Origin of the sequence: Butyrivibrio hungatei (genome assembly GCF_001858005.1) — a bacterium.
In the GTDB taxonomy this organism is placed as follows: Bacteria; Bacillota; Clostridia; order Lachnospirales; family Lachnospiraceae; genus Butyrivibrio; species Butyrivibrio hungatei.
Window position 1 is genome coordinate 1,322,056 of sequence record NZ_CP017831.1, and the last position, 115,343, is coordinate 1,437,398.

At 39.6% G+C, this 115,343-nt stretch carries 93 protein-coding genes, 1 tRNA gene, 3 rRNA genes and 1 pseudogene (2 of these 98 only partly in view); 79 read left to right on the forward strand and 19 right to left on the reverse strand.

What is annotated here, in order from left to right:
- The 21 genes from bhn_RS06305 to bhn_RS06405 form a co-directional block, all read left to right on the forward strand.
- On the forward strand, positions 1-1,101 hold the 3' portion of the coding sequence (locus bhn_RS06305; protein WP_071175897.1) for a sodium ion-translocating decarboxylase subunit beta. Its footprint begins 42 nt before the window's first position; only the last 1,101 of its 1,143 coding nucleotides appear in the window; the start codon falls outside the window, past its left edge; the stop codon is at positions 1,099-1,101.
- Positions 1,102-1,128: 27 nt separating this feature from the next.
- Entirely contained in the window at positions 1,129-2,541 is a 1,413-nt protein-coding gene (locus bhn_RS06310; RefSeq protein ID WP_071175898.1) for an oxaloacetate decarboxylase subunit alpha, read from the forward strand.
- A gap of 173 nt (positions 2,542-2,714) precedes the next feature.
- Entirely contained in the window at positions 2,715-4,850 is a 2,136-nt protein-coding gene (gene glgX / locus bhn_RS06315) for a glycogen debranching protein GlgX (protein WP_071177450.1), read from the forward strand.
- The gene (locus bhn_RS06320) at positions 4,837-5,442 is read left to right on the forward strand and encodes a hypothetical protein (RefSeq protein WP_071175899.1); all 606 of its coding nucleotides are present in this window, start codon (positions 4,837-4,839) and stop codon (positions 5,440-5,442) included. The genes glgX and bhn_RS06320 overlap by 14 nt, the downstream gene beginning before the upstream one ends.
- A gap of 17 nt (positions 5,443-5,459) precedes the next feature.
- Positions 5,460-6,137, forward strand: a complete 678-nt coding sequence (locus bhn_RS06325) for a response regulator transcription factor (RefSeq protein WP_071175900.1) — start codon at positions 5,460-5,462, stop codon at positions 6,135-6,137.
- Positions 6,124-7,650: a sensor histidine kinase gene (locus bhn_RS06330; protein ID WP_330393253.1), complete on the forward strand. Its 1,527-nt coding sequence runs from the start codon at positions 6,124-6,126 to the stop codon at positions 7,648-7,650. Before bhn_RS06325 ends, bhn_RS06330 begins: the two co-directional genes overlap by 14 nt.
- A gap of 11 nt (positions 7,651-7,661) precedes the next feature.
- Positions 7,662-8,543: a hypothetical protein gene (locus bhn_RS06335; protein WP_071175901.1), complete on the forward strand. Its 882-nt coding sequence runs from the start codon at positions 7,662-7,664 to the stop codon at positions 8,541-8,543.
- 340 nt (positions 8,544-8,883) lie between these two features.
- Positions 8,884-10,429: ribosomal RNA gene (locus bhn_RS06340) — 16S ribosomal RNA — on the forward strand.
- Positions 10,430-10,498: 69 nt separating this feature from the next.
- Positions 10,499-10,616, forward strand: a 5S ribosomal RNA gene (gene rrf, locus bhn_RS06345).
- A gap of 4 nt (positions 10,617-10,620) precedes the next feature.
- A tRNA-Ile gene (locus tag bhn_RS06350) sits at positions 10,621-10,694 on the forward strand.
- A gap of 222 nt (positions 10,695-10,916) precedes the next feature.
- Positions 10,917-13,778, forward strand: a 23S ribosomal RNA gene (locus bhn_RS06355).
- Together the 16S, 23S and 5S rRNA genes with 1 tRNA gene alongside form the textbook arrangement of a ribosomal RNA operon.
- A 263-nt stretch (positions 13,779-14,041) precedes the next feature.
- Entirely contained in the window at positions 14,042-14,947 is a 906-nt protein-coding gene (locus bhn_RS06360) for a chemotaxis protein (RefSeq protein ID WP_071175902.1), read from the forward strand.
- 106 nt (positions 14,948-15,053) lie between these two features.
- Complete coding sequence (locus bhn_RS06365) at positions 15,054-15,869, forward strand: hypothetical protein (protein ID WP_071175903.1); 816 nt, start codon at positions 15,054-15,056, stop codon at positions 15,867-15,869.
- On the forward strand, positions 15,866-18,187 hold the full coding sequence (locus bhn_RS06370; protein ID WP_071175904.1) for a midas domain-containing protein: 2,322 nt from the start codon (positions 15,866-15,868) through the stop codon (positions 18,185-18,187). Before bhn_RS06365 ends, bhn_RS06370 begins: the two co-directional genes overlap by 4 nt.
- A gap of 50 nt (positions 18,188-18,237) precedes the next feature.
- Complete coding sequence (hisH, locus tag bhn_RS06375) at positions 18,238-18,855, forward strand: imidazole glycerol phosphate synthase subunit HisH (RefSeq protein ID WP_071175905.1); 618 nt, start codon at positions 18,238-18,240, stop codon at positions 18,853-18,855.
- Between the two features lie 12 nt (positions 18,856-18,867).
- The gene (hisF, locus tag bhn_RS06380) at positions 18,868-19,629 is read left to right on the forward strand and encodes an imidazole glycerol phosphate synthase subunit HisF (RefSeq protein WP_071175906.1); all 762 of its coding nucleotides are present in this window, start codon (positions 18,868-18,870) and stop codon (positions 19,627-19,629) included.
- A gap of 6 nt (positions 19,630-19,635) precedes the next feature.
- A complete protein-coding gene (locus tag bhn_RS06385) occupies positions 19,636-20,313 on the forward strand; it encodes a uracil-DNA glycosylase (protein ID WP_071175907.1) in 678 nt (225 codons plus the stop codon).
- 83 nt (positions 20,314-20,396) lie between these two features.
- The gene (locus bhn_RS06390; protein WP_071175908.1) at positions 20,397-21,686 is read left to right on the forward strand and encodes a diaminopimelate decarboxylase; all 1,290 of its coding nucleotides are present in this window, start codon (positions 20,397-20,399) and stop codon (positions 21,684-21,686) included.
- Between the two features lie 47 nt (positions 21,687-21,733).
- The gene (locus bhn_RS06395) at positions 21,734-23,449 is read left to right on the forward strand and encodes a DUF6020 family protein (protein WP_071175909.1); all 1,716 of its coding nucleotides are present in this window, start codon (positions 21,734-21,736) and stop codon (positions 23,447-23,449) included.
- 90 nt (positions 23,450-23,539) lie between these two features.
- Complete coding sequence (locus bhn_RS06400; protein WP_071175910.1) at positions 23,540-24,433, forward strand: tyrosine-type recombinase/integrase; 894 nt, start codon at positions 23,540-23,542, stop codon at positions 24,431-24,433.
- A 19-nt stretch (positions 24,434-24,452) separates the two neighbouring features.
- Positions 24,453-25,763: a PLP-dependent aminotransferase family protein gene (locus tag bhn_RS06405; RefSeq protein WP_071175911.1), complete on the forward strand. Its 1,311-nt coding sequence runs from the start codon at positions 24,453-24,455 to the stop codon at positions 25,761-25,763.
- A gap of 62 nt (positions 25,764-25,825) precedes the next feature.
- Here the strand turns inward: bhn_RS06405 and bhn_RS06410 are convergent, their stop codons facing one another.
- Both bhn_RS06410 and bhn_RS06415 read right to left on the reverse strand, forming a co-directional pair.
- A complete protein-coding gene (locus bhn_RS06410; RefSeq protein ID WP_071175912.1) occupies positions 25,826-26,854 on the reverse strand; it encodes a 3-deoxy-7-phosphoheptulonate synthase in 1,029 nt (342 codons plus the stop codon).
- An 86-nt stretch (positions 26,855-26,940) separates the two neighbouring features.
- Entirely contained in the window at positions 26,941-28,827 is a 1,887-nt protein-coding gene (locus bhn_RS06415; RefSeq protein WP_071175913.1) for a TaqI-like C-terminal specificity domain-containing protein, read from the reverse strand.
- 85 nt (positions 28,828-28,912) lie between these two features.
- Between bhn_RS06415 and bhn_RS06420 the strand changes: the two genes are divergently transcribed.
- Complete coding sequence (locus tag bhn_RS06420) at positions 28,913-30,019, forward strand: cation diffusion facilitator family transporter (protein ID WP_071175914.1); 1,107 nt, start codon at positions 28,913-28,915, stop codon at positions 30,017-30,019.
- A gap of 49 nt (positions 30,020-30,068) precedes the next feature.
- Here the strand turns inward: bhn_RS06420 and bhn_RS06425 are convergent, their stop codons facing one another.
- Positions 30,069-31,382 carry a putative bifunctional diguanylate cyclase/phosphodiesterase gene (locus bhn_RS06425; protein ID WP_071175915.1) on the reverse strand — a complete coding sequence of 438 codons (1,314 nt, stop codon included), beginning with the start codon at positions 31,380-31,382 and terminating at the stop codon, positions 30,069-30,071.
- Positions 31,383-31,638: 256 nt separating this feature from the next.
- Here bhn_RS06425 and pbp4b point away from each other — a divergent pair, with 256 nt between their 5' ends.
- The 9 genes from pbp4b to bhn_RS06470 all read left to right on the forward strand — a co-directional run bounded on the left by pbp4b (position 31,639) and on the right by bhn_RS06470 (position 42,463).
- Complete coding sequence (pbp4b, locus tag bhn_RS06430; protein WP_071175916.1) at positions 31,639-33,279, forward strand: penicillin binding protein PBP4B; 1,641 nt, start codon at positions 31,639-31,641, stop codon at positions 33,277-33,279.
- Entirely contained in the window at positions 33,248-33,892 is a 645-nt protein-coding gene (locus bhn_RS06435; RefSeq protein WP_071175917.1) for a C39 family peptidase, read from the forward strand. Before pbp4b ends, bhn_RS06435 begins: the two co-directional genes overlap by 32 nt.
- Positions 33,889-35,721 (forward strand): C1 family peptidase, encoded by a 1,833-nt coding sequence (locus bhn_RS06440; RefSeq protein ID WP_071175918.1) that lies wholly within the window; start codon positions 33,889-33,891, stop codon positions 35,719-35,721. Before bhn_RS06435 ends, bhn_RS06440 begins: the two co-directional genes overlap by 4 nt.
- 103 nt (positions 35,722-35,824) lie before the next feature.
- Entirely contained in the window at positions 35,825-36,115 is a 291-nt protein-coding gene (locus bhn_RS06445) for a hypothetical protein (protein WP_071175919.1), read from the forward strand.
- Positions 36,116-36,467: 352 nt separating this feature from the next.
- Positions 36,468-37,655, forward strand: coding sequence for a cobalt-precorrin-5B (C(1))-methyltransferase CbiD (gene cbiD / locus bhn_RS06450; RefSeq protein WP_071175920.1), 1,188 nt, complete (start codon positions 36,468-36,470; stop codon positions 37,653-37,655).
- A gap of 21 nt (positions 37,656-37,676) precedes the next feature.
- The gene (gene glgA / locus bhn_RS06455) at positions 37,677-39,122 is read left to right on the forward strand and encodes a glycogen synthase GlgA (RefSeq protein ID WP_071175921.1); all 1,446 of its coding nucleotides are present in this window, start codon (positions 37,677-37,679) and stop codon (positions 39,120-39,122) included.
- Between the two features lie 9 nt (positions 39,123-39,131).
- Positions 39,132-40,784 carry a putative polysaccharide biosynthesis protein gene (locus bhn_RS06460; RefSeq protein ID WP_071175922.1) on the forward strand — a complete coding sequence of 551 codons (1,653 nt, stop codon included), beginning with the start codon at positions 39,132-39,134 and terminating at the stop codon, positions 40,782-40,784.
- A 432-nt stretch (positions 40,785-41,216) separates the two neighbouring features.
- Entirely contained in the window at positions 41,217-42,134 is a 918-nt protein-coding gene (locus tag bhn_RS06465) for a hypothetical protein (protein WP_148661923.1), read from the forward strand.
- A gap of 95 nt (positions 42,135-42,229) precedes the next feature.
- Positions 42,230-42,463 (forward strand): hypothetical protein, encoded by a 234-nt coding sequence (locus tag bhn_RS06470; RefSeq protein WP_071175923.1) that lies wholly within the window; start codon positions 42,230-42,232, stop codon positions 42,461-42,463.
- 178 nt (positions 42,464-42,641) lie between these two features.
- Here the strand turns inward: bhn_RS06470 and bhn_RS06475 are convergent, their stop codons facing one another.
- Together bhn_RS06475 and bhn_RS06480 are read right to left on the reverse strand one after the other, a co-directional pair.
- Positions 42,642-43,688 carry a M42 family metallopeptidase gene (locus bhn_RS06475; protein ID WP_071175924.1) on the reverse strand — a complete coding sequence of 349 codons (1,047 nt, stop codon included), beginning with the start codon at positions 43,686-43,688 and terminating at the stop codon, positions 42,642-42,644.
- On the reverse strand, positions 43,685-45,550 hold the full coding sequence (locus tag bhn_RS06480) for an Rqc2 family fibronectin-binding protein (RefSeq protein WP_071175925.1): 1,866 nt from the start codon (positions 45,548-45,550) through the stop codon (positions 43,685-43,687). Before bhn_RS06480 ends, bhn_RS06475 begins: the two co-directional genes overlap by 4 nt.
- Positions 45,551-45,762: 212 nt before the next feature.
- Here bhn_RS06480 and bhn_RS06485 point away from each other — a divergent pair, with 212 nt between their 5' ends.
- Both bhn_RS06485 and bhn_RS06490 read left to right on the forward strand, forming a co-directional pair.
- Entirely contained in the window at positions 45,763-47,262 is a 1,500-nt protein-coding gene (locus tag bhn_RS06485) for a tagaturonate reductase (protein WP_071175926.1), read from the forward strand.
- Between the two features lie 52 nt (positions 47,263-47,314).
- Entirely contained in the window at positions 47,315-48,874 is a 1,560-nt protein-coding gene (locus tag bhn_RS06490) for an ABC-F family ATP-binding cassette domain-containing protein (protein WP_071175927.1), read from the forward strand.
- A 59-nt stretch (positions 48,875-48,933) separates the two neighbouring features.
- Here bhn_RS06490 and bhn_RS06495 read toward each other — a convergent pair whose 3' ends face one another.
- From bhn_RS06495 to bhn_RS06505, 3 genes are all read right to left on the reverse strand, one after another.
- The gene (locus bhn_RS06495; protein ID WP_071175928.1) at positions 48,934-51,036 is read right to left on the reverse strand and encodes a zinc ribbon domain-containing protein; all 2,103 of its coding nucleotides are present in this window, start codon (positions 51,034-51,036) and stop codon (positions 48,934-48,936) included.
- An 81-nt stretch (positions 51,037-51,117) separates the two neighbouring features.
- A complete protein-coding gene (locus tag bhn_RS06500) occupies positions 51,118-51,687 on the reverse strand; it encodes a hypothetical protein (protein ID WP_071175929.1) in 570 nt (189 codons plus the stop codon).
- A 30-nt stretch (positions 51,688-51,717) separates the two neighbouring features.
- Entirely contained in the window at positions 51,718-52,632 is a 915-nt protein-coding gene (locus bhn_RS06505; RefSeq protein ID WP_071175930.1) for a GIY-YIG nuclease family protein, read from the reverse strand.
- Positions 52,633-52,875: 243 nt separating this feature from the next.
- Between bhn_RS06505 and bhn_RS06510 the strand changes: the two genes are divergently transcribed.
- From bhn_RS06510 to bhn_RS06585, 16 genes and pseudogenes are all read left to right on the forward strand, one after another.
- Positions 52,876-54,558, forward strand: a complete 1,683-nt coding sequence (locus bhn_RS06510) for a zinc-ribbon domain-containing protein (protein ID WP_161487304.1) — start codon at positions 52,876-52,878, stop codon at positions 54,556-54,558.
- Positions 54,559-54,704: 146 nt separating this feature from the next.
- Positions 54,705-55,694 carry an anthrax toxin lethal factor-related metalloendopeptidase gene (locus bhn_RS06515; RefSeq protein ID WP_071175932.1) on the forward strand — a complete coding sequence of 330 codons (990 nt, stop codon included), beginning with the start codon at positions 54,705-54,707 and terminating at the stop codon, positions 55,692-55,694.
- 517 nt (positions 55,695-56,211) lie between these two features.
- Complete coding sequence (locus bhn_RS06520) at positions 56,212-57,675, forward strand: type I restriction-modification system subunit M (RefSeq protein WP_071175933.1); 1,464 nt, start codon at positions 56,212-56,214, stop codon at positions 57,673-57,675.
- Positions 57,676-57,698: 23 nt separating this feature from the next.
- Positions 57,699-58,883, forward strand: coding sequence for a restriction endonuclease subunit S (locus bhn_RS06525; protein WP_071175934.1), 1,185 nt, complete (start codon positions 57,699-57,701; stop codon positions 58,881-58,883).
- Positions 58,884-58,885: 2 nt separating this feature from the next.
- On the forward strand, positions 58,886-59,104 hold the full coding sequence (locus tag bhn_RS06530; RefSeq protein WP_071175935.1) for a hypothetical protein: 219 nt from the start codon (positions 58,886-58,888) through the stop codon (positions 59,102-59,104).
- 78 nt (positions 59,105-59,182) lie between these two features.
- On the forward strand, positions 59,183-60,151 hold the full coding sequence (gene xerA / locus bhn_RS06535; protein WP_071175936.1) for a site-specific tyrosine recombinase/integron integrase: 969 nt from the start codon (positions 59,183-59,185) through the stop codon (positions 60,149-60,151).
- Between the two features lie 14 nt (positions 60,152-60,165).
- A complete protein-coding gene (locus tag bhn_RS06540) occupies positions 60,166-60,969 on the forward strand; it encodes a DUF2971 domain-containing protein (RefSeq protein WP_161487305.1) in 804 nt (267 codons plus the stop codon).
- A gap of 39 nt (positions 60,970-61,008) precedes the next feature.
- Positions 61,009-62,121 carry a restriction endonuclease subunit S gene (locus bhn_RS06545; protein WP_071175938.1) on the forward strand — a complete coding sequence of 371 codons (1,113 nt, stop codon included), beginning with the start codon at positions 61,009-61,011 and terminating at the stop codon, positions 62,119-62,121.
- A 33-nt stretch (positions 62,122-62,154) separates the two neighbouring features.
- The gene (locus tag bhn_RS06550; protein ID WP_071175939.1) at positions 62,155-65,508 is read left to right on the forward strand and encodes a DEAD/DEAH box helicase family protein; all 3,354 of its coding nucleotides are present in this window, start codon (positions 62,155-62,157) and stop codon (positions 65,506-65,508) included.
- 44 nt (positions 65,509-65,552) lie between these two features.
- The gene (locus tag bhn_RS06555; RefSeq protein WP_071175940.1) at positions 65,553-66,236 is read left to right on the forward strand and encodes a DUF4357 domain-containing protein; all 684 of its coding nucleotides are present in this window, start codon (positions 65,553-65,555) and stop codon (positions 66,234-66,236) included.
- Positions 66,237-66,358: 122 nt separating this feature from the next.
- Entirely contained in the window at positions 66,359-67,408 is a 1,050-nt protein-coding gene (locus bhn_RS06560) for a type II toxin-antitoxin system RnlA family toxin (protein ID WP_071175941.1), read from the forward strand.
- A gap of 24 nt (positions 67,409-67,432) precedes the next feature.
- Positions 67,433-67,789 carry a type II toxin-antitoxin system RnlB family antitoxin gene (locus bhn_RS06565; RefSeq protein WP_071175942.1) on the forward strand — a complete coding sequence of 119 codons (357 nt, stop codon included), beginning with the start codon at positions 67,433-67,435 and terminating at the stop codon, positions 67,787-67,789.
- A 224-nt stretch (positions 67,790-68,013) separates the two neighbouring features.
- Positions 68,014-68,346: a hypothetical protein gene (locus bhn_RS06570; RefSeq protein WP_071175943.1), complete on the forward strand. Its 333-nt coding sequence runs from the start codon at positions 68,014-68,016 to the stop codon at positions 68,344-68,346.
- Positions 68,347-68,360: 14 nt separating this feature from the next.
- Positions 68,361-68,728, forward strand: a pseudogene (locus bhn_RS06575) (YccF domain-containing protein).
- A 32-nt stretch (positions 68,729-68,760) separates the two neighbouring features.
- A complete protein-coding gene (locus bhn_RS16060; protein WP_083385796.1) occupies positions 68,761-69,645 on the forward strand; it encodes a macro domain-containing protein in 885 nt (294 codons plus the stop codon).
- 47 nt (positions 69,646-69,692) lie between these two features.
- Complete coding sequence (locus bhn_RS06585) at positions 69,693-70,430, forward strand: AAA family ATPase (protein WP_083385798.1); 738 nt, start codon at positions 69,693-69,695, stop codon at positions 70,428-70,430.
- Between the two features lie 111 nt (positions 70,431-70,541).
- Here the strand turns inward: bhn_RS06585 and bhn_RS15585 are convergent, their stop codons facing one another.
- A complete protein-coding gene (locus bhn_RS15585; RefSeq protein ID WP_161487306.1) occupies positions 70,542-70,844 on the reverse strand; it encodes a hypothetical protein in 303 nt (100 codons plus the stop codon).
- 403 nt (positions 70,845-71,247) lie between these two features.
- On the opposite strand from bhn_RS15585, the gene bhn_RS06595 reads away from it, so the two are divergent.
- From bhn_RS06595 to bhn_RS06625, 7 genes are all read left to right on the forward strand, one after another.
- Positions 71,248-71,463 (forward strand): aspartate dehydrogenase, encoded by a 216-nt coding sequence (locus bhn_RS06595; RefSeq protein ID WP_071175945.1) that lies wholly within the window; start codon positions 71,248-71,250, stop codon positions 71,461-71,463.
- A gap of 22 nt (positions 71,464-71,485) precedes the next feature.
- On the forward strand, positions 71,486-71,803 hold the full coding sequence (locus bhn_RS06600; RefSeq protein ID WP_071175946.1) for an HNH endonuclease: 318 nt from the start codon (positions 71,486-71,488) through the stop codon (positions 71,801-71,803).
- Positions 71,804-71,848: 45 nt separating this feature from the next.
- Positions 71,849-72,190 (forward strand): arsenate reductase family protein, encoded by a 342-nt coding sequence (locus tag bhn_RS06605; protein ID WP_071175947.1) that lies wholly within the window; start codon positions 71,849-71,851, stop codon positions 72,188-72,190.
- 59 nt (positions 72,191-72,249) lie between these two features.
- A complete protein-coding gene (locus bhn_RS06610) occupies positions 72,250-72,885 on the forward strand; it encodes a hypothetical protein (RefSeq protein ID WP_071175948.1) in 636 nt (211 codons plus the stop codon).
- A 37-nt stretch (positions 72,886-72,922) separates the two neighbouring features.
- A complete protein-coding gene (locus tag bhn_RS06615; RefSeq protein WP_071175949.1) occupies positions 72,923-73,177 on the forward strand; it encodes a hypothetical protein in 255 nt (84 codons plus the stop codon).
- Positions 73,178-73,194: 17 nt separating this feature from the next.
- On the forward strand, positions 73,195-73,896 hold the full coding sequence (locus bhn_RS06620; protein WP_148661925.1) for a hypothetical protein: 702 nt from the start codon (positions 73,195-73,197) through the stop codon (positions 73,894-73,896).
- Positions 73,897-74,103: 207 nt separating this feature from the next.
- Positions 74,104-74,961 (forward strand): hypothetical protein, encoded by an 858-nt coding sequence (locus bhn_RS06625; protein WP_071175951.1) that lies wholly within the window; start codon positions 74,104-74,106, stop codon positions 74,959-74,961.
- A 38-nt stretch (positions 74,962-74,999) separates the two neighbouring features.
- On the opposite strand, the gene bhn_RS06630 is transcribed toward bhn_RS06625, so the two are convergent.
- The 4 genes from bhn_RS06630 to bhn_RS06645 form a co-directional block, all read right to left on the reverse strand.
- Positions 75,000-76,019, reverse strand: coding sequence for an alpha/beta fold hydrolase (locus tag bhn_RS06630; RefSeq protein WP_161487307.1), 1,020 nt, complete (start codon positions 76,017-76,019; stop codon positions 75,000-75,002).
- Positions 76,020-76,108: 89 nt separating this feature from the next.
- A complete protein-coding gene (locus bhn_RS06635) occupies positions 76,109-77,347 on the reverse strand; it encodes a hypothetical protein (protein ID WP_071175953.1) in 1,239 nt (412 codons plus the stop codon).
- Positions 77,348-77,368: 21 nt separating this feature from the next.
- On the reverse strand, positions 77,369-77,827 hold the full coding sequence (locus tag bhn_RS06640; RefSeq protein WP_071175954.1) for an RNA polymerase sigma factor: 459 nt from the start codon (positions 77,825-77,827) through the stop codon (positions 77,369-77,371).
- Positions 77,828-78,087: 260 nt separating this feature from the next.
- Entirely contained in the window at positions 78,088-79,008 is a 921-nt protein-coding gene (locus bhn_RS06645; protein WP_071175955.1) for an FKBP-type peptidyl-prolyl cis-trans isomerase, read from the reverse strand.
- 173 nt (positions 79,009-79,181) lie between these two features.
- On the opposite strand from bhn_RS06645, the gene bhn_RS06650 reads away from it, so the two are divergent.
- The 6 genes from bhn_RS06650 to bhn_RS06675 all read left to right on the forward strand — a co-directional run bounded on the left by bhn_RS06650 (position 79,182) and on the right by bhn_RS06675 (position 86,082).
- Positions 79,182-80,972 carry an ABC transporter ATP-binding protein gene (locus tag bhn_RS06650; protein ID WP_071175956.1) on the forward strand — a complete coding sequence of 597 codons (1,791 nt, stop codon included), beginning with the start codon at positions 79,182-79,184 and terminating at the stop codon, positions 80,970-80,972.
- Positions 80,965-82,707 carry an ABC transporter ATP-binding protein gene (locus bhn_RS06655; RefSeq protein ID WP_071175957.1) on the forward strand — a complete coding sequence of 581 codons (1,743 nt, stop codon included), beginning with the start codon at positions 80,965-80,967 and terminating at the stop codon, positions 82,705-82,707. Before bhn_RS06650 ends, bhn_RS06655 begins: the two co-directional genes overlap by 8 nt.
- Positions 82,689-83,282 carry a TetR/AcrR family transcriptional regulator gene (locus bhn_RS06660; protein WP_071175958.1) on the forward strand — a complete coding sequence of 198 codons (594 nt, stop codon included), beginning with the start codon at positions 82,689-82,691 and terminating at the stop codon, positions 83,280-83,282. The genes bhn_RS06655 and bhn_RS06660 overlap by 19 nt, the downstream gene beginning before the upstream one ends.
- Positions 83,283-83,406: 124 nt before the next feature.
- The gene (locus bhn_RS06665; protein ID WP_071175959.1) at positions 83,407-84,084 is read left to right on the forward strand and encodes an energy-coupling factor transporter transmembrane component T; all 678 of its coding nucleotides are present in this window, start codon (positions 83,407-83,409) and stop codon (positions 84,082-84,084) included.
- The gene (locus bhn_RS06670) at positions 84,069-85,502 is read left to right on the forward strand and encodes an ABC transporter ATP-binding protein (protein WP_071175960.1); all 1,434 of its coding nucleotides are present in this window, start codon (positions 84,069-84,071) and stop codon (positions 85,500-85,502) included. The genes bhn_RS06665 and bhn_RS06670 overlap by 16 nt, the downstream gene beginning before the upstream one ends.
- Entirely contained in the window at positions 85,483-86,082 is a 600-nt protein-coding gene (locus tag bhn_RS06675) for an MptD family putative ECF transporter S component (RefSeq protein ID WP_071175961.1), read from the forward strand. The genes bhn_RS06670 and bhn_RS06675 overlap by 20 nt, the downstream gene beginning before the upstream one ends.
- Here the strand turns inward: bhn_RS06675 and bhn_RS06680 are convergent.
- Together bhn_RS06680 and bhn_RS06685 are read right to left on the reverse strand one after the other, a co-directional pair.
- Positions 86,079-87,014, reverse strand: coding sequence for a TIGR03943 family putative permease subunit (locus bhn_RS06680; RefSeq protein ID WP_071175962.1), 936 nt, complete (start codon positions 87,012-87,014; stop codon positions 86,079-86,081). The two genes, bhn_RS06675 and bhn_RS06680, sit on opposite strands and share 4 nt — an antisense overlap.
- Before the next feature lie 153 nt (positions 87,015-87,167).
- Complete coding sequence (locus bhn_RS06685; RefSeq protein ID WP_071175963.1) at positions 87,168-88,385, reverse strand: iron-containing alcohol dehydrogenase; 1,218 nt, start codon at positions 88,383-88,385, stop codon at positions 87,168-87,170.
- A 234-nt stretch (positions 88,386-88,619) separates the two neighbouring features.
- Here bhn_RS06685 and bhn_RS06690 point away from each other — a divergent pair, with 234 nt between their 5' ends.
- The 11 genes from bhn_RS06690 (at position 88,620) to mnmA (ending at position 102,434) form a co-directional block, all read left to right on the forward strand.
- Positions 88,620-89,006: a GntR family transcriptional regulator gene (locus bhn_RS06690; protein WP_071175964.1), complete on the forward strand. Its 387-nt coding sequence runs from the start codon at positions 88,620-88,622 to the stop codon at positions 89,004-89,006.
- Positions 89,003-89,908, forward strand: coding sequence for an ABC transporter ATP-binding protein (locus bhn_RS06695; protein WP_071175965.1), 906 nt, complete (start codon positions 89,003-89,005; stop codon positions 89,906-89,908). The genes bhn_RS06690 and bhn_RS06695 overlap by 4 nt, the downstream gene beginning before the upstream one ends.
- Complete coding sequence (locus tag bhn_RS06700) at positions 89,880-92,069, forward strand: ABC transporter permease (protein ID WP_071175966.1); 2,190 nt, start codon at positions 89,880-89,882, stop codon at positions 92,067-92,069. The genes bhn_RS06695 and bhn_RS06700 overlap by 29 nt, the downstream gene beginning before the upstream one ends.
- A gap of 58 nt (positions 92,070-92,127) precedes the next feature.
- Positions 92,128-92,994, forward strand: a complete 867-nt coding sequence (locus bhn_RS06705) for a carbohydrate ABC transporter permease (protein ID WP_071175967.1) — start codon at positions 92,128-92,130, stop codon at positions 92,992-92,994.
- Between the two features lie 3 nt (positions 92,995-92,997).
- Complete coding sequence (locus bhn_RS06710; RefSeq protein WP_236845976.1) at positions 92,998-93,912, forward strand: carbohydrate ABC transporter permease; 915 nt, start codon at positions 92,998-93,000, stop codon at positions 93,910-93,912.
- A gap of 28 nt (positions 93,913-93,940) precedes the next feature.
- A complete protein-coding gene (locus tag bhn_RS06715) occupies positions 93,941-95,458 on the forward strand; it encodes an HlyD family efflux transporter periplasmic adaptor subunit (RefSeq protein WP_071175968.1) in 1,518 nt (505 codons plus the stop codon).
- Positions 95,458-96,732 (forward strand): ABC transporter permease, encoded by a 1,275-nt coding sequence (locus bhn_RS06720; RefSeq protein WP_071175969.1) that lies wholly within the window; start codon positions 95,458-95,460, stop codon positions 96,730-96,732. The genes bhn_RS06715 and bhn_RS06720 overlap by 1 nt, the downstream gene beginning before the upstream one ends.
- A gap of 3 nt (positions 96,733-96,735) precedes the next feature.
- The gene (locus bhn_RS06725; RefSeq protein WP_071175970.1) at positions 96,736-99,219 is read left to right on the forward strand and encodes an ABC transporter substrate-binding protein; all 2,484 of its coding nucleotides are present in this window, start codon (positions 96,736-96,738) and stop codon (positions 99,217-99,219) included.
- Between the two features lie 119 nt (positions 99,220-99,338).
- On the forward strand, positions 99,339-99,824 hold the full coding sequence (mscL, locus tag bhn_RS06730; RefSeq protein ID WP_071175971.1) for a large conductance mechanosensitive channel protein MscL: 486 nt from the start codon (positions 99,339-99,341) through the stop codon (positions 99,822-99,824).
- Between the two features lie 71 nt (positions 99,825-99,895).
- Positions 99,896-101,350, forward strand: a complete 1,455-nt coding sequence (locus bhn_RS06735) for a cobyric acid synthase (RefSeq protein WP_071175972.1) — start codon at positions 99,896-99,898, stop codon at positions 101,348-101,350.
- Between the two features lie 4 nt (positions 101,351-101,354).
- Positions 101,355-102,434: a tRNA 2-thiouridine(34) synthase MnmA gene (mnmA, locus tag bhn_RS06740; RefSeq protein WP_071175973.1), complete on the forward strand. Its 1,080-nt coding sequence runs from the start codon at positions 101,355-101,357 to the stop codon at positions 102,432-102,434.
- Positions 102,435-102,674: 240 nt separating this feature from the next.
- Here the strand turns inward: mnmA and bhn_RS06745 are convergent, their stop codons facing one another.
- A complete protein-coding gene (locus tag bhn_RS06745) occupies positions 102,675-103,700 on the reverse strand; it encodes a LacI family DNA-binding transcriptional regulator (RefSeq protein ID WP_236845977.1) in 1,026 nt (341 codons plus the stop codon).
- Positions 103,701-103,705: 5 nt separating this feature from the next.
- Positions 103,706-105,124, reverse strand: a complete 1,419-nt coding sequence (gene uxaC, locus bhn_RS06750; protein WP_071175974.1) for a glucuronate isomerase — start codon at positions 105,122-105,124, stop codon at positions 103,706-103,708.
- Between the two features lie 188 nt (positions 105,125-105,312).
- On the opposite strand from uxaC, the gene bhn_RS06755 reads away from it, so the two are divergent.
- The 3 genes from bhn_RS06755 to bhn_RS06765 all read left to right on the forward strand — a co-directional run bounded on the left by bhn_RS06755 (position 105,313) and on the right by bhn_RS06765 (position 108,693).
- The gene (locus tag bhn_RS06755) at positions 105,313-106,815 is read left to right on the forward strand and encodes a UxaA family hydrolase (protein ID WP_071175975.1); all 1,503 of its coding nucleotides are present in this window, start codon (positions 105,313-105,315) and stop codon (positions 106,813-106,815) included.
- A 170-nt stretch (positions 106,816-106,985) separates the two neighbouring features.
- A complete protein-coding gene (locus bhn_RS06760) occupies positions 106,986-107,834 on the forward strand; it encodes a sugar phosphate isomerase/epimerase family protein (protein WP_330393256.1) in 849 nt (282 codons plus the stop codon).
- A gap of 85 nt (positions 107,835-107,919) precedes the next feature.
- The gene (locus bhn_RS06765; protein ID WP_071175976.1) at positions 107,920-108,693 is read left to right on the forward strand and encodes a hypothetical protein; all 774 of its coding nucleotides are present in this window, start codon (positions 107,920-107,922) and stop codon (positions 108,691-108,693) included.
- A gap of 39 nt (positions 108,694-108,732) precedes the next feature.
- Here bhn_RS06765 and bhn_RS06770 read toward each other — a convergent pair whose 3' ends face one another.
- Positions 108,733-110,844: a cyclic nucleotide-binding domain-containing protein gene (locus bhn_RS06770; protein WP_071175977.1), complete on the reverse strand. Its 2,112-nt coding sequence runs from the start codon at positions 110,842-110,844 to the stop codon at positions 108,733-108,735.
- A 65-nt stretch (positions 110,845-110,909) separates the two neighbouring features.
- The gene (locus bhn_RS06775; protein ID WP_148661927.1) at positions 110,910-112,280 is read right to left on the reverse strand and encodes a nucleotidyltransferase; all 1,371 of its coding nucleotides are present in this window, start codon (positions 112,278-112,280) and stop codon (positions 110,910-110,912) included.
- On the opposite strand from bhn_RS06775, the gene bhn_RS06780 reads away from it, so the two are divergent.
- The 3 genes from bhn_RS06780 to bhn_RS06790 form a co-directional block, all read left to right on the forward strand.
- Positions 112,261-113,457, forward strand: a complete 1,197-nt coding sequence (locus tag bhn_RS06780; protein WP_071175978.1) for an acetate/propionate family kinase — start codon at positions 112,261-112,263, stop codon at positions 113,455-113,457. The genes bhn_RS06775 and bhn_RS06780 overlap by 20 nt on opposite strands.
- Positions 113,458-113,628: 171 nt before the next feature.
- Positions 113,629-114,489 carry an AraC family transcriptional regulator gene (locus bhn_RS06785; RefSeq protein WP_071175979.1) on the forward strand — a complete coding sequence of 287 codons (861 nt, stop codon included), beginning with the start codon at positions 113,629-113,631 and terminating at the stop codon, positions 114,487-114,489.
- A 36-nt stretch (positions 114,490-114,525) separates the two neighbouring features.
- Positions 114,526-115,343, forward strand: partial view of an SGNH/GDSL hydrolase family protein gene (locus bhn_RS06790; RefSeq protein ID WP_071175980.1) — the 5' portion only. The gene runs 301 nt beyond the window's last position; only the first 818 of its 1,119 coding nucleotides appear in the window; the start codon lies at positions 114,526-114,528; its stop codon lies beyond the right edge, outside the window.

Here is a 115,343-nt window from a genome sequence, read left to right on the forward strand (position 1 = left end):
ACAGCATTTACATCAATGACACCTGGTAACTACATCATGGTAGTTGTAGCTTTGGTGTTCTTGTATCTTGCTATTGCCAAGGGATTTGAGCCTTTGCTTTTGGTACCAATTTCTTTTGGTATGCTTCTTGTAAACATCTATCCAGATATTATGGCTGAACCAGTTAATGGAGCAGCAGGTGGACTTTTACATTATTTCTACATTCTGGATGAATATGCTATCCTCCCTTCACTTATTTTCTTGGGAGTTGGCGCTATGACAGACTTTGGACCACTTATTGCTAACCCAATAAGCTTCCTGATGGGTGCTGGTGCTCAGTTCGGTATTTTCTCTGCTTATTTCATGGCCATTTTCTTTGGCTTTAATGATCAGCAGGCTGCAGCAGTATCAATCATCGGTGGTGCAGATGGCCCTACATCTATTTTCCTTGCTAGTAAGCTTCATCAGACTTCTATCTTGGGACCTATCGCAGTAGCTGCGTACTCATACATGGCTCTGGTTCCTATGATTCAGCCTCCTATTATGAAGCTTCTTACAACTGATAAAGAGAGAAAGATCAGAATGCAGCAGCTTAGAGAAGTTTCTAAGGTTGAGAAGATTCTTTTCCCAGTTATCGTTACTATCGTAGTAAGTATGATCCTTCCTACAACTGCTCCTCTTATCGGTATGCTTATGCTTGGTAACCTCTTTAGAGAGTCAGGCGTTGTTAGACAGCTTCAGGAAACAGCTTCTAACGCACTTATGTATATCGTAGTTATCCTTCTTGGTACATCAGTTGGTGCTACAACAAGTGCTGAGGCATTCCTCAACAAGACAACTCTTATCATCGTTGTACTTGGTCTTATTGCTTTCGCTTTTGGTACAGCTGCTGGATGTCTTCTTGGTAAGCTCCTTTGCTTGATCACTAAGGGCAAGATCAATCCGCTCATTGGTTCAGCTGGTGTATCAGCCGTTCCTATGGCAGCCAGAGTATCTCAGAAGGTTGGTGCAGAGTATGATCCTTCAAACTTCCTTTTGATGCATGCTATGGGACCTAACGTTGCTGGAGTTATTGGTACAGCCGTAGTTGCTGGTACTTTCATGGCAGTATTTGGAGTTTAATTAAGAATAGAAAGGATAATAATAGATATGGCAGAATTAGAGAGAAAACCAGTTCGTATCAATGAGACTGTTCTGCGTGATGCTCACCAGTCACTTATCGCAACAAGAATGCCTACTGAGGTTATGTTGCCTATTATTGATACAATGGATAAGGTTGGATATAACGCAGTAGAGTGCTGGGGCGGTGCTACATTTGATGCTTGCATGAGATTCCTTAAAGAGGATCCATGGGAGAGACTTCGTCAGCTCCGTGCAGGCTTCAAGAACACAAAGCTTCAGATGCTCCTTCGTGGACAGAACATCCTTGGATACAAGCACTATCCAGATGATGTAGTTGAGTACTTTGTTCAGAAGTCAATCGCAAATGGTATTGATATTATCAGAATTTTTGACTGTCTTAACGACCTTAGAAACCTTGAGGCTTCAGTTAAGGCATGTAAGAAAGAGGGCGGACACGCTCAGATCGCTCTTGCATACACACTTGGTGATGCTTATACAGAAGAGTACTGGATGAACATCGCTAAAGATATCGAGTCAATGGGTGCAGATTCAATCTGTATCAAGGATATGGCTGGACTTCTTCTTCCTTACGAGGCAGAGAAGCTTGTTAAGGCTCTTAAGAGTGCTACAAGCCTTCCTATCGATCTTCACACACACTACACTTCAGGTGTTGCCAGCATGACATACATGAAGGCAGCTGAGGCTGGTGTTGATATTATCGACTGCGCAATTTCTCCATTCGCTCTTGGTACATCACAGCCTGCTACTGAGGTTATGGTAGAAGCCTTCAAGGGACAGCCTTTCGAGACTGGTCTTGATCAGAAGCTTCTTGCTAAGATTGCAGATCACTTCAGACCATACAGAGAAGAGTGCCTTGCTAACGGACTTATGGATCCTAAGGTTCTTGGTGTTAACATCAAGACTCTTATGTATCAGGTTCCTGGCGGAATGCTTTCTAACATGGTTAGCCAGCTTAAAGAGCAGAATGCTAGCGACAAGTATGATACAGTTCTTGAGGAGATCCCACAGGTTCGTAAGGACTTTGGTGAGCCACCTCTTGTTACACCTTCATCACAGATCGTTGGTACTCAGGCCGTTATGAACGTTCTTATGGGCGAGAGATACAAGGTTGCTACTGACCAGACTAAGGACCTCCTTGCTGGTGAGTATGGTAAGACAATCAAGCCTTTCAACCCAGAAGTTCAGAAGAAGATCATTGGTGATAGAGAAGTTATCACATGCAGACCAGCTGACAAGTTACAGCCAGGTCTTGATAAGTTCGAGAAGGAAGTTTCACAGTGGAAGCAGCAGGATGAGGATACTCTTTCTTATGCATTGTTCCCACAGGTTGCTACAGACTTCTTCAAGTATCGTCTTGCACAGCAGGAAAAAGTTGATGTTTCTGCAGCAGATACAAAGAACGGAGCTTATCCTGTTTAATACATGAACAAATTAGTGAAACGTCCTTGTCTTTATAGACAAGGACGTTTCTTTATTTTTTAGGATTATTACAGGATACAGCCGGCTTTTTCACAGAAAATTAATCAATTATGTGATAAAATTAATCTATGAACGAGTATAGAAGACATAGATCAAATAAAAAGATGGTTGAGATGGGCGAGCGTCAGGTCAAAGAGCTTAGAAAACAAGATCTTGGCAGACAGATGCTGGCCTTAGACGAGTGCAACGGATTTAGGATAAGACCAGGCCTTTATAACATGAATGGAGCAACTATGCTCACTGATGGCGTTAATTTTACGGCTTATTCTAATGGCGCTACATCTATTACTTTGGTCCTTTATAACAGAGGGGAAAGTAAGCCTTTTGCAGAGATTCCTTTCCCGGAAAGTTATAGGATAGGCAATGTCTATTCTATGATCGTATTTGGACTTGATATTGAGAATCTTGAATATTGCTACAGGGTTGATGGTCCATGGGATCCTGAAAAAGGTCTTTTGTTTGATAAAAAGCACGAACTCCTTGATCCATATGCTAAGGCAGTTTCTGGTCAGAGAATCTGGGGACAGAGTCCAAATGGCGCAGGAACCTACAGGGCAAGAGTAGTAAGAGATAATTTCGAGTGGAATGATACGTCAAGCTCTACACTTCCTATGAGCGATCTTGTAATCTATGAGCTTCATGTAAGAGGCTTTACAATGGATCCTTCTTCTGGCGTTAAGTTCAGAGGAACCTTTGACGGAATCATGGAAAAAGTTGATTATTTAAAGAGACTTGGCATCACAGCCGTTGAGCTTATGCCAATCTTTGAGTTTGATGAAACAAGAGATAAAAGAGAAGTCAATGGCAAGACTCTTTTAGATTACTGGGGATATAACACCATCAGCTTTTTTGCTCCAAATACAAGCTATGCCTCTCATAAGGAGCATAATACTGAGGGCGTAGAATTAAAACGAATGATAAAAGCTCTTAAGGATAACGGAATTGAGGTTATCCTTGATGTTGTGTTCAATCATACAGCAGAGGGCAATGAAAACGGACCATTTATCTCATTTAAGGGATTTGACAATAATATCTACTATCTTTTAACTCCTAATGGCCAGTACTACAATTTTAGTGGCTGTGGCAATACTATGAACTGCAACCATCCTATAGTTCAGGAACTTATTGTTGAGTGCCTAAGATACTGGGTAGAAGAGTATAGAGTAGATGGATTTAGATTTGATCTTGCAAGTATCTTGGGACGAGATCAGGATGGATCACCTATGGAAAGACCTCCTCTCATCCAAAGACTTGCGTATGATCCTATACTTGGAAATACAAAGCTAATTGCTGAAGCCTGGGATGCAGGCGGAATGTATCAGGTTGGCAACTTCCCGGCCTGGAAGAGATGGGCTGAGTGGAATGGTAAATACAGAGATGATATCAGATCTTATCTAAAGGGCGATGTTTGGGCAGCTCCAGAAGCAGTTAAGAGAATAACTGGTTCTATGGATCTTTACGGCGGCTCCTACCTTGGATATGAGTCATCAGTCAACTTTATTACCTGCCACGATGGCTTTACTCTCTATGATATGTATGCCTATAACTGTAAGCATAATGAGGATAATGGCTGGAACAACACAGATGGTGCCAATGATAACAGAAGCTGGAACTGCGGATGTGAAGGCGAAACCAATGATCCAGCAGTATTGGACCTTAGATTTAGAATGATGAGAAATGCCATAACTGTTTTAATGTGTAGCCGTGGTACACCTATGGTCTATGCTGGTGATGAGTTTGGTAATACACAGTTTGGCAATAACAATGCATATTGTCAGGATAACGAGATTTCCTGGCTTAATTGGGATCTTCTAGACAAGAACAAAGGCTATTTTGACTTCTATAGAAACATGATACAGTTTAGAAGAAAGCATCCTGCCATCAGGTCAGATCTTTTGCCTGCTCAGTGCGGCTATCCTTTTATTTCAGTTCACACAGAGAACCCTGATAATGGTAATATAACTAAGGATTCAAAAGTTATATGCGTTCGCTACGCAGGATTTTCCAAGAAAAAGAATCATGATGATATAGTATATCTGGCAATAAACGTATTTTGGGAGGATATCCAGATCATGCTTCCAAACCCTCCAGAAAATGCGTATTGGGCTTTATGCGTAGATACAGGCGATGAGTCAGGCAAGTATTTTTACAACAGGCCTACTCCTCTTACATGGAGAAACAGAACACTAAAAGCAAGAAGCGTCAGTGTATTCATAGCATCTTACGGAGCAGAATATGGCGTCAATTGATAATAATGAAAAAAGCAATATTGTTGGTGGGTATGAGTTTTTATCTGAGACAGATGCAAACAAGGCCAATATGGACCTTTCCAAGATAAAACTCTTAGAGTCCCGGGTAAAAGTCAGTCGCCCTAAGGATATGCTTGCTGTTTATCAGAAGGCTATCGAAAATAAGATATTTAAGACGCCAATCGGATGGAGATATCTGATCGATCTTAGAGAGAAACTGTTAGAGAACGGTTTTTCTGAGGAGGAGCTTATTCCTATTCCTGTAGAAGTCTCTTTTACCAGACATTCAGCATTTGAAAATCTGACAGTAAAGCAGAGAATCAAACCTGAAAAAGAAAAGGAAAAGCTGGAATTTAAAAGGATATTTCCTATTGTATTAGATGTAGTTCTTGTAATATTAGTAATTCTGATGTTTATCATCGCTGCTACCAGTGAGAATGACAACATAATTAATTACAAGCGAAACGTGACAAACCGTTATTCTACCTGGGATGAAGAGCTTAAGGAGAGAGAAAAAGCTGTTCGCGAAGCAGAAAAAAAACTTGGCATCGAAAGCTCAGAGGGGTATCATGAGGATATTGGCGATGAGTAGATAGGAGGAATTACTATATGGAAGACCTTAAGATATTAGTAGTTGATGATGAGAGCAGAATGCGAAAACTCGTCAAAGATTTTTTGACAAAAGATGGATATATAGTACTTGAAGCTGAAGATGGTCAGCAGGCACTTGATATATTTTATAATGATAAAGATATTTCACTTGTTATCTTGGATGTAATGATGCCCAAGAGAGATGGCTGGGAAGTTTGCCGAGAGATAAGGGATAACTCTAAGGTACCGATCATTATGCTTACAGCCAAGAGTGAGGAGAGAGATGAGCTTCTTGGATTTGAACTTGGTGTAGATGAGTATATCTCAAAGCCTTTCAGTCCAAAGATCCTTGCAGCAAGAGTATCAGCTATTCTTCGCAGAACTAACCAGAATGTAAATAATCAGGTTATGGAAGCTGGCGGAATAGTTGTAAATAAGGTTGCTCACAGCGTACAGGTTGATGGCAAGGAAATTGAACTTAGTTACAAAGAGTTTGAACTCCTTTCATTCTTCTTTGAGAATAAGGGTGTAGCTCTTTCTAGAGAGAAAATTCTTAATAACGTATGGAACTATGATTATTTTGGTGATGCCAGAACCATTGATACTCACGTTAAGAAGCTCCGTGGTAAGCTTGGTTCAAAAGGCGACATGATCAAGACAATCTGGGGCATGGGATACAAATTTGAAGAAACTTGATGATAATTCTACAAATATAAAAAAGACACATTCCATAAGATTTGAGATAAGTGCCACCTTCATATCTATCATGTTCCTTACATTTGGACTTATCCTTTTGATAAATCTCTTTTTCATGGAAAAGTTCTATGTGCAGAACAAGAGAGAGGCTATCATACAGGCTTATAGGAGTATTGCACAGGCTATAACTGATGGTGATATTGCGTCTGAGGACTTTGATCAGGAAATTAGCCATATCTGTGAGCGTTACAATATTGAGATGATTGTTTTGGATGCAGACTCCAAGACTGTTAAGTCATCTACCAGTAATGTAGAGTTTCTGGCCAAGCTCCTTTGGGAGAATATGCTCACATCATCATCCAATACTACTGGTGAGTTCGAGACAAGAGAGATCCTCGATTATGGTGACGGCTATACTCTTCAGATGGATATAGATAGAACTACTGGCAGAAAATATCTTGATATGTGGGGTGTTGTGGGTAGCGGTAACCTGGTACTTGTAAGATCGACAATGGAGAGTATCAAGGATAACGTTATCATATCTAACACATTCATGGCTTACGTAGGTATTATAGCCATTGTAGTTGGTTCTATATTTATCTTGTATATTTCCAAAAAGGTTACTGAACCGATCAAGAGACTTTATCTTATCTCTGATCAGATGAAAAAACTTAATTTTGAAGCTAAGTATGAGAATCTCGAGTCCTATTCTAACGAGATCGATGTACTTGGTCAGAATATGAATGAACTGTCTGAAACCCTTGAAAGTACCATCAAGGAGCTCAAAAAAGCTAATATAGCCCTGAAGCATGATATCGCGCGTAAGGAAGAGATCGATGAGATGAGAAAAGAGTTCCTTTCAAATGTATCTCACGAACTCAAGACTCCTATAGCTCTCATTCAGGGATATGCAGAAGGCCTCAAGGAAGGTATCAATGATGACGAGGAGAGCCGTAACTTCTACTGCGAAGTCATCATGGATGAAGCGTCCAAGATGAATATCATGGTAAAAAAGCTCCTGACACTGAACCAGCTTGAATTTGGCAATGACAGTACTAACATGGACCGCTTTGATATTGTGGATATGATCCGCAACTACATCAAATCAGCGGAACTTTTGGCAAAACAAAAGGATGTAACTATAAAATTTGAAGATTATGAGCCGATATTTGTATGGGGAGACGAATTCAAGATTGAAGAAGTCCTCCAGAACTTCTATAGCAATGCTCTTAATCATATAGATGGTGACAAGATCATAGAGATCAAGCTTATTCAGGAAGATAATCATGTGAGAGTATCTGTATTTAATACAGGTAAGCCTATTCCAGAAGAAAGCTTAGATCATATCTGGGAGAAGTTTTATAAAGTTGATAAAGCCAGAACCAGAGAATATGGTGGAAGTGGCGTAGGTCTTTCTATTGTCAAGGCTATCATGGAAGGCATGCACCAAGCATACGGAGTTAAAAACTACGATAATGGAGTAGAATTCTATTTCGAATTAGAGACAAAATAAAAGGGGTATTTATGAGGGGCAAGAGATTACCTGGAATCATAATTGCATTAAGCACAGTATTAGCGCTCACTGGCTGTGGTGAAAAATTTCCTGACCTTACAGAGGAACAGTATAATCAGACTGTTGAATATGCTGTTGGTCTGCTTATGAAGTATTCCAATAATGGACAGGCAAAGATCACCTACGTTGATGCCAAGGAAGAACAGGATCAAAGAGACAGAGAAGCCAGGAAGAAGGAAAGAGAAGAAAAGAAAAAAGCTGAAGAAGAGAAGAATCAGCAGCAGACATATACTCCTCCTGTAGCTTCAGATACAGAAGAACCTGATGCATTTGATAGTACAGATGATATTGATGATGGTGAGGAGATGGTGGCAGAAGCTTCATCAGAGGATGTGAGCACTGGAAGTGATAATGAAGAATCAGCTTCATCTGGTTCTGGTTCAGAATCTGCAGGCTATGATCCATCTGCAATCACATTATCTTCAGAAGACTCTCAGGAGATCATGCCGGATATATTCCTTTCATACCAGGGATATTCTATTTCAAGCACCTACCCGGAGAGTTCCAAGAGCTATGTTGTTAACGCTGACAAGGGTAAAAAGCTCTTAGTACTTAGATTTGATCTGTATAATGCTTCATCTTCAACTAAGGAAGTTAATATGATCAATCTAAAGCTGCTGTTCCAGATCAAGTTAAATGGCAAGAATCTAGGCTATTCATCAGTTACATTCCTGCCTAATGACCTTGCTTCTTATATTGGCAGTATAGAGTCAAAAGCACATGAAAGTCTTGTAGTTTTGACACAGATAAATGAAAAAGATACCTCAAATATCCAAAATTTAGGCCTTATTGTTACACAGGATGGAAAAGAACAGAAGATTAACCTTAAATAACGCATGAACACTGGCGTTTAATAGGATTTAAAGCCCGCTTTTATAGCGGGCTTTTTTATATAATAAAACTCAAAAAAGTACGTTATAAAAATTTACCAAAAAAATTTGAAAAATGTTGTTGACATTAAATATATGCAGTGATATAGTTATATTCGTTGCTGATGCAGACAAGAAACACTGCAAATGCAGCAACAGAGCGGTTTTGAAGCTCATTGTACATTGACAAATAAACAGTAATGCAACCCTGAAAAATTCCAAGAGAATTATTCAGAACAAAGATTTAGTAAATAACGGACAGAACGAAAAGCCAAGCTTTAGTTCTTTGTCAGATCAAACTTTTAAACGTGAGAGTTCGATCCTGGCTCAGGATGAACGCTGGCGGCGTGCCTAACACATGCAAGTCGAACGGAGATTTAACGCTGATGAGGCTTCTGCGGATTCTTGTTAAATCTTAGTGGCGGACGGGTGAGTAACGCGTGGGCAACCTGCCTCATACTGGGGGATAACAGCTGGAAACGACTGTTAATACCGCATAAGCGCACAGTATCGCATGATGCAGTGTGAAAAACTCCGGTGGTATGAGATGGGCCCGCGTCAGATTAGCCAGTTGGCAGGGTAACGGCCTACCAAAGCAACGATCTGTAGCCGGCCTGAGAGGGCGGACGGCCACATTGGGACTGAGACACGGCCCAAACTCCTACGGGAGGCAGCAGTGGGGGATATTGCACAATGGAGGAAACTCTGATGCAGCGACGCCGCGTGAGTGAAGAAGTATTTCGGTATGTAAAGCTCTATCAGCAGGGAAGAAAGACTCGTAAGAGAGATGACGGTACCTGACTAAGAAGCCCCGGCTAACTACGTGCCAGCAGCCGCGGTAATACGTAGGGGGCAAGCGTTATCCGGATTTACTGGGTGTAAAGGGAGCGCAGACGGTGATGCAAGTCTGAAGTGAAACCCCACGGCTCAACCGTGGGCTTGCTTTGGAAACTGTATGACTAGAGTACTGGAGAGGTAAGCGGAATTCCTAGTGTAGCGGTGAAATGCGTAGATATTAGGAGGAACATCGGTGGCGAAGGCGGCTTACTGGACAGCAACTGACGTTGAGGCTCGAAGGCGTGGGGAGCAAACAGGATTAGATACCCTGGTAGTCCACGCGGTAAACGATGAATACTAGGTGTTGGGTGCCATAGGCATTCAGTGCCGTCGCTAACGCAGTAAGTATTCCACCTGGGGAGTACGTTCGCAAGAATGAAACTCAAAGGAATTGACGGGGACCCGCACAAGCGGTGGAGCATGTGGTTTAATTTCGAAGCAACGCGAAGAACCTTACCAGATCTTGAGATCCAGATGAATACAGGGGTATGCCTGTAGCTCTTCGGAGCATCTGAGACAGGTGGTGCATGGTTGTCGTCAGCTCGTGTCGTGAGATGTTGGGTTAAGTCCCGCAACGAGCGCAACCCTTGTCCATAGTAGCCAGCAGTAAGATGGGAACTCTATGGAGACTGCCAGGGATAACCTGGAGGAAGGTGGGGATGACGTCAAATCATCATGCCCCTTATGATCTGGGCCACACACGTGCTACAATGTCGTAACAAAGGGACGCGATCCCGCGAGGGTGAGCAAATCTCAAAAATAACGACCCAGTTCGGACTGTAGGCTGCAACCCGCCTGCACGAAGCTGGAATCGCTAGTAATCGCAGATCAGCATGCTGCGGTGAATACGTTCCCGGGTCTTGTACACACCGCCCGTCACACCATGGGAGTCGGAAATGCCCGAAGCCGGTGACTTAACCGTAAGGAGAGAGCCGTCGAAGGCAGGTCTGATAACTGGGGTGAAGTCGTAACAAGGTAGCCGTAGGAGAACCTGCGGCTGGATCACCTCCTTTCTAAGGAAAGAAAAAGGAATGAAGTAGGGAGTTGTATTACTGTTTAGTCGTCAAAGTACGACAAATATTTCTGGTAATGATGCGTTTGAGGGTAACACCCGTTCCCATCCCGAACACGACGGTTAAGACTCAAACGGCCGAAAGTACTATACTGGCAACGGTATGGGAGGATAGGTGGTTGCCAGATTTACGGGCTTATAGCTCAGCCGGTTAGAGCGCACGCCTGATAAGCGTGAGGTCGGTGGTTCGAGTCCACTTAAGCCCATTGCTTACAAATCTTTTAAATCTATTAGATGAGTAAGCTAGTTTGTACCTTGAAAACCGAATACTGAGAAATTTTTTAATCCAAGATATTTTTACGATTAAAAGACATCGAAAATCCAAAACAAAGAAACAAATTTATTCTTTATGAGTAACGCTATACATCATAAAGAAGAGAGAATGGTTATCGAAAGATAAGACCAGTTCTATACTAGCTAACTAAAATGGTTAAGCTATATAGGGCGCAGGGCGGATGCCTTGGCACTAAGAGCCGATGAAAGACGTGATAAGCTGCGAAAAGCTACGGGGAGATGCAAATAATCCTTGATCCGTAGATATCTGAATGGGGCAACCCGGCAGAGAAGACCTCTGTCATCGTTAACTGAATCCATAGGTTAACGAAGGGAACCCGGTGAACTGAAACATCTAAGTAGCCGGAGGAAGAGAAAACAAAAGTGATTCCGTAAGTAGCGGCGAGCGAACGCGGAAGAGCCCAAACCTAGGAGCTTGCTCTTAGGGGTTCGGACTGTATAATCGATGGAGACTGTTAGTAGAATCTGAATGGAAAGTCAGAGCCAAAGAGCGTGAAAGTCGCGTATACGAAAACGGTCGAAGCGAGACAGTATCCAGAGTAGGACGAGACACGTGAAACCTTGTCTGAACATGCGGGGACCACCCCGTAAGGCTAAATACTACTTAGTGACCGATAGCGAATAGTACCGTGAGGGAAAGGTGAAAAGGACCCCGGGAGGGGAGTGAAAGAGAACCTGAAACCCTGTGTCTGCAAGCTGCGAAAGCTCCATATGAGAGTGATCGCGTACTTTTGTAGAACCGGTCCGGCGAGTTATGTTTGTGGGCGAGGTTAAGCACTTAAGGTGAATAGCCGAAGGGAGACCAAGTCTGAATAGGGCGAATAGTCGTCAAACATAGACCCGAAACCGGGTGATCTATCCATGGACAGGATGAAGCGGCCGTAAAAGGCTGTGGAGGTCCGAACACACATCCGTTGAAAAGGGTGGTGATGAGCTGTGGATAGGGGAGAAATTCCAATCGAACTCGGAGATAGCTGGTTCTCCCCGAAATAGCTTTAGGGCTAGCCCTGTAGCATTCCTCTTGGAGGTAGAGCACTGAATATCCGCGGGGGCTTCACCGCTTACCAAAGATTATCAAACTCCGAATGCCAAAGAGGATGAGCGCAGGAGTCAGACTACACGAGATAAGTTGGGTAGTCAAAAGGGAAAGAGCCCAGATCTACGGCTAAGGTCCCAAAGTACGTGTTAAGTGGAAAAGGATGTGGGATTTCATAGACAGCTAGGATGTTGGCTCAGAAGCAGCCACACATTCAAAGAGTGCGTAATAGCTCACTAGCCGAGAGGTCCTGCGCCGAAAATTACCGGGGCTGAAACACGACACCGAAGCCTAGGGATTGTTTATATCTACGGGTATAAATGATCGGTAGGGGAGCATTCACAGGGGCGTAGAAACTGTACCGAAAGGAGCAGCGGAGCGCTGTGAAGAGAGAATGCCGGAATGAGTAGCGAGATGGAGGTGAGAATCCTCCAGGCCGAATATCCAAGGATTCCAGGGTAAAGCTGATCTGCCCTGGGGAAGTCGGGGCCTAAGCTGAGGCCGAGGAGGCGTAAGCGATGGACAGCAGGTTGATATTCCTGCACTTATGTATATCAGAACTGTGGGGACACAGGCAAAAGGCACGAGCCGGGGAAGGAAGAACCGGTCCCGCAAGGGGGAGCGAAGTATAGTAGTGAAGCGTGAGATATGACTGTCAAGAAAAGCCACTATTGCGTATACATAACCCGTACCGTAAACCGACACAGGTGGATGAGGAGAGAATCCTAAGGCCGACGGGAGAAGCATTGTTAAGGAACTCGGCAAAATGTCCCCGTAACTTCGGGATAAGGGGAGCCCACGCAAGTGGGCCGCAGAGAAGAGGCTCAAGCAACTGTTTAGCAAAAACACAGGTCTATGCGAAACCGAAAGGTGAGGTATATGGGCTGACGCCTGCCCGGTGCTGGAAGGTTAAGAGGAGAGGTTAGAGCAATCGAAGCTTTGAATTTAAGCCCCAGTAAACGGCGGCCGTAACTATAACGGTCCTAAGGTAGCGAAATTCCTTGTCGGGTAAGTTCCGACCCGCACGAAAGGCGTAATGATTTGAGCACTGTCTCGGCAATGCACCCGGTGAAATTGAAGTACCAGTGAAGATGCTGGTTACCCGCGCCAGGACGGAAAGACCCCATGGAGCTTTACTCCAGGTTGATACTGGGGTCCGGTACCATATGTACAGGATAGGTGGGAGACTAAGAAGTAGTGACGTCAGTTGCTACGGAGTCGCTGTTGGGATACCACCCTTATGATGCTGGGCTTCTAACCAAGGATCTTGAAACAGGTCCGGGGACAATGTCTGCCGGGGAGTTTGACTGGGGCGGTCGCCTCCGAAAGGGTATCGGAGGCGCTCAAAGGTTCCTTCAGAATGGACGGAAACCATTCGCAGAGTGCAAAGGCAGAAGGGAGCCTGACTGTGACACCGACGGGTGGAACAGATACGAAAGTAGGACTTAGTGATCCGGTGGTATGAAAGTGGGATTGCCATCGCTCAACGGATAAAAGCTACCCTGGGGATAACAGGCTTATCACTCCCAAGAGTTCACATCGACGGAGTGGTTTGGCACCTCGATGTCGGCTCATCGCATCCTGGGGCTGTAGCAGGTCCCAAGGGTTGGGCTGTTCGCCCATTAAAGCGGTACGCGAGCTGGGTTCAGAACGTCGTGAGACAGTTCGGTCCCTATCCGGCGCGGGCGTAGGATATCTGAGAGGAGCTGTCCTTAGTACGAGAGGACCGGGATGGACGGACCGCTGGTGTATCAGCTGCATCGCCAGATGCATAAGGCTGGGTAGCCACGTCCGGAAGGGATAAACGCTGAAGGCATCTAAGCGTGAAGCCCCCCTCAAGATGAGATATCCCTGCTTCGGCAGTAAGACCCCTTGGAGAGTACGAGGTTAGATAGGCACAAGGTGTAAGCACGGTAACGTGTTCAGCTGATGTGTACTAATAGGTCGAGGGCTTATCCAAAACGCAAGTATAGGAAATGGATTTAGATATCAGTGTTCGGTTTTGAAGATACAAATTTGAACTAATAATTTGAAATATAAAAAACTTATAAATGAATTCTTAAAAGACGGTCAAATGCCCGTCTTTTTTGTTTTTGTATATTTATTTTCAGAAAATTATGCTATACTAAAGAAAGATATTCAATAATTATTTTTAATCGGTTTTGCGGTATTAATACTAATGGGATATCGTTAAATTATTTTCTTATTACGTGAGGTGAGAGAATGGAATCAAAGATTCTGCTTGAAAATGGAACGAATGAATTAGAAGTCCTTGAGTTTAAGATTGACGATCATTGCTATGGTATCAACGTAGCCAAGATCAAAGAAATTATTGTGTATCAGGAGGTTACTCCTGTTCCTAATGCTCATCCTAGTATTGAAGGCATATTCATGCCACGTGATACAATGATCACTGCTATTGACCTTAGAAACTGCTTACAGAGAGGTGCTTCTAAACCAGGCGGACTTTTCATTATCACAAACTTTAACAAGTTAGATATTGCATTCCATGTAGATTCTGTAGTTGGTATCCACAGAGTATCATGGGCTGATATTATTAAACCTAATGCTACAATTTCAAAGGCTGAGGAGAGTATCTCAACTGGTATCATCAAGTTCGAGAATCAGCTGATCATCATCCTCGACTTTGAGAAGATCGTATCAGATATCAATCCTAATACTGGTCTTAATATGGATGCTCTTGCAGAAATCGGCTCTCGTCCTAGAAATGAAGTTCCTATTGTTCTTGCAGAAGATTCACAGCTTCTTAATAAGCTTATTGTAGATTCTTTAAATAAAGCTGGATATAATAACGTAAGACACTTTGAAAATGGTAAGCTTGCGTACGATTACATTAAGGCTTGTAAAGATAGAGGCGAGCTCAATAACATCAAGTGTATCATCACTGATATTGAGATGCCTATCATGGATGGTCATAGACTTACAAAGCTCGTAAAGAGCGACGATGCTACCAAGGATATTCCACTTATTATCTTCTCATCACTGGTTAATGAAGAAATGAGAAGAAAGGGTGAATCCTTAGGAGCAGATAGACAGTTGTCTAAGCCAGAAATTGGAAATCTTGTAAGCGTAATAGATGAGCTTGTTAATGCTTCGGATGCGAGCTGATATTAACTGACTTTAACTCCCTTTGCCTCAGTTATGGAAACTAGCTTTCAATGACTGTTAAGACAAAGGGAGTATTTTAATATTGGCATAATTGGTAGGTGTTTTAATGAGTAAATCTTTAGTAGAAATGGTAGAGTCATCAGACCAGATAGTTATAGGAATTGGTGACGAATGGAATTGGGTCAGAAGAGGAATAAGGAATGATCCAAGGTATGAGCAGCTATTAAATCTATGTAGTGATGAAGAACATAAGTGGCTCTTACCAGTTGTTGAATATGAATATGCATATTATAATTCTGATTCCCGAATTGAAGAAGCTTATAGACTTCTTAGAAAATTAGTCGGAGACAAGAAATATTTTCTTGTTTGCGATACAGTCTTTCAGGATGCGCTTTTATACGGCTTTGATCCAGCTAAAAGCGTGTATCCTTGCGGTAATCTGATGTACTTACAGACACCAGATCTTGATGATCCGTTAATATTTTCAGAAAAATCTATTGAATTTATGCAACTTGTTGCCGATATACATGATATCATAAGTATAGGCGGAACAATTGATGATACGAAGACCTTTGTTAAGCCATTTCAGGATGGCAAGGAATTGTATCTGAACCAGAAAAGAAAAGAGTATAGTAATATAGCCTATAATGAAACGGCATATATGGAAAACTGGGATGTGTACAAGAAATTTTTGACACATACTCTTAATTCTAAGTTACTTATTTTGGAACTTGGAGTAGGACTTGATTACCCTACTGTAGTCAGATGGCCTTTTGAAAAGATTGCCTTTGTAAACAAAAAGGCCCATCTTGTAAGAGTGCATGAAAAACTATACCATCATACGCCTGAAATAGAAGAAAAGACGGATTCTATCCCGATGAATTCAGTCGACTATATTTTGCAGGAGTGTAAGGGGTTATGAATTCTAACAACGAGGAATATCTCGACAGCCTGTTAAGTTCAGCGCAGTCAAATAATGATAATCCGCAGTCTGCTCTAAGTAGGATGTCAGGCAAAGGAAGATCATCCTCCTCTACATTGCCAGAAAATGGCGGTGCAGGGGATCTTGGTGCGCTTGTAAATAATTCTAACGGCACTAATCAGGACTTGGCAGAGATTGGAAATATCCTTAATAAACTGGATAATGACGAGTTTCTTGATGATAGTATGGCAGATCTTTTAGATGATATTGAAAAAGAAACAGATCCTGATATTCCAAAGTTTACTGTTGGTAATGTTCCATCTAGTGACGATGTTAGAGATCCGGAGGAGATTGCACTTGATGAAGCTATAGCTGATGCAGAGAGGATGGATGCTGAGATTCAGAGCGGCAAGTTTGATCAGGCTGAATCCGCAAATGCACCTGAGCCTGCAGAAGAGGCACCAGCGCCAGCTCCAGTAGTTGAACCAGATATTCCTATTATTGATGAATCTCAGGAGAATGACTCTTTTTTAGAGATGGCTCCAGAGGAAGCTATTCCAGAAGATGATAGCTCTCAGCTGGGAAAAGAGACAGATTCAGACGCAGATCAGACTCCAGAAGAGATCCTTACAGATCTTTTAGATGAAGAAGATGCAAGTAGTTTAGTAGTTCCTGAAGAAAATACAGAAGATAGTTTAAGTAATCTTCTTGATAATATCCAGGATGAAGAAGTTCAGGAAGAGCACGTAGAAGAACCTGTTCTTATGGAAGACAGTGACGAAGAAAAGGAAAAAGTTGTTCCAGAAGAAATAGACCTTGGAAGTATAGATGATCTTTCGCTTGATGATCTTGAGGCAGATCTTGATGGTTCAATTTCTGAAGAAAGCGGATCAGAAGGACCTTCTGGCGATGTGATCTCAGAAGAAGTAGCACCAGATACAGCGGGTGATTCTGAATTTGATGATCTTCTTTCTGATATGGAGTCACTTATTGGCGGCGATGAAGCTACTGAGGAAGCGGCAGGGGAGCCTTCAGAACCAGATAGTATTGCTCTTGAAGAAACATCAGAAGAAGCTGAGCCAGCACAGGAGCCTGCTCCAGCAGAGGCATCTGGAGAAGATGAGCTTGATCTTGGTGATCTGGAAGCTAGTCTTGATGACCTTCTTGGAGGTGAAGCGGCAGATTCCAGTTCAACCGATGGTGAAGTTGCTGATATAGAAGATAGTACTGAAAGCTCAGGAGGCGAAGGCGGAGAATCAGAGAGTGATATTTCAATTCCTGATCTAGATGCTCTTATGAACAGCCTTGCTAATGATGAAGTAGAAGATATAGAAAACACAGCTCATCTTGATGAAGAAGTTGGTAGACCTGAGGATTCTGAGATTCCAAAGGAAGATATATTAGAGGCTCTTACAGAGGAAGAAGATCTTGAAGGAGCTATGGAGCCATCTCTTGATGACCTTGCTGCTCTTGAAGAAAGACCAATGGATGATGAACCTGACGATGAAGAGGGCTCTAGACCAAAGAAAGGCAAGAAGGAAGGCTTTTTTGCCAGACTGTTAAAAGCTCTTACACAGGAAGACGAAGACTTAGGTACTGAAGGACTTGCAGGTCTTACTGATGAGAACCAGCAGGTATTAAATGAGCTTGGCGGCGAAGAAGGAAAGCCAGCCAAGAAAAAGAAAGAAAAGAAAGAGAAAAAGCCAAAGAAGGAAAAGCCACCGAAGGAGAAGAAGCCGAAGAAGGAGAAGCCTCCTAAACCAAAGAAAGAGAAAAAGCCTAAGAAAGAACCAGAACCAAGTGTTCCGGAAAAGGCAATCTCTCCAAAGAAGATCTCCATATGCTTCATCTTTGCAGCAAGCCTTGGCATTCTCTTTAGTATTCCAGCTTTTGTTTTACCAGAGAGAATTGCATATACAAGAGCTGAGAATGCATATACACGTAGAGAGTACACAACAGCTTATAAGATGTTCTATGGAAAAGAACTTACATCAGAGCAGAATGTTATGTATGAGCAATCCAGAGTTTTAGCCTGGTCTGAGCGCTATCTGTCAGGATATCAGAACTACATGGCCATGAACATGGAAGAGGAAGCTCTTGATATGCTACTTATGGCAATGCGTAACAAGGAAGATCTGATAGAAGAAGCACAAAACTATGGTGTTGAAATTCAAGTCCAGAGCGTGTACGATAGTATAGAATCGGTGCTTTCAGACAGCTATGGTCTTTCTGCCGCAGAAATAGAGGAGATCAACTCTATCAAGAAAGAAAGAGATTATACTATTAGGCTCATGGAAATTGTAGGTACATTAAAGTAATAAGCTTGCAATAAGGCATCGAAATGGTATGAGAGGAGTTTTGGTGCCGAATGGTTGCAATTATCGATTATGATGCTGGCAATATCAAAAGTGTTGAGAAAGCATTTAAGTACCTTGGAGCAGACACAGTAGTTACGAGAGACGCCACAGATATCATAAGGGCAGACAGAGTAGTTCTTCCCGGAGTTGGTGCTTTTGGCGATGCGATGCGTAAATTAAATGAATATGGTCTTGCAGATGTAATTAAAGAAGTTACAAACAAGCAGACACCATTTCTAGGAATATGCCTGGGACTTCAGCTTCTGTTTGATTCAAGCGATGAATCAAAGGATGCAGAAGGCCTGGGCATTTTGCGTGGTAAAATAGTTAAATTTCCAAACATAGATAGCGAAGGAAATTATTACAAAGTTCCACAGATCGGATGGAATAACTTAAACTTCCCAAGAGAAGGAAGACTCTTTAAAGGTCTTGGCTTGGATGCATTTGTATATTTTGTTCACTCATATTATCTCGATGCTGCAGATAAGAGCATTGTAACAGCAACTAGTGATTATTCAGTAAGAATAGATGCTTCCGTTGAATCTGGAAACGTCTTTGCCTGTCAGTTCCATCCTGAGAAGAGCGCAGACGTTGGAATGCAGATACTTACTAACTTTATGCAGGTATAAAGAGGTGAATCTATGCTGACAAAAAGAATTATCCCTTGTCTTGATGTTAACAACGGCAGGGTTGTAAAAGGAATAAATTTCGTAGATCTTAAGGATGCTGGTGATCCGGTTTCAGTAGGAGAGGCATATTCAAAGGCTGGAGCTGATGAGCTTGTATTTTTAGATATCACAGCTTCCAATGAGCGAAGAGCAACCGTTACAGAAATGGTCAGAGAAGTTGCCAAAAAAGTTTTCATTCCATTTACTGTTGGCGGCGGTATCAGAAGCTGCGACAACGTTAAGGCTATACTTCGTGAAGGAGCAGATAAGGTTGCCATTAACTCAGCAGCTATCGACAGACCAGAACTTGTTAAAGAGGCTGCTGAAAAGTTTGGAAGTCAGTGCGTAGTAGTTGCTATCGATGCCAAGAGAAGAGAGGATGGCACAGGCTGGAATATCTTTAAGCACGGTGGCAGGATCGATACCGGAATAGATGCCATAGAATGGGCCAAGAAAGCCACAGACCTTGGAGCAGGTGAGATTCTTCTTACCAGTATGGACTGCGATGGCACCAAGAATGGCTATGATATCGAACTTACAAGGAAGGTAGCAGAAGCTGTTGACGTACCGGTCATTGCATCAGGCGGAGCAGGAGAGCTTTCACACTTCTATGATGCCCTTGCTGATGGCAAGGCTGATGCGGTTTTGGCAGCATCTCTTTTCCACTATAAAGAACTTGAAATCAATCAGGTAAAAGAATATTTGAAAGAAAGAGGAGTGTCTGTAAGACTCTAAAAAGCTATGGCAATGATCTCAAATGACTGGCTCCCTGCATTGCAAGAGGAGTTCCATAAAGACTATTACAAAAAACTATTTACCTTTGTAAAGGACGAATACAGTAAGCACGTGGTCTATCCACCATCAGAGGACATTTTCAATGCCCTTCACCTGACACCACTTAAGGATGTAAAGGTGCTGATACTTGGACAGGACCCGTATCACGAACCGGGTCAGGCTCACGGACTGTCTTTTTCTGTACTTCCAGAAAAGGCGGATACGCCACCATCCCTAGTTAATATCTACAAGGAACTAAGTGACGACCTTGGGCTTTATATTCCAAATAATGGCTACCTTAAGAAGTGGGCGGATCAGGGAGTTCTTTTGCTAAATACAGTGTTAACAGTCAGGGCACATCAGGCCAACTCTCATAAGGGAAAAGGCTGGGAGCAGTTCACAGATGCGATCATAAGAGCTGTAAATGAGCAGGATAGACCTGTAGTCTATATGCTTTGGGGCAAGCCAGCTCAGAATAAAAAATTAATGCTAAATAATCCAAAGCATTTGATACTTGAGGCTCCACATCCAAGCCCTCTTTCAGCATACAGGGGCTTCTTTGGATGCAAACACTTTAGCAAATGCAATGAATTTTTGGTTCAGAATGGTCTTGAGCCAATCGATTGGCAAATTGAGAATATTTAACACAAAATACACTTGCATTTTTATGCATTACCATGTTAAAGTGATTTGAATACAATTTAATTGTAGTTTGGAGGATAGAGGATATTATGAAAAAACCATTTGTAACCAAAGCGCAGATTGAAGAGATTGTAAAAAAATACCCTACACCATTCCACATTTATGATGAAAAGGGAATCATTGAAAATGCCAAGGCAGTATATGACGCCTTTTCATGGAATAAGGGCTTTAGAGAATACTTTGCAGTAAAAGCTAATCCTAATCCTGTTCTTTTGGACATTTTAAGAAGTGTCGGATGCGGATTTGATTGTTCATCTATGACAGAGCTTATGCTCAGCAGTGCTGTTGGGGCAAGTGGTGAAGAGATAATGTTTTCATCAAATGACACTCCGGCAGAAGAGTTTGTATACGCAGACAAGATAAATGCAATTATCAACCTTGATGATTTCACACATATTGAATTTCTTGAAAAGACAATCGGAAAGATTCCGGAGACAATTTCCTGCAGATACAATCCAGGTGGAGTTTTCCAGATGAGTAACGGAATCATGGATAACCCTGGAGATGCCAAGTATGGTATGACCAAGGATCAGCTAATTGAAGGATTCAAGATCCTGAAAGAAAAAGGAGCTAAGAGATTTGGTATCCATGCTTTCCTTGCTAGTAATACAGTGACAAACGAGTATTATCCACAGCTTGCCGGTCAGCTCTTTGAACTTGCAGTTGAACTCAAGGAAAAGACAGGTGCTCATATCACATTCATAAATCTTTCAGGCGGTGTAGGAATTCCTTATAAACCAGATCAGAAAGGCAATGACATTGCAGAGATCGGAAAGGGCGTTCATGAGCAGTATGACAAGATACTTGTTCCAGCAGGAATGGATGATGTAGCAATCTACACTGAGATGGGAAGATTCATGATGGCACCTTACGGAGCCCTGGTTACTAAGGCAATTCATGAGAAGCACATTTACAAAGAGTACATTGGTGTTGATGCCTGTGCTGTTAATCTTATGAGACCAGCTATGTACGGCGCTTACCACCACATCACAGTTCTTGGAAAAGAGAATGCGCCACTTGATCATGTATATGATGTAACAGGCTCTCTTTGTGAGAACAATGATAAATTCGCTATTGAAAGAAGCCTTCCTGAGATTGAAAAAGGTGATTACCTCTTTATTCATGATACAGGTGCACACGGCTATTCAATGGGTTATAATTACAATGGAAAATTAAAAAGCGCAGAGCTTTTATTAAAGCAGGATGGTTCAGTTGAACTTATCAGAAGAGCAGAGACTCCAAAGGACTATTTTGCAACACTTGATTGTCTTTCGGTTTCAGCTAAACTTAATAAGATAATCGACGAAGAAAAATGATAGATAAGTGAGGGGAAGTAGTGTATCTAGCCTTTTTTGCTTGTTGGATGATTCAGTTATTAATAGGAATTACCGTTAGAAATCCTCTAACGGTAGTTCTTTTTGTATGCTTTTATTTGCTCAATAAAAAAGCTGATTCCTATAGCTACAAGCTTTCAAACATTAAACAGATCGGGATTGTCATTTCTGTTATTTTGTCGGGAGTATTTACCTTTGTATTTAGGAAAAGAGTAACAGCTGCCTTTACAAGCGGAATATTTAAGCTCCTTGCTGTGATGATCCTATTTGTTGGAACATTTAGCTTATGCCTTATCATCTATAAGTATCTAATATCTCTTCTTATCAAGGATAAAGAGCTGAAAGAGGTCAAAGAAAACGTTAAGCTCACAAAGATAAGAGAACGTTATTATGAGCTCATAGATAGCCCAAAGAAAGTGTTTATCCTTACCTTTGTACTTTGCCTCATAGGGTGGCTTCCATACTTCCTGTACGAATTTCCTGGCATCATGACAGCAGATTCCCTCGTTCAGTTTGAGCAGATCACAGGAGTCAGAGACTATTCAAATCATCACCCTGTGGCTCATACTCTTTTGATAAAACTCTTCCATAGTATAGGAAGGCTCTTTACAGCAGATAGTAGCGTAGCCATAAGCTTCTATACTGTATTTCAAGAGCTATTCTTTGCTACGTGCCTTGCAACCGGCGTTAGAAAGGTAAGAGAACTACTTGACGCAGAAGGCTTTATTCTTGAAGTTATCAGTATCTTATTTTTTGCATTTGTGCCATTTAACGCAGTATTTGCAGTTACGATCTGGAAGGACATCCCATTTGCAGCCATCACAATACTCCTTGTTTGCCACGTGATCACTATGCAAAAGAAATCTGAAGCACAAATAAAAGACTTTGTTATAATGGCAGTTCTTGGCATATTATTTGCACTCTTTAGGTCAAATGCGTGGTATGCCTTCATCCTATGGACACCAATATTCATCTATACATTTAGGAAAGATCTCGTAAAAGCCATCATAACTATGACTGCGGTCATCGTAACAGTCGCGTTAATAAAAGGTCCAGTTATGGATAGCCTTGGAGTAGGTAAGCCAGACTTTGTTGAGTCCTTATCTGTTCCAACAGCTCAGATAGCAAGAGTACTTGTTAATGATAGAAAGCTCACACCTAAGCAGCAGGAACTTATTGACAACTGTATTGATACAACCTATATTCACGAGCTCTATGCACCAGATTATGCTGATAATATCAAAGAGCTTGTAAGAGCAGGAAATGTAGAGTATTTGGAAGCTCATAAGAGAGACTATCTTAAACTCTGGATAGAGCTTGGAACTACGTATTTTCCAGATTATTTAGCAGCCTGGTACGACCTTCTTGGTGGCTACATTTATCCTGACTTTGCCTATAGTGTTGGCGATATAGATGGAATCATGACTAACGAAATGGACCTAGTCTGGAAGCCACAGATAGGCGGCAAGATAGTAGTTAAGTCAAAAGAGATCTTGATAAAGCTTGGAGATTTCATTCCAATCTATGGAATGATGTGGAGCATAGGAACATACTTTTGGTTCCTTGTAGTTACGCTTATTATCTGCATCAGAAAAAAGATCTCGCACCTCGAGTCATGGCTTTTACTTCTCATGATGGGAACCCTTTTAATAGCAGCACCAAATCTTGAATTTAGATATGCTTACTCAATAGTTTTGATTTGGCCAATACTTATTGCAAAAGCAAATGGTAACAAAAAACTGTAAAAATGGCTTGATTGCTAGGAATTTCTGTAGTATCATAACTAAAGTGCATATTTGTATACAATTATCCAATATTGTCAGAGACGGTGAGTTATGAGAAAGCAGATATCAGAATTTGTAGATTACTTACAAAAAGTGAAGAAAACGTCACATAACACCTGCCTGTCCTATAAACGTGATCTTGAAAGGCTTGCTGATTACATGGCAAATCGCGGCGTTTTAGATGTAACACAGATCACAGAGGACAAGCTTTCTGATTATGCTGCAAGTTTAAGGGAAGAACAGTTTGCAGCGTCCTCTATTACAAGACACTTTACTTCTATCAAAGCTTTTTTCCGTTATCTAGAAGAGAATGGCAATATATCTGAGAATCCATCAGATGTGCTTAAGAGTCCCAAAGTTGAAAAATTGCCACCTCGAGTTCTCACAACAATTGAAATTGAAGAGTTATTGTCTCAGGACTTTGGTTCAGACCCAAAAGGCATCAGGGACAAAGCAATACTTGAGCTTCTCTATGCTACAGGACTTAAGGCAACAGAGATGATAAGTCTCAAACTATACAACATTGATCTGGCTCTTGCATGTGTTCGTCTTCCAATGACAACAGGAGCAAACAAGGAAAGGCTTATTCCTTATGGCAAAAAAGCCAAGGACGCCCTTCAGGACTATCTATTATATGCACGTAAAGAACTGCTTGGTGATTTTCAGGATGATGAAACAGTTTTCTTAAACTGTAATGGCTCATCCCTTAGCAGGCAGGGACTATGGAAACTTATAAAGTCATATGTGTATAAAGCAGGCATTAAGTCTGACATAACTTTATTTACACTTAGACATTCTTTTGCTTCCCATCTGGTTGAAAATGGTACTGATCTTGCTGCAGTGCAGGAGATGATGGGATATTCAGACAGCAACACGATTTCTCGTTATATTACCAAAACTAAAAAAGCTACTGACCCATTTGAATGGGCTCGTATAAGAAATTGAGTTAAAGAGGAGATATGAAATGCCTGAAGTTCAAAATGTCACAAAAAAGTATGTTGAGATGAACAAGGAAGAGCTAGAAAAAGAGCTTGTGAAACTCAAGGCTGAGTACAAAAAGTACCAGGAAATGGAATTGTCACTTAATATGGCAAGAGGAAAGCCTTGTAGAGAGCAGCTTGATCTGTCAATGGGAATGATGGATACACTTAGCTCAGATGCTGATCTTTCATGTGAGGATGGTACAGATTGCCGTAACTATGGTGTGCTCACAGGAATCAGAGAGGCAAAGGTTCTCATTGGAGCTATGATGGAGAACAAGCCAGAGAATATCATTATCTATGGCAATTCATCTTTGAATGTTATGTACGATACAGTTTCAAGAGCATATACACATGGCGTTATGGGCAATACACCATGGTGCAAGCTTGACAAAGTTAAATTCCTTTGTCCTGTACCTGGATATGACAGACATTTTGCAATCACAGAGTACTTTGGAATTGAGATGATCCCTGTGCAGATGACACCTACAGGACCAGATATGGACGAAGTAGAAAGACTCGTAGCAAGTGATGAGTCAATCAAAGGTATCTGGTGTGTTCCTAAGTATTCAAACCCTCAGGGATATTCATATTCAGATGAAACAGTCAGACGTTTTGCACGTCTTCGCCCGGCAGCTAGAGACTTCCGTATCTTCTGGGATAACGCATATGGCATTCATCATCTCTACGATGATGACCAGGATTACCTCATCGAGATCCTGGAGGAATGTAAGAAGGCAGGTAGCCCTGATCTTGTATATAAGTTTTCATCAACATCCAAGATCACATTCCCGGGAAGTGGAATAGCAGCCATTGCCACATCACTTAATAACCTTGAAGAGATCAAGACTCAGCTTGGTTATCAGACAATCGGTCACGACAAGGTTAACCAGCTCAGACACGTTCGATTCTTTGGAGACCTTGATGGCATGAAGGAACACATGAGAAAGCATGCAGCAATAATAAGACCTAAGTTTGAGACAGTTCTTAATGCTCTTGAGAGAGACTTAAAGCCATGCGGAATCGGAAGCTGGACCAATCCTAAGGGTGGTTACTTCATCAGCTTTGATGCTCCAGAAGGATGTGCCAAGGCCATCGTAGACAGAGCCAAGAAAGCAGGCGTTACTATGACAGGAGCAGGAGCAACTTATCCATATGGTAAGGATCCTCATGACAGCAATATCCGTATTGCTCCTACATTCCCTTCAGTAGCTGATCTTAAGCTTGCTATGGACATCTTTACAGTTTGTGTAAGACTTGTAGCAGTAGACAAGATGTTAAAAGAAATGAATTAAGAAATAAAGCAATATAAAAGGCCGGTTCGTTAGAACCGGCCTTAATCTGTTTAATAAATTGATCAAGAAAGTTCAGCCATTTCAAGGATGAGTCTTTCTGTATCGTTCCAACCAAGACATGGATCTGTGATTGACTTACCATAGATTCCTTCGCCAATCTTCTGGTTGCCTTCCTCGATGTAACTCTCGATCATGACACCCTTAACAAGGTTCTTGATATCCTTGTTGAGGTTTCTTGAGTGAAGAACCTCTTTTACGATCCTTACCTGCTCCTTGTACTGCTTGTTTGAGTTGTTGTGGTTAGCATCAATGATAGCAGCAGGATTGATGATCTCTCTCTGTTCATAGAGCTTAAGAAGGAGATTAAGATCTTCGTAGTGGTAATTTGGAATTGACTGACCATGCTTGTTGCTAGAACCTCTAAGTACGCAGTGTGCAAGAGGATTACCATTGGTCTTAACTTCGTAGCCTCTGTAAACAAATGAATGTGACTGCTGAGCAGCATATACTGAGTTGAGCATTACGCTAAATGTGCCGCTTGTAGGATTTTTCATACCAGCTGGAACGTCAAAGCCACTAGCTGTCATTCGATGTTCCTGATCCTCTACAGATCTGGCACCAATTGCCACGTAGGAGAGGATATCAGCTACATAACCCCAATTCTCAGGGTAGAGCATCTCATCGGCTGCTGTAAGGCCTGATTCCTCAATAGCCTTGATCTGCATATGTCTCATAGCAACAAGACCAGCATGGAAATCTGTCTTACCCTCTGGATCAGGCTGAGAAGTGATTCCCTTGTATCCCTCACCAGTTGTACGAGGCTTGTTGGTATAGATTCTAGGAATAAGGATAAGCTTGTCCTTAACCTTGTCGTTTAATTTACCAAGTCTGCTTACGTAGTCGCAAACAGCTTCCTCATTATCTGCTGAACATGGTCCAACAATTACAAGGAACTTATCGCTTTTTCCTGTAAAGACGTCAGAAATCTCTTTATCGCGTTCAGCTTTTATTTTAGCCAGCTCCTTAGTAAGAGGGAATTCATTCCTTATTTCTTCAGGAGTTGGAAGCTTTTGAATGTAATCGAATGACATTTCATTTTCCTCCAAAAATAAATTTACATTGTCATACTATAGCACTTTAAACTGGAAAAGTAAACCTAATAAATAACCAATTTTTCTTAAGTATTATCAAGTTCCTTGGCAGAAATACCATATAGATCAAGTATCCTGCTATTAAGCAGTTCAATTTTTGCGCTATTTTGTGCAGTATCTAAAGCTATCTCACGGGCAAGATCAGAGATCTCATTCATAGTCTCATTATCGCAGCAAGCGATAGGAAGGTCTTCAATAGCAGATCTAAGGACCTTGACGCTTTTATAAGTGTGTCTGTAATAAAAGCTCATGACAGGCGAATTGAGGATAGCCATAATGTAAAGAGCACTGTAGCCAGGTACTTTTGGAATGACAATATTTGCACTGTTTAAAGTTAATGTGCACTTACTATCATAGGCAAATACCGGCTCATTTGCAATAAATTTATATATCAGTTTTTCCTTGGTGCGGTAGTATTTTACAGGTGCAACCTGCTGGAATTTATCCGGGGTAAAAAAGATATAACTTTCCGGCTCGTCAGCATAGTATTTATGGATATTTTTTCCCTTAAGGATACCTTCATAGCCCTTTTTATAAGTATCAGCTAAAAAAGTTTTATTAGAGCCCGTAACAATTCCAAGTGCAAAGTCTGCCTTATCCTTCAAGTTAAAGTGTGGAGCATTTCTGATCTTTTGAAGAACCTCAAATTCATTATTATCTGCAAGTATGTGGAAACTCTGTTTACTGATCCTGTCAAAAGGAACAGAGTATGAGCTTTTAAGTGAAAGAGAAGCTCTTTTCTTTTGATACCTGTAAACGTCTATACTTCGATCCAAGGCTTTTTGTGTCATGGCCTTTGACAGTGTCAGGATAATACACGGGCATTGAACTTTTTCAAATATCTCATTAAGATAGTGGATCTTAAGGATATGGGCATTTTTGAGTATAACTGTTCTGATATCCTCATGGAAATCTGCATCTAATAAGGTTTCAGGAAGGACAAAAGAGATGAGTCCTGACCTCTCTGCCACCTTAAGAGCCTTTTCAATAAATAGAGAAAAAGATTCAGGCTTTCCGCTTGTCTGGGCTGAAGAGTACAGCTCTTTTAACCTGCTGGATTCATCAGGACTGTAGCCATAGCCCCAGGGCGGATTGCCTAGTAGCAGATCGCAGCAAGGTGCATTATCAGAAAAGATAAAGTCCCTTACTACAATGTTTTTCTTGATGATACTAAGGCTCTTTGCGTCCCTGACGTCATATTTCATGGCAAGATTGATCCTTGCTAATTTAACTGCGATCTCATCAATGTCAGAGCCGTAGATACTTGAAAGCGGATGATCATCAGGAAGTCTTATGAGGAAATTACCTGTTCCGCAGGCCGGATCAAATACTGTTTTGCCCGCAATATCAATAGAACCAACCAGCGTATCTACTGCAAAGAAAGGAGTGTAGTAGGAACCGCTTTTCTTTTTATCGGAAAGACGTCTAAGGGATAAATATAATAGTCCCAGAGTATCTTCGCCCTTTATATATTTAAGGGAAAATAAATCTAAAAGGGAGCTGTCGATAGCTTTTGCGGGCTCTAGAGATAGCTCTTTTACCACCTTTGGATCCTTAAGAACTTTGCGCAAAAGAGCATTGGAATACAAGGAAAGTACTGAATAAAGATCAAAGTCCTTGTCTGAAATATACTCTATAAGTGCCTTAACAGTTTTTAAATTGGCAGATTTTGGATCAATGTAGACATTAGGTACATAGTTAGAATTGTGAAGACTCTTGTTGCGGCGACTCTGAAGTAGACCAGATGCAGCCAGGTCCCTTGAGAAGCTGTTAAAAGAGCTTTCATCTATATAGTAGCGTCCATGGGATATGGTGGCCTTTAGCCTGCCCAGCTTGATCCAGTTCAGAACTGTAGCCGGTGAAATACCCATGATATCGCCTGCTTGTCTTGGAGTAAGATTTTTTGTCTTCATAAAGTTATTATCTTTGCTAGCTAGATTATTTGCAAGCAATTTATGGTATGATAAAGGTGAATTTGCATAGGAATCGAGGAAAAAAATGAGTAGGACAAAACAGATAGTAAAAACAAGTATCGTAGGAATTATTGCAAACATTTTTTTAGCTGGATTTAAAGCTTTTGTTGGTGCTTTGACAAGTTCAGTAGCCATCACACTTGATGCAGTCAACAATTTAAGTGATGCCTTGTCATCGATCATTACAATAGTTGGAGCCAAGCTTGCGGACAAAGAGCCTGACAAAAAGCATCCCTTCGGATATGGAAGAATCGAGTACCTGTCTGCAATGGTGATAGGTTTTATTATCCTTTATGCAGGTATCACTTCATTTATAGAATCTTTTCAGAAGATCCTAAAGCCTGTAACACCAGAGTACGGCGCAGTTTCACTCATTATCATCACAGTAGCCATCTTCGTTAAGGTATTTCTTGGATTATATACCAAGAAAAATGGCGAGAAGCTAAACTCAGATTCACTTATTGCTTCAGGTAAGGACGCCCTTAACGATTCACTTATTTCATCATCAACACTCCTTGCAGCAATTATCTTCATCCTTACAGGAGTCAGCATAGAAGCCTTTGTTGGAATCCTTATTTCAATTCTTATCATCAAGACAGGTTTTGAAAGTCTCCATGAGACCGTTAGTGCAACCCTTGGAGAGAGGATACCTTCAGATATTTCCAAGGCAATCAAGCAGTCGATCACATCTTTCCCGGAGATAGAGGGAGCTTACGACCTTGTAGTTCATAACTATGGAAAAGAGACTTTAATAGGCTCAGTTCATATCCAGGTTCCACAGACTCTGACAGCATTAGAACTTGACTCACTTGAAAGAAAAGTAGTAGAAAAAGTCTTCCTGGATACAGGTGTTTCAATTACTGGTATCAGCATATATTCAGCAAATATCAATGATAATGAAGCTATCGAGATAAAAAAGAAGATCGTAGAGATCATCGGAGAGTATCAGTACATCCTTCAGATGCACGGCTTTTTCAAGGATGATGAGAGAAAGATGCTCAAGTTTGACATAGTCATCGACTACGATGCTCCTCAGAAGAAAGCCCTTAGGGACGAAGTTTCCAAGAGGGTAAAAGAACTTTATCCAGAGTATGACAACTACATTTCTATAGACTACGCAGTTTCTGACTAAATAAAAAAGCTTATCCACTGTGGATAAGCTTTTTTTATGAAAATGTTATTTAACATGAGTACTTAAGGAGCGATTCAAAGTCCTTAGTACTTAGCGGTTTTGAGAAGTAGTAGCCCTGAATTGCGTCGCATCCTGCATTCTTTAAAAGAAGATACTGTTTGGAATTTTCAACGCCTTCAGCAATAACAGTAAGATTAAGAAGTTTGGCTATTTCCAGAATGCACTCAAGAAGGTTCATTTCTTTATTGTTTTCTGCAATTCCTTTGATAAAGCCAATGTCCAGCTTGAGAGCATTAAGTGGAAGAGTTGTGAGCATATTAAAAGAAGAATAGCCCTTACCAAAGTCATCCATTTCAACTTTAAAACCGGCATCCTGCAGCTCTTTTACCACCTTGACAATCTGCTCAACGTTCTCAGTATAGGCAGTCTCCGTGATCTCAAGATGAAGATCCTTGGGATCAATGTGGTACTCGCTTAAAGTTCTCTTAAGGTAATCTATAAGGTCATTGTCAAATATATCGATCCTAGATACGTTCACAGAAAATGGAATATTAACGCCGTATGTCTGTCTCCACTTATGCATCTGTTTGGCGGTCTCACGCCAGACGTAGCGGTCCAGCTGTCTGATAAGACCATTTTGCTCAAATAATGGGATAAAGAAATCTGGCTTAACCTCGCCAAATTCAGGATGATCCCATCTGATAAGGACCTCAGCACTAGACATTGTAGGCTTGTCGCACTGTATATCATATTTTGGCTGGAACACCAGCTTGAACTGATTCTCATTTAAGGCATCGTTGATGCTGTCTAGAAGCATAGCTTCATAGAGCTCCTTGCGATGCATATTGTCATCATAGATTGTGTAAGTAGCAGAGTGCTTGTTCTTGCTGGCTGAGTTGCAGGCCTGAATAGCTCTGTCAAAGCGCTGGCGAACAGTAGCAACCTTCTTAAGATCTGGATAGATACCAATCCTGATGCGAATATCAGGAGTATTCATAAGAGACTGAAGAACATCACAGACCTGATCTGTTAAAAAGGTGTAGCTCTCCTGATGTTTGATGTACATATAAAAAATATCTGCGTCATAGCGGCAGGCAATTCCTTCATGTTCATTGGCTGCTTTCTGGACGCAGTCTGCAATGGCGCACAGAACTCTGTCGCCAAAATTTCGACCATATAATTCATTTATAAGATGGAATTTGTTGTAATTAAGAACGATGGCGTCAACACCCTCATCAGGGTGGAGCTTGTCATAGTCATCAGCCGCACTAAAGAACTGATCTCTAGAGAGAAGACCAGTTAATGGGTCAAGGTCGCTGTGCCTTGCAAATTCATGGCTAGGTCTAAATTTGTTTTTGAACATTTTTAGGCTTTTAGTCATCGCTTTACCCAACTACTCCTTTAGTAATGTGACTTTTAGAATTAATTAAATTATACATACAATACAGACAAAAAACATAAAGTTCGCAGAAAAATCACAATTATAATATAATTTTGACAAATATAACAAAAATTATGATAGAGAAGTTAGTACTAATAGATGATAAAATGAATAGAGACTTAACAATTGGGGTGGGACATTGAAAAGAAAAATTTTGGCTCTGTTACTATGTTTATTGATGATATTAAATCTTACTTCATGCAAAAATAGTGGTGAAGAAAGTAAGATTTCATATGAAGATATTGAGGTTTCTCCTAAGATAGAAGCTTCTACTGAGAATAATACTCAGGAAAGTATTGAGGAAGAAAAACAGGAGAAAGTAGATAAGATATCTTTATATGAATCTAAATATGAGGAAGCTGGAATACGAAAAGAATCCTTAGAACTCATAGAAGATATCATAAATACTGATATCGAAAATGGCTTTAGTAGCGCTCAGATAGCAGTTATGAAGGACGGAGAGCTTGTATTTGAGGATAGCTTTGGACTTTTAAATAGCTATGATCAAAATGGGAAACGACTTACAAAAGGAGACAATGTAACTAGCGATACCATGTATGACCTAGCCTCAATTTCCAAGATGATAGGCGTAAATTACCCCCTTCAAAAGCTCTTTTCAGAAGGGAAGATCAGCCTAGATGACAAGGTGACTGACTATCTTGGGGATGAATTCGTCGAAGATACTATCTTCATAGCATACGAGGGAGGCGAAGCTAAGGACTTAGAGACCATCAAGACATGGAAAAAGAATCTTACTATAAAACAGCTCCTTCTCCATAGAGGCGGCTTTCCAGCTTCTCCCAAGTACTTTAACCCTTACGTTGACCAGACCAAGCAGGAATACAATCCTGAGATGAAAAATGAGCTCTTTTCATCATATGATGGGGATGAAGCAGCAAAAGAAGCTACTATTAAAGCCATAAATAAGACGCCTCTTATGTACGAGCCAGGAACCAAAACCGTTTACTCAGATGTAGACTACATGATCCTAGGAGTCATCGTTGAAAAGGTAAGTGGAAAGAGTCTTGATCAGTATTTAAAGGATGAGTTTGCTAAGCCTTTGGGACTTACGAGAGTAACCTACAATCCACTCAAAAATGGCTTTAACAAGGAAGACTGCGCAGCAACTGAGCTAAACGGTAATACCAGAGATGGGTATGTGGATTTTGAAGGAATCCGCAAATATACTATCTGGGGAGAAGTACATGACGAAACAGCCTATTACTGTATGGGCGGCGTTTCAGGTCACGCTGGTATTTTTGCAAGTGCAACTGACCTTGCTAAGCTTGGAAATCTCATGATAGATGGAACAAGTGGCGGCAAGACATATTTTACAAAAGAAGCAATAGATACCTTCTTGTCATCGGAGTATAGCGGCGACAATACTTGGGGCCTTGGCTGGTGGAAGCAGGGTAGCCAGAAAAGAGAAAGATACTTTGGAAGTCTTTGCAGCAATAATACCTTTGGACATCAGGGCTGGACAGGAACGCTTCTCATGGTAGATCCAGAGGAAAGGCTTGTTATAGTTCTTTTGACAAATAAGATTAATTCACCTGTTACGGACAAAGAGAGCAATCCAAATAAGTTTGATGGAAACTGGTATACCACAGCAGGTCTTGGGTTTGCACCTGAGATAATTTATACTGGAATGGGGACTGATGAAGATATAACTGACACGCTCCTTGAAATCTGTGATAAGCTTATTACAGAGGCTGAGGGGAAGGTCAAGGACAGCTACAGCGATGATCACCCCGCAAGACTTAACTTAAAGAGCAAGAAAGAAGTTTATGAAAAAGCAAGCATACGGTGGAATAAGTAATATATCCAAGTATCTTTTGGAAAAATATGGTGACAAGCCAGTAATGGTCAAAAGAGGAAGGCCGATTGTCATGAACAGTCAGTCCATGGAGACTATAAGTGGCAGGCGTACCAGAAACTGCTCAGTTGTAGCGGTTACAAGAGTACTTGATTATTACCGCAGAACAGGTGCGGTTACAGGCGTTCCTGAAAATATTCAGGAAACCTATAAATTAGTAGAAGAAATCGCAGAATGCTATGGATACACAGATAAAAGAGGTACAGTTCCCTTTTTTATCTCAGGAATAGCGAGGGAAGCCTTCGGAGAGTACGGCGCCAAGGTTAAGTGTAAGGGCGTGTACGTTTGGAGTTTTGAAAAGCAGGTTGTGGACGAGATATCCCACGGAAGGCCTGTTATCATGAATATTGCAAGAGGCTTTTATAAGGATCACACCATAGTTGTGGTGGGATATAGCATCTGGCGAGTTGGAGACAAGCTCTATCCTATGCTCAGAGTTATCGACGGCTGGAAGAGCGGCTATCACTACATAGATTATGAGGCTTTTGCAAAAGACATATCGCAGTCAATATTTGGTTCATTTAACACGATTCATGTAAATGAGGGCAAAAAGTGAAGAAAAAGAGATTGGTGCTAGTCTTAGTACTGGCGGTGGCAATTGTAACAGCGCTTATTATGACTATTATCTTTACGAATCATAATTCTGTTCAGACAGGTAATCCCTCGAGAAGAGATGAAAGCGGGCAGAATCTATCTGACGATGACCTTTCGGCAGTTGATGGAAGCGAGAACTTTGCTGATCCGTCCAATAGCCCTATCTATTCATCTGAGGGTAAATCTTCGCCACTTCTTGAAGGTTCCCTTATAGGAGAAGCCAATAATCCAATCTCAGAAAATGTTGAGACAGTCAGAAGAATAGTGATTCCAGAAGCAGTCACTATACTTGATGGCGACAATGTTGGATTTTACGCCAACGAAGACTTTAAGGATGTAATTCCTTCAGATGTATCAAGCTTTTCAGATACTGACCTTCCAGCTCAGTATGATTCCAGAAATTATGAAGGTAAATGCTACGTTACAGAAGTAGAAGATCAGGGATATACCTACCTTTGCTGGTCTTATGCAGCAATCGGAGCAATAGAATCCGATATCTTGAAGCATTATTCAGATATTTCCTATAAGGACCTTGATCTATCAGAGAAACACCTTGCCTATTACAACGTTCATAAGGCAGAAGACACAGTAAATAACGGCATTAAAGACGATTACAGAGAACTTGTTAATGCTGACAATGTAGAAGGAGCCTGGATCTTTGACTATGATACCAACTATGTGGCAGTTGGCGGCGTCAACAATTTCTGCATCAGTCTTTTGACAGCCTGGAAGGGTCCAGTTACAGAAGCCGACAATGATGCATTTCAGGCAATTTACGGTTCAGAGTATCTTTTTAAGAACAACACTTCACATCCATCAAATGCCTATAACAGCGAGTATCACATTCAGGATGTCATAGAAGTATGCGCTTCAGAAGAAAATATAAGCCTTGTAAAGCAGATGGTCATGGAACACGGCGCAGCATCTATTGGTGTAAACGCCGACAGTAAGTTTTGGTCCAAAAATAAGGGAAACCTTTATTCATACTTTAATGGCGAGATTCCTCCAACAGCAAATCACGAAGTTCTGATAGTTGGCTGGGATGATGATTACAGCGTTTCAAACTTTAGCCACAGACCCAAAGCTGACGGAGCCTGGATCTGCAAGAATAGCTGGGGAGAGGTTTCGGGAAAAGACGGATATTTTTACCTGTCCTACTACGACGAGACCGCAGCTATTAGTAATGCGGCGGCATATTCAGCAGTAAGGCCTGGTGCAAAGGGCTGGTACGACAATAACTATCAGGTGGCAGGCTTTATAACAAATGTCACCAGCACACTTGATGATGCTGAAAACTACGTAGTTACTTATTCAAGCTCCAAAAATCCTTATGGAGTAATATATGAAGCAAAGGAAAACGAGAATCTAGAAGCTTTTGGACTTATGGCAATAGATTCTTACCAGCAATATCAGGTAGAAATATATCTTAATCCTGTTACGGATGATGACAAGCTTAGTTTTGAAGATCTAGGAGAACCTTTAGTATCTCAGAAGTTTTCTGCTATCGGCGGAGGCTATCACACCTTTGAACTAATGAGAAGCATCAGCCTCGAGGCGGGAGATAAATTCTTTATATTGATAAAACCTGAAACCAGCGGAAGGCTTATTATGGAAGCAGCAGGGGATATGGTTTCGCAGCCTAACTATGACGAATGGAATAATCTTACCGGAAACTTCCATAATTATTACACTGCAAGTGGGCAGAGTTATTACATTTCCGATGATGGAAATGCCATGGAAGCGCAGTCTGACAAGGATTTCTTCATTAAGGCATATACGACAAATAGATAACTAATTATTAAAAATCTATAAATTTTATTTGATTTTTATAAACAAATATGTTATATTACTCACTGGTACTATTTGTCGATGGGATTCAGAAAGGTATATAGAAATGGCAAAAGTAGAGAAAGAGCTTGAAGAGATCACAACAACAGACAAGATTAAGGCTATGAAGGCCCTTAAGGATGCTGGATATAGAGTAGAAATGGCAGGAAGCGGTGTTCCTACGATCATCGTTACAAATGCAGATGAGATTGAAAAGTCTATCAAGACTATCAGAAGCTTATTAAAAGGAATCAGCTATGTAGGAAGTTTTGGAATCAGAGCTGTTAGAAAGACAGACATGATAGCTACAGATTCTGAAGAAGTAAAGACAGAAGAGCTCACAGCAATTTCTGCTTAAATAATTTAAGAAGCATAACACCATTAAAAAAACCACCTCGAAAGAGGTGGTACTTTTTTTGGGAGGAGGGGTCGATCAGTGGGGAGCCGATCGACCCGGTATGAAAAAAGTTTTGTTGGGGGAGTCAGAAGTTTTGTACTTCTGATAGTAATATAATATATTCTAAATTTGGACAAAATATGGACGTTTTCTAAATAAAGCATAAATTAAATCGAAATAATAAATAATGCGTATACGATATTTGGTTAATTCCAACTTACTATTTTTTATATTTACGAAATATTGTATAATACTATATATTGATGTACATGCTCAATTGACACACGTAAAGACATTTAAAGAAGGAGCATATATGGATCCAAGTTTTGTTATCAGCCGTTTAACTACAGGAGATTGTGCAGCAGCAGCCGCAAGAGCTGCCGCAGTTTGTTTGCTCTTTAAAACGGATTATGAATATGTATCTATCCAACATGGAGATAATAGTCCCAGGACTATTTCTGTATATCAGGTATCTTCGGCTTGTAATGACGAATCAGCCCATTACTATGCCATTATGGAAGGTGGCAATGCACCTGACATCAGAGAAAAGGCTGAGATTCACGTAACAGTTTCCAAAATTAAAAATTTATATGACGTAAGCGATAATGCTCATATCGACATGAGATATGGGAATCTTTTCTTGTGCGGCGGCGAAGGAATAGGCACTTCGCAGATGGACACTGCTGACATCAAAAAAGGTGAACCTCTTATCGAGAAAGATGCCAGAAAACTCATATTTGATGCAGTTGCAGAAGCCTGCGAGATCTCAGATGGAGCTCAGCTCCTTCAGATTACAGTCAGCTGCCCTGATGGAATGATGATAGCAGCCAAGCAGACTATGGGACAGAACATGTTTACTGGTGGCATTACGATTCTTGGTGATTACGGCAGGATTTTTAGAATCCATCAAAGGGACATTACAAGTTCAATTGCAGATCAGGTCAAGAAGCAGGCAAATCTTGGTGTTAAAAACTTCCTTGTAGCTCCAGGTAATTACTGTGCAAAAGAAATAAATGACAGCCTTCACGTATCTCTTAAGACTGCAGTTAGATGTTTTAACTATCCAGGTGACGCAATCGATGCTATAGTTGCAAATGGCGGCGAGAACATGCTTCTTGTAGGAAATGTAGGTAAACTCGTTAAGCTTGCGGCAGGTATCATGAATACTAATTCCTATGCATCTGACGCCAGAAGAGAGATCTTTTCCGCGCATACAGCAATAGTGGGCGGAACCTCTAGCCAGGTCAGAACAGTCATGGGATGCGATACAACAGATGAGATTCTTGCATTACTTGATTCATGGGGCATTAGGGATAAAGTAATGTCAAGCATCATGTTAGAGATATCAAACGCTGTTTATAGAAGGAGCCATGGCAAGCTCAAGTTTGGCGTTGCGCTTTTTTCAAAAGAATTTGGACTTTTGGGACAGACTGATGATACCAGAAATGTACTGGTCAAGGTATCTCAGGAGCAATATGCATTATCACTTAAGTTAAAATGATATAGTAGGAGATGTAGACGTATGAAAAATATTCTTTTTGTGGCATCAGAAGGGGTTCCTTTCATAAAAACAGGTGGACTTGCTGACGTAGTAGGCTCTCTTCCTAAGGATATCGATAAACGATATTTCGATGTCAGGGTGGTGTTGCCACTGTATAAGTGCATTAGCCAGCCGATGAAAGACAAAATGGAGTATGTCTCAAATTTCTACATGGATTTCCATTGGAAAAATGAATATGTAGGAATCTTTAAAGCAGAAATTGACGGAATTAAGTATTATTTTATTGATAACGAATTCTTTTTTAACGGAATGAAGCCCTATGGCGACGACGTTATTTTTGAGATAGAGAAGTTCGCCTTCTTTTCTAAGGCAGCTCTTTCTATACTTCCTGTTATTGACTTTAGACCAGATATCATCCACTGCCATGACTGGCAGACAGGACTTGTGCCGGTTTATTTAAAAGAGAGATTCCAGGGAAGTGAGTTCTATAGAGGAATTAAGGCTGTTATGACTATCCACAACCTTAAGTTCCAGGGTAAGTATGACATCAAGACAGTTCAGGATATCACAGGTCTGCCAGATTATTACTTCTCACCTGATAAGCTTGGCCTATACAAGGATGCAAACCTTTTAAAGGGAGGAATTGTCTACTCAGATGCCATTACCACAGTTAGTAAGGCTTACGCAGAGGAAATCAAGACAGAGTTCTACGGTGAAGAGCTGGACGGCCTCCTTCGTGCAAGGGCTAATGACCTTAGAGGTATCGTAAACGGCATCGATTACGACGAGTTTAATCCTGAAACTGACAAGTACATTCCTTATAACTATAATGCAATCAATTTCCGCAAGGAAAAGGTTAAGAATAAAAAAGCTTTACAAAAAGAACTGGGACTTAAGGAAGATGAGAAGGTCATGATGATCGGTATCGTTTCAAGACTTACTGATCAGAAGGGCTTTGATCTAATCAACTACGTTCTTGATGAGCTTTGTCAGGATGCAATTCAGCTTGTAGTTTTGGGAACAGGTTCTGAGCAGTACGAGAACTCTTTTAGACACTTTGATTGGAAGTACAATGACAAAGTTTCAGCAAATATCTATTATTCTGAACCTATGTCACACAAGATATATGCGGCTTCTGACGTATTCCTTATGCCATCACTTTTTGAACCCTGTGGACTTTCTCAGCTAATGGCGTTAAGATATGGTACAATACCGATTGTAAGACAGACAGGCGGACTTATTGATACCGTTGAGCCTTACAACAAATTTGAAAGCACAGGAACAGGTTTTGGCTTCCTCAACTACAATGCTCACGAGATGCTTGGTACAATCCGCGAAGCAGAGCATGTGTATTATGATCAGAAGCGCGAATGGAATAAGATGATCGATCGTGCCATGGCAGTTGACTTCTCATGGAAGGTTTCCGCTGAGAAGTATCAGGAAATGTACGATTGGCTGAAACCTTAATGATTATTTATGAATAGACAGGAAAATTCAAAGAAAAATCTATTAAAGCAGGCTGGTATTCTTGCGATAGCTGGTATTATCTCAAGAGTTATCGGCCTGTTATATGGTAGTCCACTGGCAGCAATAATAGGAGATGAAGGAAATGGCTATTATGGAGCTGCTTATAATGTTTATACCATTATTCTTTTAATATCTGCATATAGCATTCCATCTGCTATGTCCAAGATTATCTCAGGTAAACTCGCGGTAAAAGAGTATAGGAACGCACACAGGATCTTTAAATGCGCTCTTGTATATGTTTCAATCGTAGGCGGAATCGGAAGTTTCATTTTGTTCTTTGGAGCAGATATTCTGGCAACCGGTAATTCTGCGCTTGTTCTTAGATTTTTTGCCCCAACGATCTTCATATTTGGCTTCCTTGGTGTCCTTAGAGGCTATTTCCAGGCCCACAGGACAATGGTTCCAACATCCATATCTCAGCTTATCGAGCAGATCCTCAACGCTATAGTCAGCGTCGGTGGAGCCCTTATTCTTACTAATATTGCAGGCAATGAAGATACTACCAAAAGAGCTGTCTATGGAGCCATTGGTAGTGCCATCGGTACAGGTTCAGGAGTTGTCATAGCTCTTTTGTTCATGTACTTTGTATACTGTGTTAACAGAAAAGGAATTCATAGGAGAGTAAATGCAGATACCCATGAAGATATGCCATCCTCTGAGATATTCAGGATGATCCTCATGATCGTTACACCTTTCATTATCAGTACTGCGATCTACAATCTTTCTTCATACCTGAATAATGTTTTCTTTAACAGGATCCTCATGCATGTGAGAAATATTGATGAGCAGAAGGTTGCAACGATGTATGGAATCTTCATTAGAAAGTCCATGCTCATTACAAATATTCCTATAGCTTTTGCCAGCGCAGCAGCTTCTGCTATGATGCCAGAGCTCTCAGCAGCATTTTCAAAGGGAGATAAAGCTGAAGTTAGAGATATTGTCTCAAGGGTTCTTCGAGTGATCTACATGATCTCAGCACCATGTGCTGTTGGTCTTTTTGCCCTTGCAAGACCAGTAGTTACAATTCTGTTCCCACAGAAGTCTTCTATAGGAGAGGCTTCAATGCTACTTATGGTTCTGGCTGTGACAGTGATCTTTTATTCAATATCAACTGTAACAAACGCAGTACTTCAAGGAATTGGTCAGCTTATTGCACCTGTTATCAATGCAGCACTTTCACTTGTTGCTCAGGCAGCTATACTGGTGCCACTTCTCTTATACACTGATCTTAATGATATCGCACTTTGTATCGTGACAATCGTTTATTCACTTATGATGTGCGTACTCAATAATGTTGTAATGAAAAAGCATATTCGTGTTCGAAACGACTTCAAAAAGGCGTACCTTCTTCCAACAATTTCAGCAGTAGTCATGGGCGGCGTAGCTTTTGGAGTATACAAGCTCTTTGAGATGCTGCTTGGTCTGTTTGTTCCTAGCTGGTACTTCGTGAATCTCTTTGCAACTATGTTTGCCGTTGCCGCTGCAATTCCAGCCTACTTCGTAGTGCTCATCAAGTCAGGCGGCGCAACAGAGGATGATATCAAGCGTTTCCCTAAGGGGACAGCAATCGTGAGGTTGCTCAAGAAGTTTAGGGTGATGTGAGAGTGCATGTTGCCCTTTTGGTCCTAGGGGACGGGGTTAGTGGACCATTTTTTGAGCCTTAGGGACGGAGGTTAGGGCTCATTTCATTTTATGGCCCCTTGTCTTTGTAAATGAAGGCAATATGACAACATTTCTCTTAATTCTTTACCCTTTTGGCCTATTTTAGCCCCTTTTTGCAAGTTTTATTTTCAATAGCGAGGCGTTTTTGAAAATCCTTTACCCCTAATCACGAGTTTAGGGGTAAAAAACGAATTCTTAAGCAATCTTAAGAATTTCCTACAATAAATCTTAAGATTTATCTGCTACACTTATTTTTGTGCTCATTCAGAGCGAAATGCAACTTTCTGTTGCAAAGGCGATTTATGCCGACAATCCCATATTCTGCTACAAAAGAGTTAGTTGTTGATAAAAAAAGGCGGTGATATAATTACAATGACTGAAAGCGAAAAACAGCGACTGGACTGGCATTCCGGATTTGAAGGTGGATTGATGCTGAGTTTACGCGCTTATGCAAAAGATATTGAGGTGGAGCGTGAACATCCTCTTTCAAGCGAGCCCCTCAGAATTGACTATCTAGTTATCAAGAAGCGCCACGATGTTTATGTTGATAATGCAATTGGCCGAGATTACAGGACTTACAATATCATTGAGTACAAGAACCCAAATGATGAGCTCAATGTTGATGTTTTGTGGAAGGTGATTGGGTATACTTGTATTTTCAAAAGTCTTGGAAAGACGGTCGATGAGATCAAAGCAAGCGAGATAACAATATCGATATTCAGAGCGGCCAAGCCAGTTAAGTTATTTAAGTATTTAAGAGAAAAAGGTGTGAGAGTCGAAGAGCAGGACCCTGGTGTATACAAGGTTTACGGAATGATAGACATTCCGATATCTATTGTTGTCATCAGTGAGCTCAGAGATTCAAGTTTAAAAGCTTTGTCTGTCATGAGAAAGAAGGCAGATGAAGAAACAGTAAGACAGTTTCTTGAAGAGGCAAGTAAATACACTGAGCCTGGAGACAAGCGTTTTGCTGACGCGGTGCTACAGATCAGTACCATGAGCAACAAGGAACTGTATGACAAGCTGAAAGGAGATACTAGTATGTGTGAAGCATTGAGAGAACTTATGGCTGATGAACTTAAGGATGCCGAGAACAAAGGTGTTGAACTGGGTATAGAAAAGGGAATAGTACAGGGTATAGAGCAAGGAATAGAACAAGGTATAGAACAGAGAGACTTTGATAAGATTTCTGACATGCTCAGAAGAGGAAAAAAGCCAGAAGAGATCGCGGAGTTCTGCGATTATCCTTTACAGCAAGTTTTAGATGTTCAGAGTAAGCTTAAGAAGTAACTGAGCCTGGAGACAAGCGTTTTGCTGACGCGGTGCTACAGATCAGTACCATGAGCAACAAGGAACTGTATGACAAGCTGAAAGGAGATACTAGTATGTGTGAAGCATTGAGAGAACTTATGGCTGATGAACTTAAGGATGCCGAGAACAAAGGTGTTGAATTGGGTATAGAGCAAGGAATAGAGCAAGGAATAGAGCAAAGAGACTTTGACAAGATTTCCGATATGCTTCGCAGAGGTAAAAAGCCAGAAGAAATTGCTGAGTTTTGCAATTATCCTTTGCAGCAAGTTTTAGATATTCAGAGTAAATTAAATAATCCAAATGGGTAAAGATATTGACAAAAAAGGCGACAAAACTGTTGCAAAGAATAAAGAGGCTTCTACCATCTTGGTAGAAGCCTTTTTACATTACATTGCTCCAAGTAAAAAATGAGCCCTAACCTCCGTCCCTAGGGCTCAAAAAATGGTCCACTAACCCCGTCCCCTAGGTCCATTCCGGAAGTCAACCTTAGCAGCAGTAGCCGATGAGAAGCTTCAGCGTATTCTCTGCGCCGTCGCGGTGGCTGCGTTCGTAGCCGTGGGAAGCATAAACACCTGCGCCGATGAGACCGTGGCGAAGGTCATTGCCGGAGCGGAGAGTAGCTTCAACGTCGCTGCCGTAATGAGGGTAAATGTCTACAGCGTAGTCAGCACCTGTGTCCTTGGCGGCCTTCATAAGAGCCTGAACGATAGGATAGCTGTAAGGGCCGCCGCTGTCCTTGGCGCAGATAGAAACCTGACGCTCTGTGCAGGTAAGACCATCACCAACACAACCCATGTCAACTGAGATAGCTTCTGTGCAGCCTTCAGGAACTGAGCCGCATCCGCCGTGTCCAACTTCCTCAAATACAGTAATATGAGCATAAAGAGCTCTCTTAGGAGTGATCTCGTTCTCCTTGATATACTTAGCAAGACCAAGAAGGATTCCTACGCTAAGCTTGTCGTCAAGGAAACGAGACTTGATGTAGCCAGACTTGGTAACGCGAACATTAGGCTCAAAGCAAACAATGTCGCCAACAGAGATACCGAGCTTTTCAACATCTTCCTTAGAATTAACATCCTCATCAAGGACAACCTCGCAGCTCTCCCAAGTTCTCTTGGTATCATCGTAGTCGCCATTCACATGGATAGAAGCGTTGTTTAGCTGGAAAGTACCCTCATAGATGCCATTAAACTTAGTAACAACGCGGACATTCTCAGTCTCAGCATTGTTAGGGTTCATTCCACCAAGATTTGTAAGCTTTAGACGACCATTTGACTTGATAGTAGCAACCATGCCTCCCAGAGTATCAGTGTGAGCCTCAAGTAAAAGACCATTTTTCTTGTCCTTACCTGTAAGATCAACAATAACGCCTCCCTTGTTAGTGAGAGTAGCCTTAAAACCAAGCTTTTCAAATTCCTTCTTGACCCAAGCTGCAGCCTCCTCAGTGTAGCCGGTAGGAGAGTCAATGTTTAGAAGATCTGAAGTTTCTTTGACAATAAAATCAGTATACTTTTTAAGATTCAATTTTTTCATTTGTTTTCTCCTTCATTTATAAGTCTAAGTCCCGAAATGTCAGGAGCTATAGCCATAGAATAATTAGTGTAATATACAACAAAACCAGGCTTGGCGCCGTTTGGCTTCTTGACATCCTTGCGTTTAAGATAGTCAATCTCAACCTTTTCCTGGTTCTTGCCCTTTGAATAGTAGGCAGCAAGAGCCGCAGCCTCCTCGAAGGCTCTGTCAGGCACCTCCTTACCCCCTGTTAAAAGAACTACGTGTGACCCTGCAATCTTCTTGGAGTGGAACCACCAGTCACCACCGTTAGCCATCTTGAAAGTAAGCTCATCATTCTGAAGATTGTTTTTACCCACATATATGTCAAAACCATCAGAGCTCACATAGTGTAAAGGTTTTGAAGTAACCTTGTCCCTTCGTCCCTTCTTGCCATTATAGTGAGCCTTAAGATATCCGCTATCTACAAGTTCCTGCCTTATCTGAGCAAGGTCAGCTTCATTTTCTGCAATCTCAAGAGCAGACTCTATTGATTCAAGCTGTGAAACCGCCTCCGAAACTTCTTTGATCTGTTCATCAAGTGCCTCAGCGGTGCGCTTAAGCTTGGTATATTTGTCAAAATACTTCTTGGCGTTCTGATTGGGTGAAAGAGTAGGATCAAGAGGAATCGTCACATCTTCCCCGGTGTTGTAGTCATTCACTTTGATAGACTTGTCACCCTCCTTGGCGCTGTAACCATAAACAGTAAGAAGTTCGCCGTAAACCCTGTATTTGTCCTTCTTTTCGCTGTCAGCAAGCTGCTTGGTCTGAAGGTCAAGCTTACGGACATTACGCTCAAGGGCAGTCTGGACGATCTTACGAAGGTCAACAGACTTCTGACGGATCCTAGTAGCCACGTCCTTTTCAGCATAATACTGCAAGATCAACTCAGATATATCACCCACTTCCACACACTCAAACCTACCAGAAACTCCTCCCACAGCATCAACAGAAGCATCAACAGAAGCATCAACAGAACCATCAACAGAAGCCTCACCAGAACCTCCATATATCTTTAGAGGAATAGAAGAGTATTCTTTAGGAACTCCCTCTTCATATATTATCTGAGGCACAAACTCTCCATTCCTTACAATACTCATAACCTCATCAAAAGCCTTGTAAACCGCAATAGCCTCCGCCGTCTCAAGCGAGATAGCAGATTTATCCGCATCAACACCTGCTCTGTAGCAGATCTCCTGGGAGGTAATAGGACTAAGGCCAGTATATGAACCATAAATAGCTTTAAACAAAGGCATACCCTTACTCAGAACGCAGGATGAAAACTCATCTGCAGAAGTCTCAAGAGGATTGCACTTGTCCTGACTTGGAATAAAGTACTTCCTGCCAGGCAAAACCTCACGGATAGAACTCACAGAAGCAGGGATATGCTTGATAGAGTCAATGATCACATCCTCCTCATCAGTAAATATGATGTTACTGTACTTGCCCATGATCTCGATGATAAGAGTCTTGTGACGAAGATCCCCCATTTCATCAAGGTGCTCAACCTCCATCCTGATGACTCTCTCAAGACCCCCAGGCTGTGTCACAGACACAATGCGGCCATTTTGTATGTGTTTACGAAGAAGCATGCAGAAATTAGGCGCAGTCATAGGTGAGTTCTTGTTGTCATCAGTCATGTACACCAGAGGAAGAGTAGCATCAGAAGACAGCACAAGCCTCTTTTGCTTGATCCCATACTTGTCCGCATTTTCATAGGACAACTTAACGGTGATAACAAGCTCATCACTTTCTGGCTGAGCAATCTTATATATACGTCCACCCACAAGGTAGTCGCTTAAATCTTTGGTAAGATTTGCAATTGTAATTCCATCAAAAGCCATAATAAAAAACCTTTCTAAAATAGAACAGGAATACCGTAGAAATCCTATTCAATAAAAAACATATTCAGTATAGCATAGAATCAGCATATAAGCCCTAATTTAAGTTAAAAAATTCTTCTTGTAAACGCTTACATTTCTATGCTATAACTTATTATGAAAAATAACATTTGAAACAACAATGTAAGAGGTTACATTTTAAGGAGGATATAGCAATGGAACAATTAAACTATGATGTCTTATCAAGATCAGGCTACGAAGGCTTCATCCAGAAGGACGCTCCAGTCAAGGTGCTCCAGTTCGGCGAAGGCAATTTCCTTAGAGCCTTTGTAGATTACTTTTTTGACATCAGCAATGAGAAGGCAGGCTTTAACGGCAAGGTAGCCCTCGTGCAGCCAATCGCCCAGGGCCTTACAGACCTCATCAACAAGCAGGAAGGTCTTTATACTCTATACCTTCGTGGCAGCGAGAACGGTCAGAAGGTCGATATGAAAAGAGTCATCTCAGCCGTAGACTGTTGCCTCAACCCATACAACAAGAGTGACTACGACAAGATGATGGAGATCGCAGCAAGCGACGACCTTGATATCATCGCATCTAACACTACAGAAGCTGGTATTGCCTATGATCCAGCTTGCAATTTCACTGATACTCCAGCAAGTAGCTTCCCAGGTAAGCTCACTCAGGTCCTCTATACCAGATTTAAGGCTGGCAAGAAAGGCGTAGTAGTTCTTTCCTGCGAGCTTATTGATAATAATGGAAAAGAGCTCCTTAAGTGCGTAAATCAATATATTGACCAGTGGAAACTCGGAGACGACTTCAAGACATGGGTGAACACAGAAAATATCTTTTGCTCAACCCTTGTAGATAGGATCGTTCCAGGTAGGATCCGCGACGAAAAGGAAGTAGCAAAGCTAGAAGAAGCAAACGGCTACCACGATGAACTCATCGATGTAGGCGAGATCTTTGGCGTTTGGATAATTGAAGGCCCACAGGAACTTGAAGATAGACTCCCATTTAAAAAAGCCGGCGTAAACGTCCACGTAGTTCCAGACGTTATGCCATACAAGCACAGAAAGGTTAGGATCCTTAACGGCGCTCACACAGGCTTTGTCCTTGGAGCATACCTTGCTGGCTTTGATATCGTAAGAGACTGTATGCACAATGAGACAGTATCAGGCTTCATGAACAAGATGTTAAACGAAGAAGTTATCCCAACCCTCGTAGATCACCTTGATGAGAACGACCTCAATAACTTCGCTGCAGCAGTTAAGGATAGATTCAATAACCCATTCGTAAACCACGAGCTCATGTCAATTTCCCTTAACTCAACAAGTAAGTGGAAAGCACGCAACATGCCATCATTCCTGCAGTACATTGACAAGAATCATAAACTCCCAACTTGCCTTACAATGTCTCTTGCAGCTTATATCGCATTTTATTCAAATGATGTTCAGGAGCTCACTGAGGCTGGCCTTGTATGTAAGAGACCAAAAGGCAACACCTATACAGTAAGCGATGATAGATGGGCTCTTGAGTTCTACTATGAACACAGAAATGATTCGGATAAAGAGCTTGTGGCAGCAGTACTTGGTAATGAAAAGATGTGGGATCAGGACCTTAACAAGATCGAAGGTCTCACAGAGAAAGTAACAGAAAACTTACATCTCATCAGAACAGAAGGCGCCGAAAAAGCTTACGCTTCCTGCCTATAAAATTCCATGCTATAATATTGCCTGTTGCGATTAAAAATAGATGAGGTAAATAATGAGTATTTTAAACGTTGAACACTTAACTCACGGTTTTGGTGATAGAGCAATATTTGATGATGTGTCTTTTAGACTGTTAAAAGGCGAACATATCGGCCTAGTAGGAGCTAACGGCGAAGGTAAGTCAACCTTTATGAATATCATAATAGGTAAGCTCATGCCAGATGCCGGCAAGATCGAGTGGGCCAAGAATGTAAAGGTAGGCTATCTTGATCAGCACGCAGTCCTCCATGAAGGCATGACCATCAGGGACGTGCTGGCCTCAGCCTACGAGCCACTTTATGACATGGAGCGCAGGATGAACGAGATCTGCGACGCCATGGGTGAAGCTGATGAAAAGACCCTTGAAGAGTACATGGAAGAGCTTGGAACCATTCAGGACCTTCTCACTAACCACGACTTCTACCTTATAGATTCCAAGATAGAAGAAGTTTCAAGAGCACTGGGCTTTTTGGACCTTGGTCTTGATAGAGATGTTACAGAGCTTTCCGGAGGTCAGAGGACCAAGATCCTCCTTGCTAAGCTTCTTTTGGAAAAGCCTGATATCCTGCTCCTTGACGAGCCTACCAACTACTTGGATGCAGAGCACATCGTATGGCTCACCAGATACCTTCAGGAATATGAGAACGCTTTTATCCTCATATCCCATGACATTCCATTCCTCAATAGCGTAGTCAACATCATCTACCACATGGATGGCCAGACTCATACCCTTGAGAGATATGTTGGTGACTACGACAAGTTCATGGAAGTCTATGAGATGAAAAAAGCTCAGAGAGAAGCGGCATATAATAGACAGCAGCAGGAGATTGCTGAACTCAAGGACTTCGTTGCAAGAAATAAGGCCCGCGTTGCCACCAGAAACATGGCAATGGCAAGGCAAAAGAAACTAGACAGTATGGACCTTATCGAGAAGGTTCAGGAAAAGCCAAAGCCAGAGTTTAATTTCAAAGTTGCCAAAACTCCAGGCAAGATGATCTTTGAGACAAAAGACCTTGTGATAGGCTATGATGAACCACTTTCTTCTCCACTTAATATCAACATGGAGAGAAATTCAAGGATAGTCCTTGTGGGTGCTAACGGTATCGGTAAGACAACACTCCTTAAGAGCATCCTGGGCCTCATCCCAGCAATCAGCGGCTCCGTAGAACTTGGAGAAAACGTAGAGATCGGTTATTTCCAGCAGGAGATGGACCCTAACATAGAGACAACCTGTATGGAAGAAATCTGGCAGGAATTCCCAGGTTTCTCTCAGTATGAAGTCCGCTCAGCCCTTGCTAAGTGCGGCCTCACAACCAAGCACATCGAAAGTAAGTGTAAAGTCTTATCAGGCGGCGAGCAAGCAAAGGTGCGCCTCTGCAAGCTCATCAACCGTGAGTCAAATCTCTTAGTTCTTGACGAGCCAACAAACCACCTAGACGTAGATGCCAAGGACGAACTCAAAAGAGCCCTCAAAGAATATAAGGGCAGCATCCTCATGGTATGCCATGAACCAGATTTCTATGAGGATATCGCTACAGAGATTGTGGATTGTTCTAAGTGGACAACGAGAATTTAGAAATATAGAATACATAAAAAGGCACTATTCTTCATAGAGAGTAGTGCCTTTTCAATGCATTAGTTTAAGTTTCTATAGGCTGTTACAATGTCTTTAATTGCCTGCTTGTCTTCTTCGGTAATTGTCATATCATAATACTTATTATTACCTTTAAATCGAATAATAGTTTCTTTGGATTTTATGATTTTATCTAATATTTTTATATCTGTATCTTCTAATGGGCAAAAATCATAATTTTCCACCACTTTAGCTCGTCCATCAACATCTGTATCAGTTGAATCGAATAAATCGATTTTCATTTCATATCTTTCTTCATCGATAGCAAAAATTAGAGTATCCCAAAATACCCAATCATTTCCATAGTAGTTAGCCTTTAGGTGTAGCGTTCCTACACCATTTTTTACTGAAATATAAGGAAGTACAAAACTTCTTATGTTAGTGTATTCTGGATATGAGGCAGGTTTGTAAAAAGTGGTTTGTGATATTTTGTCTTCTTGCGAAGTCAGTGGTGCTAAAGCAACAGTAGTATTAGCTTCTTTTGTGATTTTTGTGTTCTTTATTATTTTTTCATAGTTTGATGCATATTCAGAAGTATTCGAATCATTGGTTTGCATGAGTATAGTTATAAATGTATTTAATTCTTTAATACCTATAGTTCCTATGTAAGTGTAGGAATCAATAGAATCATCACTTGAACTTTTTATAGTACATGTATGAGCTAAACCAAGTCCTTTTTCTAGATTTTTATCTTCTAGTATTTCATAATTATCTATTTTTTTTGCCATTCCATCAATTATTGATTTTGTTGCTGTATCAAAGTATGACACATATTTTGAATCACTAAGCTTTGTGGTGTCCATTTTGTCATCTTTTAAATACTGAATTATGAGTATACCATCTGATGATATATATCTTAAATTTTCGGAATTCTCTTTTGTTTCTTTTGAAAATAACCCAAATGACTTAGGTATATTTAGAATTATGCCTCCAACTTCACATGTGGATGATTCAGCATAAAGAGGTGTTTCATGATAATCAACTGAAAAATCAATATCTGATCTTGTCAGAGATTTTTCTCCTAAAGATGAGGAAAATGTTAATACACCGTTGTTATAGTTGAAAACCTTTTCATCATCTTGTGAATGATATGGACATTTTTTACTTTCATTTTCGTTCCTATAGGATGTCCATGAAAATGAGTCACTATTGACTTCGGTTTCATATGTTCCAATCCAAAAAGGAGTTCGAATATATGAATTATCACTTACCCAAAAGACAGTGATTTCTGAGTCGGAAATAAAAGCAGCCATACCCGATAAACCTTCTGATACAGAATCTTCACACCAACTTCCTGTTAAGTCCCAAATATCTTTTTGCGGTTGAACTGCCTCGGATGATGCAGAGTTAGATACTAATGCATTTGAAGGTGAGCTGTCAGAAGGAATATTACCTAACAGAATTTGATCACATTCGTTAGTAGTCCAATGAGTCGCAATATCAGATACTTTATTATATTTTTCATTAGTCCATTTAAGTGGATTATCACACTGAAAATACAAAAGAGAAACATTGTTATTTGAAATATTTGCATATATTTCAGCGTCTTTAGAAAACATCCATATTATTTTGTTGTTTTCATAGCGCCACTTGTGGTTAGTGGTACACTCTGAATAATCAGGCTGATAATAATAATCTGCAGTTCCATCTCCAAAAAACGTTAGTACACTTTTATTTTCTCCGACATATGTACCAACGACATATTCTGGAAGTGCTATGGAAGCTTCTTCTTGAGATGAAGTTGTTTCATTTGTAGAAGTGGTTTTATTCGAATATGAAGTTCTAAAAATATGAGGTAAAAGAATAATAAGGAGAAGGAGGACAGCTACAATGATTGCGTATAAGAAATTTTTTTTTGGAATCTTCAGATTTGCTTTTTCTGTGTCAGTTAGTTGTTTTTGATAATTTATTTTTTTGTTATTCTGAACTTTATTAGTATGGATAGAAGTAACACTTGCCCCACAAGAAGAACAGAATTTAGCATTTTCTTCAAGTTTAGCTCCACATTTACTACAATAGTTTTGAGACGTTATTACTTTTGCCCCACATTCTTTGCAAAATGAAACACCATTTTCTAGTTCAGTTCCACACTTACTACATTTCATATACATTTCCTCGCTTTTTATTTATGTTTAAAAATGACACCAATGCATATAGTTTAAGAATGATTTTATGTACTAATTATATTACTGTAAATTTAGCAATGACTTTATCTTGTTTTTAATTTCATCATCCACAAATCTGTATTTTTCTATAACCTTGATTTCTTCATCTGTAACTCGAACACTGCTATTTTTGCCGTTCTCACGAACTCTAGCATCAATTTCATAAACTGTCATGGATGGATTAATGTCTGCTTCAAGTAATTCTTGCTTACTCCATGCTGACATTTTCTCTAGTTGTGATGAACTATAATCCATAAAATCGTAATCTAATTCAAATTCTTTTGTTTGTGGATTGAAAATGTAAAAATGTCTAGCTAATTTCCTCATTAACTGAACATTTCCATGCTTATATCCAAGTATTCCTTCCGCAAACTCATCAATGTTTTGATATGCGCTAAAACATTCGAGTTCATATTCTTTTAGTAGGTCTATCATTATAAAGTCAGGTATAAAATCTAGCACATTATGAAATCCGTCGTTAATATCTATTAAATGATTTTTACGAGTTTCATAATCGTTCATTGAAGCAACTAGGTTATTACGCTTCAATTCATCTTTCATATTTTGAGTTAGTTCTTTTTCATAGTTCATCTACGTTCCTCATTGTTAAAGATGCACCAGTTAGTTTCTGTTTAGCCCCCATGATGTCTTTAGTGTGCACAGTTTTTGTTTCCATACTTTTTCAGCTTCTAATGTAGCTTGTATATCTTTTTCATTGATACCAGTTTTATGGATGACTTCTAAGATGCTATATTGGAAGTTTAGGTATGCTTTTGGATTTTCTTTTAGATATTCAACTACGCCTTTATTTCCTTCCTCATCTGTTTTAGAGCCACCACCGGTTCCGTTGGTGTTTGCATAAGTTAACCAGCGACCAAATAATCCATCCTTTCCATAAGCAGATCCTACATAGTATTTTCCGGTTTGTGAGTCTACAACAAGATAGATTGCATAGACTTCTTTTAAAGCGTTAGCAATTTCTTCATACTGATCAGAATGTGTCAGGTATTCTTGCATTGTAGTAAAATCCCATACAACGCGATTATATCCTGGAAAAACATGCTTACTATCAGGATAGATGGAAACGACAGTTTTCTTTTGAAGTGCAGCAAGAGAGTACTGCACATATCCAATTGTTCCAGCTCCCCAATCGATAACAAGACGATCAATAAGGTCTTTCATATAATCGGATAATTCCATTTTAAAATATATGTGTCCTGGTCTATCGTAATAATCCTGATTTGGGAATGATGGAAGTCTTTCAACTTTTGAAGCAGGATATAGTCCTACAATTTCAAAGCATCCAACAAAACGTGAATGCGTTTTGCCATCTGCTATAAAAGATAAGATGTATTTCTTATTTTTGAAGAAGTCTGCTGTTGGCTGAATGCTTTGATATTCATAGAAGTTAGAACGGTCATTTTTATCCCAGATAGTGGAAGTTTCTTTTTTATTAAAAGAGTGTCTAATGACTAAAAGATTGTCTAGTGGTATACCAGCTGCATTTATTAGATCTACAAGATTGAGTGATGACATACTATTAGTTTTCCTTTTTGTACTATATGTTTTATTATAACATAACTTGTGAATTTATAGTTTAATCAAGTCTCATGAAATATGTATCTGTAAGAGTCCGCATCATGAACTATCCGGATTATAGTCTTTATTTTTGTAGTAGAATAGAATTGTAGTTTTAAAGGGGAGAGAACCGTTCTGTTTGATTTGGGTGATGTACTTATGAATAGATATAAAGAATGTGTCAGTTCCATTGAGCGCCTTATGAAAGAATGGAATTGGGAAGAAAATGAAAAAAGAGGACTCGATCCTAACAAGTTGACTCTGGGAAGCGGAAAAAAAGCCAATTGGATTTGTACTAAAGGGCATAATTGGGATGCGGATATATGTCATCGAGTTGGAAGAGGTTCTAACTGCCCCTACTGTGCAAATAAGAAGGCGTGGCCTGGATATAATGATCTGAAGTCACAACGACCTGATTTAATGTCTGAGTGGGATTTTGACACAAATACAATTGATCCATCTACTGTTGTATTACAATCTAACAAACGTGTTAATTGGATTTGCCCCAAAGGTCATCACTATACTAAGGCTATCTACCTTCGAGTAGCTGGACAGGGGTGTATAATTTGTTCACGAGGATTAGCTACATCTTTTCCAGAGCAATGTTTTTTCTATTATACAAAAAAGGTATATCCGGATGCAGTAAATAGCTACAAAGCTATATTTGATAATCAGATGGAATTAGACATTTTCATTCCATCTATCAATACAGGAATTGAATACGATGGCATCTTTTGGCATGACAAGAAAGACAAAGATGTGCTGGCAAGAGAGGAAAGAAAATACAAAATTTGCAAGGAACACAATATTCGCCTCTTTCGTATTAAAGAGGGAGATTTTAAAGGATTTACTGATACTTCTGATAGAACTTGGTATATTCCCAGAAAATGTGATAATAAGCTATTGAACATGTATATAACTGAATACCTTAAGTTTTTGATTATGGGAGGAGCTAGATTACCAGTAGTAGATATTGATAAAGACAAGGCTGAAATTTTGGAATACAAGACCCTACGGCTGGAGGATTCACTGGATTATCTTTATCCTGAAGTTGCAAAAGAATGGCATCCAACAAAAAATGGAAAGTTGACTCCGGATTTATTTACTCCGGGAAGTCCAGAAAAGGTATGGTGGCTATGCTCGAAATGTGGGAATGAGTGGAGAGCTCCGATAGCTAACAGATCTAAGGGACATGGCTGTAATGAATGCGCAAATCCGGTCAGGATGAAAACAAGAAAGCAGAATATTTTAGCAAAGCGGGAAAGCATAGATAAAGAAATATGCTTACTTGATTGGGATTATCAATTAAATGAACATGGTCCGGAGTATTATACAAATGGTAGTGGAGAGGTGGTTACCTGGCGTTGTCATGTGTGTGGATATAGGTGGGAAACAGCAATATGTAATCGGACAAGAGATTACAAAAATGGTTGTCCTTTTTGCTCTGGAAAGATTATTATCCGTGGATTCAATGACTTACTTACTGTACGACCGGAGCTAGAGTTAGATTGGGACTATAAGAGTAATAAAGATATCGATCCTACCAAAATTGGAGTAGGCTGCCATGATAGTGTATCCTGGGTATGCCATAAATGTACATATAGATGGGATGCACAAGTTTATAATAGGGCGAATGGAAAAGGTTGTCCTTGCTGTTCTAATAGAGTTGTTGTTGCGGGTATAAATGATCTTGCGACTACTGACCCGGATATTGCAGCGGATTGGCATCCCACAAAGAATAGCCTAAAGCCAACAGAAGTAACACGTGGTCAGTCGACAATAATTAATTGGCGCTGTGCTATATGTGGAAATGAATGGCGGGATACACTGAATCATAGAAGTGGTGGTAGAGGTTGCAGAGTTTGTAAAAAGCTAAAGCAATAGTTTTGAGTAGAGAGCAGAAATATGGAGAAGAAGCTATTGTCAGAATTCTAAGAAATAACTATAAAATGTGATTAATTGAATCTTAATGATAATTTAATGGTTATTCCTATCACTTTACTTCATAATAAGGTCACGAGGTGAAGCCTATGAAGAAGATGAAAACAATCTTAATATTTTTATGTTCATTATTGCTTGTTAGTATCAGTAGTGTAACCGCTTATGCGTCATGCCCTATCTCAGAATCGAACGATGCCGATGCTTCAGCAGAAGCAGAGAAGTATTACAATATGATTCCAAGTTCACTTCGAGCTCAGTTTGAATCGGAAGGATGGGAAATTCTGATAAAAGATGTAGCTTCTGTCAATCTTGCAAGCGCTGCACTTGGTGGAACTGTCGGTGGCGGATATGTGGCAGGTTTTACACATTCATTATCGAGAATGATTATTCTTTCTAATACTGATGCGGGCGGAGCTATGAATCACGAATTTGGACATTACTTTGATTATTCTAAAGGAATGGCATCGGATAGTGCGCTATTTCAGGATATTTATGCGAATGAGAAGAGTTGCTTTGACGGTGGTAGCAATGACTATGCAATGTCAGATGCTGGCGAGTATTTTGCAGAAGCATTTAGAGAGTATGTAGAGTGTGCTGGTTATCTTAAAAGTACATGCCCAAGAACATATAGCTTTATTGATGGGTACATGATAGCCTATGGGGGCACAAGTACTAATGATGTTTACGATCTGACAAGATGCGAAAGCCATATTGTTGGAAAAGTGGCTAAGGCAGCAGCTGATGCTACAGCTCAAGCAGCAATTAGTGCCGCGCAGGCTATAATCGATTCAGGAGCGGATCTTGTTGGAGCAAATGCGCCAAAGCTGGATGGGTTCCTTGATGAATATAATGAACTGATTGATGGTATAAATAATGATCCAGAAGGCTATGCTCAGAAGAAGACGGATGAGTGGAAAGATTATTTAGAAAATATAGACTGGGATAAAAAGAAAGAAGATGTTAGAAAAGATGTCCACGAAAAAACGGATAAATTCAATAAAAAATTAGAGGATACTGAGTACTGGGAAAATAAAGGAAAAGAGCTAGGAAATACAATTAACAGTTGGTTTGGCGGTTGATGTGATTGCTTAAAAAATTTCATAGAATCTTATAAGGCACTTGCCATTGTGAGGCAGGTGTCTTTTTTTGTATGTTTCAAAAAATCTTGGATTTTCATATCTGGAATCCAGTTAGGAAGTTAGAAGTAATTCCTCAAAAAAGGGAAAAGTGTCTTACTCGAATCTAAATATTAGAAAAGAAAAATGCTTTTAAATTTTCGGTTTTGAGTAATGTAGGTAAGATGGTACAAACTGTAGTCAGATTATTTAACAGCGCCATTATCAAAATTACTGAGGTAAAGTGGATAATTGATTATTTGTATTTGTATATGTAAGGGTAACAGCTGACTTTTTAGTGGGGGATTTATAGGACATATGCTGCGTTACCCTAAAAACATAGGATTCTTGCGGACAAAAATATTACAAAATGTTATAATTAAATTTGGTGACTACCTTAGTTTTTGTTGATAATTTGTAATTAATTAAACAGATTATTGTAGGCACTAACTGTAATAAATTAGAAAGAGGATAATAAGTAATGATTACAGGTGAATTAAAGAATAAGATTGATAAGATATGGGAAACTTTCTGGACAGGTGGAATTACAAATCCATTAGATGTTATCGAACAGTTTACATATCTTTTATTTATTAAGCAGCTTGATGATGTAGAAACTAATAAAGAAAATGAAGCAAACTTCCTAGGAGTGCCTTATGAACCAATGTTTCCTGGAGACTGCCAGAAATATAGATGGAGCAAGTTCAAAAACCTTGGTTCAGCTGACGAAATGTATAGCCTTATGACTAATGGAGTGTTTCCATTTATTAAAAACCTTCATCAAGATGGTGATTCAGCATATTCTAAATACATGGGAGATGCTATCTTCAAGATTCCAACAGCTGCGATGCTTACTAAGATTGTAGATGGAATCGACCAGCTTGAGCTTGGCGACGAGGATACTAAGGGAGATCTTTATGAGTACCTTCTTTCTAAGGTTGCAACAGCTGGTACAAATGGTCAGTTTAGAACTCCTAGACACATTATTGAAATGATGGTTAAGCTTACAAAACCACAGCCAGATGACGTGATAATCGATCCAGCAATGGGATCAGCTGGTTTTCTTATTGCAGCGCAGAAATATCTTCGTGAGAATCATGCAGATATGTTCCTTGACGCCAAGAAGCGAGATCATTTCAATAACGATATGTTCTATGGTAACGACATGGATAGAACAATGCTTCGCATCGGTGCTATGAACATGCTTCTTCACGGTGTTGAGAATCCTAACATATCCTATCGTGATAGCTTGTCTGAACAGAATACTGATACAGAAAAATATACATTGGTACTTGCAAATCCACCTTTCAAGGGAAGTCTTGATTATGAAGCTGTATCTGCAGATCTTTTGAAAGTAACAAAGACTAAGAAAACAGAGCTTTTATTCCTTGCTTTATTCCTTAGAATACTTAAGAAGGGTGGACGTGCTGCAGTTATTGTACCTGATGGAGTTCTCTTTGGTTCAAGTAATGCTCACAAGCAGATTAGAAAAGAACTCATAGAAAACAACAAGCTTGATGCAGTTATATCAATGCCTAGTGGAGTGTTCAAACCATACGCTGGAGTATCTACAGCTATTCTAGTATTCACTAAGACTGGAAGTGGCGGAACAGATAAAGTTTGGTTCTATGATATGAAAGCTGATGGCTACAGCCTTGATGATAAGAGGCAGGAAATTTCTGATAATGATATTCCTGATATTATCAGCAGATTCAATAATCTTGATGCAGAAGCAGATAGAAAGAAAACTGACCAGAGCTTCTTTGTTCCAGTAGAGGATATAGTTGCTAATGATTATGATCTTTCAATCAACAAATATAAAGAAGTTGTCTATGAAAAGGTTGAGTATGAACCAACAGAAGTAATAATGAGTAAAATCGAAGCAATCGAGTCAGAAATTCAGACTGAGTTTGCAGAGTTAAAGAAATTATTAGAAGAAAAATAAATTGAGATTTGTAGGGATGATAGATGGAAAAAATAAAGTTAGGCGACTTATGTAAGCCGAGTGCTGGACAGATAAAAGAAGATGAAGATACGCTTATTGATTACATAGATATTTCTTCTGTGGATAATGAAACCAAGAAGGTTACAGGTTATCAGACAATCACATTTGGCGAAGCTCCAAGCAGAGCACGTAAGGCTGTAAAGCGGGGGAATATTTTGGTTTCGACAGTGAGACCGAATCTTAACGCGGTAGCTCTACTTGAAGAGGATACTCCTAATGTGTCTGTTGCTTCTACAGGCTTTTGCGTTTTAGAGAGTAAAGATGATGTGGATCCTAGATTTATATTAAATTTTTGCAAATCTAAGCCCTTTATAGATGATATGGTGTCTCAAGCCACAGGAGCAAGTTATCCTGCAGTTAGTGACAAGATTGTTAGATCCGCTCTTGTTCCAAAGTATTCATATCAAGAGCAGCAGCATATTAGCACTGTTCTTGAAAAATTGGCAGGAATAATAGATGACAGACGAATAGAATTGCAGCAATTAGACGACCTTATCAAAGCCCGATTTGTCGAGATGTTTGGAGATCCTGTTGAGAACCCAAAAGGTTATAGAGTAGATACTTTACAGGATCTGATTGATGCTGGAGATATTACGTATCATTTAGATGGAAACCATGGTGGGGATTATCCAAGAAGTGAGGAATTTGTTTCGGAAGGAGTTCCATATATAGGAGCAAATTGTATTTCAAATGGCGAAATAGATTTTTCATTAGCAAAGTATCTTACGGTAGAACGTGCAGGAAAGCTTAGAAAGGGAATTGCGCAAAATGAGGATGTCCTATTTGCGCATAATGCTACTGTTGGTCCCACTGTTGTGCTGCATACAACGGAACCCAAGGTGATATTGAGCACATCTCTAACAGCATATAGATGTAATAAAGAGAGTATAATGCCAGAATATCTTGCGACATATATGAAGAGTGATGGATTCGTGATGCAGTATTCTAGTGAAATGAAGCAGACTACAAGGAATCAGGTTCCCATCACAGCTCAGAAGAAGTATTTATTCTTGATTCCTCCTATGGAGGAGCAGAAAGCATTTTCTGAGTTTGTAAAACAAGTCGACAAATCAAAAGTTGTAGTGCAGAAGTCATTAGATGAGACACAGAAATTGTTTGATAGTTTAATGCAGGAGTATTTTGGATAAATATGAATAAAGTATTATCAGTACTTGGAATTATAATGGTAGCCATTGGTACAATTTGGAGTGTGTGGTCTGTATTAGTTACTGATATAGCCGAAATAGGAACAGCTTACAATGAGGATCATAAATCGGAAGCGTTTGAGTTGCAGAAGCGCCAAGTGATAAAAGGAATGCTTTTTATAGTGGTGGGAAGCATTTTTCAGATTATTGGGATACTATTGTAAATTTAGAATTTAAGAATACTATGGTAAAAATACAATGTGGTTGCAGGAGTGTTGGTATCTTTGAAAGGAGATGCCAACATGGAAGAAAAGTTAGCAACTGTTTTAAATGAGATGTCGGAATATTTATCATTGACGCAGATGAGAAAGTTACAAGAAGTAATGCTTCGTATTTTTTCATCAAATTCTACTTGCAGGAAAGAAATATCCAATGATAACTATCTCCAGATGTTTTTGGATGCAAAAACAATAGAGGGATGTTCTGATAGAACAATAAAATTCTATAAAACAACGATAGAAAAAATGTTGGCTATAGTTAGTGCACCTGTAAGAAAAATTACAACTGAAGATATGCGATGTTATCTCTCAGATTATCAAAAGATAAATAATTGCAGTAAGGTTACAGTAGATAATGTAAGAAGGAATATATCTAGCTTCTTTTCATGGCTTGAGGAAGAAAACTATATTCTGAAAAGTCCTATGAAAAGGATACATAAAATAAAAACTAATCAGCAAGTAAAAGAAATAATAACAGACGAGGATATTGAAAAACTTCGTGATAAGTGTAGATGTAATCGAGATCTTGCAATGATTGACTTGTTGTATTCTACTGGCATTCGTGTGGGAGAATTGGTTAATCTCGATAAAAAAGATATAGACTTTGAGGCAAGAGAGTGCGTTGTTTTTGGAAAAGGGGGAAAAGAACGCAGAGTTTACTTTGATGCGAAGGCAAAATTGCATTTACAAAAATACATTAGGAGTAGAAATGACGATAATGATGCTTTATTTGTCTCACTAGATGCTCCTCATAATAGGTTAAAGATTAGTGGAGTTGAGATTAGAATACGAACTTTGGGGAGAAGTATTAACCTTAATAGGATTCATCCGCATAAGTTTAGAAGAACAATGGCTACGAGAGCAATTGATAAAGGGATGCCGATAGAACAGGTACAAAAAATATTAGGACATTCTCAGATTGATACTACGATGCAATATGCGATGGTGAATCAGAATAATGTAAAGATTTCACATAGCAAATATATTAGCTAATGGTTGGGAGTAGGATGGAGAATACTAAAAAAAGATACAAAGAGCTATTTCGAGAATATATTTCCTCACATGATGTCGATGACATTTCAATGATGAATTATTTTCATAAACTCTTTGAAGAATGTGATGTTAAAAAAAATAAAAAATTTTATAGATATAGACCGTTTAATGAGTATACATTAACAGAGATAATCAATAAGAAAATATATATGTCAAAACTATCCGATTTTGATGATGTATATGAGGGACGTTACTTGATTGATGATAATGATATACAGCGAGGTGTTAATCGTGGATTAATCGACGTATGTAACGATTATTCGCAAAAACATATTAGAGTTACATGCTTTTCAACTGACAAAAAGAATATTCCTATGTGGTATTACTATGCTAATAAGCATACTGGAATTTGTGCTGAATATAAATTTGAAGATTTTAGTTTTCCTAAAAACGTAGTATTTTTGCCTGTGATATATCCTCTTCGACGAGAGGTAAGTGAATATAAATATATTCCAAATGTTAGACAGAGAGGATTTGGTGCTATAGTTAATTCATTGATAAAACAAAGGGCATGGAGCTTTGAAAATGAATGGAGAGCTATTAAATTAGATGAATCTTCAGATCCTATATATCTATCTTTAAAGATGAGTAAAATACACATAGGTGCAAATGCTTCAAAAGAATCAATAGATGTTATTAAAAATCTTATTGATAAAAATGGGTTAGATATTCAAATTGGAGAAATGACAATGACAGAGACAGGTATTGAATCCTTTAGTTTAGGAAGCATACCGCAAGAGTATAAAATTAAAATTTGATTTGTATTATTTCTGCAAATTGAGATTTGTAGGGATGATATGAAAACAACATTAGGAGATATTTTTGAGATAGGGTCTGGTGGAACCCCATCTAAGGCGCATCCAGAATACTATGGTGGAGAAATACCGTGGGTTAAGACAGGTGATTTAAAAGAAGAGTACTTATTTTCTGTTGAAGATTGTATTACGGAAGAGGGATTAAAGAATTCATCTGCAAAGATGTATGAGCCAGGGACAGTACTTATCGCTATGTATGGGGCTACTATAGGAGCCACTTCCATACTTAAACTTGATGCTTGTACAAACCAAGCGTGTGCAGCTTTTAAGCCAAGTAAAGATGTAAAACCAGAATATTTATACTACTTCCTTAGAAGTAAGAAGCAAAAATTTATTAGTGATGGTGTAGGTGGAGCACAGCCTAATATTTCAGCAGGTTACCTTAAGAAAGTACAGATAGATGTTCGTAACCTTGAAGAACAAGATCGTATTATCACTATTTTGGACGGTGTAAATAGTGTTATTCAAGAACGACAAAGAGAATTGGATTTACTGGATGAACTTATCAAAGCCCGATTTGTCGAGATGTTTGGTTTACCTTTTGGTAATGAGAAGTGGAATGTTAGTGAGTTGAAAGATTTATCGGAGTCAATGATTGATGGAAGTAATGTTGATCCTGACTATTATGAATCTGAAGGCGATGTATTGTTCTTGAGGATCCAAAATGTATGGCGGAATGAGTTTAGGTTGGATGATTCTGTTTATATTTCTCATGAGATAAATCATGAGCATTATTATGATACTTCACTTCATACGGGAGATTTGCTAATTACTAAAATTGGTAGGTACTATACAAAAGATAGCAGTTTGGGACGTGTTTCTGTTTATCGCGGAGAAAATGATTGCGCAAACTATAGTAATAATATTATGCGTGTACGTTTAATTGATTCGATGAATAGTGAGTTTGTAAATGCTTTGCTAAATCTTGATGATTACCAGAGTTTTATTAAACGGACAAGTAAAGGCGGTACTGATAAGAGGGCTTTGAGTAAGTCTTTGATAGGAGGGTATCCAATTATTATGCCGCCAAAAGAATTACAAGATGAATTTGTTTCATTTGTAAAACAAGTCGACAAATCAAAAGTTGTAGCTTAGAGAAAATAATACTAGTTTGAAAAGGAGTCATTTATGGAAACAAATTTTGATTACCTTTTAAAGAAAAAAGAATATGCAGATTTTGCCTTTCAGGCAGTAGAAGCAGAGAAAAGCATTGCTATTTCACCTGCAACTTGTGCGATTCTTTCTAGGAGAGCGTTAGAGCTTGCGGTTAGGTTCGTATATTCTTTTGATTCGGAATTAAAACTTCCATATCAGGATAATGTTTCAACTCTTATTCATGAGGATTCATTTAGAAGTATCATTGAACCTCGTATGTTTCCTATGCTCAAATATACAATTCATCTTGGAAATGTAGCAGTACATACAAATAGTGCAATTAAGCGAGATGAAGCTATCACATCTTTACGAGATCTATTTGAGTTTTGCGATTGGATAGATTACTCATATTCTTCCGAGTATGTAGAAAAGTCTTTTGACGAAACTATTCTTGCTACGGGAGAAGAGAAGCGCGTAAAGGCTGACGAACTTAAGATTCTTTATGAAGAGCTTAGTAGCAAAGACAAGAGACTTGCGGATGTTCTGAAAGAGAACGAAGAGCTTCGTAAGCAGATGTCTAACGCCAGAAAGACTAGAACAAAGACTAGAACCTTCAATTTAGATAAAATAAGTGAAGCTCAAACTAGAAAGCATTATATCGATGTAGCACTAGGTGAATCAGGATGGTTCATAGATAAGAACTGTACTATTGAGGAACCAGTTACTGGAATGCCAAATCCTTCTGGAACAGGTTTCGTTGATTATGTTCTCTGGGGCAAAGATAATCTTCCTTTAGCTGTTGTTGAAGCTAAGAAAGCATCTGTTGATCCGATTGTTGGAAGCCAGCAAGCTAAGCTATATGCAGATTGTCTTGAAAACAAGTACAATCAGAGACCGCTTATTTTCACAACTAATGGATTTGAATTCTATTACACTAATGATGTAATGAATTACCCTAAACGTGAAGTATCAGGTTTCTTTACACAAGAGGAATTGCAGCTTGAAGTGGATAGAAGAAAACAGCGAATATCTTTAGAAAAGATTGATATCAGTGATGATATTACAAATCGTCCATATCAGAAAGAGGCTGTAACTGCTGTTTGTGATGCAATAATGAAAAAGCATAGAAAAATGCTTATTGTACAGGCAACAGGTTCTGGAAAAACTCGAGTAAGTATCAGTATTGTGGATGTTCTCCGCAGGCACAATTATGTAAAAAACATACTATTCTTAGCAGATAGAACTGCATTAGTTAAACAGGCAAAGAATAATTACACAAATCTTTTGCCTGATTTGTCATGCTGTAATTTATTAGACAATAAAGATGATCCTGCTCAGTGTCGTATGATCTTTTCAACTTATCCAACAATGATGAATGCGATAGATGAAAAGAAAAATGAATATGGCGAGAGACTATTTGGACCAGGTCACTTTGACCTTATTATTTGTGATGAAGTACATAGATCAATTTACAAGAAATATCAAGAAATCTTTGAGTATTTCGATGCGATGCTTTTAGGAATGACAGCAACGCCTAAGGATGATATTGATAAAAATACCTATGGCATTTTTGACCTTGAAAGAGGCGTTCCTACCTTTGCTTATGAACTTGATAAGGCTGTTAAGGAAGGCTTTCTCGTAAACTATTCGACGCTCGAGTATAAGACTAAGATAATGGAAGATGGCATACACTATAATGAGCTTTCTGATGAAGAAAAAGAACAATATGAAGAAAAGTTTATGGATGATGATGGCAATATGCCAGAGGAAATATCGAGTGCTGCCGTTAATGCATGGCTGTTTAATGACGACACCATTGATACTGTTTTAAAAGAGCTTATTGAAAAAGGCCTCAAGATTGAAGGCGGAGATAAGCTTGGTAAAACCATTATTTTTGCAAAGAACTCTACTCATGCTCAATGTATAGTAAAACGTTTTAATACGCTCTTTCCTGAGTATGGTGGGGATTTTATTAAACAGATTGATTACAGTATTAAGTATTCAGATACTCTTATTGATGATTTTAGTACCAAAGATAAGATGCCGCAGATAGCTGTTTCTGTTGATATGCTTGATACCGGAATAGATATTCCGGAGATTCTTAATCTTGTGTTTTTCAAGAAGGTAAGAAGCTATGCAAAGTTCTGGCAGATGATTGGTCGTGGAACTAGACTTTGTAAGAATCTTTTAGGTGCTGGGAAAGATAAAGAAGGATTCTTGATTTTTGATTTCTGCAACAACTTTGAATTCTTTAGAGTAAATAAAAATGGTACAGAAGCTAAGATTCAAAGTAGCCTTTCTGAAAAAATCTATACAACAAAAGCGATGATCTGCAGGGAATTACAAGCAAGTCAATTTGAATCTGATGAAGAGTATGCAGGATATAGAGCGGAACTTGTAGATGAGATGATGGGAGCTGTTATTGAGCTGAACGATGATAGCTTCTTAGTAAAGAGGCATTATAGATATGTTGAAGCATATAGAAATCGAATGACTTGGAATATGCTTGAGACAGCGGAAATATCGGATATTAAAGAGCATATCGCACCTATAGTTAAGCCAAAGAAAGATGATGAACTTGCTAGAAGATTTGACTATTTGATGTACAGTATCGAGCTTGGATATTTACAGAGCAAGAATGTTCAGGCGCCGATAAATGTAGTTATAAGTGCAGCAAATGCACTTACTAGTAAATATGGTATTCCTCAAGTAAAGGCTCAGAAAGATACTATAGAAAAAGTACTAACTGATGATTTCTGGGAGAATACTAATATCTTAGAGCTAAATCAAGTAAGGGAAGCTTTACGTGATCTTATACAGTATCTTGATAAGTTAGTTCAGCCGATTGTTAATACGGATTTTGAGGATACTATTGTTGATTTGACTGAAGGTGACCCAATTTATGTCAGCAATGACCTTCAGAATTACAAGAAAAAAGTTGAGTTCTACCTGAAAGAGCATGAAGACAATATCTCAGTATATAAGTTGAGAAACAATAAAAAGCTCAATGCTTCTGACATGAAGGAATTAGAGAGAATCTTGTGGAGTGAGCTTGGCTCTAAAGAAGACTATATCAAGGAATATGGTGATACTCCAATAGGATTGCTGGTTCGCAAAATTGTCGGCGTAGATAGACAGGCGCTTAATGAAGCGTTTAGTAAATTCTTATCAGATGAGCATCTTAATGTTAATCAGATAAGATTCGTGAATCTTATAATTGACTACATTGTTGCTAACGGAAACATTGAAGATAACGCAGTCCTTATGGAAGAGCCATTCAAATCTCTTGGAAGCATTACTGTATTATTCAAGGATGATTTAGGAAAAGCAAAAGAGATAATGGGCGTTATCGCAGACATTAAGACTAACTCAGAGATGATGGCATAAAAAATTTATTATTTTTGATTTTGAATTTAAAGCAGGAGGAGTAAATGGCTAGGGGTGTTATATATGTAATGACAAGTGTAGTAAATGGGCTCATTAAAATTGGGAAAACCCAGACTACACAATATGAGAACAGAATGTATAATCTTGAAAACAATGGTTACAAAAATATTACGGGACTAAAGCGCAGATTTGCTATTGAAGTAGAAGAATACGATGAAAAAGAAGTATTATTGCATAATTTATTTGAAAAATCTCGTGTATCTGGTACTGAGTTATTTGCGCTTGATGTAGACCTAGTTATTCAGTTGCTATTAGCTTTTGATGGAAAGCAAATTTATCCTAAAGTAGAAGAACTGACTAAAGAAGAATTGTTTGTGGAAGCTACAGGAATTTTGGAAAATAAGGAAATACCTGATGGAGTATATTATTATTCGAAAAAAATAAAGAGATATGGAAATAAAACTGTTCATGCATCTATGAAGGTAAAAAATGGAACTATTACAGTATTGAAAAATAGTGAAGTGTGCCCAATTGAAGGTACTGGTTGTAGACCAGGAATAATTAAACGCAGAAAATTAGCAAATATCAAAAATGACATATTAAGACGAGACGAAGTGTTTAGTACTGTAAGCAATGCTGCTTGTTTTATATCAGGTGGACCTAGTAATGGTTGGGTTGACTGGAAAACTGAATCTGGGAAAACAATTGATTCATTCAGGAAAAAATAATTTGCTAGAAAGTTGATTTTTTAATGAAATTTTATTGGAATATAATTGACAAGCATTTTTGTTTGGGATATTATTTTCAACTACAATATTTTAACTAACTAGGGGAGGCTTAGGGGATTAGTATGTCAAAAAGTAAGGGGTTATATGTAGACAGATCTACTTTAATAGAGCAGATTAAAGAGATTTGCGATGAAATGTGGAGTGAATGTAAGATTAGCGATATGTATCCTGTGGGGAACATGAACAGGATAGATATATGTGCGGATGGAAAGAAGGCTATTTTAAATTTTTTCTTCAAAGAAGATGGAACAACGATTCAAGCAGCAGGCGCGAATAAAGATATAGCGCAGTTAATAAAAGCAAAATTGGAGGAAAGGACTGAATATAAGGGGAATATCGAAAATACTACATGCTCATTCAAAAAATTGCCATATGAATGGGGGGATAAATTAATAAAGTATCTTACTAGCTGCCCTGGAATTAAGATAAGTGCTACGGAGATAGATAAGGCGCCTAAACATATTGAATATGATCTTTCTAGTAACTATGGAGATAAATTAGTAATAAACAGGTATAGCAATGGGACTCTTGTTTTACAAGGAAAGCCGGCTTATATTTTTGGCGAAGCAATTTCATTGCTCTCATATTGTAAATCAGTATCTGTAGAAGATGTGGTTTCAAGTGTTTCAAACATAAACAAAGTTGAGGTTAAGACAGGCGATGTTCATAATGAGCTTAAAGCCGTGTTAAAAAATTCGTATGATTATTTGGAACCGGCAATTATAAAAATGCTCTCTCCTGCAGTTGCAATGCGGAATGTATCAATAGACCTTGATGATTATTCATGTTTTGTATTTCCTGCTTTGCGTGCTTTGGAAGGATATATTAAGTGGCTGTTTCAAAAAAAAGGCGTTTATGTAGGGAATACTTTTAATGGCATTTTTTCAGGTTATAGTTTATGTCCGGCAGTTGCAACACAGATTAGTGATAGTGTTTTTCAAGCTGAGATTGAAAATCTATTCAAATATTACAAAGACAATAGACATATCCATTTCCATGCTTCACAAGTATTGGTTAGTACTAAACTAATAGAAAACAGAAATGAGGCCGATATCATTATAAATGAGGTTATAGAACGGATTGACTCTTCGTACATAAAAATGGGAATTTAATAATTTCCAGAAAGGAGGTTTGTTATGAATGAGTTATATGAATTAGTAAAACTTAATAATGAACCCTACGATTTCTTAGTCATTGCCAAAACTTCTATAAATCCGCTTGATCAACTTGAGAATATAGAGAGAGATTTTGAAAATGAAAATGCTAAAGTTATTTTTGATCTTACACTGATTAATGGATTAAACACTAATAGGTATATATCCGGCGAGTGTATTAATGGCAAATTTGTATTAAGTAGTTTTATTGCCGTAAGTATAGTTGGAAACCAATTAAAAAATATTTGTGATAGATTTTTTATAAATAATAAAGATTTGGTAGATGGTAGTGTTTTATCAAGACATTTAAAATTTTTAATCAAAGAGAAAATGGTATAAAATGATTCTTAAACCAAATGTTTTTTTATTTTTATGAATGTTATTTAAGTGAAACTGGTATGGGTATCCATACCAGTTTTTTATATTAATACAATGCACTTCCGAAGGAGAAAAGAGATATCGTTCAAAGATAGCTCTTTTCCTATGTCACAGGGATTAGTATTAATGATATTATTTACTGTAAGGGCGGTAGCTCAATTTAATAAACATAACAAGGGGAAAGTATGGTTGGGAATTATCCAGTTGTAACATTATGCGGAAGCACCCGCTTCAAAGATGAATTCATGGAAGCTCAGAAGAGGCTTACATTGGAAGGTAATATAGTGATCAGCGTTGGTCTCTTTGGACATTCAGGAGACAGGGAAGTCTGGGAGAATATGGATGAAGGAACTCTCACCAAGACCAAGGAAATGCTTGATGATATGCACAAGCGCAAGATAGATATGGCTGATTCTATTTATGTTATCAATGTTGGTGGTTATATCGGTGACAGTACTAGGTCAGAGATTGAGTATGCCAAGAGCCATGGTAAGGAAGTGCGTTACCTGGAGAGTTAAAGGGGGATTAAATCATGAACTTTATTGGAAATCTAATTTGGATATTATGTGGTGGCTTATTAAGTGCCATTGGCTGGTGGATTGCCGGAGTATTTTGGTGTATCACAGTAGTGGGCATTCCTGTGGGGCTGCAATGCTTTAAGATGTCATCTTTATCACTTGATCCATTTGGAAAAGAGGTAGTAGATGAAGGCGGAGCAGTGTCTTTTTTACTGAATATCATATGGCTATTTGTTTCCGGACTAGAACTTGCTTTAGCTAATGTATTTATTGGATGTATTCTTTGCATACTATTATTGGAATACCTTTTGGGAAGCAGTTTTTCAAGATTGCGAGATTAGCTCTTTTCCCATTTGGGGCTAGAATTGTAAAAGTAAATTAACAAAGCTTGGAATATATAGCAGATGGGGAATTATGAGTGATAGAGCTAAAGAACTAGAGCGGGCAATATTTAACTGGTATCTTGAGGGAGACAATGCGGCGCCCGAACCGATTTTTAATGTAATAGCGGATGGCTATGAGTATGATCTGCAGATGATAGTCCCAATAGAAACTTCAGATGAAATGATAAAAATGATGGGTGATGACGGGAAATATTTTATACCTCTTTTTACAAGTAAGGATGAAGTAGATAAAGGGGAGCCGACTTCAACTATAAATCAGCCAATTAAGGTATTATTTGACGCTTTGGAAAATTGGATAGATTGTTTGGGCTTTATGATTAATCCATGGGGACAAAAGCTGGTTTTAGAAAAAAGCACTGTTCAAATGCTGAAGAGCTATGAAAGAAGAGCTCATATTTCCATTATTAGAGGAAGTGTGCTAGAACCTCATGTTTCGGCAATAGTAAATGCTGCAAATAACAGTTTGCTTGGTGGAGGTGGCGTTGATGGTGCCATCCATAGAGCCGCTGGTCCTGAGTTACTGGCTGAATGTAGAACACTTAACGGTTGTGAAACAGGAGCTGCCAAGTCTACAAAAGCGTACAATATTACAACTGCAGACGACATTATTCATACAGTTGGCCCAGTTTATAGCGGCAAGCCTACTGATAGAGTACAGCTCAGTTCGTGCTATACAAGCTCTCTGGATGAATCATTTGAAAATGGAAATGATAGCGTTGCATTCCCATGTATTTCAACGGGAGTTTATGGATATCCGCTTGACGAGGCTGCACATGTTGCACTGACATCAATAGCAAATTGGTTAGATGATCATTATGGTATTCTTAAGAACGTGTATATATGCTGTTTTAGGGACGAGGAGTATGAAGCATACATGCGCCTGATAAAAGGATAAATAATTTTTAAGAATGGCATGAATTACGAACTAGAGAGGATTACCGCGTGTTAGGAGAGGGCAACAGCTTACCGATTCAAGGACTTAAGATTGAGTGGGACAAGATAGAGAGATATAGCTATTTGCGGAATATAGATGCATTTAGGGATTTGGAGTATCTTTCTTTTAATAAGAACATCACGATATTTGTGGGAGAAAATGGCAGTGGCAAGTCTACCATGCTTGAAGCTATTGCCGTAAGCTATGGTTTTAATCCCGAAGGTGGAACCAAGAATTATAACTTTTCAACCTATGATTCTCATTCAGAATTATGCGATGCTATTAGATTATCTAGAGGGTACAATAAGCCTAGCTGGGGATATTTCCTAAGGGCTGAGAGCTTCTATAATGTTGCAACGGCCGAAGAAATGTATAGCAGAGAAGATCCTAGAGGTAGACAGGAACATTTCCATGAACGTTCTCATGGAGAAAGCTTTTTGCAACTTGTTCAGAGTAATTTCAAAGGTCATGGCTTATATCTTTTGGACGAGCCAGAGGCAGCTCTTTCTCCTCAAAGACAGCTGACACTCCTTTTGGAAATCGTAAATTGTGCAAAGGAAGATTCTCAGTTTATTATGGTGACACATTCGCCCATTCTACTTGGCATACCTGGAGCTGAGATCCTGAGCTTTGATGATGGACAGATACATCCGATAGAGTACGAGGATACTGATAGTTATCAGGTCACAAAGATGTTTGTGGAAAATAAGGAACAGCTGCTGAAAAGATTATTGAGTGAAGAGTAAAAATTTACCAAACATAAATGGAGGAGCATTTGCTCCTCCATTTTAGCTTCCATACAAGTATCCTTTGTAATGCAAAATCAGTATCCATTTTATCACAATAGTTGGATTTACTTATTTAGATTCTTTTGTCAGATCCTTCTCAGTGAAGTATCCCTGTTTGTATTCGTAGATGTCTTCTAGATGATCAATGTATCTGAGCTCGTCATAATATCTCTTTTTGCCGCTCTCCTCATCAGTGTAATAGCCAAGGGCAGTGAATCTAAGTGTGGCGCCAGAAACGAAGGCATTCTTGTAATCATAAAAGTCGATGAATGTATCCCAGGAATCGTCTACATATCCAATGAATTTGTAGCCATCTATTACTGTGACAAGCTCTTTATGAGGGATTATACATGCGGCCATAGGCACTAACATAATAAGGCGTGTATTTAGAAAAAGAAATACGACAGCAATCATGGCGATTATGGAGCCTATTTTTAGTTTGATATTTTTGGACTTTATGATCTGCTGCAGTATTCCTAAGATGAACACTAATGCTGTGATACCAAGCCAACATACATTTATCCATGCTCTGAGCTGTAGATCAAATATTCTGAGGCTCCCCTGAACCAGGAGATATAGTGCTAGTAGGATGCCGCTAATGGCTAATAGGTTTTTGAAGAATTTTTTCATGGAATTTACCTCTGGATGTGATTATACATAATACACATTCGGGATGGGAGAATTGTTGATATAATGGATGATGAATTTGGAATGCAAAATGAAATGCTAAATGTTATCATTTATTAAAAGGGAATTACCAAGGAAGGTAGATTCTATGTTTTTTAAAAAGAAAGCTGAAAAGAAAACCTACGACAAAGAAAACAAGAAGCCTGTGATCAAGGCGAGTATTTGCAATGGGGAGCAAGTGGCCGGATTTCAGGATATTCATACTGGGGCTTTTGAGGAAGTTATGCTGATCAGGGATTCAGAGGATCTGTATAAGTTCAAGGAAGAGTATGGAATTAGTGGAGATATAGATAAAATCTACTGAGCTATGCATTGGGGGGATATGCATGAGGGGACTAAAGCAGAGGAAAGCTGAGATTAAAAGGCTAGTTCTTGCAAAAACTGATGGAGTGTGTGCTCGTTGTGGCAAGTTTATTGGCTTGGAGAAGGTGACGATAGAGCACTTTGTGCCTAGATATATGGGCGGTGAAGATGACGAGAGAAATCTTCTGCCTCTATGTAAGAATTGTAATAAGCAAAAGGGTTCAAGGATAGTAACTGTTGAGGATTACTATCCTTTTTTAAAGACTGAGTTTTACTCAGAGGCAAATGATTACAAATTAGAATGGGAGAATGAGAAAAAAGTAGGAAATGGACTATTTTAGATACCATACTTGCGGTATTGGAAGTAGGCAGCATTTGGAGGTTTAATGAATATACAGATTTTTGGCACTAAGAAGTGCAATGATACCAAGAAGGCAGAGCGTTTCTTTAAGGAGCGCGGGATCAAGTTTCAGTTTATCGACATGAAGGAGAAGGGCATGAGTAAGGGGGAGCTTACTTCTGTAGCTTCTGTTTGTGGTGGTTTGTCAAACATGATAGACGAGAATGCGAAGGATAAGGATGCTATAGCTCTTTTACAATATATTGCTGATGAGGACAAGTTGGAGAAACTCATGGAGAATCAGCATATTATCAAGACTCCGGTTGTGAGAAATGGAAGGCAGGCCACACTTGGTTACCAGCCTGATGTTTGGAAGAAGTGGGAGTGATGCAACATCTTGGGGTGGATGATGTGTTTCACTAGTAGATACGCTTGTGGAGGAACGATATGAAGAGAGTAAATATAGGAATTGCGGCGCTTTCTGTAGCTCTTTTAACAGGGTGCTCAGAGCCTGCGCCGGAAGCGGCAATTGAGGCTTCTACTGACGAGCATGGTTGGCCAAGTGCGTATGCGGAGTATATCAGGACTGAGTACGGCGACGAGTATTTTAGGGAAGATGAAATGCCGTTTGCTCTTATATATGTTGATGATAATACTGAGCCGGAGCTTTTGATTGATAGTGGCTCTGAGGCTGGCGGCGAGTACATTTTGACATATTATGATGGACAGGTTGTCGAGGGGCATTTTTCTAGGATTGGTTCCAAGTACATTCAGTACGGCGGCCTCATTTATACGGATACGGGGCATCAGGACTATTATCCAGTGGAAATCACAGAGCTCAAGGATGGCAGGTTTACCATCATTGGTTCTGGTGTAAGGTATGTGTCTGAGGATGATTGGAAGAAGATGACTACCGATGAGAATTATCCTTACATTCTGACCTATGAGTGGGAAGAACAGCCTGTGACTGAGGAGGAGTTTAATGCTCATATAGCAGAGCTTTTAGATGAATCAAAGCTCCAATATGCAGAGAAGTACCATTCCTATGCCGATATGCTTGAGATTTTGGATAATTGGGGATAATATGGTGGATGATTACTAGTTTAGGAGGAAGAGAGTTTTGGGCGGATTATTCATTTTGGTAATAATTTTTGCACTTATCGTATTTGCTATAATCGCATCTATTGTGATCGGACTATTTTTTACCGGACTTATTGGTGGTTTGGTCCTTTTATTTACAGGTAAGCATTTTTCTAAGGATTCAAGGAGAAAGGTTCTTAGCAGAGTCTGTATTATAATCGGTATTATCCTTTTATGTATTGCTGGCGGTTCTGCAGGTGTTATCATTAACTTTATTATGTCGATGGTGGGATGAAAATGATATTAGCGCCTTTGTCAAAGAAATCATTGTACATTCTAATAGTTGTTTCATTGATACTGATTCCGGCTGCATATGGCATTGGAGCAGTATTTCTTAAATGCTCTTCAGATCGAAATGGCCATGGTATAGATGGCGTTGGAGCAGCAATTATTTCATCATTAATTTTTAATATTATGATCTTTGCATCATTTGGAGCATATATCATTATATTGATAAAGGTTATTCAATCTATCCTTCATTACAAGGATATATCTAATTACCTGATGATAATACCTCTTTTACCTATTATTTGTGTTGTGGCCCTTTATTGCTACAATTCATATACATTAAAAAAAGAGCAAGCGACTTTTTCAGCGGATGATTATGCTGCCATGATAGAAGAGTATAAGTTCAGGCATTCTCATGAGGAAAATGGAGAAACGGTTCTAGATGCATATGAATATCTATCATCAGAAGTGGCATCTGACTCATATTTGCTTATTGCCAGACTTCATTTTGATGAGAGTAAGATAAAATCTATCGTTGATGAAGCAATTCCAATACTTATGAAGGATCTTGAAGGAGACAAGCTCTGTTACCACAAATATTACGATGGTACTGACCACTATCTTCCTACATCAATTGAGTACTGGGAGTATACGGCAGAGACAGGTTCTCTTGTTGTAAAGTTTGTGCATGAAGATGAGACAAGGGAAATAAAGATAATGTATTGATAGTAAGTAGAAATTTTCTAAGATGACTTGATTGGAGAGAGTAACTAAAAGCGGTTACTCTCTTTTTTTTGATTTTTCTTCTATACTCTGTTAGAATATCTTTTGCTCACGTCTGAGCATATTAATCTAAGTTACGTTCTATTTATCAAGGCTTTCGCCAACAGATTCCAAAGAAGTAACTAAAATGTATTGAAAGAAGGTAGTTATATGACAATTGAAAACCAAAAGTATAAGGACACTGTATTCAGAAAGCTGTTCCATGATAAAGAGCGGCTCCTAGAACTCTATAATGGAGTTAATCACAGTAATTATGACAATCCGGATGATCTTGAGATCACCACACTTGAGGGCAACACATTTCTTAACATGAAGAATGACTTATCATTTATTATCGATTATGAGCTTAGTTTGTATGAGCATCAGTCAACGCCTTGTCCTAACATTCCACTTAGAAATCTCGAATATGTCGCCAGCATCTATAGGGAAATAATTCCAATTGAAGAGACTTATAAGACCAAGAAGATTGATATTCCTACACCTAGGTTCATTACGTTTTATAATGGTGCTGTTAAGATGGAAGACGAGAAGATATATAAGCTTTCAGATCTTTATCATAAGAGTACTGATAACTCTGAACTGGAGCTAATTGTAAAGGTCATAAATATCAATGAAGGCCATAACAAAGAGCTTATGGATGATTGCAAAACGCTGAAAGAGTATTCCATTTTTGTAGCAAAAGTGCGAAAATGTATAAAAGAAGAGAAAAGCAACGTCAAAGCAGCAATCACAAGGGCTGTTGACGATTGTATAAATGAGGATATTCTTAAAGATTTCTTACTTGAGAATAGAGAGGAGGTCATTGAGATGGGCGTTTTAGGATATAATGCAGAGAAGCATTTGCAGGTTATACAGGATGAGAGTTATGAAAGCGGCGAAGAAAATCTTGCTAAGCTATGTAAATGGTTACTAGCTAATGATAGAGTAAGTGACGTTCAAAAGGTTTGTGATGACCGTGAGTATAGGAAGAAATTATTAGAAGAGTTTTTGGAACAGTCAAACATATAATTAAACGCCCTGCATTGCAGGGCGTTTTTCAAAGGCTCTTAGTTTAATTTTGAAGAATTAAGGAAATCCTTCAGATCCGCACAAAATTCCTTAGGCTTTGCGCAGTGAACATCATGGCCACAGCCTTCAATAACGTAGAATTTTTTATATGGTGACGCTACAGCATCAAGGTAATTACCTGCCATATCTGTTGGGCATACCCAGTCTTCTGAGCCCTGGATGATGCAAACTGGCATCTCATAGCTGGTACCATTCGCCCAGGCGTTAAAAGAAAGTGCGAAATCAAATAGTTTCTGATTCAGGGACACATACTTTTCTATATCCCCCATCTGTACAAGGAGCCACCTAAGGTCATCAATACCAGCGTAGGGTGAAAAAAGAGCAAGGCCCATATGGTCAGCTTCTTTTGTTACAGGATGGTACTTACTTGTTAGTTCTCTAAGTTCAAGTAAAGTAGGAATTCCTGGCTTTTCACAAAACTTAGCATATTTTTCTTCAAGGCTACTGGTGTCATCACCTGCAGCCTTTGCTTTATTTAGTGCATCATTGTAACTGTGAATATCAGCTTCTTCCAGTGACACAAGCTGCCCGATGCCAATGTAGGCTGACACCTTGTCAGGATATTTTTTGACATAGGTACTACCAAGGGCAGTTCCGTAAGAATGTCCCATGATTATGACCTTGTCTTTACCAAATCGCTTACAGGCATAGGTAACAAGGGCGTCTAAGTCATCAAGTGCCTGTTCAAAAGATGCTTTGGAGTTTTCAGGATCAGTTTTAATATTCTTAAAATATGTCCTTCCGCATCCCCTCTGATCCCAGCTAATAACCGTATATTCATCAGTAAGATAGTCTGTAAAACTGTAGGTTATGCAGGTATCAGGACTAGATGGGCCTCCGTGAAGGTAGATAATAACAGGGTTTGATTCATCTTGTCCCATGATCATTATGTACTGCTTCTGACCATTGATATCAATATAGGTGGTCTCGTTTACGCCGTTCCTTAGTTCAATCCTGTGATGGAGGTAATTGCTTAGGCGAAGGAATATAACTGCCATAACTCCAAGTGCTAGGATAGAAGCTAATATTATTAAAATGATTTTTAGTACTTTTTTAATTTTGTTTTTCATTTTTCTCCGCAGAATCATCAAAGTTCATAGTAGTCAGCATTCACATACTTTGTATCACTATTGCGTCCATTGTTTCCATCAGAAGAGCTGTCTCCAAAGATAGAATTAAATATGCCTGAAAGGATGCTTCCAGTTCCGACCATGGCTACATCGGTAGATACAAAGTCAACAGCGGACTTTTGCTCAGAAGAGCAGTCAACCTTGGCGCAGTCCTTGATCTTAACCCTTTCCCTAATAAGTTCAGGCTCAATGTTACTTTCAAATTTAACAACAGCGCAGTCCTGTATAGTTACGCCATCTGCATTTTCCTCAAGAATGTCTCTACTAATGTTGATAATAGGGCGGTCTTGAAGAACAACGCCTTTTACAATTTCAAGCTCTTTGTAGCTGGCATTTAAGCTATTAAGTGCCTCTACGCACTGATTATTAACTTTGATAGTACCATCAACCGTGAGGCTTTCAAGGCTATTTAAGATTTCCTTGCTTTCTTTTGGAATATCAAGGTTACCGATTACATAAGGGTTAGTACCATATGCTGTTATGAAGCTATCATCAAGAACGACATTACCCTGGACAATAGTGCAGATATCAGGAACTTCATTTATTTCAGCTTCGATATTAAAGAGTGATAGACCTGCTTCCAAGTGGCTCTTTCTGATATAGATCTTGTCAGTGTGGAACTTGATGTTCTTTTCAGCCAGCATACTGAAATTGGTCTCAAGGTCTGCGTCATAGATGTAGCTTGCAGCAAAGTATCCGCTTCCATTTGTGGCTCTCATAGGGAAGTACTTATCAAGCTTAAAATTATTATCAAGAAGAGTGTACTCATCTGGATAAGCCTTGATGAGGCCGTTTATAGAAAGTCCTGGAAGTGGCAGGATAGAAGCAACTGACTTAGGGCAGAGGATAATGCCGTTTACAACAATGCTTTCATATTTTCTTAGAATATCCTCTGTCTTTGGAGCAATCTTAAGAACTCCATTTACAACAATAGACTGGTCATCTTCAACTATAGAAGATTCATTGATCTCATAGATTCCATTGACAGTTCTGGCTGATGGCTTCTGACTTTCTTCGTCGTCACGGCTTCTAACGTAGTCAGCACTGATGTTAAAAGGAAGCCTATTAAGAACAGCCTTACTTCTGGAATCTACAACAAGTTCATCAGTGTTAATCACTATTTCATCGTACTGAGTATAATTTTCTTCAACAATCTTGCGTGCATCGCATTTATCGCAGTTAATCTTAAGTTTCATATCCGGTCTCCTTTGTGATGTTTATAATTTATTTCTTAGATGTTTGCGTGCATCATGTAACTTACTTCGAACTGTTCCAGGTGGGATTTTTAAGAGTGTTCCTATCTGATTTGAGGTAAAGCCCTCAACATATCTTAGGAGCAGAACCTTTCCTTCTAAGGGCGGAAGAGAGTTTATTAGTTCCATCCATTCTTTTTCTGAGTAGTCAAAAGAAGTGGTAGTTTCAGGAACTTCATTTGTCAGGAATTCTCTTTTATTTTTCCTCACACTGTCAATAAAAAGATGCTTGATGGTCTGATAGAGCCAGGCCCTTTGCTGGTGGAAAGCCAGGGATTTAAGGGTATCCCAGTGTTCAATAGCCTTCACAAAGCCCTCTTGAACAAGCTCCTCAGCTGTATCATAGCTTCCAGTCATAAGACAGCACCATTTGACAAGTTCGTTATGAAGTTTTTCATATAGGACTGATATTTCTGGGTTCATAACATTGTCTTTCCACTGACTTTTTTAGCGTTATATCATGATTATAACTTAATTTAAGCGCTTTCTAACTATATAACGGATTAGAAATAGAAAGTGTTGGAAATTTTTAAATTTTTTCTAGGAAAGTTTTGTCTAAGAAAACAGAATATGAAAAAATACATCCTGTCAGCTTGTTATCTTGGCTCTAATAACAAGGCTGCAGGATGTAGCTATAATAGTCATAAAGAAGTTTTGGATTTCTTAAAAAATTTATTTGTGAATCAATCCTTGATCTCTACGAGTTCAATCTCAAAGTTAAGAGCTTTGCCGGCCATTTCGTGGTTGGCATCAAGTGTGATAGTCTTTTCTGTCTTTTCTACAACCTTAACTGGGAAAGGTCTTCCGAAAGTATCCTGTAGGTAAACTCTCTGATCTACTGTAAGGTTTTCTGAACCTGGGAGTTCTTCAATCTCTACTGTGAAGATTGCCTCTGGATCAACTTCGCCGTAAGCTTCGTTTGGCTCAAGGTGAACATTAACTTTCTCGCCAACCTTCATTTCTGCAACGGCCTTATCAAAGCCGTGGATCATCATGCCCATACCGCATACGAACTGGATTGGCTCACCTCTGTCATAGGATGAATCAAATACAGTTCCATCATCAAAAGTTCCCTTATAGTGAGTGCTGCATGTCTTACCAACGTTTGTACCTTCAAAGAGTGGAGTAGTAGGGTGACATCCACCACAGCCGCCGCAGCCACCGCCGCAGCCTTCTGAATCGTCGTCACCACAGTTGCCACAACCTCCTTCTTCTGAATCATCGTGGCAATGACCACATCCGCCTTCCTCATGGTTATGGTCATGGTCATGATCGTGGTGGTCACAGTTAACTCCTGTGCTTGTGAGCTTTCCATCAAGGTAAGCTTCTACAGCATCATCTGTATTTCCTGATACGCCTGATACGTACTCAATACCACTTTCTTCTAGAGCAGCAACAGCGCCGCCGCCAATACCACCGCAGATGAGTACCTTTACATCACTGTCTGCAAGGAGAGTAGCAAGAGCTTCATGGCCTGTGCCATTAGTATTCATAACCTCTGCAGATACGATCTTGTTGTCCTCAACGTTGTAAATCTTGAATTCACTTGTATGTCCAAAGTGCTGGAACACTTGTCCGTTTTCATAAGTTACTGCAATCTTCATTTTGTTTTTCCTTTCAAAAAGAATCTAAAATCAACTTTTCATATAGTAACACATATGTACGACTTATTGAAGATTTTTTTCAATATGCAGTATTGACGCGGCCTTGAAGCAAACCTATAATCACTCATTGAAACGGCGTTTCAATTAGCGATAGCTAACAAAAAGGAGTGAGTATGAAAAAGAAAAGTCACATGGGGCTTTTGTTTAAGGAGATGGGAGCCTTCAAGATAACAATGATCCTTAGTATCATCGTCGCGTCAATTGGTGCATACGTAACTCTTAGGGCATATGGGTATATCTACAATGCCGCAGAAGAGGTCTTACTAAACATTGATGACGTTCAAAATGTTAACACAGAGTATCTGATAGATCTGGGTAAACACATACTGTTTTGTGTTACTGGAGCCTATGGTCTTTACGGACTAGCATTACTTTTTTCTCATATTACTGCATTTAATACAGCAGCCAGACTTAAGCGTAAGCTTTTAAGACATATAGGAAGCCTTCCACTTGGATATTTTGACACTCATCCAAGTGGAGTTCTTAGAAAGCTTGTTGAAAAAAATACTGATTCAGCAGAGACACTTATCGCGCATCAGATTCCTAACACAGCTCAGTCCATGGCGCTTCCTGTGTTTTTTGCTGTCTACATGTTCAGATCAAACGCACTTATGGCTGTAGCCTGCATCATTCCTGTAATCATCGGCTTTATTCTTCTTATGGGGATCATGATGGGTGGCGGCAGCGACTTTGTCCGCAAGTACCAAAAGGCATCAGCTGATATGTCAGCTGCCTGCGTTGAATATGTCAGAGGAATTCCTGTCATGAAGACCTTTGGCCAGACAGCAGATTCTTTTAACAGATACAAAGACGCAGTCTCAAGCTTTGCAGATTTTGTATATAAGTTTGCCATGTCCATGATGAACGCAGATAGTTCCTACAACACAGCAATCAACAGCATTTTCGTGACTCTTGTGCCTGTAGCCCTTTATATGTTTAGGACTAACTCAGATTCCAAGAGTGTGATCCTTGATTTCATCTTTTTTGCCTCAATGATCCCTGTGGCAGTTACGATCCTTAAGCGCATTATGAGTAACTCATCAGAATCCATCATTGTTGATGAAGCTATGGAGGCTCTTGAAAAGGTATTTGATGAAAAGAGCCAGGACTACAGCGGAACTCTTGCGCCAAAGGGTTTCGATATCAGCATTAAGGACCTGACCTTTAGATATTCTGAGGATACGCCTGTTGTAATTGATAATGTAAGCCTTGAGATTCCAGAAAAATCTACTGTTGCCTTTGTTGGAATGTCTGGAAGCGGCAAGAGTACTATAGCTAATTTGATAGCAAGGTTTTGGGATATAGATTGTGGCTCCATCAAGATTGGCGGATGTGAGTTAAAAGAGATCTCAAAAAAGAACCTTGATGAGCTTATGAGCGTTGTTTTTCAGGAGAGTACTCTTTTAAAGACGTCGCTAGCTAAGAACGTAGCTCTTTATAAGCCTGATGCCACTAAAGATGAGATATTAAGGGCGCTTCACCTTGCTCAGTGCGATGACATCTTGGATAGACTCTCTGACGGAATAGATACAGTTTATGGCGCCAAGGGTACCTATTTTTCTGGAGGTGAGATCCAAAGAATTGCCATAGCAAGGGCAATTTTAAAGGATGCGCCTATAGTTATCCTTGATGAAGCGACGGCCTTTGCAGATGCAGAAAATGAGTACCTTATCAGAAAGGCACTGGAAGAGCTTCTTGCAGACAAGACAGTTATCATGATCGCTCACCGCATGCAGACAGTGAGAAATGCAGATATGATCTGCGTGATCGATGATGGCAAGATAGTGGAAGCTGGTGATCACGAAAGGCTCATAGAAATGAATGGATACTACAAGAAGATGACTGATGAATATGAGAGGGCTGTAAACTGGAAGTTTGCAAGAAAGGAGGCCGTAAATGCTTAAGAAATTATATTATCTGACTGACAAGGGACAAAAAGAGCTTTACAGGGCTTCTTTGTGGCTTACTATATTTGAGCTTGTTACTACATTATCGGTAATTCCTATCTTTTTTGCCCTTTACGAGATGCTCATGGTCTATACAGGTCAAAAGCTTATGACGAGCTCTTTGGGCTTCTATATAGTAGGTTCTATCCTGATCGTTGTTCTTAGTTTTTTATCCTATAAGAAGATGTACCAGGTTAAGTACCTTGCTGCGGGCAAAGAGAACAGTCACCTTCGAATGACTGTGGCTGATAAGCTTAGAAAGCTGCCTGAGAGTTATCTGTCCAAAAGAGATCTAAGCGATCTGACATCTACGGTCATGGACGATATTGGTACTATTGAGGGCGCTATTACCAATTCCGTTGCTGAGACTGTAGCGGGCATTGCGTCTGGCCTCATCCTTATTCTTGCTCTTTTATTTGTTAATGTTAAGCTGGCTCTTTGCCTACTTAGCTGCCTTCCAATTGCGGTTATTACCATGAGTCTAAGCGACCTTGTTTCTGGTAAGACCAATTTAAAAAATAGGATGCTAAAGCTTGATGTGTCCGAAGGAACCCAGGAATTTCTGGAAAATATCAAGAGCCTTAGGGCTTCAGATACAATGATGGAATATCAAAATAACATGGATAAGAGGATAAATAGAATCGTTCCAAGGCTTCTTTTGTTCGAGTTCCTGGCTGGCATGTGCGTTTCAGTATCTTACAATGTAATGAGGCTTGGAATCGGCTTTGTTGTTATCTGCGGAGCTAGGATGCTTGCAAGGGGCGAGATCACGCCATTCGTATTTATTTTGTTTCTTTTGATGTCTGTTCGAGTTTATGAGCCATTATCCCAGGCTCTTGAGACAGTTGGTGCTCTTATTGCATCTACAGTTGCAGCTAGAAGGGTAAAAGACATTATGGAATACCCTGAAATGAGCGGAAATAAGGAAAGTGATATTAAATCTTATGATGTTGAATTCAAAGACGTTCATTTTTCTTATGAGGATGAAGAGGTTTTAGGTGGTATCTCTTTTACCGCTAAGCAAGGTGAATACACGGCTCTTGTAGGTCCTTCCGGATCAGGCAAGAGTACTATAGCTAGGCTCGCTGCAAGGTTCTGGGATGTAACGGGCGGAACTGTAACTGTCGGAGGCGTTGACGTTTCTACTGTTGAGCCTGAGGAGCTATTTAAGTATTTTTCTATAGTATTTCAGGATGTTACGTTGTTTCATGATACGATTTATAATAATATCCTTGTGGGCAACAAGAATGCCACAAGAGAGCAGGTAATGCAGGCTGCCAGGGATGCACAGTGCATGAGCTTTATAGACAAGATTCCTGGGGGCTTTGATGCAGTTATTGGTGAAAACGGCCATACTTTATCTGGAGGTGAGAGGCAGAGATTATCTATCGCCAGAGCTTTCCTTAAGGATGCGCCGATAGTTCTTTTGGATGAGAGCACAGCGTCCCTTGATCCTGAGACAGAGACCAGCATTCAGATGGCACTTGATAGGCTATCAAGGAACAAGACTGTTATCATGATCGCCCACAGGCTCAGAACTATTGAGGAGTGTGACCAGATCGTTGTCCTTGATGGCGGCAAGATCGTGGGCTGCGGAAGGCATGCTGATCTTATGGAAAAGTGCTATACTTACAAAAAAATGCAGAATTATCAAAAAGAAAGTGATTATAGCTTATGCCAAGGAGAATCATAGGAGTTTCAGAAAGGCTCCTTGTTGTAGCCAAAGAGGAGTTTCTAAATAAGGGTTTTGAGGGCGCTTCCATAAAAGAGATAGCGTCTAAGGCAGATACCAGCCCAAGGGCAATCTATACGAGATTTGCCAACAAAGAGGATCTTTTTTGCAGGGTAATAGAGCCTGTTGTCCTAGAGTTTAAGAGGATGTTCTGGGAGGACAAGGAATACTACTACAGCGGAAAGAGTGAAGCGGGACGGACTCCTTCGGACTTTTATATTAAGTACATAAATTATGCCTATGAGCACAAGGATGAGTTCATACTTCTTTTGACCAAGGCTTCTGGCACAAGGTACGAGCATTTTGTAAGGGAGCTGGCGGAGGCTGATTGTAACCGGGTAAAAGAGGTCATCTCAGAGGGCAAGGTTAGCGTCAAAAATGATTTAAAAGTTGCTGAGCTTTTTATGAGGCAGATTTCCTATGCTTTCTACGACAATCTCTTTGTTCCGGTCATTATGGGATACAGCCAAAAAGAGGCTAAGGAGTACGTAGCTATGATGGTTGACTTCTATATGAAAGGCATAAATTCTATTTAAATTTTATTCTAATTGAGAAAAGTTATAGGTTTGAAGCACCTTTACTTGTTGACAAAGAAAGTAGGGGTGCTTTAACTTTGATATGGTAGTTAGCTTGAGCTAACAAAAAGATGAGGGAGATTAGATGAAAGCATTAAAGGTTAATCCAATTGTACTTATTATCATAAATATCATTGCTCCTAGTATGTATATTTTCCTAAGTGGCAGGTATCTTCAGATATTCTTGCTTGCTTTTGCAGCGTCCCTCCTAACTCTGATGGGAAGGTACAAAAGAGTTATTGCGCTTTTTGTGGGCTATTTTTTCATGATTGGAGTATACACGGTGACCTTTAGATCGCCGGATCTTAAGTATATAGGTCTCTTTTTTATTGTGCTGGCACAGTCTGTGCCTTGCATTTCGCTGGCGGCGCTTCTTATTAGCAAATATAATTCTGCTCAGCTTCTTTCAGCCCTTGAGACCATGAGAATTCCTAGAGTTTTGGTAGTTGCTGTTACTATCACCATAAAGTACATACCGACTTTTAGAAGGGAATTTAGTTACATCCTAGAGTCCATGAGGCTCAGAGGTATCAAGTTCTCATGGAAAAGACCTGTTAAGAGCTTCCAGTATTTTATCGTGCCGCAGCTTTTTAGGTGCGCGGCCCTTGCTGAAGAGGTGACAGCAGCTGGTCTTGTTAAAGGAATAGATGCTCCTATGAGAAGGACCTCTTTTTATGAAGAAAAGATCACAGTGACAGACTATTTTGTACTTTTGGTATTTGTCATTGGTTTAGTTGGAGGATTTGTATGGCAGAAAATGTGATCAGGGCAAAGGATTTAAGTTTTAATTATGAAGAATCTACGGAAGGGATATCTGATATTAACTTTTCGATAGAGCCGGGGATGGTAGTTCTTTTGACAGGAAATAGTGGAAGCGGCAAGTCGACACTGTTAAAGTGCTTAAATGGTCTGATTCCTGCAGTTACAGAGGGGGAATTATCAGGCTCTTTATCTATAGCTGGCAAGGAGTATTCATCTGTTAAGATGCATCAGCTCAATAAGGTGATCGGCTCTGTTTTCCAGAATCCAAGGTCTCAGTTTTTTACTGATAACACCACGGCGGAGCTTGTTTTTCCAATGGAGAACTATGGCTACACCAAGGATCAGATGGTTCAGAGGTTAAAAGAGCTTGAGAAAGAGTTTGGCCTCGATGGGCTTCTTGATAGGAACATCTACACTTTATCAAGTGGTGAAAGGCAGATGATTGCCCTTGCATCTGCAACAGCGCTAAAGCAGAAGGTACTTCTTTTTGATGAGCCCTCTGCAAACCTTGATTATGGAAATGCCATGAAGCTTGGAAGGATCATTAGAAAGCTTAAGAGCGAGGGTATGAGTGTGATCGTGGCAGATCACAGGTTCTATTATCTAAATGGGAGCATTGATAAAGTCCTTTTCATGGATCATGGAAAGCTAAAGGTTTGTGAGAGCGAAGAGGAGTTCAAAGAGGGAAAATATGACACCAGAAGCTTTGATATCTTCTCGATTGATATGCCTTTTGCAAAGGATTCGTCTAAGGATGAGGTTGTGGCTGAACTTGAGAATGTGAGCTACAAGGATATTTTGCATAACATAAATCTAAAGCTTAATAAGGGAGAGATCACGGTCCTTGTTGGCAATAACGGGGCTGGTAAGACAACCCTTGCTAAAGCTATGTGCGAGAGCATTAAGCCTGATTCTGGAAAGGTCAATATAAGGAATATTCCGTTTTTTATCATGCAGGACCCTGATTATCAGCTTTTTGGAACGTCCGTTATAAATGAGCTGAGTCTTGTTAAGGACGATATCAAAGAGATCAAGGAGAACCTTGATTATTTAGGCCTTTTGCCATATAGGCACAAGCACCCGTTCTCTCTAAGTGGTGGTCAGAAGCAAAGGCTTCAGATTGCCATGGCGATGCTCTGTGACAGGGATCTGATCGTATTTGATGAGCCTACAAGCGGCCTTGACGTTTATTCCATGAAAAGTGTTTCTGAGGAGATCTTAAAGCTTAAGGATAAAGCTGGAATACTTGTTATTTCCCATGATTATGAGTTTATAAGGCATATAGCTAACAGAATTGTTTTCCTTGAGGATGGCACAATAACTGAGGATTTTAAGCTGGATGAGCACACGTTATCCAGGTTGAATCATATATTTACAAAAATGCAGGAGGAAAAGTGTAATGAAGAAGTTAAAGATTAAAGATGTTGTTATGGTTGCGTTGTTGTCAGCATTGTACCTTGTGATCTATATGGTAGCTGGTTCAGTTGCTATGGTGTTTGGGGCCTTTGGACATGCAATTAGCCCTGGAATCTGCGGATTCTTTACTGGTTCAATTTTCTTGTTCCTTTCTAGGAAGGTAGGAAAGTTTGGTCAGTATACGATCATGCAGGCAATCTGCATGGTTATTTACGCAATTATGGGAGCTGGATATCTTCCTTGGCTCATTTCATCTATGGTTGCAGCAGTAATCGCAGATCTTATTGCATCTAGGAATAACAGAGTTCCAGTGTGGATGGTTGCTTGTGCAGCAGGTATCTATCATGTAGGCCAGGCACTTGGTGCAATTGTTCCTTCATGGTTCTTTGTTGAGAGCTACAAGAGCGAGTGGATCGCAAGAGGTCAGACTCCAGAAGCAATGGAAGAGATGGTAAAATTTACTGGAGGCTTCATGGGATTTGTAGGAGCAGTTGTTGTATTTGCCCTTTCCTTTGCAGGTGTTTACCTTGGATATGTAATCCTCAGAAAACACCTTGAGAAAAAGGATGCTATGGCAGCTTAAACCACATCTATTATTTCCTTCTTTGGCTTGCCACATATCTGTATGTCCTCTACTTTGCAGATGAGGAACTCATTTTCGTACTTGGAGAAAAACTCTTTTGACAAGGTACCTTCGATAACCGCCCAGGAACCGTGAATGAGTTCATCAATCTGATCATAGTCGCAGATAACGCCAAAGAGGGAAAGATCTTGTTCGCAGCAGGTCATAGCCATTCTTCCTGCAAGGAAGGACTTTCTCGTCTGGTCCTTGGTTTTCATGACCTGAGCTGTGAATCTGACTCTTTTACCAATGTATCTGTCTATATTGTCGAGTGAATCAAGATAGAATGCCGCGAAGGCATCGTCTGTGATGTCGATTAGTGTGGCATTTAGGTCGTATGGAAGCTCGTCTTCAAAGCGAGTTACAATGTCGTCGCCGTCTCTGTCCTTGAAGACAATGTTGAGCTTGGAATTAACGGCTTTGACGTTTCGTCTGTAGGTCGCAAGCTTGTCTTTGAATCCATCAGCACTAAAGAACACCGCCATATATGCATTTCTCACCTGCTCAGATAGAAGAGATTTCATGTTTCTTGCGTACATGTCAAATGATGGGGTATCGAAGATCGCAATCTCCATGATGTCGTTCCAGTACCAGGGAAATTCTAGGTCTTTTCTCATCCACATGCCGTTGAACTCGATGATGATGCGCTCTGGGCTTGATTCTTTTTCTATATTTGTGAGATTGTCAGGTGTGAAGTCTTCCTCGTTTTCAATCTTCTTGATCTCTACGTTTAGGGTTTGCATGAGATAATCGTCGTATTCAGTTTCACCTTCTTCGCAGAGTAGTAGAAGTGTCTTGCCTTTTATCTTGAAATAATCTTCCTCTAGAAGCTCCTGTATGAATCTGGTCTTGCCAGCCCCTAGGAAGCCATTCACGAAATATACTTTCCCCATTGTTGTTGTGCTCCTTGTTGCAAATCATTTGCATTTAAATATACGCTAGCTAGGTGGGGAAGTCAATATTTTTGAGCCCTAGGGACGGAGGTTGGGGCTCATTTTGGCAAAAAAAGAGATCCTACCGTGTGGTAGAATCTCTTTTCATGCAATTTAGAAATCAACTTCTGTATCGTAGTAGCAGCACTTGAGGAGTTTCTCCATCTCTTCCTGTGATGGCTGGCGAGGATTTGATCCTGTGCAAGCATCGAGGATAGCATTTGCTGCGATGTCGTGAAGTCTCTCATTGAAGATAGCCTCTGATACAAATCCCTGATCTGCTGGAAGTCCATCAGCACCATAATGCTGGATGCAATGAGGAATGTTGAGGTCATCATTCATCTTGCGGAGATAATCAATAAGAAGTTTAACTTTCTCGTCATCATTTGTTCCGCCGAGGTTCATGTAATCAGCGATTACGCCGTATCTCTTTTTAGCTGTAGCATCCTTAGCATTGAATGCGATTACCTTAGGAAGATACATAGCATTAGCTGCGCCGTGGATAATGTGAGCGCCCTGGTCTGCAAATACAGCACCAGTCTTGTGAGCCATTGAGTGAACGATTCCAAGGAGGGCATTTGAGAATGCCATTCCAGCAAGACACTGAGCGTCATGCATTGCGTCTCTTGAATTCATGTCGCCATTGTACGACTTAACAAGATTAGCCTGGATCATCTCAATTGCATGGATTGCAAGAGCGTCTGTGTATTCACAATTAGCTGTTGAAACGTAAGCTTCAATAGCATGTGTGATAGCGTCCATACCTGTGTGAGCAACAAGTTTAACAGGCATTGTATGGGTAAGCTCTGGATCAACAATAGCAACATCAGGTGTGATCTCGAAGTCAGCGATAGGATACTTGATGCCCTTGTTGTAATCAGTGATGATTGAGAAAGCTGTTACCTCTGTAGCTGTTCCAGATGTAGAAGGGATAGCACAGAAATGAGCTTTTGTACGAAGTTTTGGAAGACCGAATACCTTGCACATATCTTCGAATGTGGTCTCAGGATATTCATACTTGATCCACATAGCCTTAGCAGCATCGATAGGTGAGCCACCGCCGATAGCAACGATCCAGTCAGGCTGGAACTTCTGCATAGCTTCAGCACCCTTCATAACTGTATCAACTGAAGGATCAGGCTCGATACCTTCAAAGAGTTCTACTTCCATTCCAGCTTCCTTCAGGTAATCTTCAACCTTTTGAAGGAATCCGCCCTTTTTCATAGAACTTCCACCAACACAAACAATTGCTCTTTTACCTTCCAATGTCTTTAATGCCTCCAATGCTCCTTTGCCGTGGTAGACATCTCTAGGTAGTGTGAAACGTGACATACTGAAATACCTCCTTAATTTTTTTGTGTTAAAAATATAACGTAGCCCCATACATATTATATCGCAATACCATATAAAGTACAACAAAAATGAGCCCCAACCTCCGTCCCTAGGGCTCAAAAAAAGGTATTGCAAAACAAAAGCAATAGGAATAAAATCATAAGTGTACTAGTTATGTTAGTACACTTGGTTTACGTTGATACTATTATTGTTAAACAATGGGTGAGGGATGAGATGAAACTTATTGATTATCAAGATAGCAGACCAATCTATGAACAGATAGTAGAGAACTTCAAGGCTCAGATCTACAAAGGAATACTACAGGCTGATGATCAGATGCCATCTGTCAGGAGCCTTGCTATGGAGCTGTCTACTAATCCTAATACAGTTCAGAAGGCTTATGCTGAGCTCGAGAGACAGGGATTTATTTACACTGTCAAAGGGCGCGGCAATTTCGTTAAGGGCAATGATTCCCTTAAGGAAAATAAGAAGGAAGAGCTTATAGAGCAGATACTAAAGCTTTTATTTGAAGCTGATGAGATTGGTATACCTATTGAGGAGTTTATGAATGAAATTAAGATCCGCTTTGGCGGAAGCTTGGGGACTGGAGGTAGAGCATGATTGAATTACTTGATCTGGAAAAATCATTTGATGAAATAAAAGCTGTCAATCGTGTTTCTCTTGGAATACTTGATGGAGAAGTATTCGGACTTGTAGGAACAAATGGTGCTGGTAAGAGCACTATTCTTAGGATAATCGCTGGCGTTATCAAGCCAGACAAAGGAATTGTGCTTGTTGATAATAGACCTGTTTACGACAATCCTGATGTAAAAAAGGATGTCTTTTACATTTCTGATGACCAGTATTTCCTTCCAAATTCAACACCAGAAGATATGGCAACATATTATGATGGAGTCTATGACACTTTTGATAAGTTAAGATTCCTTAAGATGTGCCAGGGCTTTGGCCTTGATGCCAAGCGCAAGATATCAACTTTTTCAAAGGGAATGAAAAAGCAGGTTTCTATCCTTCTTGGAATTTGCGCTGGAACAAAGTATCTTCTCTGCGATGAGACTTTTGATGGTCTTGATCCTGTTGTGAGACAGGGAGTTAAATCTCTTTTTGCTGCTGAGATGGAAGATAGAGGCCTTACACCTGTTATCGCATCTCATAACCTTAGAGAATTGGAAGATATCTGTGATCATATCGGTCTTCTTCATCAGGGCGGAGTTATCCTTTCAGAGGATATCGAGGACATGAAGCTTCAGATGCAGAAGGTACAGTGCGTATTCTCATCAGAAGAGGATGAAAAGAGAGCCCTTGATGGTCTTGACATTCTCCTTCATGAAAAGAGAGGAAGACTTCACACTATTACAATTAGAGGCGAGAGAGAAGAGATTGAGACAGCCTTCAAGAGAGGCAATCCTATTTTCTTTGAAGTTCTTGCTCTTACATTAGAAGAAATCTTTATTAGTGAGACGGAGGTAGTTGGATATGACATCCGCAAATTTGTCCTTCAGTGATAAGATAAAAAATCAGAAGAAATATATTACAGGCACTCTTTGGACTTCACTTGTAGCATTCCCATTTGTGTTTGCTTACTTTGTTCTTGGCGTCATCATGATGATCTCAAGATCAATAAATTATTACAGACTGTACAATCAGACAGATGCAGTGCTTGCGATGGAGAAGTGCAGGGCAGTCAGCAGGATCATGGGACTTGATAGCATTACATTTCTTCTTGTAATGCTGATTGGTGTTGTTTTTGCTTTTCAGGGATTTTCATATCTCTTTAGTCAGAGCAGGATTGATTTCTATCTGAGTCAGCCTACAACAAGGGTTCAGAGAATCAAAAAGACTTTTGTTAGTGCTTTTCTTACATATTTAGCTATGTTCGGTGTAAGTGAGATCATTGCTTTGATCATTGCAGCATGTATGGGCGGAATCAACAAACAGGTTTTAGTTTCTGTGCTAGTGGAGTTTATTAATAACATTATTCTTTATTTTGCAGTATATAACGTTACTGTTGTTGCTATCATGCTTTGCGGAACCTATGTTTCAGCAATATTAGTCACAGGACTTTTTGCATTTGCTTCGATCATCTTTGCTGTTGAACTTGGTTTCTTCAAGTCACTTTTCTATGCCACATACAGCTTTAACGACAAGATGATTGTTTATCTTTCTCCTGTGTTTGATAGATTTACAGAACTAGTTGCTTTTAATTCAAGATTTGGCGGAGCAACTTCTGGCAAGATGATAGAGAATATGAGCATTCTCCAGGATAGGATCTTATCAAACCTTAGATTTGAGATAGATACCCTTTTAGTAGCTGTTATAGCTTTTGTTCTTATTTTCGTTATCAGCAGCAGGCGTAAAGCTGAGATGGCAGGTAAGAGCATTGCTTTCAGACCATTTAGATGGTTTGTGAAAGTTACTTTGTGTGTAATGGTGGGCCTTGGAACAGGATATCTTGTATACATAATGTATGAGAACGTATGGAACAAAAAGCTCTGCATGCTTATGTGCTTTATCATGATCCTTGGAACTATCTTTGCTGGATGCATTTTTGAAGTCATCATTGATACCAATATCAGAAGGTTCTTTAAGGGAATTCCACAGACCATAATGGCTATTGCAGTCGTGCTTCTTATCTTTGTTATCTTTAAGGGCGATCTTTTGGGCTATGATTCATATATTCCAAATCCTGAGAAGGTGGAGAGCTGCGCAATAATTGATTATTACGGTGAGTTCAATGTCTGGTCCAATGAAGATAATGACTTCGTTACATCAGAAGAAGATCACATGCACATAACAAACGTGAATGATTTCATCCAAATTGCCAAGCTTGGAATGGACAACTCAAGAGAAGCTGCAAGAAACAGTGAGAACAGTAATTCATATGCAGATGGATATGAGGTGACTATTCTGTACAGGATGAAGAGCGGTAGGAATATCTATAGAAGCATTGTTATTCCTTTTGATGTTGATCCAGAGCTTATGGATAAGGTATTAGCTTCAGATGAGTACTTGAAGGGCAGATTTGACGTCTTTTTCGACGATGAACTCAGAGCTTCTGATGAATTTAATTCCAAGAACAGGATCGTCAGATATAGCACTATAAATGAGACACTTATTTCAACAGAACTTCCTTATGAAGAGCTTAGCGATGCATTAAGAGAGGATATTCTTAATTACTTCTCATACTCATATATGCATGATCACAGACCTATTGGCAGCATCGAATATTCAAATGATGGTTTATATTACGTAGATGCCAACATTCCTGTTTATGAAAACTATGAGAAGACTATTGCTCTTATGAAAAAATACGGAATATATTCTGGATCAGAGCTTGATATGTCTAAGATTAAATCTATAGAAGTTACAAACTATTATCCAGGCTATGATATGTCTGTTACTGATTATAATGAAGTTCCTTCAGATCTTGATTCTGTTTCTGTAATTTATACAGATCCTGAACAGATAAAAGAAATCTGTGAAACAGCACACTTTAACGATTTCCTTAATTACTGGAGTGATCACAGCACACTCTGTGGTCAGTATTCTGTTGTAGTTACAAGAGAAGGTGAGACACCAAATAGTAATTATGGTAGCTATGGTCAGTATATGAATTTTGACTGGGGAAATATTCCAGAATTTGTAGTAAAGGATACTAATAACTAAGTTGGCCAAATTATTTTCTAGGATCAAAAGAAAACTTCATAGGCTCAGGACAGGGACTATGTCAGCCAATGAAAAAAAGAGCATGATCTCCTGGCTGTTTTTACTTCCTTCGATAGTGGGAGTGCTGCTGTTTTTCGTGGCCCCTTTCATGGTAGTTATTTATTACTCCATGATCAATAACCCTATTCAAAAGAGGTTTGTAGGCTTTGCAAACTATATAAATGTTTGGAGCAATGATGCATTTAAGCTTGCCGGAATGAATACTCTAAAGTTTTCATTTATGGCAGTTCCTCTGGCAGTTTTGCTTTCACTATTCCTGGCAGCTGTCATGGAGTCAAGGATACCATTTAAGAGCTATTTTAGGTCTTTCTTCTTAAGCCCTTTAATGGTTCCTACAGCATCAATTGTTCTGATCTGGCAGGTAATGTTTCATTACAACGGTCTTGTAAATAACTTCACAGCGCTCTTTGGTGCTGACAAGATTGACTGGCTAAAGTCAGATAAAGCCTACATTGTTATAGTAGCTCTTTTCCTATGGAAGAATCTTGGGTACAACATGATCCTCTTCATGTCGGCTCTTGCCAGTATTCCAAAGGAGCTTCTGGAAGTAGCGGCCCTTGAAAATGCATCCAAGATGCAGGTTTTCTGGCTTATCAAAGTCAGATACTTGTCTTCAACGATACTTTTTGTAACGATCATGTCGCTTATCAACTCATTTAAGGTATTTAGAGAGGTTTACCTTATGACTGGCGACTATCCGGTTACTTCGTTATATCTGCTGCAGCATTTCATGAATAATACTTTTGCCTCTCTCGATTATCAGAAATTGTCTGCGGCAGCTATCATAATGTTCATAGTAGTAACAGCCCTTGTATACATCATGTATGCTGTTGAGAACTTCTATGGGAAAGACGTAGAGGGCTAAACTATGAATCTTTTACAAAAAATGTACAGACGAAGGAAGAGGATAGATAACTACAAGACAGTGCTTGTTACTATAGCAGCATTTATTTTTGCTTTTATTTTCCTTCTTCCGATCATACTTACCATTACGAATTCATTTATGAGTTCATCAGAAATAAGCGCCAACTACGGCTCAATATTTGCAACAACGGAAAAGGGCGGCAAGATCTTCATATCCAAGACTGTGAACCTTAAGTTCATACCTGATATGGTGACCTTTTCTCAGTATTTTACGGTGCTATTTAAGAGCCCTCAGTACCTTATAAAGTTTTGGAACTCAATTATCTATACAGTTCCTATCGTGGTAGTGCAGCTGGGTATCGCAACCCTTGCAGCTTACGGCTTTTCAAGATATGACGGCAAGGTTAAAAGAGTAATATTCTTTTCATACATCATAATGATGCTGATGCCTTATCAGGTAACACTTGTTCCTAACTTCCTGGTATCTAAGGCTATGGGCATCATAGATACAAGGTGGGCCATATGGCTTCCGGGATTCTTCTCTCCTTTTGCTGTGTATCTTTTGACCAAGTTCATGAGAAGAATACCTCAAGAAGTTATAGAGGCGGCTTCTATAGATGGAGCAGGAGAGTGGTACATCTTTTCGAGGATCAATATGCCACTTTGTAAGGGTGGTATAGCATCAATTGCCATCTTAGTATTTTTTGATTTTTGGAACATGGTTGAGCAGCCACTGATTCTTTTGACAAATACTGATCTGCATCCGCTGTCAGTGTTCCTGTCCAAGATCAATGCAGGAGAGATATCACTTGCCTTTGCGGTTGCAGTAATATATCTGGTCCCACCACTTCTCATTTTCCTTTATGGTGAGGACTATCTGGTAGAGGGAATCTCGTATCAGGGCGGAATTAAAGGATGACAAAAAGTTTATAAAGGGAGTAAATGTTATGTCCAAGGATTTAGAAAAAAAGCCTGTAAACAGGAAAGATATGGTGAAGAATGTTGCGATAGCATTCCTTACAGTTATGCTTATCCTCACATTCTTTTCAAACACCATCATGAATTATTCGCTTCCTCAGGTAGCAACAGTTCAGATAACTGATGGAACGATCAGTCCACAGATCAGAGGTTCAGGAACTGTAACGGCTGAGGATCCATACAATATCACGGTAAAAGAGACCAGAAAGATCTCAGGTGTTGCTGTCAAAGAGGGTGCACATGTGGAGATCGGAGATGTCATCTATTATCTTGAGGACAAGGAATCTGAGGAGCTTACAAAGGCAAAAGAGTCTTTGGATACCATGGAGCTTGAATATGAGCAGATGCTCTTTTCAGGAGATGTTCCAAGTAACGTTATAACAAACGTAAGAAATGGTAAGACAGCTTCTTACGATACGTATCAGGCACAGGTTGGGGATGTTCTTGATACTTATAATGCAGCCCTTGCAGAAGATAACGCAGCTCAGGCAGAGATTGATTACCTCACACAGCTCCGTGCTTACGAGCAGGCTGGCATGAACTACAACACAGCAACTCCTGAGTATCTTCTGGCACAGGCTCAGGTAGATATCGAGAAAGCCAAGAATGATGGCGATGAAGACAGAGTCGTAGAGCTTAATAACTTCGTTGCTGAGCTTACAAGAGATAAGTCACAGCTTTCTACATATAGCTCACAGTCAGGATTTAGCTATGATCAGAAGCTTGCAACAGCATCTGAAAAGAAAGCTAAGACAGCAGCAGCTTTAAAAGAGGCTGAGAGGGTTAAGACAGATCAGTTAAAGAGCATCAATGTGGAGATATCTCTTTGCGCTAAGAGAGATTCCATCGCAGAGCAGAAGGAAAAGATCGCAAAGCTTGAAGCAGAGTCAGTTGGCTCCTCTGTAAAGTCTCCAGTTGCAGGAACTGTCAGCTCAGTATCAAAGGTTGCCGGCGAGTCAACATCAGCTGATGAGACAATTGCAGTTATTCAGGTTGATGGAAAAGATATGACAACAAGCTTTTCTGTAACAAATGCCCAAGCAGCTAAGCTTAAGGTTGGAGATGCAGCGCAGCCACAGAATGCATGGCAGTTTAGCTCAGATTTTAAAGCTACACTTACACAGATCAAAAATGACAAGACTGATCCTGCAGGCAAAAAGCTTCTAACATTTAAGATCGAGAGTACAGAGGTTACTCCAGGTCAGACTCTTTCTCTTGCAATTGGTGAGAGAACTCAGAACTACGACATGATAGTTCCTAACAGTGCTATCAAATCTGATTCAAATGGTAAATTTGTTCTCATAGTCAAGAGTAAATCCAGTCCTCTTGGCAACAGATATACAGCTACAAGAGCAGATGTAACAGTAGTTGCATCAGATGACAAGAATTCAGCTATCACAGCTGCAATAGATGATTATGAGTACGTTATCACTACATCAAATAAACCTGTTAAGGCAGGAGAACAAGTAAGGCTGGCAAACGAGTAATGAAGTTTTTTAAGAATCTTGATAAAGAAAAGATAAAAAACAAAATACTAAAGATCATAAAGAGTAAGGCTTTTATTGTTGTCATTACGCTGATCTTATTAGATCTTGTACTTGGCTTTATCAGCAGAGCTCTTATAAACAAGCTTCCTGAACAGAGTGCAGCAGACAGATGGTCAGCTGATGGCAAAATGATGGCTCAGGTCAGTGTCTTTTTTACCGAGGATCAGATGATCGATACGGACTTCATCAAGAAGATGGAGTACGTCATGGAATCCAAGATGACTGATGCGGGAATCGTAGAAGAAACTGATGACGATGATCAGAGTGACCAAAAGGATCCTAAGATCGTTGAGACTCAAAAAATAGGTGAAAATGGTGGCAATGAGGAAACTCAAGACCTTGAAGAAGACACCAAGCTATATTCTAGCTGCTACAGTGCTCAGGGACTTGTGTCCATATCTTTTGAAGGGAAGACTGCTGATAATGTTACAGCAATAGGAACATATGGCGATTTTTTTCTCTTTCACCCACTTGAGCTTGTAAGCGGAAGCTACTACAACAAGGATGCTCTTATGAAGGATCAGATCGTTATTGATGAGGATCTTTCCTGGCAACTTTTTGGTTCAAGCGAAGTAGTGGGGCAGATGGTTACCATCGGTGATATACCTCATTATGTTTCCGGTGTTGTAAAAAGACAGGAAGGTAAGATGAGGACAACAGCTGGTCAGCAAGGTGGACTAGCCTATATTTCCTACGACAGCCTCTGTAAGTACGGAACTATCCTAAGTGGCAGGACCGAAAAGGAAGAGATTTCAGAAGATGGCAAAACATCTCTACGTGGCGGTATCAATTGCTATGAAGTTGTCATGCCAAGTCCAGTTGATGGAATTGTAAAGGCAATTGTTAAAGAGAGCACTTCTCTTGATGACAGGTATATTTCAGTTGTTGATAATTCGGATAGATTTTCAGCTTTTTCCATGTACGACATACTGACTTCCTTTGGTACAAGGAGCATGTGGAATAAGGCAATCTTTTATCCATATTGGGAGAACCTTGCCAGAGGATATGAAGATATTTTGGTTGTTTTATTTACTATCAGATGGATATGCAAGCTCATTGTTATATGCATGTTCTCTGCATATGTAGTTTATCTATATAGACACAAGAAATGGACGGTATCTGGCATTGTACAGACGCTTTCCGACAAGAAATATGATTTTGAAGTAAGACAAAAGCAAAAAAAAGAAGAAAGAGGGGCAAAGGAGAGGAGTTAAGTTATGAAAAAAAGAGAATTATTAAAACGTATAACTAGTGTTTCTCTTGCACTTACAATGGCAGTTTCTCTGGCAACTGGTTGTGGCAAGGAGAAAAAGGATGGAGACAGCATCTTGGATGAAGCTGCAAAAGGCTCTAAAGACTATGTGTTCAAGCAGGAAGCATTTGAAGTTCAGGGACTTGATACCAATGGACTTAATGGCCTTAAGATTGTTGGAGACAGAATTTATCTGACTTCTTATAACGAAGATGGATTTATCAATGTTTATTCATTTAACTCAGATGGATCAGATCTTAAGGATGTTAAGATCGCTGCTGAACCGGATGAGAGCTTTAGCTATATTGATTTTGATAAGGATGGCAATATCTATGGCATTCTAGGCAAGTATAACTGGTTTGACGGCGATATGGGCGACGCTCCAGAGGAAGCTGTTGAAGAGATCTCTTCTGAAAATAATGATGACAACGCTTCAGATGAAGCAAGTAAAGAGGCTTCTGATGAAAAAAAGCCTGAGACAGTAACAGAAGAAGCATCAGAAGAAGCATCAGAAGAAGCAAGTGATGTAAGTAGTGAAGAATCTTCTGAGGATATTGATCCAGAAGAGGGCTATGCTGGTGCAGAATATGATGAGGAAGTAAACGAAGAGTACAACCTCGTCAAGTATGACAATGCAGGAAATCAGGTTTACAAGGTTAAACTTGGTGCAGACCTTGAAGAGGGGGATTATTATAGCCCATGTGGTCTTGTTTATTCTGAAAACTATGGACTTATCGTAAGTTCAAATCATGACATTTCAAAGTTTGATGAACAGAGCGGATTTACACCTGTTATTGATGTTACAGCCCAGTATAATGGATCATGTTTTGATCTTATAAGAGGCTATAATGGTGATATCTTTGTATCAGGCTATACAGATGAAGGAAGACTCCTTGGTACAATTGATTTTGACAATAAAACGATCGGTAACAAGTCACAGGCATTAAATGGCTATAACTATTACTCATTCTTTAGTGGAAATGGTTATGATGTTTACGGTGCTGATGATAATGCTATTTATGGTTATGACCTTAAGTCAGACAAGCTTGTTAAGCTTATGGACTATGTAGATTCAGACCTTTCTTTGACATATAACCTTAGTGATGTAGTTGCAGTCAGTGATACAGAACTCATTGCATTTGTTCCTGATTTTGATTATAACCTCACATTATCAAGACTCACCAAGGTTCCAGCTGATCAGGTAAAAGACAGAACTATCATTACTTTAGGTAGTGCATATATCGACTATCATGTTAGACAGGCAGCTGCCAAGTTTAACCAGAATAATGAAGTGTACAGGATCAAGTTAGTTGATTACTCAACATATAACACAGAAGAAGACTATGATGCAGGCGTAAAGAAATTTAATCTTGATGTTGCTTCAGGTAATGTTCCTGATATCATGGCTTTTGACCTTGAAAGTCCAATTGAGAGTTATATCAACAAGGGATTGTTCCTTGATGTATCATCATATTTTAACAATGATCCAGATGTCGGACAGGCTGAATATCTTGATAATATCGTAGATGCATTTAAGACAGGTGACAAGATGTATCAGGTTGTTCCTTATTTTGAAGTTGCAACTGTTATCTGTAAGGCATCATTATTAAAGGGACAGACAACTCTTTCAATGGAAGACTACAGAAATCTCCTTCAGGCCAAGAATGTTTCTCCTTCAAAAGCCTTTGGATTGATCCTTAGAAATGACATATTGGCTTTTGGTCTTGCGTTCTCTGGCAAGGATTATATTGACTGGGGCAACAAGACATGCAACTTTAATAGCGATAGCTTTGTAGAGTTCATGGAATTTATAAATGATTTCCCACAAGAATATGACGAGAACACAATGTTCTATGATGATTACGATGCAGCTTTCAGAACAGATAATGCATTATTTGATGTTACAGGCATTTATGGCTTCAATTCATTTAAAAGAGAAAAGTATGGCCGTTTTGGTGAGGATGTAGCGTTTGTTGGCTTTCCAGGATCTAAAAATACTTCAGTTATCTATCCTGGCGTAACTCTTTGCATTAGTTCTCAGACAAAGTATGCTGATGGTGCCTGGGAATTTGTTAAGTATTTCCTTTCAGAGGAATTCCAGGATTCACTTGACTATGACTTCCCAATCAGGACCTCAAGTTATGAGAAGATGAAAAAAGCTTCTATGGAGCCTGAATACTATGAAGATGAAGACGGAAATAAACAGGAAGTCGAAGAGTATTTTTACGTTGGTGACCAGGAGGTGAAAGTTCCAAATCTTTCTCAGGAAGATGTTGATCAGATTGATAACCTCGTTAAGAATTCTCATTTCATAATGTATTACAATGATAACATCAACAACATTATCTCTGAGGAAGGTTCAGCATACTTTAGTGGTCAGAAGAGCGCAAAAGAGGTATGCGATATCATTCAGAGCAGACTTTCAATCTACGTTAACGAAAACAGTTGATCTTCAGGCGGTGCAGTGCACCGCCTGTTCTTTAAATAGGAATTTGCCCCTATTTTGAGGTTATTGTGCTATAATTTCTAAAGAACGTAAAATTTTATTTCAGTATAGGGAGAACGGGTATGACAGAAAAGGTTAAAGAAGTAGCAGGCAAGGGAAAAGGCCTTGCTGGGGAATTTCGTGAGTTTATCATGCGTGGTAACGTTTTGGATATGGCTGTTGGTGTTATCATTGGCGGCGCTTTCCAGAAGATCATCTCTTCACTTGTAGATGACATTATCATGCCAGTTATAAGCCTTCTTACAGGCGGAATTGATTTTAACAACATGTTTGTAAGCCTTGATGGTTCAGAGTATGCAACACTTGAAGCTGCCAAAGAGGCAGGAGCTGCAACACTTAACTACGGAACATTTATCACAGTTGTCATTAACTTTATTTTGATGGCTCTTGTGATCTTCTTTATCGTTAAGTTCATGAATAAGCTCAGCAATAAGCTTGAAAAGGAAAAGGCAGAGGCACCTGCAACAACCAAGATCTGCCCACGTTGTAAGAGTGAGATCAATATTGAAGCAACAAGATGCCCTCACTGCACATCTGAGCTTGACTAAGCTAGTAGTAGCAATATGTATGCGTATGCCCTTATACTTAATTGTATAAGGGCATTTTTGAGGTGAAGAATATGGCAAAGGTTATTATGGTTCAGGGCACAATGTCTGGTGCTGGAAAGAGTCTTTTAGTTGCTGGACTTTGCAGGATTTTTAGACAGGATGGATATAGGGCAGTTCCTTTCAAGTCCCAGAATATGGCACTTAACTCTTATATCACTGAGGAAGGGCTTGAAATGGGAAGAGCTCAGGTTATGCAGGCTGAGTGTGCAGGAGTTAAGCCATCTGTTTATATGAATCCGATCTTATTAAAGCCATCAAGTGATGTGGGCTCACAGGTCATTGTAAATGGAAAGGCCCTTGGAAATATGAAGGCCAGAGACTATTTTGCTTACAAAAAGACTTTAATTCCTGATATATTAAATGCCTTTCGTAAACTTTCAGAGGATGCTGATGTCATTGTTATAGAAGGCGCTGGGAGTCCGGCAGAGATCAACCTTAGAGAAAATGATATTGTAAATATGGGAATGGCAGAGCTGGTTGATAGCCCGGTCCTCTTAGTTGGCGATATCGATAGAGGCGGCGTTTTTGCTCAGCTCTATGGAACTGTTGAACTGCTTGAAGCTTCAGAGAAGGCTAGGATTACTGGGCTTATCATTAACAAGTTCAGGGGAGACAAGTCTCTACTTGATAGCGGAATTGATTTTATTACAAATAAGCTTGGTATTGAGACTGTAGGTGTTATTCCCTACATGAATATCAAGGTTGATGATGAGGATTCTCTGACTTCGCGATTTGATAATAAAAGAGCTTTAGATGGAGTTATAGATATTGCGGTTATAAGATATCCTAGAATATCGAATTTTACTGATCTTGGAGCTTTTGAGATGCAGGAGGGCGTAACTGTCAGATACGTAGATAGCGTCTACGAACTTGGTGATCCTGACATGATCATCCTGCCAGGCAGCAAGAATACTATAGAGGACCTTAAATATATCAGAGAATCAGGTCTTGAAAGAGAGATAATAAGGCTTTCTAAGACTAAGCCTGTCTTTGGAATCTGCGGCGGTCTTCAGATGCTTGGTAATTCTATTTCAGATGAAGACAAGGTGGAATCAGGTCTTTTGACACAGATAAGGGGAATGGGGCTTCTTGATATTGATACAAAGATGAGCTCTGTAAAGACAACTGTTCAAAGGAATGGCAGTATCTCTTTTCCTAAGGGAGTATTTGAAAGTATCAAGGACAAAAAATATAAGGGATACGAGATACACATGGGACAGAGCGGTATTAAAGATGTAGTCATAAGTAACGGCGCCAATGTGTACGCCTCTTATGTTCACGGAATCTTTGATGAAGGCGGAATTGCGGCGGACATCTTGAAGATTCTTGGCAAAAAGAGTATAAGTTTATTGTCATATTCTGAGTTTAAAGAGTCTCAATATGATATACTAGCAGATACCATAAGAGCTAATATTGATATGGATACGATTTACGGCTCTTTAAAGGAAGTCAAGATAAAGGATTAAATTGATGAGTGAAAAGAAAAAAGCGCTTATTGCCATGAGCGGCGGAGTTGATAGTAGCGTAGCAGCTTATCTCATGACAAGTAAGGGGTATGATTGCATGGGATGTACCATGCGTCTATATGAAAATGATATGATAGGCGAGGATCTTTTTGGAACCTGTTGTAGTCTTAATGATACACAGGATGCCAGATCTGTTTGCGACAAGATCGGTATAGATTACAATATCTATCACTATGAGGCAGAGTTTAGAGATAAGGTCATTGAACCCTTTGTTTGTAGCTATGAGATGGGGGAGACGCCAAATCCATGTATCAGATGTAACAAATATCTTAAGTTTGATACTCTTTATCAAAAGGGAAGGGAAATGGGCTACGACGTGATCGTGACAGGTCACTATGCAAGGATAGAAGAACGGGGCGGACACTTTTATCTTCTGAAAGCTAAGAACCTTGCCAAGGACCAGAGCTACGTTTTATATGATCTTACGGAGGAGCAGCTTGCACATACAGCTTTCCCTCTTGGCGAATATACCAAGGATGAAGTTAGAGAGATTGCAGATTCTCAGGGATTTGTTACTTCCCACAAAAAAGAAAGCCAGGATATCTGTTTTGTACCTGACGGTGATTATGCTGGCATGATCAAACGCTACCGCGGAAAAGATTACCCTAAGGGTAACTTCGTAGACCGTGACGGGAACATCCTCGGAACCCATGATGGCATCATCGGCTACACCATCGGTCAGCGCCGTGGTTTAGGTATCCCAGCAGAGAAGCGACTCTATGTTACTAAGTTAGACGTCCCAAATAACCAAGTTATCCTCGGTGACAATGAAGATCTCTTTAAACGTGAACTCACTATTAGAGACTTCCACTGGATAACAGGTGAAAAGCCAACTTCTGAATTTAGATGTCTTGCTAAGATCCGTTACCGCCACAAAGAGCAGCCTTGTACCGTCACTCCTACATCAGATGGTGGCGCATTAGTTGTATTTGATGAGCCTCAGCGTGCTGCAACACCAGGTCAGTCTTGTGTATTATATGACGGTGATATAGTTCTTGGTGGTGGCATCATCTCTAACTCATAATGCTTGATACATAACATATAATACTAACCCTCCCTAGCCTATCGGCTTCGGAGGGATTTTTAATGCCATTTCAAGCTATGAATTTTGGAGTTTGAACGATTTTCAAAAAAATGACGTTTTCTTATGCTCACGAAGTGAGCATTTAGAAAAGTTTCATTTTTTTGACGAGGGCAAACCTAAACTTTATAGCAAAAATGACATAAAAAATCCCCCAAGGTTAAAAACCATGAGGGATTGCCATTAAAGTTTTGTTGAACCACGCTCTATGAGTTCACCAGAGAAGATGGTCTTCTGTGGAGTTTCGGTAGAGGTGAGAACTCCGATAAGGGTTTTGACAAGCTGCAGGCACATATCTTCTAAGCGGTTATCTATGGAAGAGATGGCCGGCTCAGAACAGTGAGCTAGGATTGAGTTGTTGTAGCCCACGATCTGAAGGCTTTTTGGAACACTTATCTTGTTGGCACGGGCATATTTCATGGCGCCAACAGCAAGGAAATCTTCGCTGGTCACAATTGCGTCAAATTCAATTCCTTTATTGTCGTGAAGATCATTTAAAAAGTTCTTTACTCCATCGATGTCTTCGTGATTTCCATGGAAACATTGCAGCATTTCCTTTTTGAGTGGAATGTCTTTTGTTAAAAGAGCATTTTGGAAACCGGCAAGCTTTTTTTGTCCGCTGTAGGAGTTACTGTTATAAAGATATAATATCTTTTTGCATCCTGCGGCTATGAGCTTCTCAGTTGCATCCTGTGTGGCTTTGTAGTCATCACAGAGAGTGCAGTAAACATTTGGACAATCGTAATCAGCGTTAAGGAGCATGATAGGTACTGATGCAGCAGCATCATTGACGTATTGGTTGTCCTCTGGATTATTCATGATAAAGTGAGAACCAACCATGACTACGCTATCTACGTGCTGTGATAACAGGAGATTCAAGGACTCTTTTCTTGATTCCATCTCATATCCTGTACAACATAGAACGGAGTGGTAGCCGTTTTCACGAAGGCTCTGCTCTATATAGTAGATAGCTTTGGCTAAATAAAGGTCCGAAGCATCAGCGCAGAGGATTCCAATGGTCTTCATTGAGTTAAGACCAAGTCCTCTTGCAAATGCATTTGGCTTATAGCCATATTGTTCTATGATATCCATTACCTTTTTGCGGGTTCTGGGCTTTACATTGGCGCTTCCGTTTAAGACTCTTGAAACAGTAGCGATAGAAACCCCTGCCTTTTTGGAAATGTCATAAATAGTCATCTGGTTACTCATAAAATTTATCTAACCTCTAAAGGAAATTTGAAATATCTTACTGCGTTGTTGTATGAAATATCAGCAGCAATCTTACCAAGTGTGTCAATTTCTGACTCTGGGAATTCACCGTTTTCTACAAGACTTCCAAGGTAGTTGCACAGGATTCTGCGGAAGTAGTCATGTCTTGTATAAGATGTGAAGCTTCTTGAGTCTGTGAGCATTCCTACGAAACCTGAGAGATTACCTGATTCAGCTACGCACTGAAGCTGTTCCTGCATACCAAGCTTGGTATCATTGAACCACCAAGCGCTTCCCTGCTGGATTTTGGCAACTGCTGGACCTTCGTTGAATGCATTAAGTGTTGTATTGATGATCTTGTTATCGTTAGGGTTAAGACTGTAAAGAATAGTCTTTGGAAGGCTTCCTGTTTTCTGAAGAGCATCAAGGAAGTCTGCAAGCTCACCCATAGGATAGTATGCTCCTATTGTATCATATCCTGTGTCAGGTCCAAGCTTTTCATACATAGCTGTATTATTATCACGCTTGCAACCAAAGTGAAGCTGCATTACCCAGTCACGCTTAGCAATCTCGCCGCCTTCAAAGAGCATGAATGCTGTCTGGAATTTAAGGCTTTCTTCATAAGAAACAGTTTCACCTTTGATCCTCTTTGCAAAGATGGCTTCAATCTCATCATCAGTAGCAGGGCGGTACATAACGTACTCAAGAGCATGGTCTGTTACGTTGCAACCCTTTGATCCAAAGTAATCAAGACGAACCTTGAGAGCTTCTTTAAGATCTTTGAAAGAAGAGATCTTAACGCCGCTAACTACTGAGAGTTTACCAATATAATCTACAAAGTCAGGCTTTGTGATATTCATTGCCTTGTCAGGTCTCCAGGCTGGAAGAACCTTTACGTCGAATGATGTGTCAGCCTTGATCTTGTCGTGCCATTCAAGGGTGTCGATAGGGTCATCTGTTGTGCAGATAAGTGTAACGTCTGACATCTTGATGAGCTTTCTTGCACCCATATCTGGAGCCTGAAGAACTTTGTTGCAAAGGTCATAAACTTCTTCTGCAGTCTTTTCGCTTAAAACTCCGTCGTAGTTAAAGTACTTGCGAAGTTCGAGGTGTGCCCAGTGATAGAGTGGGTTACCAACAGCCTTGCCAAGGCACTTGGCAAACATAAGGAACTTGTCTTTGTCAGAAGCGTCGCCTGTGATGTACTTTTCATCGACACCAAATGCACGCATGAGACGCCACTTATAGTGATCGCCGCCAAGCCATACCTGGGTGATGGTTTCAAAGTGTCTGTCCTCAGCAATTTCCTTTGGACTAATGTGGCAGTGATAGTCGAGAATAGGCATATTCTCAGCGTAGTCATGATAGATTGTCTTAGCTGCATCTGATTGCAGAAGAAAATCTGCATCCATAAATTTCTTCATTATGAACCCTCCAACAATATTGATTTTATTTGGCTTTACAAAAATGTAAGCATTTTCATGTTTTGTCCCCTAAATTATACAAAAGCCATTTTCTCTTTACAATAGTAAAAATTTGTTGACTCTAGGATTTAATGAATATATGATTTTAATGTAAACGCTTACATCAATTATGAGAAAGGCTTGGAATTATGAGTAGATTTTTACAGATACATCCAGAGGATAATGTTGTAGTTTGTCTTGAACCTATGACCAAAGGAGAAAAAATCTCACTTTCATCCGGGGAGGAAATTACTCTTTTAGAAGATGTTAATGCTGGCCACAAGGTTGCAATTAGGGACATTTCAGAAAATGAGAATGTCATTAAATATGGCTATGCGATTGGACATGCTACAAATGACATTAAGACTGGTAGCTGGGTCCATACTCATGATATCAAGACTAATCTTGATGGAATCTTAGAATATAGATATGAGCCTGATACGGAGGATATTTCAAAAAAGATCACTCGTATGGGTTCAAAGGAAAGTACCTTTGAAGGTTTCGTTAGAGCAAGTGGTAAGGTTGGTATCAGGAATGAGATCTGGATCATACCTACAGTTGGCTGTGTCAATAACATTGCAACAGCCCTTGCTAAGATAGCAAATACCTATGTTAAGGGTAGCGTTGATGAAGTTGTTGCTTTTACTCACAACTATGGTTGCTCTCAGACTGGCGATGATCAGGAACACACAAGGACTATCCTTTCAGACCTGGTCAATCATCCTAACGCTGGCGGAGTGCTGGTTCTAGGACTTGGCTGCGAGAATAGTAATATCGACGTCCTTAAACCTTACATTGGTAAGGTGGATGAATCAAGGGTTAAGTTCCTTGTTTGTCAGGAATCTGATGATGAAATGGAAGATGGTCTTAAGTTGTTAAAAGAGATCATTGATGTAGCTTCAAACGATAAGAGAGAGACAGTTAGTGCTTCTAACCTTATCATCGGTCTTAAGTGCGGAGGAAGCGACGGATTTTCTGGTATAACAGCTAATCCTCTTGTAGGAAGGATTTCTGACAGGATCATTGAAAATGGTGGTACATCTATTCTTACTGAAGTGCCTGAGATGTTTGGTGCTGAGACTATCCTCATGAACAGATGCAAGGATGAAGCTACATTTAATGACACTGTGGATATGATAAACGGGTTTAAAGAGTATTTTACCAAGCAGGGAGAACCTATCTATGAGAACCCATCTCCAGGAAATAAGGCAGGTGGAATTACGACACTTGAAGATAAGTCTCTTGGATGTACTCAGAAATCTGGAGATTATCCTGTCATGAAGGTTTTAAAGTATGGAGAAAAGACCAATGAAAGAGGTTTAAATCTTTTATGCGCTCCGGGAAATGATCTTTGTGCAGCCACAGCTCTTGCATCTTCAGGAGCACAGATAGTCCTTTTCACGACAGGAAGAGGAACTCCATTTGCATGTCCCGTTCCTACCATGAAAATTGCAAGCAATAACATGATCGCAGATAAAAAGAGTAACTGGATCGATTATAGAGCAGGACAGATCCTTGAAGGAAAAACCTTCGATGAATTAACAGACGAACTTTACAACAAAATTCTAAGAACAGCTTCCGGTGAAAAGCTAAAAAGCGAAATTGCCGGTTTCCACGATATGGCTATCTGGAAACGAGGAGTTACTTTATAACGTGATATAAATGTTCATTGAATTATCTTGATCAGATCCTTAAAGAACTGAATAATAAGTAACATGTAAAGATAATCGATATTGATGTAAATATAGTAACTATTTTTGAATTATGAACTGGGCTATACTCTTCATGACGATTAATGAACGATTTTTGGAGGATATAGATTATGATGCAGATTGGTATCAGATTTCATGATACAGTTGAACTTCCTTTTGAAGAGAGACTTAAGGAGATAAAAAAGCAGGGATTTTCTTGCGTTCATATAGCTCTTTCCAAGGTTCCTGGCTTTACAGCTGAGCCTTCAGCACTTACTCCCGGATATGCTATGTATCTTAGGGATTCTTTTAGAAAGGCAGATCTTGATGTGGCAGTTCTTGGCTGCTATTTAAATCTTGCAACACCTGATCAGGAAGAGCTTAAAAAGACTCAGGAGAAGTACATGGCTCACATCCGTTTTGCAGCACTTATGGGATGTGGCATGGTTGGAACAGAAACAGGTGCTCCAAACGTTGACTATCACTATGACAAAGAGGCTTGCCATTCTCAGGAAGCTCTTGATACTTTTATCACTAATCTTAGACCAGTTGTAGAATATGCTGAGAAGATGGGTGTTATTGTGGCGATTGAGCCTGTTTACAGACATATCGTACATACTCCTGCTAGAGCTAGAGAGGTTCTTGACAGAATCGGTTCACCAAACCTTCAGATCATCTATGATCCTGTAAATCTTCTCTGGACTGACAACTACGACAGAAAGTACGAAGTCTTTGAAGAAGCTCATGAGCTTCTTGGCAAAGATATCTGCATGATCCACCTTAAGGACTGTATTCTTACAGACGAAGGTGTTGTAAGTATGGGATGTGGACTTGGAGAACTTGATTATTCGTCCATTGTTAAGTTTGCAATAGACAATAAGCCTTTTATTCAGGCTACTTTGGAAGATACCACTCCTGATGTTGCAGTATCATCTCGTGAGTGTATAGAAAAGGCTCAGAAAGAGTATCTAGATAGATAAAATTTGATTTATCCCCTTATTTTTGGTAATATAGCTTGTGCGAAAAGCAGGATAATTATTCCATATTTTATAAGAGGAGAGTTTTATGAAGAAGAAATTTTTAGTAGCTATGCTTGCTATGATGATCATGGCTTCCAGCGTAGCATGTGGAAAAACAGACACAGATAAGGGACCTTTAAAGGCTGGCGAAGAGTCTTCAGAGGCTTCTTTTGAAATCAAAGAGGATAGCGCTGATGAGGCATCTTCAGAGGCTTCAGCTTTAGAGGCTGTAGAAGCTGCAAGCGAGGCTTCATCTGAGGAAGCTACAGAAGTTACAGCTGATGAGGCTGCTGGTTATGTTGATGGACAGGCTTATATCAATGAGAACTTCAATCTTAAGTTCAACATCGATAGCGATATGTCTTTTGCTGATGAGCAGGCAGTTGCAGATCTTAATAACGCAGCTGGCGATTTCACAAATGATACTATCAAGAAGTACGTTGACGAGGGTAAGGTTATGATCGTTGCTTATGCAACAGATGATACAATGCTTAAGTCATTCAATGTAGCACTTCAGTCAGTTGGTTCACTTGTTACAACTCTTGTTGATGAGGAGACAGTTCTTAATGCTTCAGCTGATTCAGTTGTAGATCTTCTTACACAGCAGGGATTTGAGGATGTCACAACTGAGATTGACAAGGTTCAGTTCATGGGTGAGGAGCATTCATCACTTCTTATTTCATCTAAAATCCAGGGAATTGATTACTACGAGAGAGTATGCTGCCTTGTAGACAATGGATATGTAATGAGCCTTACAACAGGTGGTCTTACAAAGGATGATGTTACACATCTTTTTGAGAACGCTGAGAAGCTTGACTAATTTTATAGAATAATTTAGGCGGCCAATTGGCCGCCTTTTTTATTTGCTTAGATGTTCTAACTGTTTTGTGATCTGTTCTGGAACCTCGATTCCATCACGTTTAAGCTTACTTGCCATGTTCATAACAGGCTTTGCAATATTACCTATATGAGCCTGATAGTGATTTATCAGCTCAGTGTACTGAGGGTTGTCTGAGACTTTTTCTCTAAGCTCCTTTGCAAAAGGGCAGAAGGTAAAGAGAATCTCTCTTGCTACCTTATTTAGCCTTGGTGAACCGTTTGCTTCGAACTTGACGTAAGCAAGATAATCAGCAATAAACACGTTCTTATAGTTGTTAGAATATTTCTTAAGGTCAGTTTTCAACTTTTCCTTATTTTCTGTAGAAAGAGCTGAGTTCTTTTTGAAGAACTGCAGATAGTCACAGTACATGGAAGTAAGAGATGGATCAGTTACGTCGTTCCAGTGAACACCCTGTTCAGTCTTGCACATTTCCCATCTGAATTCGCCAAAAAGTCTTACCATACATTCTTCAGTATTTTCGGTGTTGAATATTGAAACCAGCATTCTTGCTTTTGTACTACGTTTTTTGCCTTCAATTTCCTGCCAAAGAGAAGCTCTGCTACCAACGTTTGGCATCAGGATCATGTATGGTGTGATATCGTCTGCGTAAAAGAGCTGTGTAACACCGATCTCAGGGTTTGAATAAACAGCCTGTCTGCAAAATACACCATAATCAATAGCTCTGATCTTAGCAAAATATTCATTGATCTTGCTGTAGGTAAGATAAGCCATATCAAGAGGTCTTAATACGTTCATCTCGTCAAATACAGGAACGAAGGAAGAAATTCTACCAAAGGTCATTCTGTTACCTAAAGAGAAGAGGTTGTGGATCTCAAAATCAAGTCTGCTCTTTGGGTCATTGACCATGGCATCAATCTGAGGCTGCTTTAAGTTACCGGTTGCTTTCTGTTCACGAAGATAACTTTCCCAGTCCTGGTCAAATTCATTTCTGGAAGGCTCAACCTCGAGATTATATATCTTTTTGAGCCATTCATATAATGTGACTACATTGCCTTCTGGATCAGGCATGTAGGCTTTTGCCATATTGTAAAGAATCTGAGTGTTCTTTTCACCTGCAAGTTCTTCATCCACAAAGCCGAACATGAAGAACATCTTAACTTCCATAGGATAGTTGTCATCACTAAGACTTTTTATGAAAGCAGGTGTAAATACTTCATAGAAGGTATTTCCAAGATTTCGTCTAAGGGCTCTTGCCTCGTCTTCAGAATCATATCTGTTACTACTATTCTTGAACTGATTTATCTGTTCTTCGAATTTGGCTGCAATTTCGGGTGATACGCCGGAATAAGCAAGGATAGTGCTAAGTGCGTTAACAACTGTCACAACGCTTGAGCCTCCATCTGCATTCTTTTCCATATCGGAGAGCTTAGCATTTATCATCTTCATATTTGCAGTAAAGTTGGCAGTTTTCTTTTTTAGTGCTTTTCTATATTCGCCAAGGAGCTGGTTTTCCCTTGATATGTTGTCGTAGATATAAAATGTAGACATTACGATACCAGCTGCGATGTCGATATTGATCGAATATAATGACTTTTTGAGGATTGCCTCATTTTCTTTTAAGCTTCTGATGTAAGGAAAGGCCCACTCACCGATCTTTTCTGTTTTTTCGGGTGGAATGATCTCATCGATCTCATTAAAGATCATTGGTGTTTCGCCGACTTTGATGCATAGGCTAGGGTAGTCAGCATAATCAGCGATGATCTTCTCGTATTCAGAAAGAGCATCATCATATTCTTTTTCGTATACGTCGCAGCATTTAGAAGCAGTAGCAACAGACTGAGCTGCCAATATAGGAGCAATCTTAGGATTAGATCTTACGATAGGTGGAATGTCTGTTAAGTCTTCAAATGGATATGAATAAACTGCAGAATCTTCAAGTGCTTCGTAAGAGTAAATATATTTTTTACCGGGGGATTCAACAATTCCAATAAAGCTTCCGACACTCATGGTAATGGAAGAGAATTGATCGTATATTTTGATACTTCCTTTTACAAGGATCTCGATGGTACCTACGGTATCCTCGCCTGCCTTGTGTATGATCGTGCCTTTTTCTATCTTCTCAAGTCCCATTTTTTCCTCCAAGTGTGTATAAAAGCATATATAATAATGTTATCACGTATAAAAATAGACTTCAATCAAAGAATTGTCGGTTGAAGTCTATATTCGTTTATGTTTTGGCCTTTGAATTCAAGGCTGTATAACTTATTTGCAAAAAGAGTTTCGTTAAGCAACCTCATCTCCAAATCAGAAAGTTGGTCAGGGGCTTCTTTTAATTGAGTAAAGATCTTGATGTTTCCTATATTCTTTATCTCTTTTATGCAAGGAGATACTTCTTTTTTCATGCCAAGGATACGAGCGTAGCCTGTATAACCATCGGCTTTGTATTCATCCATATTTGAGGCCTTCATATCAAGTATGATGTGTATAAGACTTCTTGATATTCTTGAATAGGCCATATTCTTGGACTTACATTTGATGCAGAGCTCGTCAAAGGACATGAGATTCTCTGACGCATCTAATATCTTGTTTGATAATTCTTCGTTTATATCAAGATATTCCAAAAGCCCTTTTTCTCTGGATTGAAACAGCTTGTAATATAAGAGCTTCGTGAAGTTTTCTGTATTTCCGAATTGCCCATCGTAATCTATTATACTGTCAAAAGAGCTTATGGGAACCATCTTCTTTAATTCGTCTTGAACTATTTTATTATTCTCTGCAAGATATGAACGGATAGCAGTTGCGCTTGGCATATCAGACAGTTCTTTTGAATTATAATCAGAGCCTAAACGCTTTATGGAGTGAGGTTTTATTGAACTATTTAGCTTTTTAAGTGCCTTTAGATATTCAAGAGCAAGAATATTATTTGGACTTGATAGAATATCTTTTAACCTGGGATCATTTGTGTGAAGTGCCTGTAATACAGCTTTCTCACGGGCAAGGGCAAAACTGTCTCCGCATCTTAACCTGTCCTGGAGCATGTTTTTAAAATCAGCAGGCTCATTTGCGAGAATATCTGCGATATCTGACAGGAGAGAGATGTCGTCACATTCACTTCCGAAAACAAGATCATTTACGATACCTAGTCTATCAAGTATAGAAACAGCGCCCTGAGCAAAATACTCAGCGCTACCAAGACTATAATAAATTGGAAGTTCCAAAATCAGATCTGCTCCTGAATTTAGAGCAGCTTTAGTTCTAGAAAACTTGTCTAAAAATGCAGGGGCGCCTCGTTGAACGAAATCTCCACTCATTATTACAAGGAGATTATCTGCATTAGTTTCCTTTTTGGCTTTTTCCAATATGTATTTGTGACCGTTGTGAAACGGATTAAATTCTGCTATTACAGCTACAGTTTTCATCTTAATGTAAGCACTTTCAATAAAATACAATTTTTGTGCAACTTTTTCCTTGTTATAAAATAATACCTTGGTAAAATATATTAGTAAATATATATTAGATTTAATTTTAATTAGGAGAATCTTTAAAATGAAAATTTTGGTTATCAATTGTGGTAGTTCATCACTGAAGTTCCAGCTTATTGATTCAGACTCAGAGCAGGTAATCTGCAAGGGATTATGCGAGAGAATCGGAATTGACGGAAGCCAGATCAGTTATACACCTGCAGGCAAGGATAAAGTTACAGTAGTTACTCCTATGCCAGATCATAACAAGGCAATTGAGCTCGTGATAGAAGCTCTTACTAACAAGGACAATGGCGTTGTTTCTTCACTTTCAGAGATCGGTGCTGTTGGACATCGTATCGTTCACGGCGGCGAGAAGTTCACAAAGTCTGTTGTTATCACAGAAGAGGTTATTAAGGCCATTGAAGAGGTTTCAGATCTTGCACCACTTCATAATCCAGCAAACCTCATCGGTATCAGAGCTTGCCAGAAGGTTATGCCTGGTGTTCCTATGGTTGCAGTATTTGATACAGCATTCCATCAGACAATGCCTCAGGATGCATATCTTTATGGACTTCCATATTCATACTATGAGAAGTATGGTATCAGAAGATACGGCTTCCACGGAACAAGCCATTCATATGTTTCTAAGAGAGCTGTTGAACTCCTTGGAAAAGATGCGAAGGATCTTAAACTCATCGTTTGTCACCTTGGAAATGGAGCTTCAATTTCAGCTGTTGACGGTGGCAAGTGCGTAGATACATCAATGGGACTTACTCCACTTGAGGGTCTTATCATGGGAACAAGATCAGGTGATATCGATCCTTCAGTAGTAGAGTTCATCATGAAAAAAGAGAATTCTACAGTTGCTGATGTTACTAACCTTCTTAACAAGAAGTCTGGTGTATTTGGTCTTTCTGATGATCTTTCATCTGATTTCAGAGATCTGGAGGAAGGTTACAATAACGGACACGCTGGAGCAAGAAGAGCAGTTGATGCTTTTGTATACAGAGTAGTTAAGTACATTGGCTCATATACAGCTGCTATGGGCGGCGTTGATGCTATCTGCTTCACTGCTGGTGTTGGTGAGAACAGCGGATTTGTTCGTAAGCTTATCTGTGACAGACTTGGATTCATTGGTGCCAAGATCGATGTTGAAGCAAATAAGGTCCGCGGTGAAGAGAAGACTATCTCAACTCCAGACAGCAAGGTTACTCTTTTAGTTGTTCCTACAAACGAAGAGCTTGCAATTGCACGTGATACAGTTGCTCTTTGCAAATAATATTTTTTAAAAAACTTCAAGTCAATCGTACCCAAGCGGTGCGATTGGCTTTTTTGTTTCCAATATTTTCTATAAAAACTGATACAAAATATAAAAAACTTGAAAATAATGAAGCATTACTATAACATAATGGTATTATATTTTAGATTATATTGAAATAAAGAGGTAGTAATGAGAGAACTAAATTCGTGCAAGGACGCTATGGCGGCAAGTATTGAAAATAAGTATTTCAGTATTGCCCACTTGTATAAGGATGAGAAGGCCATGGAGATGCATATCCATGACTGCTATGAAGTCTATTTTTCAATTTCCGGAGGCAAACAGTTTCTTATCGATAATAAGATCTATGATATTGCGCCAGGAGATCTTTTCCTGATCAATCAGTATGATTCCCATTATCTGACTCAGATAGATCAAGAACTTCACGAGAGAATCGTCATCATGATAGACCCTGACTTTATGCGGAGTATATCGTCTGATGAGACCAATCTGGATGCATGTTTCCAAAAAAGAACGGAAGAGTTTTCCCACAAGATAAGTCTTACTTCTGAGCAGCAGAGTAGATTTCTTTATTTTGTAAATAAGATCCTTTCAAGTAATGATTATGGCCATGATCTGCTTGAAAAGGCTACTTTTACTGAGCTTTTTGTTATGATCAATCAGATCATCAATAATAAGCTTAGTGATAATGTGCCTAACAAGGTTTCTACTTATAATGATCAGGTTGATGCCATACTTTCATATCTTAACAATAATATTCAGTATCCGATCAGTATAGGGGATCTTTCCAAGCAGTTCTTCATCAGCGAATCTTACATATGCAGATTGTTTAAGTCTGCAACTGGTACTACAATCAATAAGTATATGACTGCAAGGAGAATTTCTATTGCCAAATCTCTTTTAGCAGAGGGTATTGGTGTCAGTGAAGTCTGCGAACGATGCGGATTTAGTGATTACAGCAATTTCCTTAAGTCATTCACCAAGTCTGTGGGTATTTCACCAAAGAAATACTCTCAGAACTGTAACAGATGATAAGAGGTACTTATACTAAACAACAAGGGGGCTAACATGGCAGAATTAAGATTTGTACCTATCAGTGAAGTTGAGAAAATCAATATTTTTGGAAGACTAGGAAAGGTGAGAGATCCGCTTCCTCTTTTGTTCAATGGTAGCGCAGTAGAGGTTGTTGTTACAGGTTCTGATCTTTGGATCGATTTTGAAACTGACAATGATTTCCATGAACCATGGGTTGCCTATGAGCTCAACGGTGCTTTCATGGGTAGACAGATGGTCCTTGCTGGAGAGCACAGCATTTGTCTTTTTAGAAACATGAATCCTGACACTCCTAAGAGAGTCAGATTCTATAGAGAACTTCAGGCCATGAGTGAGGATGACAAGTGCAAGGTGCTTGTTAAGGGCTTTAGACTTGACGGCGAGTTTATGGAAGTTCCTAAGTATGATCTTAAGATTGAATTTATCGGAGACAGTATCACATCTGGCGAGGGCAGCTACGGAGCAGTCACTGATGTAGACTGGCTTGCAATGTACATGAGCGCTTCTGTCAACTATGCTACAATGACAGCTAAGGCTTTGAATGCTGACTACCACATTGTTTCTCAGGGAGGCTGGGGAGTTTTCTGCGGCTGGGATAATGATGTAAGACATAACATTCCTTCAATATATGAAAAGGTTTGTGGCCTTGCTATGGGACCTTCTAATGAGGCTCTTGGAACACAGGATCCTTACGATTTTGACAGCTGGCAGCCTGATGTTATCGTAGTTAACCTTGGAACAAATGATGCTTCAGCCTTTGAACAGCCGCCTCTTTATATTGAAGAGCTTGGAGCTACGTTCAAGCAGCGCAAGAATGAAGATGGTTCTTATAA

Coding starts and splice junctions, on each gene's coding strand:
- bhn_RS06310 (WP_071175898.1), top strand. CDS start 1,129: ATGGCAGAATTAGAGAGAAAACCAGTTCGTATCAATGAGACTGTTCTG.
- glgX (WP_071177450.1), top strand. CDS start 2,715: ATGGGCGAGCGTCAGGTCAAAGAGCTTAGAAAACAAGATCTTGGCAGA.
- bhn_RS06320 (WP_071175899.1), top strand. CDS start 4,837: ATGGCGTCAATTGATAATAATGAAAAAAGCAATATTGTTGGTGGGTAT.
- bhn_RS06325 (WP_071175900.1), top strand. CDS start 5,460: ATGGAAGACCTTAAGATATTAGTAGTTGATGATGAGAGCAGAATGCGA.
- bhn_RS06335 (WP_071175901.1), top strand. CDS start 7,662: ATGAGGGGCAAGAGATTACCTGGAATCATAATTGCATTAAGCACAGTA.
- bhn_RS06360 (WP_071175902.1), top strand. CDS start 14,042: ATGGAATCAAAGATTCTGCTTGAAAATGGAACGAATGAATTAGAAGTC.
- bhn_RS06365 (WP_071175903.1), top strand. CDS start 15,054: ATGAGTAAATCTTTAGTAGAAATGGTAGAGTCATCAGACCAGATAGTT.
- bhn_RS06370 (WP_071175904.1), top strand. CDS start 15,866: ATGAATTCTAACAACGAGGAATATCTCGACAGCCTGTTAAGTTCAGCG.
- hisH (WP_071175905.1), top strand. CDS start 18,238: ATGGTTGCAATTATCGATTATGATGCTGGCAATATCAAAAGTGTTGAG.
- hisF (WP_071175906.1), top strand. CDS start 18,868: ATGCTGACAAAAAGAATTATCCCTTGTCTTGATGTTAACAACGGCAGG.
- bhn_RS06385 (WP_071175907.1), top strand. CDS start 19,636: ATGGCAATGATCTCAAATGACTGGCTCCCTGCATTGCAAGAGGAGTTC.
- bhn_RS06395 (WP_071175909.1), top strand. CDS start 21,734: ATGATTCAGTTATTAATAGGAATTACCGTTAGAAATCCTCTAACGGTA.
- bhn_RS06400 (WP_071175910.1), top strand. CDS start 23,540: ATGAGAAAGCAGATATCAGAATTTGTAGATTACTTACAAAAAGTGAAG.
- bhn_RS06405 (WP_071175911.1), top strand. CDS start 24,453: ATGCCTGAAGTTCAAAATGTCACAAAAAAGTATGTTGAGATGAACAAG.
- bhn_RS06410 (WP_071175912.1), bottom strand. CDS start 26,854: ATGTCATTCGATTACATTCAAAAGCTTCCAACTCCTGAAGAAATAAGG.
- bhn_RS06415 (WP_071175913.1), bottom strand. CDS start 28,827: ATGAAGACAAAAAATCTTACTCCAAGACAAGCAGGCGATATCATGGGT.
- bhn_RS06420 (WP_071175914.1), top strand. CDS start 28,913: ATGAGTAGGACAAAACAGATAGTAAAAACAAGTATCGTAGGAATTATT.
- bhn_RS06425 (WP_071175915.1), bottom strand. CDS start 31,382: ATGTTCAAAAACAAATTTAGACCTAGCCATGAATTTGCAAGGCACAGC.
- pbp4b (WP_071175916.1), top strand. CDS start 31,639: ATGATATTAAATCTTACTTCATGCAAAAATAGTGGTGAAGAAAGTAAG.
- bhn_RS06435 (WP_071175917.1), top strand. CDS start 33,248: ATGAAAAAGCAAGCATACGGTGGAATAAGTAATATATCCAAGTATCTT.
- bhn_RS06445 (WP_071175919.1), top strand. CDS start 35,825: ATGGCAAAAGTAGAGAAAGAGCTTGAAGAGATCACAACAACAGACAAG.
- cbiD (WP_071175920.1), top strand. CDS start 36,468: ATGGATCCAAGTTTTGTTATCAGCCGTTTAACTACAGGAGATTGTGCA.
- glgA (WP_071175921.1), top strand. CDS start 37,677: ATGAAAAATATTCTTTTTGTGGCATCAGAAGGGGTTCCTTTCATAAAA.
- bhn_RS06460 (WP_071175922.1), top strand. CDS start 39,132: ATGAATAGACAGGAAAATTCAAAGAAAAATCTATTAAAGCAGGCTGGT.
- bhn_RS06465 (WP_148661923.1), top strand. CDS start 41,217: ATGACTGAAAGCGAAAAACAGCGACTGGACTGGCATTCCGGATTTGAA.
- bhn_RS06470 (WP_071175923.1), top strand. CDS start 42,230: ATGTGTGAAGCATTGAGAGAACTTATGGCTGATGAACTTAAGGATGCC.
- bhn_RS06475 (WP_071175924.1), bottom strand. CDS start 43,688: ATGAAAAAATTGAATCTTAAAAAGTATACTGATTTTATTGTCAAAGAA.
- bhn_RS06480 (WP_071175925.1), bottom strand. CDS start 45,550: ATGGCTTTTGATGGAATTACAATTGCAAATCTTACCAAAGATTTAAGC.
- bhn_RS06485 (WP_071175926.1), top strand. CDS start 45,763: ATGGAACAATTAAACTATGATGTCTTATCAAGATCAGGCTACGAAGGC.
- bhn_RS06490 (WP_071175927.1), top strand. CDS start 47,315: ATGAGTATTTTAAACGTTGAACACTTAACTCACGGTTTTGGTGATAGA.
- bhn_RS06495 (WP_071175928.1), bottom strand. CDS start 51,036: ATGAAATGTAGTAAGTGTGGAACTGAACTAGAAAATGGTGTTTCATTT.
- bhn_RS06500 (WP_071175929.1), bottom strand. CDS start 51,687: ATGAACTATGAAAAAGAACTAACTCAAAATATGAAAGATGAATTGAAG.
- bhn_RS06505 (WP_071175930.1), bottom strand. CDS start 52,632: ATGTCATCACTCAATCTTGTAGATCTAATAAATGCAGCTGGTATACCA.
- bhn_RS06510 (WP_161487304.1), top strand. CDS start 52,876: ATGAAAGAATGGAATTGGGAAGAAAATGAAAAAAGAGGACTCGATCCT.
- bhn_RS06515 (WP_071175932.1), top strand. CDS start 54,705: ATGAAGAAGATGAAAACAATCTTAATATTTTTATGTTCATTATTGCTT.
- bhn_RS06520 (WP_071175933.1), top strand. CDS start 56,212: ATGATTACAGGTGAATTAAAGAATAAGATTGATAAGATATGGGAAACT.
- bhn_RS06525 (WP_071175934.1), top strand. CDS start 57,699: ATGGAAAAAATAAAGTTAGGCGACTTATGTAAGCCGAGTGCTGGACAG.
- bhn_RS06530 (WP_071175935.1), top strand. CDS start 58,886: ATGAATAAAGTATTATCAGTACTTGGAATTATAATGGTAGCCATTGGT.
- xerA (WP_071175936.1), top strand. CDS start 59,183: ATGGAAGAAAAGTTAGCAACTGTTTTAAATGAGATGTCGGAATATTTA.
- bhn_RS06540 (WP_161487305.1), top strand. CDS start 60,166: ATGGAGAATACTAAAAAAAGATACAAAGAGCTATTTCGAGAATATATT.
- bhn_RS06545 (WP_071175938.1), top strand. CDS start 61,009: ATGAAAACAACATTAGGAGATATTTTTGAGATAGGGTCTGGTGGAACC.
- bhn_RS06550 (WP_071175939.1), top strand. CDS start 62,155: ATGGAAACAAATTTTGATTACCTTTTAAAGAAAAAAGAATATGCAGAT.
- bhn_RS06555 (WP_071175940.1), top strand. CDS start 65,553: ATGGCTAGGGGTGTTATATATGTAATGACAAGTGTAGTAAATGGGCTC.
- bhn_RS06560 (WP_071175941.1), top strand. CDS start 66,359: ATGTCAAAAAGTAAGGGGTTATATGTAGACAGATCTACTTTAATAGAG.
- bhn_RS06565 (WP_071175942.1), top strand. CDS start 67,433: ATGAATGAGTTATATGAATTAGTAAAACTTAATAATGAACCCTACGAT.
- bhn_RS06570 (WP_071175943.1), top strand. CDS start 68,014: ATGGTTGGGAATTATCCAGTTGTAACATTATGCGGAAGCACCCGCTTC.
- bhn_RS16060 (WP_083385796.1), top strand. CDS start 68,761: ATGAGTGATAGAGCTAAAGAACTAGAGCGGGCAATATTTAACTGGTAT.
- bhn_RS15585 (WP_161487306.1), bottom strand. CDS start 70,844: ATGTTAGTGCCTATGGCCGCATGTATAATCCCTCATAAAGAGCTTGTC.
- bhn_RS06595 (WP_071175945.1), top strand. CDS start 71,248: ATGTTTTTTAAAAAGAAAGCTGAAAAGAAAACCTACGACAAAGAAAAC.
- bhn_RS06600 (WP_071175946.1), top strand. CDS start 71,486: ATGAGGGGACTAAAGCAGAGGAAAGCTGAGATTAAAAGGCTAGTTCTT.
- bhn_RS06605 (WP_071175947.1), top strand. CDS start 71,849: ATGAATATACAGATTTTTGGCACTAAGAAGTGCAATGATACCAAGAAG.
- bhn_RS06610 (WP_071175948.1), top strand. CDS start 72,250: ATGAAGAGAGTAAATATAGGAATTGCGGCGCTTTCTGTAGCTCTTTTA.
- bhn_RS06625 (WP_071175951.1), top strand. CDS start 74,104: ATGACAATTGAAAACCAAAAGTATAAGGACACTGTATTCAGAAAGCTG.
- bhn_RS06630 (WP_161487307.1), bottom strand. CDS start 76,019: ATGGCAGTTATATTCCTTCGCCTAAGCAATTACCTCCATCACAGGATT.
- bhn_RS06635 (WP_071175953.1), bottom strand. CDS start 77,347: ATGAAACTTAAGATTAACTGCGATAAATGCGATGCACGCAAGATTGTT.
- bhn_RS06640 (WP_071175954.1), bottom strand. CDS start 77,827: ATGAACCCAGAAATATCAGTCCTATATGAAAAACTTCATAACGAACTT.
- bhn_RS06645 (WP_071175955.1), bottom strand. CDS start 79,008: ATGAAGATTGCAGTAACTTATGAAAACGGACAAGTGTTCCAGCACTTT.
- bhn_RS06650 (WP_071175956.1), top strand. CDS start 79,182: ATGAAAAAGAAAAGTCACATGGGGCTTTTGTTTAAGGAGATGGGAGCC.
- bhn_RS06655 (WP_071175957.1), top strand. CDS start 80,965: ATGCTTAAGAAATTATATTATCTGACTGACAAGGGACAAAAAGAGCTT.
- bhn_RS06660 (WP_071175958.1), top strand. CDS start 82,689: ATGCCAAGGAGAATCATAGGAGTTTCAGAAAGGCTCCTTGTTGTAGCC.
- bhn_RS06665 (WP_071175959.1), top strand. CDS start 83,407: ATGAAAGCATTAAAGGTTAATCCAATTGTACTTATTATCATAAATATC.
- bhn_RS06670 (WP_071175960.1), top strand. CDS start 84,069: ATGGCAGAAAATGTGATCAGGGCAAAGGATTTAAGTTTTAATTATGAA.
- bhn_RS06675 (WP_071175961.1), top strand. CDS start 85,483: ATGAAGAAGTTAAAGATTAAAGATGTTGTTATGGTTGCGTTGTTGTCA.
- bhn_RS06680 (WP_071175962.1), bottom strand. CDS start 87,014: ATGGGGAAAGTATATTTCGTGAATGGCTTCCTAGGGGCTGGCAAGACC.
- bhn_RS06685 (WP_071175963.1), bottom strand. CDS start 88,385: ATGTCACGTTTCACACTACCTAGAGATGTCTACCACGGCAAAGGAGCA.
- bhn_RS06690 (WP_071175964.1), top strand. CDS start 88,620: ATGAAACTTATTGATTATCAAGATAGCAGACCAATCTATGAACAGATA.
- bhn_RS06695 (WP_071175965.1), top strand. CDS start 89,003: ATGATTGAATTACTTGATCTGGAAAAATCATTTGATGAAATAAAAGCT.
- bhn_RS06700 (WP_071175966.1), top strand. CDS start 89,880: ATGACATCCGCAAATTTGTCCTTCAGTGATAAGATAAAAAATCAGAAG.
- bhn_RS06705 (WP_071175967.1), top strand. CDS start 92,128: ATGTCAGCCAATGAAAAAAAGAGCATGATCTCCTGGCTGTTTTTACTT.
- bhn_RS06710 (WP_236845976.1), top strand. CDS start 92,998: ATGAATCTTTTACAAAAAATGTACAGACGAAGGAAGAGGATAGATAAC.
- bhn_RS06715 (WP_071175968.1), top strand. CDS start 93,941: ATGTCCAAGGATTTAGAAAAAAAGCCTGTAAACAGGAAAGATATGGTG.
- bhn_RS06720 (WP_071175969.1), top strand. CDS start 95,458: ATGAAGTTTTTTAAGAATCTTGATAAAGAAAAGATAAAAAACAAAATA.
- bhn_RS06725 (WP_071175970.1), top strand. CDS start 96,736: ATGAAAAAAAGAGAATTATTAAAACGTATAACTAGTGTTTCTCTTGCA.
- mscL (WP_071175971.1), top strand. CDS start 99,339: ATGACAGAAAAGGTTAAAGAAGTAGCAGGCAAGGGAAAAGGCCTTGCT.
- bhn_RS06735 (WP_071175972.1), top strand. CDS start 99,896: ATGGCAAAGGTTATTATGGTTCAGGGCACAATGTCTGGTGCTGGAAAG.
- mnmA (WP_071175973.1), top strand. CDS start 101,355: ATGAGTGAAAAGAAAAAAGCGCTTATTGCCATGAGCGGCGGAGTTGAT.
- bhn_RS06745 (WP_236845977.1), bottom strand. CDS start 103,700: ATGAGTAACCAGATGACTATTTATGACATTTCCAAAAAGGCAGGGGTT.
- uxaC (WP_071175974.1), bottom strand. CDS start 105,124: ATGAAGAAATTTATGGATGCAGATTTTCTTCTGCAATCAGATGCAGCT.
- bhn_RS06755 (WP_071175975.1), top strand. CDS start 105,313: ATGAGTAGATTTTTACAGATACATCCAGAGGATAATGTTGTAGTTTGT.
- bhn_RS06760 (WP_330393256.1), top strand. CDS start 106,986: ATGATGCAGATTGGTATCAGATTTCATGATACAGTTGAACTTCCTTTT.
- bhn_RS06765 (WP_071175976.1), top strand. CDS start 107,920: ATGAAGAAGAAATTTTTAGTAGCTATGCTTGCTATGATGATCATGGCT.
- bhn_RS06770 (WP_071175977.1), bottom strand. CDS start 110,844: ATGGGACTTGAGAAGATAGAAAAAGGCACGATCATACACAAGGCAGGC.
- bhn_RS06780 (WP_071175978.1), top strand. CDS start 112,261: ATGAAAATTTTGGTTATCAATTGTGGTAGTTCATCACTGAAGTTCCAG.
- bhn_RS06785 (WP_071175979.1), top strand. CDS start 113,629: ATGAGAGAACTAAATTCGTGCAAGGACGCTATGGCGGCAAGTATTGAA.